The organism is Stenotrophomonas sp. JC08, from assembly GCF_052180205.1.
Lineage (GTDB): Bacteria > Pseudomonadota > Gammaproteobacteria > Xanthomonadales > Xanthomonadaceae > Stenotrophomonas.
Map to the genome: position 1 here is coordinate 2,491,245 of NZ_CP197473.1, position 115,343 is coordinate 2,606,587.

At 63.1% G+C, this 115,343-nt stretch carries 96 protein-coding genes, 1 tRNA gene, 3 pseudogenes and 1 riboswitch (2 of these 101 cut by a window edge); of the genes and pseudogenes, 42 read left to right on the plus strand and 58 right to left on the minus strand.

Annotation, left to right across the window (positions count from 1 at the left end):
* On the plus strand, window positions 1-734 hold the 3' portion of the coding sequence (locus tag ACSBPQ_RS11475) for a GMC family oxidoreductase (protein ID WP_442682270.1). The gene continues 868 nt to the left of window position 1, outside the view; only the last 734 of its 1,602 coding nucleotides appear in the window; the start codon falls outside the window, past its left edge; its stop codon occupies window positions 732-734.
* A gap of 142 nt (window positions 735-876) precedes the next feature.
* On the opposite strand, the gene pilB is transcribed toward ACSBPQ_RS11475, so the two are convergent.
* Both pilB and ACSBPQ_RS11485 read right to left on the minus strand, forming a co-directional pair.
* Window positions 877-2,607 carry a type IV-A pilus assembly ATPase PilB gene (gene pilB / locus ACSBPQ_RS11480; protein WP_442682271.1) on the minus strand — a complete coding sequence of 577 codons (1,731 nt, stop codon included), beginning with the start codon at window positions 2,605-2,607 and terminating at the stop codon, window positions 877-879.
* Window positions 2,608-2,755: 148 nt separating this feature from the next.
* A complete protein-coding gene (locus ACSBPQ_RS11485) occupies window positions 2,756-3,742 on the minus strand; it encodes a diaminopimelate dehydrogenase (protein WP_442682272.1) in 987 nt (328 codons plus the stop codon).
* 373 nt (window positions 3,743-4,115) lie between these two features.
* Here ACSBPQ_RS11485 and ACSBPQ_RS11490 point away from each other — a divergent pair, with 373 nt between their 5' ends.
* On the plus strand, window positions 4,116-4,493 hold the full coding sequence (locus ACSBPQ_RS11490; RefSeq protein WP_442682273.1) for a hypothetical protein: 378 nt from the start codon (window positions 4,116-4,118) through the stop codon (window positions 4,491-4,493).
* Window positions 4,494-5,223: 730 nt separating this feature from the next.
* Here ACSBPQ_RS11490 and ACSBPQ_RS11495 read toward each other — a convergent pair.
* Together ACSBPQ_RS11495 and ACSBPQ_RS11500 are read right to left on the minus strand one after the other, a co-directional pair.
* Window positions 5,224-5,658: a pilin gene (locus ACSBPQ_RS11495; protein WP_442682274.1), complete on the minus strand. Its 435-nt coding sequence runs from the start codon at window positions 5,656-5,658 to the stop codon at window positions 5,224-5,226.
* A gap of 65 nt (window positions 5,659-5,723) precedes the next feature.
* Window positions 5,724-6,137: a pilin gene (locus tag ACSBPQ_RS11500; RefSeq protein WP_442682275.1), complete on the minus strand. Its 414-nt coding sequence runs from the start codon at window positions 6,135-6,137 to the stop codon at window positions 5,724-5,726.
* A gap of 521 nt (window positions 6,138-6,658) precedes the next feature.
* Here ACSBPQ_RS11500 and ACSBPQ_RS11505 point away from each other — a divergent pair.
* The 4 genes from ACSBPQ_RS11505 to ACSBPQ_RS11520 all read left to right on the plus strand — a co-directional run bounded on the left by ACSBPQ_RS11505 (window position 6,659) and on the right by ACSBPQ_RS11520 (window position 10,042).
* Complete coding sequence (locus tag ACSBPQ_RS11505) at window positions 6,659-7,915, plus strand: type II secretion system F family protein (protein WP_442682276.1); 1,257 nt, start codon at window positions 6,659-6,661, stop codon at window positions 7,913-7,915.
* Between the two features lie 3 nt (window positions 7,916-7,918).
* On the plus strand, window positions 7,919-8,782 hold the full coding sequence (locus tag ACSBPQ_RS11510) for a prepilin peptidase (RefSeq protein WP_442682277.1): 864 nt from the start codon (window positions 7,919-7,921) through the stop codon (window positions 8,780-8,782).
* Window positions 8,783-8,888: 106 nt separating this feature from the next.
* Window positions 8,889-9,386, plus strand: coding sequence for a helix-turn-helix domain-containing protein (locus tag ACSBPQ_RS11515; RefSeq protein ID WP_442682278.1), 498 nt, complete (start codon window positions 8,889-8,891; stop codon window positions 9,384-9,386).
* Window positions 9,383-10,042, plus strand: a complete 660-nt coding sequence (locus ACSBPQ_RS11520; protein WP_442682279.1) for a nucleotidyl transferase AbiEii/AbiGii toxin family protein — start codon at window positions 9,383-9,385, stop codon at window positions 10,040-10,042. Before ACSBPQ_RS11515 ends, ACSBPQ_RS11520 begins: the two co-directional genes overlap by 4 nt.
* A gap of 84 nt (window positions 10,043-10,126) precedes the next feature.
* Here ACSBPQ_RS11520 and ACSBPQ_RS11525 read toward each other — a convergent pair whose 3' ends face one another.
* Window positions 10,127-10,525 carry a DUF6165 family protein gene (locus ACSBPQ_RS11525; protein WP_442682280.1) on the minus strand — a complete coding sequence of 133 codons (399 nt, stop codon included), beginning with the start codon at window positions 10,523-10,525 and terminating at the stop codon, window positions 10,127-10,129.
* A 317-nt stretch (window positions 10,526-10,842) separates the two neighbouring features.
* Here ACSBPQ_RS11525 and ACSBPQ_RS11530 point away from each other — a divergent pair, with 317 nt between their 5' ends.
* Both ACSBPQ_RS11530 and ACSBPQ_RS11535 read left to right on the plus strand, forming a co-directional pair.
* Complete coding sequence (locus ACSBPQ_RS11530; RefSeq protein ID WP_442682281.1) at window positions 10,843-12,060, plus strand: tyrosine-type recombinase/integrase; 1,218 nt, start codon at window positions 10,843-10,845, stop codon at window positions 12,058-12,060.
* Between the two features lie 202 nt (window positions 12,061-12,262).
* Entirely contained in the window at window positions 12,263-13,267 is a 1,005-nt protein-coding gene (locus ACSBPQ_RS11535; protein ID WP_442682282.1) for a Fic family protein, read from the plus strand.
* Window positions 13,268-13,787: 520 nt separating this feature from the next.
* On the opposite strand, the gene ACSBPQ_RS11540 is transcribed toward ACSBPQ_RS11535, so the two are convergent.
* On the minus strand, window positions 13,788-14,435 hold the full coding sequence (locus ACSBPQ_RS11540) for a hypothetical protein (protein WP_442682283.1): 648 nt from the start codon (window positions 14,433-14,435) through the stop codon (window positions 13,788-13,790).
* A gap of 227 nt (window positions 14,436-14,662) precedes the next feature.
* Here ACSBPQ_RS11540 and ACSBPQ_RS11545 point away from each other — a divergent pair.
* Window positions 14,663-15,681, plus strand: a pseudogene (locus ACSBPQ_RS11545) (IS30 family transposase).
* 94 nt (window positions 15,682-15,775) lie between these two features.
* On the opposite strand, the pseudogene ACSBPQ_RS11550 reads toward ACSBPQ_RS11545, so the two are convergent.
* The 3 genes and pseudogenes from ACSBPQ_RS11550 to ACSBPQ_RS11560 all read right to left on the minus strand — a co-directional run.
* A pseudogene (locus ACSBPQ_RS11550) lies at window positions 15,776-16,291 on the minus strand (IS5 family transposase); the annotation flags it as partial.
* 18 nt (window positions 16,292-16,309) lie between these two features.
* Window positions 16,310-17,272: an IS1595 family transposase gene (locus ACSBPQ_RS11555; protein WP_442682284.1), complete on the minus strand. Its 963-nt coding sequence runs from the start codon at window positions 17,270-17,272 to the stop codon at window positions 16,310-16,312.
* Between the two features lie 108 nt (window positions 17,273-17,380).
* A pseudogene (locus ACSBPQ_RS11560) lies at window positions 17,381-17,529 on the minus strand (IS5/IS1182 family transposase); the annotation flags it as partial.
* 151 nt (window positions 17,530-17,680) lie between these two features.
* Between ACSBPQ_RS11560 and ACSBPQ_RS11565 the strand changes: the two are divergent.
* Entirely contained in the window at window positions 17,681-18,853 is a 1,173-nt protein-coding gene (locus ACSBPQ_RS11565; RefSeq protein ID WP_442682285.1) for a hypothetical protein, read from the plus strand.
* A gap of 512 nt (window positions 18,854-19,365) precedes the next feature.
* Here ACSBPQ_RS11565 and ACSBPQ_RS11570 read toward each other — a convergent pair.
* Window positions 19,366-19,626, minus strand: a complete 261-nt coding sequence (locus ACSBPQ_RS11570; protein ID WP_442682286.1) for an integrase core domain-containing protein — start codon at window positions 19,624-19,626, stop codon at window positions 19,366-19,368.
* A 153-nt stretch (window positions 19,627-19,779) separates the two neighbouring features.
* On the opposite strand from ACSBPQ_RS11570, the gene ACSBPQ_RS11575 reads away from it, so the two are divergent.
* Window positions 19,780-20,088, plus strand: coding sequence for a hypothetical protein (locus ACSBPQ_RS11575; RefSeq protein ID WP_442682287.1), 309 nt, complete (start codon window positions 19,780-19,782; stop codon window positions 20,086-20,088).
* A 24-nt stretch (window positions 20,089-20,112) separates the two neighbouring features.
* Here the strand turns inward: ACSBPQ_RS11575 and ACSBPQ_RS11580 are convergent, their stop codons facing one another.
* On the minus strand, window positions 20,113-21,348 hold the full coding sequence (locus tag ACSBPQ_RS11580) for an IS256-like element ISEc58 family transposase (RefSeq protein WP_001137513.1): 1,236 nt from the start codon (window positions 21,346-21,348) through the stop codon (window positions 20,113-20,115).
* 84 nt (window positions 21,349-21,432) lie between these two features.
* Between ACSBPQ_RS11580 and ACSBPQ_RS11585 the strand changes: the two genes are divergently transcribed.
* On the plus strand, window positions 21,433-22,569 hold the full coding sequence (locus tag ACSBPQ_RS11585) for a hypothetical protein (protein ID WP_442682288.1): 1,137 nt from the start codon (window positions 21,433-21,435) through the stop codon (window positions 22,567-22,569).
* A 105-nt stretch (window positions 22,570-22,674) separates the two neighbouring features.
* On the plus strand, window positions 22,675-23,535 hold the full coding sequence (locus tag ACSBPQ_RS11590; protein ID WP_442682289.1) for a MobA/MobL family protein: 861 nt from the start codon (window positions 22,675-22,677) through the stop codon (window positions 23,533-23,535).
* A 54-nt stretch (window positions 23,536-23,589) separates the two neighbouring features.
* On the opposite strand, the gene ACSBPQ_RS11595 is transcribed toward ACSBPQ_RS11590, so the two are convergent.
* The 15 genes from ACSBPQ_RS11595 to ACSBPQ_RS11665 all read right to left on the minus strand — a co-directional run bounded on the left by ACSBPQ_RS11595 (window position 23,590) and on the right by ACSBPQ_RS11665 (window position 44,158).
* A complete protein-coding gene (locus ACSBPQ_RS11595; RefSeq protein WP_442682290.1) occupies window positions 23,590-25,044 on the minus strand; it encodes a YfjI family protein in 1,455 nt (484 codons plus the stop codon).
* Entirely contained in the window at window positions 25,041-25,388 is a 348-nt protein-coding gene (locus ACSBPQ_RS11600; protein WP_442682291.1) for a hypothetical protein, read from the minus strand. The genes ACSBPQ_RS11595 and ACSBPQ_RS11600 overlap by 4 nt, the downstream gene beginning before the upstream one ends.
* Window positions 25,388-25,690: a helix-turn-helix transcriptional regulator gene (locus ACSBPQ_RS11605; RefSeq protein ID WP_442682292.1), complete on the minus strand. Its 303-nt coding sequence runs from the start codon at window positions 25,688-25,690 to the stop codon at window positions 25,388-25,390. The genes ACSBPQ_RS11600 and ACSBPQ_RS11605 overlap by 1 nt, the downstream gene beginning before the upstream one ends.
* Before the next feature lie 326 nt (window positions 25,691-26,016).
* Window positions 26,017-26,904 (minus strand): recombination directionality factor, encoded by an 888-nt coding sequence (locus ACSBPQ_RS11610; RefSeq protein WP_442682293.1) that lies wholly within the window; start codon window positions 26,902-26,904, stop codon window positions 26,017-26,019.
* Window positions 26,898-27,887, minus strand: coding sequence for a YqaJ viral recombinase family nuclease (locus ACSBPQ_RS11615; RefSeq protein WP_442682294.1), 990 nt, complete (start codon window positions 27,885-27,887; stop codon window positions 26,898-26,900). Before ACSBPQ_RS11615 ends, ACSBPQ_RS11610 begins: the two co-directional genes overlap by 7 nt.
* Before the next feature lie 122 nt (window positions 27,888-28,009).
* The gene (locus tag ACSBPQ_RS11620; RefSeq protein WP_425519936.1) at window positions 28,010-28,519 is read right to left on the minus strand and encodes a JAB domain-containing protein; all 510 of its coding nucleotides are present in this window, start codon (window positions 28,517-28,519) and stop codon (window positions 28,010-28,012) included.
* Entirely contained in the window at window positions 28,519-29,070 is a 552-nt protein-coding gene (locus ACSBPQ_RS11625; RefSeq protein WP_442682295.1) for a DUF932 domain-containing protein, read from the minus strand. The genes ACSBPQ_RS11620 and ACSBPQ_RS11625 overlap by 1 nt, the downstream gene beginning before the upstream one ends.
* A gap of 51 nt (window positions 29,071-29,121) precedes the next feature.
* The gene (locus ACSBPQ_RS11630; RefSeq protein ID WP_001137513.1) at window positions 29,122-30,357 is read right to left on the minus strand and encodes an IS256-like element ISEc58 family transposase; all 1,236 of its coding nucleotides are present in this window, start codon (window positions 30,355-30,357) and stop codon (window positions 29,122-29,124) included.
* An 18-nt stretch (window positions 30,358-30,375) separates the two neighbouring features.
* Window positions 30,376-30,825 carry a DUF932 domain-containing protein gene (locus tag ACSBPQ_RS11635; protein WP_442682296.1) on the minus strand — a complete coding sequence of 150 codons (450 nt, stop codon included), beginning with the start codon at window positions 30,823-30,825 and terminating at the stop codon, window positions 30,376-30,378.
* A 373-nt stretch (window positions 30,826-31,198) separates the two neighbouring features.
* Entirely contained in the window at window positions 31,199-33,034 is a 1,836-nt protein-coding gene (locus tag ACSBPQ_RS11640; RefSeq protein WP_442682297.1) for a DUF262 domain-containing protein, read from the minus strand.
* A gap of 53 nt (window positions 33,035-33,087) precedes the next feature.
* Window positions 33,088-36,516, minus strand: a complete 3,429-nt coding sequence (locus ACSBPQ_RS11645; RefSeq protein WP_442682298.1) for a DEAD/DEAH box helicase family protein — start codon at window positions 36,514-36,516, stop codon at window positions 33,088-33,090.
* Window positions 36,516-39,668: a site-specific DNA-methyltransferase gene (locus tag ACSBPQ_RS11650; protein ID WP_442682299.1), complete on the minus strand. Its 3,153-nt coding sequence runs from the start codon at window positions 39,666-39,668 to the stop codon at window positions 36,516-36,518. The genes ACSBPQ_RS11645 and ACSBPQ_RS11650 overlap by 1 nt, the downstream gene beginning before the upstream one ends.
* A 35-nt stretch (window positions 39,669-39,703) precedes the next feature.
* Window positions 39,704-42,640: an SNF2-related protein gene (locus ACSBPQ_RS11655; RefSeq protein WP_442682300.1), complete on the minus strand. Its 2,937-nt coding sequence runs from the start codon at window positions 42,638-42,640 to the stop codon at window positions 39,704-39,706.
* Complete coding sequence (locus tag ACSBPQ_RS11660) at window positions 42,628-43,539, minus strand: WYL domain-containing protein (protein ID WP_442682301.1); 912 nt, start codon at window positions 43,537-43,539, stop codon at window positions 42,628-42,630. The genes ACSBPQ_RS11655 and ACSBPQ_RS11660 overlap by 13 nt, the downstream gene beginning before the upstream one ends.
* 528 nt (window positions 43,540-44,067) lie before the next feature.
* Window positions 44,068-44,158: transfer RNA gene (locus tag ACSBPQ_RS11665), tRNA-Ser, on the minus strand.
* 198 nt (window positions 44,159-44,356) lie between these two features.
* On the opposite strand from ACSBPQ_RS11665, the gene ACSBPQ_RS11670 reads away from it, so the two are divergent.
* A complete protein-coding gene (locus ACSBPQ_RS11670; protein ID WP_442682302.1) occupies window positions 44,357-45,061 on the plus strand; it encodes a PP2C family protein-serine/threonine phosphatase in 705 nt (234 codons plus the stop codon).
* A 14-nt stretch (window positions 45,062-45,075) separates the two neighbouring features.
* Here the strand turns inward: ACSBPQ_RS11670 and dnaQ are convergent, their stop codons facing one another.
* Genes dnaQ through ACSBPQ_RS11685 form a run of 3 tightly spaced genes read right to left on the minus strand, consistent with a single transcriptional unit; the run spans window position 45,076 to window position 46,937 of the window.
* Entirely contained in the window at window positions 45,076-45,804 is a 729-nt protein-coding gene (gene dnaQ / locus ACSBPQ_RS11675) for a DNA polymerase III subunit epsilon (RefSeq protein WP_442682303.1), read from the minus strand.
* Between the two features lie 8 nt (window positions 45,805-45,812).
* On the minus strand, window positions 45,813-46,265 hold the full coding sequence (gene rnhA, locus ACSBPQ_RS11680) for a ribonuclease HI (RefSeq protein WP_442682304.1): 453 nt from the start codon (window positions 46,263-46,265) through the stop codon (window positions 45,813-45,815).
* An 18-nt stretch (window positions 46,266-46,283) separates the two neighbouring features.
* On the minus strand, window positions 46,284-46,937 hold the full coding sequence (locus tag ACSBPQ_RS11685) for a hypothetical protein (protein WP_442682305.1): 654 nt from the start codon (window positions 46,935-46,937) through the stop codon (window positions 46,284-46,286).
* Window positions 46,938-46,948: 11 nt separating this feature from the next.
* On the opposite strand from ACSBPQ_RS11685, the gene gloB reads away from it, so the two are divergent.
* Window positions 46,949-47,713 carry a hydroxyacylglutathione hydrolase gene (gene gloB, locus ACSBPQ_RS11690; protein WP_442682306.1) on the plus strand — a complete coding sequence of 255 codons (765 nt, stop codon included), beginning with the start codon at window positions 46,949-46,951 and terminating at the stop codon, window positions 47,711-47,713.
* Window positions 47,710-48,900: a transglycosylase SLT domain-containing protein gene (locus tag ACSBPQ_RS11695; RefSeq protein ID WP_442682307.1), complete on the plus strand. Its 1,191-nt coding sequence runs from the start codon at window positions 47,710-47,712 to the stop codon at window positions 48,898-48,900. The genes gloB and ACSBPQ_RS11695 overlap by 4 nt, the downstream gene beginning before the upstream one ends.
* Window positions 48,901-49,063: 163 nt before the next feature.
* On the opposite strand, the gene ACSBPQ_RS11700 is transcribed toward ACSBPQ_RS11695, so the two are convergent.
* From ACSBPQ_RS11700 to aspS, 18 genes are all read right to left on the minus strand, one after another.
* Window positions 49,064-51,028 (minus strand): peptidyl-prolyl cis-trans isomerase, encoded by a 1,965-nt coding sequence (locus ACSBPQ_RS11700; RefSeq protein WP_442682308.1) that lies wholly within the window; start codon window positions 51,026-51,028, stop codon window positions 49,064-49,066.
* Between the two features lie 117 nt (window positions 51,029-51,145).
* Window positions 51,146-51,811, minus strand: coding sequence for a 7-cyano-7-deazaguanine synthase QueC (gene queC / locus ACSBPQ_RS11705; RefSeq protein WP_442682309.1), 666 nt, complete (start codon window positions 51,809-51,811; stop codon window positions 51,146-51,148).
* A gap of 101 nt (window positions 51,812-51,912) precedes the next feature.
* Window positions 51,913-52,602 (minus strand): 7-carboxy-7-deazaguanine synthase QueE, encoded by a 690-nt coding sequence (gene queE / locus ACSBPQ_RS11710; RefSeq protein ID WP_442682310.1) that lies wholly within the window; start codon window positions 52,600-52,602, stop codon window positions 51,913-51,915.
* Between the two features lie 34 nt (window positions 52,603-52,636).
* Window positions 52,637-53,437 (minus strand): tol-pal system protein YbgF, encoded by an 801-nt coding sequence (gene ybgF / locus ACSBPQ_RS11715; RefSeq protein WP_442682311.1) that lies wholly within the window; start codon window positions 53,435-53,437, stop codon window positions 52,637-52,639.
* Window positions 53,438-53,440: 3 nt separating this feature from the next.
* A complete protein-coding gene (gene pal / locus ACSBPQ_RS11720; protein WP_442682312.1) occupies window positions 53,441-53,956 on the minus strand; it encodes a peptidoglycan-associated lipoprotein Pal in 516 nt (171 codons plus the stop codon).
* A gap of 64 nt (window positions 53,957-54,020) precedes the next feature.
* Entirely contained in the window at window positions 54,021-55,340 is a 1,320-nt protein-coding gene (gene tolB / locus ACSBPQ_RS11725) for a Tol-Pal system beta propeller repeat protein TolB (RefSeq protein WP_442682313.1), read from the minus strand.
* Window positions 55,341-55,509: 169 nt separating this feature from the next.
* Entirely contained in the window at window positions 55,510-56,586 is a 1,077-nt protein-coding gene (gene tolA / locus ACSBPQ_RS11730) for a cell envelope integrity protein TolA (protein ID WP_442682314.1), read from the minus strand.
* Window positions 56,576-57,004 (minus strand): protein TolR, encoded by a 429-nt coding sequence (gene tolR / locus ACSBPQ_RS11735; protein ID WP_442682315.1) that lies wholly within the window; start codon window positions 57,002-57,004, stop codon window positions 56,576-56,578. Before tolR ends, tolA begins: the two co-directional genes overlap by 11 nt.
* 61 nt (window positions 57,005-57,065) lie before the next feature.
* Entirely contained in the window at window positions 57,066-57,842 is a 777-nt protein-coding gene (tolQ, locus tag ACSBPQ_RS11740) for a protein TolQ (protein ID WP_442682316.1), read from the minus strand.
* Window positions 57,843-57,862: 20 nt separating this feature from the next.
* A complete protein-coding gene (gene ybgC, locus ACSBPQ_RS11745; RefSeq protein ID WP_442682317.1) occupies window positions 57,863-58,288 on the minus strand; it encodes a tol-pal system-associated acyl-CoA thioesterase in 426 nt (141 codons plus the stop codon).
* On the minus strand, window positions 58,278-59,324 hold the full coding sequence (gene ruvB, locus ACSBPQ_RS11750) for a Holliday junction branch migration DNA helicase RuvB (RefSeq protein WP_442682318.1): 1,047 nt from the start codon (window positions 59,322-59,324) through the stop codon (window positions 58,278-58,280). The genes ybgC and ruvB overlap by 11 nt, the downstream gene beginning before the upstream one ends.
* A 46-nt stretch (window positions 59,325-59,370) precedes the next feature.
* Complete coding sequence (locus ACSBPQ_RS11755; protein WP_442682319.1) at window positions 59,371-61,287, minus strand: potassium transporter Kup; 1,917 nt, start codon at window positions 61,285-61,287, stop codon at window positions 59,371-59,373.
* Window positions 61,288-61,329: 42 nt separating this feature from the next.
* Complete coding sequence (gene ruvA / locus ACSBPQ_RS11760; RefSeq protein WP_442682320.1) at window positions 61,330-61,917, minus strand: Holliday junction branch migration protein RuvA; 588 nt, start codon at window positions 61,915-61,917, stop codon at window positions 61,330-61,332.
* A 10-nt stretch (window positions 61,918-61,927) separates the two neighbouring features.
* Window positions 61,928-62,449 carry a crossover junction endodeoxyribonuclease RuvC gene (gene ruvC / locus ACSBPQ_RS11765; RefSeq protein ID WP_442682321.1) on the minus strand — a complete coding sequence of 174 codons (522 nt, stop codon included), beginning with the start codon at window positions 62,447-62,449 and terminating at the stop codon, window positions 61,928-61,930.
* 69 nt (window positions 62,450-62,518) lie between these two features.
* Complete coding sequence (locus ACSBPQ_RS11770; RefSeq protein WP_442682322.1) at window positions 62,519-63,250, minus strand: YebC/PmpR family DNA-binding transcriptional regulator; 732 nt, start codon at window positions 63,248-63,250, stop codon at window positions 62,519-62,521.
* Between the two features lie 64 nt (window positions 63,251-63,314).
* Entirely contained in the window at window positions 63,315-63,947 is a 633-nt protein-coding gene (locus ACSBPQ_RS11775) for an esterase/lipase family protein (RefSeq protein WP_442682323.1), read from the minus strand.
* A 97-nt stretch (window positions 63,948-64,044) separates the two neighbouring features.
* A complete protein-coding gene (locus tag ACSBPQ_RS11780; RefSeq protein ID WP_442684575.1) occupies window positions 64,045-64,566 on the minus strand; it encodes a GNAT family N-acetyltransferase in 522 nt (173 codons plus the stop codon).
* 156 nt (window positions 64,567-64,722) lie between these two features.
* Entirely contained in the window at window positions 64,723-66,480 is a 1,758-nt protein-coding gene (gene aspS / locus ACSBPQ_RS11785) for an aspartate--tRNA ligase (protein ID WP_442682324.1), read from the minus strand.
* Window positions 66,481-66,868: 388 nt separating this feature from the next.
* Between aspS and ACSBPQ_RS11790 the strand changes: the two genes are divergently transcribed.
* Window positions 66,869-67,603, plus strand: coding sequence for a DUF3011 domain-containing protein (locus tag ACSBPQ_RS11790; protein ID WP_442684576.1), 735 nt, complete (start codon window positions 66,869-66,871; stop codon window positions 67,601-67,603).
* 81 nt (window positions 67,604-67,684) lie between these two features.
* Here ACSBPQ_RS11790 and ACSBPQ_RS11795 read toward each other — a convergent pair whose 3' ends face one another.
* Both ACSBPQ_RS11795 and ACSBPQ_RS11800 read right to left on the minus strand, forming a co-directional pair.
* Window positions 67,685-68,299 (minus strand): hypothetical protein, encoded by a 615-nt coding sequence (locus ACSBPQ_RS11795; protein WP_442682325.1) that lies wholly within the window; start codon window positions 68,297-68,299, stop codon window positions 67,685-67,687.
* A 141-nt stretch (window positions 68,300-68,440) separates the two neighbouring features.
* Window positions 68,441-70,318, minus strand: coding sequence for an ABC-F family ATP-binding cassette domain-containing protein (locus ACSBPQ_RS11800; protein ID WP_442682326.1), 1,878 nt, complete (start codon window positions 70,316-70,318; stop codon window positions 68,441-68,443).
* Between the two features lie 322 nt (window positions 70,319-70,640).
* On the opposite strand from ACSBPQ_RS11800, the gene ACSBPQ_RS11805 reads away from it, so the two are divergent.
* Window positions 70,641-73,019 (plus strand): TonB-dependent receptor plug domain-containing protein, encoded by a 2,379-nt coding sequence (locus ACSBPQ_RS11805; protein WP_442682327.1) that lies wholly within the window; start codon window positions 70,641-70,643, stop codon window positions 73,017-73,019.
* 282 nt (window positions 73,020-73,301) lie between these two features.
* Here ACSBPQ_RS11805 and ACSBPQ_RS11810 read toward each other — a convergent pair whose 3' ends face one another.
* From ACSBPQ_RS11810 to ggt, 7 genes are all read right to left on the minus strand, one after another.
* Window positions 73,302-76,163 (minus strand): TonB-dependent receptor, encoded by a 2,862-nt coding sequence (locus ACSBPQ_RS11810; protein ID WP_442682328.1) that lies wholly within the window; start codon window positions 76,161-76,163, stop codon window positions 73,302-73,304.
* Window positions 76,164-76,229: 66 nt separating this feature from the next.
* Window positions 76,230-77,111, minus strand: coding sequence for a helix-turn-helix transcriptional regulator (locus ACSBPQ_RS11815; RefSeq protein WP_442682329.1), 882 nt, complete (start codon window positions 77,109-77,111; stop codon window positions 76,230-76,232).
* Between the two features lie 115 nt (window positions 77,112-77,226).
* Window positions 77,227-79,521 carry a winged helix-turn-helix domain-containing protein gene (locus tag ACSBPQ_RS11820; protein WP_442682330.1) on the minus strand — a complete coding sequence of 765 codons (2,295 nt, stop codon included), beginning with the start codon at window positions 79,519-79,521 and terminating at the stop codon, window positions 77,227-77,229.
* A 240-nt stretch (window positions 79,522-79,761) separates the two neighbouring features.
* Entirely contained in the window at window positions 79,762-80,430 is a 669-nt protein-coding gene (locus tag ACSBPQ_RS11825; RefSeq protein WP_442684577.1) for an ion channel, read from the minus strand.
* Between the two features lie 68 nt (window positions 80,431-80,498).
* Window positions 80,499-81,077 (minus strand): DUF4136 domain-containing protein, encoded by a 579-nt coding sequence (locus ACSBPQ_RS11830; RefSeq protein WP_442682331.1) that lies wholly within the window; start codon window positions 81,075-81,077, stop codon window positions 80,499-80,501.
* A 130-nt stretch (window positions 81,078-81,207) separates the two neighbouring features.
* The gene (gene thiC, locus ACSBPQ_RS11835) at window positions 81,208-83,082 is read right to left on the minus strand and encodes a phosphomethylpyrimidine synthase ThiC (protein ID WP_442682332.1); all 1,875 of its coding nucleotides are present in this window, start codon (window positions 83,080-83,082) and stop codon (window positions 81,208-81,210) included.
* Between the two features lie 112 nt (window positions 83,083-83,194).
* A riboswitch (TPP riboswitch) is annotated at window positions 83,195-83,296 on the minus strand.
* Between the two features lie 123 nt (window positions 83,297-83,419).
* Complete coding sequence (gene ggt, locus ACSBPQ_RS11840) at window positions 83,420-85,126, minus strand: gamma-glutamyltransferase (RefSeq protein WP_442682333.1); 1,707 nt, start codon at window positions 85,124-85,126, stop codon at window positions 83,420-83,422.
* 173 nt (window positions 85,127-85,299) lie between these two features.
* Between ggt and ACSBPQ_RS11845 the strand changes: the two genes are divergently transcribed.
* The 15 genes from ACSBPQ_RS11845 to ACSBPQ_RS11915 are packed head-to-tail and all read left to right on the plus strand — an operon-like array spanning window position 85,300 to window position 102,631.
* A complete protein-coding gene (locus tag ACSBPQ_RS11845; protein WP_442682334.1) occupies window positions 85,300-86,088 on the plus strand; it encodes a prepilin-type N-terminal cleavage/methylation domain-containing protein in 789 nt (262 codons plus the stop codon).
* A 5-nt stretch (window positions 86,089-86,093) separates the two neighbouring features.
* Window positions 86,094-86,657, plus strand: a complete 564-nt coding sequence (locus ACSBPQ_RS11850) for a hypothetical protein (RefSeq protein ID WP_442682335.1) — start codon at window positions 86,094-86,096, stop codon at window positions 86,655-86,657.
* The gene (locus ACSBPQ_RS11855) at window positions 86,654-88,045 is read left to right on the plus strand and encodes a hypothetical protein (RefSeq protein ID WP_442682336.1); all 1,392 of its coding nucleotides are present in this window, start codon (window positions 86,654-86,656) and stop codon (window positions 88,043-88,045) included. The genes ACSBPQ_RS11850 and ACSBPQ_RS11855 overlap by 4 nt, the downstream gene beginning before the upstream one ends.
* Entirely contained in the window at window positions 88,042-88,569 is a 528-nt protein-coding gene (locus tag ACSBPQ_RS11860; protein WP_442682337.1) for a hypothetical protein, read from the plus strand. Before ACSBPQ_RS11855 ends, ACSBPQ_RS11860 begins: the two co-directional genes overlap by 4 nt.
* On the plus strand, window positions 88,566-89,156 hold the full coding sequence (locus ACSBPQ_RS11865) for a hypothetical protein (protein ID WP_442682338.1): 591 nt from the start codon (window positions 88,566-88,568) through the stop codon (window positions 89,154-89,156). Before ACSBPQ_RS11860 ends, ACSBPQ_RS11865 begins: the two co-directional genes overlap by 4 nt.
* Window positions 89,153-89,935, plus strand: a complete 783-nt coding sequence (locus ACSBPQ_RS11870) for a type II secretion system protein (RefSeq protein ID WP_442682339.1) — start codon at window positions 89,153-89,155, stop codon at window positions 89,933-89,935. The genes ACSBPQ_RS11865 and ACSBPQ_RS11870 overlap by 4 nt, the downstream gene beginning before the upstream one ends.
* 32 nt (window positions 89,936-89,967) lie before the next feature.
* Window positions 89,968-91,692: a pilus (MSHA type) biogenesis protein MshL gene (gene mshL, locus ACSBPQ_RS11875; RefSeq protein WP_442682340.1), complete on the plus strand. Its 1,725-nt coding sequence runs from the start codon at window positions 89,968-89,970 to the stop codon at window positions 91,690-91,692.
* Between the two features lie 2 nt (window positions 91,693-91,694).
* Window positions 91,695-92,600: a tetratricopeptide repeat protein gene (locus ACSBPQ_RS11880; RefSeq protein WP_442682341.1), complete on the plus strand. Its 906-nt coding sequence runs from the start codon at window positions 91,695-91,697 to the stop codon at window positions 92,598-92,600.
* Window positions 92,597-93,991: an ExeA family protein gene (locus ACSBPQ_RS11885; protein ID WP_442682342.1), complete on the plus strand. Its 1,395-nt coding sequence runs from the start codon at window positions 92,597-92,599 to the stop codon at window positions 93,989-93,991. Before ACSBPQ_RS11880 ends, ACSBPQ_RS11885 begins: the two co-directional genes overlap by 4 nt.
* A complete protein-coding gene (locus ACSBPQ_RS11890) occupies window positions 93,981-95,693 on the plus strand; it encodes a GspE/PulE family protein (RefSeq protein ID WP_442682343.1) in 1,713 nt (570 codons plus the stop codon). The genes ACSBPQ_RS11885 and ACSBPQ_RS11890 overlap by 11 nt, the downstream gene beginning before the upstream one ends.
* Window positions 95,690-96,946: a type II secretion system F family protein gene (locus ACSBPQ_RS11895; RefSeq protein WP_442682344.1), complete on the plus strand. Its 1,257-nt coding sequence runs from the start codon at window positions 95,690-95,692 to the stop codon at window positions 96,944-96,946. The genes ACSBPQ_RS11890 and ACSBPQ_RS11895 overlap by 4 nt, the downstream gene beginning before the upstream one ends.
* A gap of 13 nt (window positions 96,947-96,959) precedes the next feature.
* A complete protein-coding gene (locus ACSBPQ_RS11900) occupies window positions 96,960-97,643 on the plus strand; it encodes a type II secretion system protein (protein ID WP_442682345.1) in 684 nt (227 codons plus the stop codon).
* A gap of 1 nt (window position 97,644) precedes the next feature.
* Window positions 97,645-100,251: a hypothetical protein gene (locus ACSBPQ_RS11905; protein WP_442682346.1), complete on the plus strand. Its 2,607-nt coding sequence runs from the start codon at window positions 97,645-97,647 to the stop codon at window positions 100,249-100,251.
* A gap of 50 nt (window positions 100,252-100,301) precedes the next feature.
* Window positions 100,302-101,333, plus strand: coding sequence for a hypothetical protein (locus ACSBPQ_RS11910; protein ID WP_442682347.1), 1,032 nt, complete (start codon window positions 100,302-100,304; stop codon window positions 101,331-101,333).
* The gene (locus ACSBPQ_RS11915; RefSeq protein ID WP_442682348.1) at window positions 101,330-102,631 is read left to right on the plus strand and encodes a type II secretion system protein; all 1,302 of its coding nucleotides are present in this window, start codon (window positions 101,330-101,332) and stop codon (window positions 102,629-102,631) included. Before ACSBPQ_RS11910 ends, ACSBPQ_RS11915 begins: the two co-directional genes overlap by 4 nt.
* A gap of 410 nt (window positions 102,632-103,041) precedes the next feature.
* Here the strand turns inward: ACSBPQ_RS11915 and ACSBPQ_RS11920 are convergent, their stop codons facing one another.
* Window positions 103,042-103,806 (minus strand): AfsR/SARP family transcriptional regulator, encoded by a 765-nt coding sequence (locus tag ACSBPQ_RS11920; RefSeq protein WP_442682349.1) that lies wholly within the window; start codon window positions 103,804-103,806, stop codon window positions 103,042-103,044.
* A 743-nt stretch (window positions 103,807-104,549) separates the two neighbouring features.
* Here ACSBPQ_RS11920 and ilvC point away from each other — a divergent pair.
* The 9 genes from ilvC to gdhA all read left to right on the plus strand — a co-directional run bounded on the left by ilvC (window position 104,550) and on the right by gdhA (window position 115,071).
* On the plus strand, window positions 104,550-105,524 hold the full coding sequence (gene ilvC, locus ACSBPQ_RS11925; protein WP_442682350.1) for a ketol-acid reductoisomerase: 975 nt from the start codon (window positions 104,550-104,552) through the stop codon (window positions 105,522-105,524).
* A 183-nt stretch (window positions 105,525-105,707) separates the two neighbouring features.
* A complete protein-coding gene (gene ilvG, locus ACSBPQ_RS11930; protein ID WP_442682351.1) occupies window positions 105,708-107,435 on the plus strand; it encodes an acetolactate synthase 2 catalytic subunit in 1,728 nt (575 codons plus the stop codon).
* Complete coding sequence (locus ACSBPQ_RS11935) at window positions 107,419-107,670, plus strand: ACT domain-containing protein (protein WP_442682352.1); 252 nt, start codon at window positions 107,419-107,421, stop codon at window positions 107,668-107,670. Before ilvG ends, ACSBPQ_RS11935 begins: the two co-directional genes overlap by 17 nt.
* 111 nt (window positions 107,671-107,781) lie before the next feature.
* Window positions 107,782-108,882, plus strand: a complete 1,101-nt coding sequence (locus tag ACSBPQ_RS11940; protein WP_442682353.1) for a threonine dehydratase — start codon at window positions 107,782-107,784, stop codon at window positions 108,880-108,882.
* A complete protein-coding gene (locus ACSBPQ_RS11945) occupies window positions 108,879-110,435 on the plus strand; it encodes a 2-isopropylmalate synthase (RefSeq protein WP_442682354.1) in 1,557 nt (518 codons plus the stop codon). The genes ACSBPQ_RS11940 and ACSBPQ_RS11945 overlap by 4 nt, the downstream gene beginning before the upstream one ends.
* A 36-nt stretch (window positions 110,436-110,471) precedes the next feature.
* Complete coding sequence (gene leuC / locus ACSBPQ_RS11950; RefSeq protein ID WP_442682355.1) at window positions 110,472-111,890, plus strand: 3-isopropylmalate dehydratase large subunit; 1,419 nt, start codon at window positions 110,472-110,474, stop codon at window positions 111,888-111,890.
* A complete protein-coding gene (gene leuD / locus ACSBPQ_RS11955; protein WP_442682356.1) occupies window positions 111,890-112,468 on the plus strand; it encodes a 3-isopropylmalate dehydratase small subunit in 579 nt (192 codons plus the stop codon). The genes leuC and leuD overlap by 1 nt, the downstream gene beginning before the upstream one ends.
* Window positions 112,469-112,513: 45 nt before the next feature.
* Window positions 112,514-113,611: a 3-isopropylmalate dehydrogenase gene (gene leuB / locus ACSBPQ_RS11960; RefSeq protein WP_442682357.1), complete on the plus strand. Its 1,098-nt coding sequence runs from the start codon at window positions 112,514-112,516 to the stop codon at window positions 113,609-113,611.
* 110 nt (window positions 113,612-113,721) lie between these two features.
* A complete protein-coding gene (gene gdhA, locus ACSBPQ_RS11965; RefSeq protein ID WP_442682358.1) occupies window positions 113,722-115,071 on the plus strand; it encodes an NADP-specific glutamate dehydrogenase in 1,350 nt (449 codons plus the stop codon).
* Between the two features lie 30 nt (window positions 115,072-115,101).
* On the opposite strand, the gene ACSBPQ_RS11970 is transcribed toward gdhA, so the two are convergent.
* Window positions 115,102-115,343: the 3' portion of a diguanylate cyclase gene (locus ACSBPQ_RS11970; protein ID WP_442682359.1), read on the minus strand. 2,698 nt of this gene lie beyond the right edge of the window; only the last 242 of its 2,940 coding nucleotides appear in the window; its start codon lies off the right edge, out of view — the gene reads right to left on this strand; it ends in the stop codon at window positions 115,102-115,104.

Below are 115,343 nucleotides of genomic sequence, written 5' to 3' on the forward strand. Positions count from 1 at the left end.
TGCAGGACCACCTGGACATCTGCACGCTGTACCGCAGCGTGCCCGGGGTCAGCTACGACCGTGCCAGCGAGCTGAAGATCGGCCTGGACTATTTCCTGCGCGGCCGCCGCGGTGCCGGCACCAGCAACGTGGCCGAGGCCGGCGGCTTCGTGCGCTCACGCTTCGCCGCCGACGAGCGTGCCGACATCCAGTTCCACTTCGTCGCGGCGATGCTCGACAACCACGGCCGCCACCGCCTGCCCGGCGACGGCTACACCCTGCACGCCTGCTACCTGCATCCACGCAGCCGCGGCCGTATCGAACTGGCCAGTGCCGACCCGCTGGCACCGGCGCGCATCCATGCCAACTATCTCAGCGATGCCGAAGGCATCGATATGAAGATGATGGTCGAGGCCGCGCGCCTGAGCCGCCACCTCCTGCAACAGCCGGCCTTCGCGCCATGGCGCAAGGCGCCGCTGTTCCCGGCCGACGATCAGCTGGACGATGCCGGGCTGGAAGCCTTCATCCGTGCCAAGGCCGAAACCATCTACCACCCGGCCGGCACCTGCCGCATGGGCAGCGATGACGCCGCCGTGGTCGATCCGCAGCTGCGCGTGCGCGGCATCGACGGCCTGCGGGTGATCGATGCCTCGGTGATGCCGGCCCTGCCCAGCGGCAACACCAACGCACCGACCATCATGATTGCCGAGCGTGCCGCCAGCCTGATCCTGGGCCACAGCCCACCGTCGCCGTAGAGCGGCGCCACGGACCGCCGGATGCTCCCGGCCCAGATGGGTGCCGCACCGGCACCCGCCCGGACTGCCGGAAATAGCCGGCACCATCGACGCCGGCCGCCCTTCCGGACGACACCGGCGCCGTGGCCGTTGCAGACGGCGCTCAGTCCTTGGTGACGCGGTTGATCTCGGCCAGGCTGGTAACCCCTTGCGCGGCCTTCAGCAGGGCCGACTGGCGCAGGTCGTTGACGCCGACCTTCTGCGCGGCCTCGGCGATATCCAGCGCATTGCCGCCTTCCAGCACGATGGTCGCGATCTCGTCGGTCATCGGCATCACCTGGTAGATACCGGTACGACCCTTGTAGCCCTCGGTGCACTCCTCGCAGCCGACCGGCTCGAACAGATTGATGCCCTTTTCGATCTGCGCGGCGGTATAGCCTTCGGCCAGCAGCGCGTTCTCCGGCAGCTGCACCGGCTTCTTGCAGTTGGAGCACAGCCGGCGCGCCAGGCGCTGGGCGATCACCAGCGTCACCGAGGAGGTGATGTTGTACGGCGCGATGCCCATGTTCATCAGGCGCGCGATGGTCTGCGGGGCGTCGTTGGTATGCAGCGTGGACAGCACCATGTGACCGGTCTGCGCCGCCTTGATGGCGATTTCCGCCGTTTCCAGGTCACGGATTTCGCCGACCATGATCACGTCCGGATCCTGACGCAGGAACGAACGCAGCGCGGCGGCAAACGTCATGCCGCGCTTGTTGTTCTGCTGCACCTGGTTCACACCCGGCAGGCGGATTTCCACCGGGTCTTCGGCGGTTGAGATGTTGCGGGTCTCGTCGTTGAGGATGCCCAGCGCGGTATACAGCGACACCGTCTTGCCCGAACCGGTCGGGCCGGTCACCAGCACCATGCCGTAGGGCTTGTGGATCGCCTCCAGGAACAGCTTCTGCTGGTCCGGCTCGTAACCGAGCTTGTCGATGCCCAGCTTGGCGGCGCTGCCATCGAGGATACGCAGCACGATCTTCTCGCCGAACAGCGTCGGCAAGGTGCTCACGCGGAAGTCGATCTGCTTGCTCTTGGACAGGTTGAGCTTGATGCGGCCGTCCTGCGGCACGCGCTTCTCGGCGATATCCAGCTGCGACATCACCTTCAGGCGCGCGGCAATGCGGTCGCGCAGCTGTACCGGCGCCTTGGCCACCTGCTTGAGCAGGCCGTCGATACGGAAGCGGACCCGGTACTCGTCCTCATACGGCTCGAAGTGGATGTCCGAGGCACCCTTGCGGATCGCATCCACCAGCACCTTGTTGACGAACTTGACCACCGGGGTGTCGTCGCCCTTGGCATCGACGCCGCTGTCGCCACCGGCGCCCATGTCCTCGTCGCCCGGAGCGACTTCCAGGTCACCCATGCCGTCATCGTCGCCGCCCAGCACGTCGCCGATGCTGTCATTGCTGGCCAGCCACAGGTCCAGCGTGCGCTTGATCTGGTCCTCGTCCACGAGGATCGATTCCACCACCAGATTGGTGTGGAACTTGATCTCGTCCAGCGGCTTGGTCGGGTTGGAGGTGCCCACGAACAGCTTGCCGCCGCGCTTGAACAGCGGCAGCACCTGGTGCTTGCGCAGCAGTTCTTCGCTGACCAGCTTCATCGCGTTGTGGCTGGCGTCGAATACCGACACATCCAGCAGCGGCATGCCGAATTCCATCGCGTTGGCCGCTGCCAGGCTGGCCGCATTCACCAGCTTCTTGTCGGCCAGCCACTGCGCCATCGGCACCTTGGCCTCACCGGCCTGGGTCATCGCGGTGCGGGCGGCAGCCTCGTCCAGCGCGCCGTCCTGCACCAACCGCCGGGCAATGCCGGTTATACCCACCAGGTTGGCGGATGCCATCGTGTTCATCGGGATTCCCCCTTCAACCAGACCGGAAAGATACCGCATACCGCCTGCCCGGCGTCATCCGGCATGCATGCACCGCCACTGCGTCGCCCCGCCACCGGGAGCACAACAACTCCCACCCGCAGAGCGCCGCGACAGTGGCCCCTCCTGCTTACAGCAGTTCGCGCCGCAATTCCGCCGCCGAGCGCGGCGACAGCAGGCCCGGTGCCACGTCGAACACCGTCACCGCGCCCACCTGCCCGGCCCGGTTCATGCGGTACACCGCGCGCGCATAGGCCACCAGCACGCTGGCGGTGAACTGCGGGTTGCTGTCCAGCGTCAGCGAATACTCCACCACCTGCGAGACACCCTCGCCGGTGCTGCCGCTGCGGATCACAAAACCGCCGTGCGGCATCGCCGAATGTTCCCGTGCAAGCTCCTCGGCGCTGATGAAGTCCACCTGCGTGTCGTACTGGTCGAAGTAATGCGGCATCGACACGATCGCCTGCCGTACCTGCCCGGCATCGGCACCGTCCTCCAGCACCACATGGCAGTGGCGGGTGTGCTTGTCGCGGGTGGACAGCACCGGCCGTGCACCGCTGCGCACCTGCGCCATCGCCGCTTCCGAAGGCACGGTGTACTGCACCCCGCCGGCCACACCCGGCACCCGGCGGATCGCATCGGAATGGCCCTGGCTCAAGCCCCGGCCCCAGAAGGTATAGGTCTCGCCCTCCGGCAGCAGCGCCTCGCCGAATACGCGGTTGATCGAGAACAGCCCCGGGTCCCAGCCACAGGCCACCAGCGCGGTACGCCCGGCCGCGCGGGCCGGCGCATCCACCGCCTCGAAATACTCCGGGATGCGCGCATGGGTATCGAAGCTGTCCACCGTGTTGAAGCGCGCCGCCAATGCCGGCCCCTGCGCCGGCAGGTCGTCCTTGGAGCCACCGCACAGCACCAGCACGTCGATATCGGCGCGTGGCACGTCCAGCGCCTCGATGCCGTAGACCGGCGTATCCGCCGACACCGTGGCCACCTGCCCGGGCGGGCGACGGGTGAACACCCCCGTCAGCGCCATGTCCGGATTGCGCGCGATGGCCAGCTCCACCCCGCGCCCAAGATTGCCGTAACCCACGATTCCGATGCGGATGGCATCACCCATTGCTGATTCCTGTTCAAAGAGGGGGAGGTGCGTGCCGGCCGGCAGGATCTCCGGCGGCAACGCGGAGCGGCATTATCCCTGCCGCGCAGCCGCCGTACGACGTTCCGCTGCAATCCCGCGCACCTTTCTTACAGCCCCGTCAGACTTGTTCCCCCATACAACGGGCAATTGCCGCTGGGAAAAGCAGCAAAACCCCGATGGCCGGGCGCCTTGCAACTGTCCCCAATAAGCCCTGCCACCACCAAGGTGGTTTTCATGGAAGGAAAGATTGAATGGGACAGAACAAAGCTTCGCTGGTGTTGCCCCCGGACCAGGTGGACCGCATCAATGACCTGCTGCTCCGCCTGAGGACGAACTGGAGCAGCTCATCGCCATGCCGCCACAACAACGCCAGCGCCTGTTGAAGATGCGGCCGGGTTCGGAGGTATTTGCCCGTCGCGCACTGGAAGCACTGGAACAGAATCCGGACATCATTCCGCCCAGCCTTGCCACGCAACTGCCCGCTGCCAAAGCCGACCTGCTGGGGATCGACCAGTTGCGCCCCATCCTGGACCGGCTCAACCGGCTGTGCGGCAGCGCATCGGATACCGAAATGGCCTTGGGCAGTGATGTCATGAACGTGGCGCTGGAGGGCTATAACCAGCTCAAACTGTCCGGGCGCGACAGGGGCCTGGATGCGGTACGCAACGAGCTGGGAGCCCGCTGGAAGAAGGGCCGCCGCCGCAACGACAGCATGCCCGAACCGGCCTAGCCACCCTCCCCCATTCTCCGTCGACATGCGCAGGCCGCCTCCGGGCGGCCTGTTTCATTGGATACAGAAGTCCAAAAAACCCTCTGTGCGCTACCAAGGCGGTGCACGGCCCCTGCCTCCGGACAGACAGGTCAAAACACTCGCCTCATCCAAGTCCGCTGCCACCCGAAACCTGAACGGAACAGCAAAAAGCCTCGACCGACAAGCAAAAAAGCTCATGCGCACAGCAAAAATCCTTGGCCGTTCAGCAGAAAGCCTTGAGGGAACAGCGAAAAGCCTCAACCGACAGGCAAATAGCCTCATCAACGCAGTCCGGAGCTTCAACGGACAAGCCCGCAGCCTGACCGGACAAGCAAATAGCCTCAACGGTACAGCTCGGAGCCTCATGCGCCTCAACTTGGCGGCAGGAGTATGGGTAATGGCAGAGTAGACAGTGTTTCAGAATATCGTGGGCCGACCGGTTGCATCGCGGCCCAACATCTTGACCATGCCCTACGGGGCGTCTTCATCAATGCAATCAAGAAACGCTTCTGGCGCTACTATGAAACAATAGGTTGGTCTGCCCCACTGCGCGAAGCCGAATGATCCCTGGCACGATCAAACTGAGGGAAGTGCTGGGTTAGTAAGGCCAACCCAGCCTACGGGCTGTGCTGAAAAATGTGGGAATACCTCAGACTTCGCCCCCATTTCTCCAGCCTGACAATTTCGAAGGGATTTTCTCAGAGGTTTCTTAGCATCCTAGCGGGCGATACTGCGCTGCAAACACACTTCCATCGCAAGTCCAGACACCATTCGCATCACGGTTAAGACTTAGTTTTTTACCACTTACTGCTGCATTTCCCGCAACTATACATCCGACTTGGGCCACCCCATCAGCAGCCAAAGTTGCATTAACTGCCGTACATCTCACCGATGGCTTAACGCCCACGTAGTCAGCATCGACCAGACTCACATCTCGACTATCTTGCACGACCACTTCAATAGTCGTTTTACCCGGACGAATTTCTGCGAGTGCTGATACTAATTGGCTTTTGGAAACATAGTCCTGATAGGCCGGAATCGCGATCGCTGCCAAGATGGAGACAATCGCCACAACAACCATCAGCTCTATAAGCGTAAATCCTCTATTGACTCGCATCTCCTTCCCCCTTGCGATGCCAAGCACTTAAACCTCTAGAGGCTCCGTAAAAGAAGCCCCGCATAAGCGGGGCTTCTTTAATACGAAGGCGATTAGGCGCCAGTACAACCAGTTGGTGCGAATTTCGCCAAAACCGTGGTAGCACAGGTCCAAGCACCATCAGCAGTAGCCCTGGTGAGCGTGATCGTCTTACCAAGTACCTGCGAGTTACCCGCCAATGTGCAAGCAAGCGAAGATGCGCCAGTAGAGGCCGTCCCCGTAGTTGCAAGAGCAGTGCAACGAGTAGAGGTCTTCAAGCCGATATCGGCGGGGAGTGCAAAATCCTTGCCCTCATTCAAAAGCAACTCAGCGGCAGTCTTGCCGCCGGTAATTTCAGCCAGACCAGCCGCAGTCTGAGACTTCGCGACATAATCCTGATAAGCCGGCAGCGCGATGGCGGCCAGAATGGCAATGATCGCAACGACGATCATCAGTTCAATCAGGGTAAAACCTTGCTGCTTCTTCATGGGTACATCCCCTAGAGGTTTGGATTGGTGATTGGAGCGGATGCCGAGGCGATCCGCCCCATGCGGGGTAGAACAAAGCAGGTTGCGTGCCAAGTTGCTGGAACTCCCCTACTCCCCGCCGACAATGATGGCAGCACCCGCGCAGATTGGAAGCCCCTGATTGATGGAGTGCGATCCAGCCCGCAATGTGACGTTCTGCGTCACATTGTGGCAACGCAATTCAGTGCGACGGCGGGATTGGGCGTCAGGCAGCACCTGTTGATGCTCTACAGCACGCCCCAGGACACGAGCACAGAGGCTTGGCGTTGCGACGGATACCCGGCGGGTGCAAAGCAAGGCTGTAATTTGCCATACCTTGAAGCTTGGTCGCGACTGATGGCCCGAGGCCACCCGGCGTCACTCCTAACCGACAGGCGTGATGGGGTTCGCCTATTTCAACGGATGGGATGCCGGAACCCGGCGATACCGCTACCATGCAACGGTTGCCGGCCCGGGGAGGGCTGGCGGGGGAGCCTAGAGATATGTCCGTTACCCGTAGTGCTATCAAGAACGAGCCGGTCGCCCGCGCCACCAGCCAGATGCAGCCGTTTGTCTGGGAGGGAACAGACAAGCGCGGCGTCAAGATGAAGGGCGAGCAGCCCGCCAAGAACGCCAACCTGTTGCGCGCCGAACTGCGCAGGCAAGGCATCAACCCTACCGTTGTGAAGCCCAAGCCGAAACCACTGTTCGGCGCCACCGGCTCCAAGATCACCGCCAAGGAAATCGCCTTCTTCAGCCGCCAGATGGCGACGATGATGAAATCCGGCGTACCGATTGTGGGCTCGCTGGAGATCATCGGCGACGGCCACAAGAACCCGCGCATGAAGAAGATGGTCGGCCAGATCCGCGCCGACATCGAAGGCGGCTCCTCGCTGTACGAGGCGATCAGCAAGCATCCGGTGCAGTTCGACGAGCTGTACCGCAACTTGGTGAAGGCCGGTGAAGGCGCCGGCGTACTGGAAACGGTGCTGGAGACGATTGCCAACTACAAGGAAAACATTGAAACCCTCAAGGGCAAGATCAAGAAGGCGCTGTTCTATCCGGCCATGGTTATCGTGGTCGCACTACTGGTCAGCTCGATTCTGCTGGTCTGGGTGGTGCCGCAGTTCGAGGAGGTGTTCAAGGGCTTCGGTGCCGATCTTCCGGCCTTCACCCAGTTGATCGTTGGCGCATCGCGCTTCATGGTGTCGTGGTGGTGGGTAATGCTGTTGGCCGCGATTGGCGCCCTTGGCGGATTCATCTTCGCCTACAAGCGCTCGCCATCACTGCAACACACGATGGACAAGTTGATCCTGAAATTCCCGGTGATCGGGCAGATCATGCACAACAGCGCCATCGCCCGTTTTGCCCGCACCACGGCAGTGACCTTCAAAGCCGGCGTGCCGCTGGTGGAAGCGCTGGGCATCGTCGCCGGTGCCACCGGCAATATCGTCTACGAGCAGGCTGTGCTGCGCATGCGTGATGACGTATCGGTCGGTTACCCGGTCAACATGGCGATGAAGCAGGTCAACATCTTCCCGCACATGGTGGTGCAGATGACCGCCATCGGCGAGGAAGCCGGTGCACTGGACGAGATGCTGTTCAAGGTGGCCGAGTACTTCGAGCAGGAAGTGAACAACGCCGTAGACGCACTGAGCAGCCTGATCGAACCATTGATCATGGTGTTCATCGGCACCATCGTCGGCGGCATGGTCATCGGCATGTACCTGCCGATCTTCAAACTGGCATCGGTGGTTTAAGCAATGGCATTTCTCGACCAGAACCCCGGCCTGGGCTACCCCCTCGCCGCCGGGCTGGGGCTGCTGGTCGGCAGCTTCCTCAATGTGGTGATCCTGCGCCTGCCCAAGCGCATGGAGTGGCAGTGGAAGCGCGATGCGCGCGAAATCCTGGAGCAGCCGGACATCTACGAGCCGCCGCCGCCGGGCATCGTGGTGGAGCCTTCGCACTGCCCCAACTGCAAGCACAAGCTGAGCTGGTACGAGAACATCCCGCTGTTCAGCTGGCTGATCCAGCGCGGCAAGTGCCGCCATTGCCAGGCACCGATCTCGATCCAGTACCCGATCGTGGAACTGGTCACCGCGCTGATGGTGGTGGCCAGCGTGTGGCAGTTCGGCTTCGGCTGGCAGGGCTTTGGCGCGATTGTGCTGAGCTGCTTCCTGGTGGCGCTGTCGGGCATCGATCTGCGCACGCAGCTGTTGCCCGACCAGCTGACCCTGCCACTGATGTGGCTGGGACTGATCGGCAGCATGGACAACCTGTATATCCCCGCCAAACCGGCCCTGATCGGCGCGGCGGTGGGCTACCTGTCGCTATGGACGGTGTGGTGGCTGTTCAAGCAGATCACCGGCAAGGAAGGCATGGGCCACGGCGACTTCAAGCTGCTGGCCGCGCTGGGCGCTTGGTGCGGGCTGAAAGGCATCCTGCCGATCATCCTGCTGTCCTCGCTGGTGGGCGCGATCATCGGCTCGATCTGGCTGTACTCACGTGGCCGCGACCGTGCCACGCCGATTCCGTTCGGCCCCTATCTGGCGATTGCCGGCTGGCTGGTGTTCATGTGGGGCGACCAGATGATCGGTAGCTACATGCGCCTGGCCGGGCTGGGCTGATCCTGCCGCTATTGCCCGGCGGAGCCACACTCCGCTGGGAGGCTGCCCGGCACTACAGGAACCTGACTGCTATATTGTCAAAATTATTTGACAAGAGAGATCGGGCATGGGCACTCATCTCAACACGATAGGCGCCGCCATCCGCACGCGCCGCACCATGCTCGGCTTGTCACAGGGCCGGCTGGCGCAGCTCAGTGGACTCTCGCGCCAAACACTCAGCGGTCTGGAAAATGGCACACTGCAAGACCTCGGTGTCAATCGGGTGGCCCAGGTGCTGAATGTGCTGGGCATGGATACCCCCACTCCCACAACACAGGCGCGCGACCGGAAAAGAGGGTTGTGGATGGCCGCCAAGACCGCCAGCGTCAGCTACAGGCAGGAGTTGGCACCTGACTCTCTTGCCCAGGCACTGATCACAGGCACCCCCCCGGCACAGTACATTCCGCACCTGGCGCAATTGCTGGACGAAGCCCCCATCCCCCTGCTGGTAATGGCTGTTGAAGAAGCCGCCCGGGATGGACACGTCAAACCGCAAAAGATCTGGCGCAACGTGGCAGCCATGGCGAAAGAACTGCGGCTGTCACGGCAGGATCTGCTGTCGTGACCGTTTCTCCCTCGTTGCCCACCGGGCCTTGGCAGCCGCTGTTCGCCCGCGCGGTATTGCTGCTGGACGACCTGCGCAACGCAACCGCGATGCCTCATCCGTTCTGGACGCTTGGCGGCGGCACCGTGCTGATGTTCCGTTACGACCACCGTGCCAGCAAAGACATCGACATCTTTGTTCCCGATCCACAGTACCTGGGCTATCTGAGCCCAAGGCTCAGCGACACCGCTGCCGATATGACCAGCGATTATGTGGAAGAGCCAAGCTCCTACGTCAAACTACAATTCGACGAGGGCGAGATTGATTTTGTCGCCTCACCCAACCTGCTCGATGATGCCTGGGAGTGGTGGAGCATCGCCGGGAGGGATGTGCGTGTGGAGCACCCGGCTGAAATCATCGCCAAAAAGATGTATCACCGCGGCCAGCAGGCTACGCCCCGCGATCTGTTCGACCTGTGTCTGGTGATTGAACGCGCCCCCGAGGCCTTGCGCGCAGCCGCTCCCTACCTGCTCCGGCATCGCGATGCATTCCTGGAGCGCATCCACGCCCGTCCCCAGATCCTGGAAGCCGGATTCGATGCGATCGACCGCCGTACCTACACGCCAACCCTCGACCACTGCATCGCAGTGGCCTCGCAATTTCTCAAGTCACTTTAGACCCTGACATCCACACTACCGGGCGCGGCTGCACCCCTTTGCCGGGGCAAACCGCTGCAGGGTATGGCCCTCGCGACCTGCGGCTCAGCCGGCGCGGTAGTCCTGGTAGGACTTTTCTTCGACGTAGCTGGAACCTAGGGCCAGGTTGATGGCCTTCTTGATGCGCGCGCGCTCGTCGTTCTGGAAATACACGCTGCGCGCCAGTTGCACGAAGGCATCGTCAAACGCCTGTGCCTTCTCCTTGAGGCGGATATCGTCCTCGATGTCCCACAGGCGCTCGTTGACCGCTTTCAGCGCCGCACGCAGCGCGGTGATGTCCTGCCCCGCCGCCGGGTGCGCCATCCAGGTGGCATCCAGCGCCGCCAGCTCCTTGCGGACATTGGCCAGCTTGCCCGCATCGCTCATCCGCTCGGACTTGATCTGCAGGATGGAGATTTTGTCGAGCAGTTCGCCAAAGGACACGGGCACAAGAATTTCAGACATGACAGCTACCAGTTGGATCAGGCGCACAGTGTAGCCATCGGCAACCGGTCGCGGAGCGGTCATTGAGCAAGACGTGGCAGGCTCCATTGCTGAAACAGAAAAAACCGCCCGGAGGCGGCTTTTTCATGTATCTGGCGGAGAGGGGGTCTGCCATCGAACTGTTCGTATAAATCCAGAACCATCCAGATTTAAGATATTTTATCATTTTATTTCAACAACTTATAAAAATATCAATCCATGTGCGTCCGAAGCCGCCCATCACTATCCAGGGCGAAATGGCATACTGGATGGCATACCAGATGGCATACCAGACACCCATGGCACTGCTTACCGACATCAAAGCCAGAAGCACCACTCCCGGGAGCACAGCACTGCCACACGGCGGAGTCACCGGCCTAAGCCTGCATCCTTCACGCACACAGAAGGGTCAAGGTAAGTGGGTCCTACGCTACGTGAGTCCTACCACTGGCAAACGCCGCAATGCGGGCCTCGGCAGCTACCCGCATGTGGGCATCGCCCTTGCCGGCAAGCTGGCTCGCGAAATGCGCGAAGAGATTGCACTTGGGCAAGACCCCCTGGCGACCAAGGCGCCCCCAGTTGCTGCCCCCGTGATGCCGACCTTCCAAGAGGCGGCAGAACAGGTACATGCCGAACTCAAGCCAGGCTGGAAGAATGCCAAGCATGCTCAGCAGTGGATCAACACGCTTACCGAATACGTCTTCCCCAAGATCGGCTCATTGCCGATGGATCAACTTCAGCCCCGTCATATGGCAGATGTCTTGCGCCCGATCTGGCTGGAAAAAGCGGAGACAGCTTCCCGAGTAAAGCAACGTTTGCATGCTGTGATGGCCTGGGGCTGGGCACACGGGTTCAACCAAGCCAACCCTGTGGATGTAGTCACCCATCTACTACCGGTACAACCCAGCAAGACGGTCCGACAAGAGCATCAACCTGCCATGCCTTGGACTGACATCCCGGCATTTATTGAAGCCAAACTGGCAGATGCAAACGAGCTGGATGTCACTAAGCGCGCATTGCTATTTTTGATCTTGACCGCAGCGCGCTCTGGCGAGGTAAGAGCCATGACCTGGGATGAGGTCAATCTCCGCAAGAAATTGTGGACTGTTCCCGCCGATCGCATGAAGGCTAGCCAGGTCCATCGCGTACCCCTCTCTGAACAAGCCATCACTTTGCTGCAGGGGCAAGCAGGCCATCACGATCAGCTGGTTTTCCCATCGATCCAGTCCCGAACAGTTCTCTCCGATATGACCCTGACAGCACTACTGCGCCGCCTGAAAGCTCACAGCGACAACGATAAGCGGGTAGCCACCGCACATGGCTTTCGCTCAAGCTTTCGTGACTGGTGCAGCGAGAAGGGGTGTGCGCGCGATCTCGCTGAGCGCGCCCTGGCCCACACTGTCAAAAACAAGGTCGAAGCCGCCTATCACCGCACTGATCTGCTGGAGCAACGACGCCCCATGATGCAGGCATGGGCTGATTTCATCCTGCCAGAGAAGCTGGCGGCAACGAAGTGAACGCGCCCGACCCTGATCGCTCTAGTCCGTCCATACGCCCCCACAAATAGTGATCAAGACATCCACACCTCAGCTCCACTTCTGGGTCTCCTATGACAAGCTCCGCAACGATAAAAGCAGCATTGCGGTATCCGACAAACATGGCATCTGCTAGTAGCCGGATCGGCTCCTTTTCCCTCAAAGAGCTGGAGCGACCGCAGTGATGACCAAGTCTCGTTACCTCCCACCATTCACCCCCACCAGCGCGATCATCGCCCTGGTGGCAGGGATTGCCGAGCAGGTAGGCCGCCTCAGTGCCCAAGTCGACTACGGGATGGATCTGCGCCTGCGCAGGGTCAACCGTATTCGATCGATTACCGGCTCGCTGGCTATCGAAGGCAACTCGCTGAGTGAAGAACAGATCACCGGCATCCTTGAAGGCAAAACGGTTCTGGCCCCACCCCGTGAGCTACAGGAGGCGCACAATGCGCTGGCCGTCTATGAAAGTCTGCCGCGCTGGAAGGCCAGCAACGAGCGCGACCTACTGGCTGCTCACCGGCTGCTGATGCATGGCCTGCTCGAGCATCCAGGCGCCTACCGCAGTAGCGGGATTGGAGTTATGGCCGGTACCCAAGTCGTCCACATGGCGCCGCCGGCCAACCGGGTGCCGGCTCTGATGGGCGATCTGCTGGGCTGGCTGAAAACCACCAGCGAGCACCCGCTGATTGCCAGCTGCGTATTCCACTATGAGTTCGAATTCATCCATCCATTTAGCGATGGCAACGGCCGCATGGGCCGGCTCTGGCAGACGCTGATCCTGAGCCAATGGCAGCCGGCGTTGGCCTGGCTCCCAGTGGAAAGCCTAGTGCACCTCCACCAAGCCGGGTACTACCAGGCCATCAATGACAGCACGGCTGCGAGCGATTGCGCGCCATTTGTCCATTTCATGCTTGAACGGATCCACGAGGCCGTCGTGAAGGCCAGCAATCAAAAGACAGGGAAAACGACAGTGGAAACGACAGGGAAGGTCGCCAAGAAAAAGGCACTCCCGACACCGCAAGCGGTGCTGAAACTGCTGACCAAGCGTCCAACCCTAACCGTGCCTGAGCTGGCAGCTGAATTAGGCAAGGCCGAAATCACCATCCACCGCGCCATTCGTAGCCTAAGAGAGTCAGGACAACTGGAACGAATTGGCCCGGACAAGGGTGGCATGTGGAAAGTTCTGTGAGCGGTAATTGCCGCGGTGTTGGACGCTCATACTAGCGGACCGTGCATTGGCCCATACAGTCAAGAACAAAGTCGAAGCCGCCTATCACCGCACTGATCTGCTGGAGCAGCGACGCCCCATGATGCAAGCATGGGCTGATTTCGCCCTTCCACTGGAAGCATGAGATAGGCAATGGTCTTCACTCTCCACATCGAGGTTGCTCACAAGCTTGTGGGCATGGCCCCCGCTGCGTTCTTCGAGTACGCCACGGGCCTGTACCACATGAACTATCGTCGAGGACGTGGCTACACAACCTTCATGGCCAAGCGCGAGCAAGTCGAAGCACATTCGGACTCGCTACTGCTGCGCATGCTCCAGAAACGCGGCGTCCCAGGCGCCGAATTTCGAGGATTCAAAGAGGAAATCCCCCAGGGGCGCCCGGCTACCAATCCCCGGCTAACTACGAGAAATTCACTACCTGAAATTCCCTATCTCGGTGTCCATCAGAACTTGACCACGACATTAAAGCTCTTTTGCCTAGTTACAGTTCTTGGTCAAAGTCACAGTCAATCTCGCCCGTACCTTCTACGTTCCAACAGTACAACGCTTGAACGCCTGCCCACTGCTCCTGGACGGCGCCTACCAGCTTGCCAGTTTCGTCCAGGCAAACATTAGAGGTGCAGCGCCAGCCCGGGTTGAACGTATCGATGTTCATAACCAGCGGCAGCTCCTTAGCAGTTTCTTCCAAATTAATATCCCGACCACGATCATCCCAACAGTTGATATGCCAGCGGATATTATCGATCAGACTCGACTCGCATTCAAAATCGAAGTAAGCGTAACCGTGGGAACCTTGCCCAACAGTGTGCCACTTCTGGCTATTGGCATAAGCCTGACCGCCAGCCTTGTAACGCTTGGCAGCGATAACATCCTCCGGCAGATCAGACGGTGACCACTTAGACGGTGGAATGAATATATCGCCCTCTACGCCCAGCTCCTCACGAACATGGTCAGCCGGGATACCTTCCACGGAGTTGGCTTTAGAGGAACTGGCTTTACTGGCCGGATCTTCCGCAGCGCCATAGGCTTCACGGAGTTCAGCCATGGTCTTGGGGGAATCGGCATTGGAGCAGGACACGGAGGCCAAGCATATGGAGACAGCAATTGCAATTCTGTGGAAGTTGGTCATCGTCGCTCTTTATGCAGGTTGCAGGCAGGTACCAATGAAAGATAGTACTTTATTGACTTTATTGCACGAACCGATCTTTGGGCACAATACCCCGTCCGGACGGATTTGTCCCATGACAACCGTTTTCGGTCGACCAAACTGGCTGAAACGATTGAGTAGTACTACCCACACCTGCAGCTCCTTAGACTCAACTTCCAAGTGCAACGCCCCCATATCGGGTCGTTGCCATGTCCAGAACCTATCAACACCTGAGCCCTGAAGAACGGGCCGTAATCATGATCGAGCGCCAAAACGGCAGCAGTTTACGAGCGATCGGTCTGCGCCTTGGGCGATCGGCAGCCACTGTTTCGCGGGAGCTGCGGCGCTGCGATCAAGATGCGTACAACGCCAGCCAAGCCGCTCTGAGCTATCGCCGGCGCCGCAGCCGTTGCAGACCAATGAAACGGTTGGTGGCCGGAGGCAGGCTTTATCAATACGTCCACGACCACCTTGTCTACAGGCGCTGGTCACCGCAGCAGATTGCCGCCAAACTCCGCCAGATGCCTGAGTCCATCAGCCCTGGCCTTGTCAGGCACGAAACGATTTACGCGGCCATCTATGCCCAGCCACGCGGTGCACTCAAACAGGCCATGGTGGAAGCGCTCAGGCAAGCCAAGCCGACGCGCGGCCCGAGGCGCAAGCCGGCCGCAGCCAGGACCTTCGTCCCGGAAGAGCTGAGCATCAAGTACCGTCCCGAGGAAATTGAGCAGCGACTGCTGCCAGGCCACTGGGAGGGCGACCTGATCAAGGGCGCCTTCAACCGCTCGGCCGTGGGTGTATTGGTGGAGCGCAAGACACGCTTCGTCATCCTGTGTCGGATGAACGGCTGCACAGCAGCAGATGCACTGGAGGGCTTCAGCCGCCAGATGAAGAAACTGCCAGCCTTCCTACGTGAGAGCCTGACCTATGACCGCGGTAGCGAGTTGGCCTGTTTTGATGCCTTGAGTAAGCGGGTGAGCATGACTATCTGGTTCTGCGACCCGCATGCCCCTTGGCAGCGCGGCAGCAATGAAAACACCAATGGCCTGCTGCGCCAGTTCCTGCCAAAGGGAACGGATCTTTCGATAGCCAGTCAGACCCTGCTCAACGATATTGCACGCCTGCTCAATGGACGGCCACGTAAAACACTGGGCTGGAAAAGCCCGGAAGAAGCGATGGCCGAGGAGCTGGCGAAATTTTATCACTCCGTGTTGCACTTGAATCTTGAGACCGCCCTCCATAACTTGACGTTCAAAGGTGCGGGACATCACCCGTTCGCCCAGTCGTTTTCAAGCTGCAATTGCATCATTGCGAACGGATTATCCAGCCGCCTCGCACTTCCAGGGACGCGCACTGCATCGTGGCGGAATGACGGAAATCGCGCCGCGTTCGGCAATCGCGGTTTGGCACGCTTCGGTGGCGTAAGCGCCATCGGCACTGACGCGAATGATCGGCTCATCCACTGCGATCTGTTGCAGCAGGTACGGCAACATCGGCGCGCCACCTACGCAGTTGTCGTTGACTTCAATAGCACGAATCTCCAGTGTCTGCGCGTCTATTCCCAAGTACACATTGCGCACTGCCGCCGATAGTCAGCGCCGCACTTCTTGCGTTTCCATTCCTCTTCATCCAAGAGTTTGATCCCAGCGCTGTCCACAAGCAGGCGCAGGCCCTTGGGACTTGACCGATAGTTTAGCTGCACATCAAGCATGGCTTGACGTCGGCTCGGCGTGACCAGCCAAGCGCAGAAGGCTTGGCACCACTCCAAATGTCTGCCGCAATGGCTGGCCGAACAGAATCTCGATGCTGAGGCAAAACTGGATCGCCGCATCGGAATACCTGATTAGCCCCGACTCTCAGCCAAGAAAGTTGCTCGCAATCCGCAGACGCGGCTCCGGAGATGGTTTGCACCGCATCATCGCGGTCGCAAGTCGCGACAGCGTCTCGCGCAGACGGAACCGGCGGTTGAAACGGTACGCCGCTTCGGCCAGGTAGCGCCGCGCGTACTTGGCTTGTTTGACGGCATGGTAGGTGCCACTGATCGCCCGCTTGAGGTTGCCCAGCACGACGTTAACCCATCGCGCTCCAGCCACTTCGGTGGCGGCGCGGCCGCCGCCGGTGTCGAGCGTTGTGTGGGCGTGGCCGGCGTCTTCGAGCCGGCGGAAGCAAGCCAAGCCGTCACTGTAGACCTCGCACTCAGGTGCCAGGCGGCGCGTGATCCAGTCGTTGAGCGAGGCGTTGTCGAAGCTGCGGACCGGCTCGATCACTGCGAAGGTCGGGCGGTCGAGGTGTTCGTCCGTCTGCACTGCGATCACGAACGCCTGCTTGTTCTCCGATCCGCGCCCGGGCTTGCCGCCGTTGCGCTCGCCGCCCCAATAGGCGTCGTCAAGCTGCACGAAACCCTGGAGTTTTCTGGAATCCTCCCGCTCGGTCATGGCCTGCATGACCTTGTGCTTCAGGCGCCAGGCGGTCTTGTAGTTCACGCCCAGGTGGCGCATCAGTTCCAGCGCAGCCAAATTGGTCTTGGTCGAGGTAAGCAGGTGCATCGCCAGCATCCAGGTGCGCAGCGGCAGTTTGGTGCCTTCGAACAGGGTGCCCGCCGTCAAGGTCGTCTGATGCCGGCAAGCGCGGCACTGGTAGTAGATCGCATCGCCGCGCCTGAATCGCGAACGCGCGCGTCCGGCACAGGCCGGGCAGCGGTAGCCTTCAGGCCAGCGCCACTTGTACAAGGCCCGGTAACACTTTGCTTCGGTGCCGTAGCGGTGGATGAACTCGCTCATCGAGAGGCCGGGTTGGAACTGCACGCGGTTGATGCCCATGGCGCCACCTCGTTGGCTTCAGGTGGCACCATGCTGTGCCGCAGGCGGCGCAAATCCTGCGACTCGCGGCTGAGGGTCGGGGCTAATCAGGTCGGAATATGTCTAGCAACGTCCACGCTTGCCGGTGGACTTGGCGTACCAGTTCATCCTCTGATCCCCAGGCACACCGACAGCAAACCACGTACCTTCAGCGCTGCGTTGCACTGCGCCCAATTCGTCGTGCGATAGCAGTGCCGCGTTGACTTATGATCCGTCAACGGATCAGCGTATCAGGGCGCTGATGTGCATTTGTGCGACAAAGCCAAGGCGAACTGGCATGGTGCGAACTGTTTTGGCATGATCAGCTTTGGTTTGGCTCTGATAGGGGTAAGCCTTTTTATGTGGAAATTAAATTTTCAAAGGAGTTTTATGAGTATCGTTATTTCAGCGCAAAGGAAAAGCGCCTTTTTCCGTATTCTCGGGAGCGGCCTAGTCATTGCCATAGCTCTCGGGCTGGTGGGTTGCGAGAACGCCGCGATTTCTGCTGTCAAGGAGTCGTATGTTGACAATGGCAAGACGCTGACGGCCGCGCAACTGCTCAATAATAGGCAGGCTTGCGGAAAGGTAACGTGGAGAAAGCTCGAGGATAACAATGGGCGCACCGTGGTGGAGTACAAGTGCACATTTCCTGATTCCGATGACTTTCTCGCCTCTAATCGGGAGAATTATATTGTCGGGCAGAAGGCATACAATACCGAGCGAATTAACAGATATAAGCTTGATATCGCCAAGTATGAAGATGAACTGTCGAATTTAGTGCGAAGGAGTGACGGTGATGAGCTGCGGAATTTCGAGTCCACCACGGCACCTAAGCCTTCTTCTGATCACTATAATCGGCTGATTGCGGTCAGAAAGCAGCTCATTGCGATTAGCAATGAGTACTCAGAAAGCGCCTATGTGAGATTTTTGCTAGGCGATGACTTTAAATGGGCGCTTAATTATTCACGCATGACAGATGAGCATGCGGATATGATTCGATTTTTTAGGGGATTCATCGGGCCGCTTGAACGGCAATTTGAGTATATGGAGAGTCAATCCACCCCAGCTGATCGGGCGAACTACAAAAAAAATAATATAGATAGGTACCTGCAGCGAATGCGTGCTTATATCGACGAGCTGGGTGACTTTTTTGCAGGGCAGATCGCCAGGGAGGAGATGCTTGAGGAAGAAGAGAGACAGCGAGCATACGCGCTTGAAGAGCTGAATAAGGAAGGATCCGCCAGGATACGTCAGGACATGATCGACATTCTCAAGGAGAGGATCGAGGAATCGAATAAATATATTGCTGAGCACGAAGATAAAATCAATGGCTTAAAAGAGCAGAGCGAGATCGATTACCCGAGATATGAGGGCATTGTTGAGACCTTTCAGTGGGTGGTGAATCGTGAAAATAAACCAACACTAATTTCGGGCCAAGTGGTAGCTCTAAGCGGCAACCCTAATGAGAATAAGATCATTAAACACCATCGGGGCGCAGATGCCCTTGAGATCTTGTCACAGAGTGATGCAATTAACTACAGAGAGTACCTTCGGCTTGACTGACCACTCCTCATAACTGCGGCCGCTCTCCAGGTCAACTCATCTATCCGGACTGGGTGGGAAGGAAATTGTCATATCCGCGGAAATGTTTAAGCCCTATGATGGGGCTTCATTTTTTGCGCTAAATGAAATAACTGGTCGGCAAAGTCGCAACCAAAATAAATTAAAAAATACAATTCAGCTGAAGTTAGCGGGCGCTGTCATTGCGCGTGGAAAATCCGTAATAACGCGCTTATCTATGGCATAGATGAATGAAATAAAGATCTAAATGCCTGCATTGTGTTTGGTTGTGGAGGCAGTCCTTAATCGCTTCACGCGATTGCTCGGCGCGCCCTGTCAGCAGACTTTGATGCCACCCAGTCCTTTAATAGATAATTCAAAGACATACGCACAAGGCCCGGCATCGTCCGGGCCTTGTGCGTTTATGTCGTATAAATAGATGAAATACGATACATCTTGTCGAAAAGATGACCTATACGGGTGCGCATGTAATGACCCACCGATTTCTGCTCAGGTCATACGGTTAACGTAGCGGCATAGGCCGCGTCCGGGGTCATCATCTTCAGCGCCTGGTGCGGGCGCTGTTGGTTATAAAAGGCGATCCAGTCACCGATCACCCGCAGGGCATGGGTCTGGCTCTCGAAGCGATGCCGATGCACGCATTGCTCCTTCAGTGTGTCCGGATCACCCGCTCCACCATCCCGTTCTGTTGCGGGCAGTGCGGGGTGATGAACTCCTGCTGCACCCACCGAAATCAATGAAGTGGGACCGCCCAAGCACTACGTGTGCTTTGGTGCGGCACCTTGTGGACAAGGGCTTGAGCGAGCAGCTGGGATTGAATATGGCGTGATTTAAGCTGTAATATTACATTGAGATGTATTTATAACAAAGACGGTGGAGTGATGGCTAAGAGGCTCACGGAGCAGAGCATGTTTGAGGCAGATAAGTCAGCTTTCGATTTCAGGGCAAGTGAGGAAGCGAACACCCTTGGCAGCCTTTTGGCTGAGCTCAATGCCCAGTACTACAAGGAAAGTGGTGAGCCGATAACAGCAAGGGATCTCCGGAGAACGCTAGAGTTCTTGGAGCAATCCATTGGTATCAAGGTAAAGGGTAGTACCCAAAGAATACCTGTCTCGACATTGAAGACCATCAAGTTGTTGTATGTGAAAGGCACGAATAGCGGCAAACATCTGCTTGGTTTACTCGCCCCGCGGGCGTGTCCGATTTTTTGTGTGTGAGGCGGTTTAGTCCGGAAGTCTCTTTCAGCGAGCCAGCGTGAATCGGTCTTCGTAGATTATCGCGAACTGGTTCATCGCCGCTTTCCAGTGCTGAGACGCGCGGCTCCACTCGGCGGTGATGTTCCGCAGCGCCAGCCAGATCAGCTTGGTGGCGGCCTCGTCGCTGGGGAAGTGGCCGCGGGTCTTGATGATCTTGCGCAGGCGCGCATGCACGCTCTCGATTGCGTTGGTCGTGTAGATCACCCGGCGCACGTCCGGCGGGAACGCGAAGAACGGCACCACGCGCGTCCAGGCACGGCGCCAGGCGGCGACCACCGTCGGGAAGCGCTCGCCCCAGTCGCCGGCCTCGAACGCATCCAGCTCGGCCTCTGCGGCCTCGGCGGTCGGGGCCGTGTAGATCGGCTTGATCGCCGCCGCCAGCGCCTTGCGGTCCTTCCAGCCCGCATAGTCCAGGCTGTTGCGGATCAGGTGCACGATGCAGGTCTGCAGCGTGGTCGCCGGGAACACCGCTTCCAGCGCCTCCGGGAAGCCCTTCAGGCCGTCAGCCACGCCGATCAGGATGTCGTTGACGCCGCGCGTCTTGAGGTCGTTGAACACCTTCATCCAGAACTTCGCGCCCTCGGTGTTCTCGATCCACAGCCCGAGGATGTCGCGGGTGCCGTCGGCCAGCACGCCCAGCGCCAGATACACCGCCTTGTTGCGCACCACGCCGTCCTCGCGGATCTTCACCCGCAGCGCGTCGAAGAACACCACCGGATACATCGCTTCCAGCGGCCGCGCCTGCCATGCGGTGACCTCGGCCATCACCTCGTCGGTGACCTTGCTGATGAACTCCGGCGACACCTCGACGCTGTACATCTCGGCCAGGTGCCCCTGGATCTCACGCACCGTCATGCCGCGGGCGTACATCGAGACGATCCGATCGTCGAACCCGGCGAAGCGACGCTCGTGCTTGGGGATCAGCTGCGGCTCGAACGTACCCGTCCGGTCGCGCGGCACGTCGATGCGCAGCGGACCCTCGTCGGTCAGCACCGTCTTGCCGCTGCGGCCGTTGCGGTGGTTGCCGCTCCCGCCCTCGGCGTCGGCCAGGTGCAGGCCGAGCTCCGCGCCCAGCGCCCGCTCGATCACGGCCTTCTTCAGCTGCTGGAACACGGCTTCGACCCCGGCCGCGTCCATCGGACCCGGGATCAGCTTCTCGAGAAATTCCTTCGGCAGATCAATGGCCGGCGTGACCACCGGCGTCTTCTTCTTGCGTGGCATACATGCTCCTTGGCAGCATCATGGTATGCCTCTCACACAAAATTTCTGACACGCTCCGCCCCGCCAAGCGAGGGCGAAGCGACCATGGAGTTCAGCACTGGTACCACTATCCCACGAGACAAAGATGCTGCCGCGCTCATTACGTCACTGACGCAGAGCTTGTCCATCGAAGTTGATCCCGTGAAACTGAAGCTTTTCTACAGGATGCTGGGCAACAAGGATCTGCACACCTCAGCGGAAAAACTTCTGCTCCATTCCGAGCGAACCAACGATGAGGTGAGGCATATCCTGACAAGCGAAATATTCGGTGATGACCACACACTTGCCAGCGCATATTCAAAGCTTTCCAAACGATTGGACTCGATTGGATTCCGGCGAACCGCCGATTCAGACACGCCAGCGAATGAAGCGCTATTCGTGTATCTGGAAACGCTAGCGTTCCAGCACTTTGCCCGCCACTATCCGTCACACCTTAAGGAAACCCGGATCAAGAAAGAAATCGGGCAGATTGAGGAACCGATGGAGAGCTTCTGCCGGCTAGTGAGTGAGGAGACCAATACTCATATCTCCCCATCGACAAGAATGTTCTCTGTCAACAAATTTCACAGTCTAGTCTTTGACTGGCCAAAGGAAATCGCAGAACTAGTGAAAGCTGCCACCGGCTTTGACACTTCATCGCTACTGATGAAGAAAAATACAGTCAGGTCCCGAGCACTTCTGGCTTCATATGCTTACCGTTCGTTTGATAGCTCTGATCACGACGCCAAGATCCTTTCGGTGCATGACATCGTGGCTGCATTGTGCTCGTTCCGGTATCAGCAAGAGGCAGGTGACGACTACAAGCCCTACTGGCATGGACAAGGTGAGCAAGGCAAGGATCCCCAGCGTCTCTTTGACAAAGGGCTTAGGTCAAATGATCCCCACCAGCACCAAGGCGTTATCCAGATCTACCTCAACCGGTTCTATGAGTTTCAAGCATCGTTCAAAGGAACGACACATAGCCATCACGCATGGATGCAGTTTCAGACATCCCGTCTTCAAGCCTACCTTCGTCTAGTTGAGATCAACGACATTGTCAGCCTTGCTAATGGCGTGATAGGGATGAACTTCCTCTGCATAGACATGGCCAAAGACATCATGATCGAGCACATGGATCACAACAAGTATTTTTTTACTACACACCCTCTTATACATATGGAGATGGAACACACAATCCGGTAGCACAGAAAGAACAACGAACTGATGCATCGGATGGAGAGAGGAAGAGCACGCGCACTTACCCTTTCTCCTGAATTATCAAAAGTTAAGCGATAGCCCATCTCCACAGTGGCCGACGAGAGCATTCTCGCCGGCCTTTTTTATTCTTCATGGAGAAAGGGTGATACCGCAATGGCAAGCTTCCACTACAGCATCAAAAGCGGCAAGAAAGGCAGTGCACGCAGGCACGCCAATTACATCGAGCGACAAGGCTCACATAGTGACAAGAAGGACCTTGTCCACACGGGTCACGGGAACATGCCCGAATGGGCGGGCAATGATCCGAAACGGTTCTGGAGCATTGCTGACAAGCATGAGCGTGCCAATGGCGCAGTCTACCGTGAGCATGAAATCGCACTACCGAGTGAGCTCAGCACCCAACAACAGACCGAACTGGCTGACCGAATCGCCAAGAACCTGGCAGGTATCAAACCCTATCAGTACGCAATCCACGCACCTGAAGGGAAACTTGGCGGAGATCCGAACCCACACATCCATCTGATGTGTTCAGACAGGCTGCCTGACGGGATCGAACGAGCACCTGAACAGACCTTCGCTCGCTACAACTCAAAGAATCCTTCCACAGGTGGATGCCGTAAGGACAGTGGGGGCAAAAGCCCGATGGAGTTGAAGCAGCAGGTAACTGCACAGCGAAAGCTGGTAGCTGATATCCAGAATAGATTCCTTGCTGAGAATGGATATTCGACCCGCGTAGATCATCGCAGCTTGCGAGAGCAAGGCATTGCCAGGCCCGCAGAACGCCACCTCGGCCAACGCTTCGTCAAGGAGATGGCAGACGCCGAGAAGTCCCAGTATGCTCAATGCCGCAAAGACGGGAAGGCAGCTTCAGCGCCTAGCAATCTGGCAGAAATCAGTACTCCACCCGGCGATTCTGCGACAAAGTCGCAGAATCAAGATAAATCCAGCTAATCTCAACAGAAAAGCCCCTGCCTATTGCAGGGGCTGCCTTGGTCGTGAGCTAGCTTACAAAGCCCTCCGCTCAAAGTAGTAGTTCATCAACCGCAGATAGGTCCTCTTGTCCCGGTAGCCGGGACCGATCTGAATCGCCCCCTGAATTTTAAGAATCGCGAGGGCTGCGTTCAGTCTTGCTCGGTCACGTACAGGCCCACAACGCAAAACCTGGTTCTTGGGGACGTACGTATCTGAGTTGCGTCCCTGCCACCACCTTGTAAAGAGATAGCTGTCCAATGCTCGAGCATCAACCTGATCCTGAGCCATCACAAAGTCGGGGGAGAACAGATATTTGTACTCCTCGACGTGCCACCGAACGATGTCGAAGGCACGATTGATCGTATCGAGGGTAATGTCACCTCCCTCTCCACTGAAGTACTGCATCGATGCAGCGAGTCGAGCCACGATCTCCATGATCTTTGCCGCAAAGTCATTGATGTCACTCAAGTACTCCCCGTCGCGCAGCATGGACTCAGTCTCTGCTGCCAATGCCACCCAACGCGCCCTGGCATCTAGCGTGAAGGACACGACTTCACGAGCGATTGCCCCCGTGGCAGACAGCTCCTTGTACTTAGACAACAACTCGGCGATCCGCTCATGGAATGCAGGCAAATGCTCCCAAACTGGCTCCACGTCCTCGATTCGCCGGTAACCCATCATGGAGCGAGGCCACGCGACCAGGTAGCGTGCCCAGTGCCCACTACCTTTTGCGACAGAACCTCGCCTATTGAGGAACTGCTTGAGCGGTTCGTACTGGGTCATGATGCTCACCGAAACTCGCGGATTCATCGCAATCAGATGCTCGTTTTCCGCACGATCCAACGGCATCATTCCTGGTGAATCCCAGAGCCGATTGAGCAAGCCCACATTCGCCATTGCCTCGCTCTTGAACAGCATGTGCCCTTCGTCAGTAGTGATCGCGATGGACTCGCCATCACCCTGTAATGCCTCCATGATGGCCTTGGCCGTGATGTCCTGCCTCAGGAAGCAACGCAGGCGAGGCTGCAAAGGCTTCTTTCCGGCATACTCCTTCAGCTGTGCTTCCAGCGCTTCGCTAGACATCCCTGAAGCAACCGCTTTACTGATTGCCCCCTTCAGCCCCTTCACCTTAGCCGTCCACAATCCCAGTTCTACCTCGTAGGACTCAGCCTGCAGCTTGAACGCAGTCATCGCCTTCATATCTGCATCGCGGAAAGGTGCCTGCAGCAGCTCGAACACGGTCGACTTGCGCTCTCCAGACTCAGCCACAAGCATCAAGTTCTGCGTTACCGGCCTAGTTTGGCCTGTCGGCAGCTTGACATCGATCAGTCCCTGGCATGTCATCGAAATGGCATTGATAAGCCCCATGCCGATCATGGCATCGGGTACCTGAACATTGCGTCGGAGCTCAAGACCAGCCTCACGCGCAACGTGATGGAAGGCGTCCAGCGGATAGTAGGGGGCAAAACGAGGCTGATTGGCAGTCATCCCGCATCCTCCTCAGTCGTTACAGCAGCGGTCATTTCTTCGGCCTCGACCAACAGCCGACCGCAGCTCGTACAACGAGCTGCATCACCATCCGCCTGACGACGAGCACGCTCCTCCTTGAGCAGCTTGCGGAACTGAATCAGATTCAGCTCATGCTTGTACGCAGCATTGAACTGATCTACCAAGACCTTCTTTCGCATCTTCCTTGCGATGTGCTGTTCCAGGATCGGATAGGCCTCCCTGAAATCCTGCTCAAGCTTGCTCTTCCCCTTGGACAACTGTTCATCCAAAGCCTGCTTGAGCGCGGCGAGGGGCGAAGTGGGGATTCCGAAATTGGCCGCCATCACTTCGCCTCCTGGCCACGACGGAACTTGGCTGCGCGCCCTTCAGCCCATGCGATGGCCTCATGGGTCCAGTAGAACTTCGGTGACAGTTCGCTGTCATAGAGCGGAATGCCCTTCGGGAAGTCCGGATCGGACTTCATCAGCTCGTACGCCTTGCTCCTGCTGACACGGAGCAGCTTGATCAGCTCTTTCAAGCGCAACGTAGGGCTATTCGGCCAGGCTGCATTGTTGGCAGTGTGTTCCACTTCGGACAAAGTCGGGCTCTTGTCGCCGTGGCGCAGACTGTTCGTCTTGTACTGCATATTGGACTCCTAAACGTTGTGAAAGTACGTGTGTAGGAATCCGGCCGGTTCCTGACTGGAGACGCGCTCCAGTGGAGGAGATTTCAACCGAACAGGTTTCCAAGAGCCATGAAAAAAAAATCAAGATTTGTTCTGGTCGATATCCGCAACAACACGAATGCACTCATTACCAATATAAATCATGCACTTACAAGGCCAGGGAGCTTTCGCTCCCTGGCCTGTCTCGTCCTCTACGTTCGCAAACCGGTCCGTTCCATCAGCTGTCCACTCCGAACCTGCCTGCCTTTGGTCCGTAACTGATACAGGTCAGGACCGGCACTGCTCCCCTACGACGCCAACCGAGACGCCTGTGCTTCCAGTCTGTCCTTGAGACTTACGTTCGCAGGAGTCTGAGCAACCTCGTCGTGTCCTGACGGATAGAACTCCTCGACCACAGCCGGCACATCTTCGTCCAGGTCCTCAAAGGACCCGTTAGCAAAGCCCTGTCTCGCAGCCTCATCCAGTGCAGCTTGGTCAATGCCCGCTGCAGCTCTGGTAGCGTGCTGCTCTACTGCCTCTGCGACAGCCTGTTCGAGTGTCAGCCCAGTTCGAACCACCAGATCAACGTAGTAGATCGCCGACCGGTAACTCATCGTCGTTGACTTGCCTCGCAGCTTCAGTTCCAGCGGCAGGCAGGACAGCCTTCCACCCGACACCGCACTGAGATAGTGAAGCCGAGCTGCCAGTGTGCGGATGGTGTTGTAGGAGGTGGTGCGCAGGACAAAGCTGCCCATCGCATCCCCCTCCCCGTCCCCAATGACCACATTCAAGCGGGCGTAGGCTTTGCAGCCCCCACTGGCAAACTGGCACGCATCTGGACTAGGGCAAGGTAGCGTCTCCATGCCATCTGGCCCTACACGACGGCAGGTGTCTCCATTGCCTACGCACAGCGGTCTTCCGTTCTCGCGATTGAACAGCGAGTAGTCAGCCCGGAGGTTCAGGGTTGGATCGTCGAAGAGCAGGCGCACCGGGATGGATCGCAGCTTGTTACCCTCCGATGCCTTCCGCAGCTCTTCATCCAGCGGGTGCAGCACCCAACCCTCACGGTTCTGTACCTGGCTGGTTAGGGTGAACTGATCGTCCTTCTCAGGTAGTCGCTTGCCATTGCGTTCTACTACCCGGCCAATGGAAATACGCCCAATCACGGGCGGCGTGATAGCCAATCCCTTCAGCATGATGTGACCTCTTTGATCGTGGTGTTGATCCGGAAGCGGCGCGAACCCGGACGTACGACCGTGTAGGCCGCAGCAATCTCCGGGTGCTCGGCTGCGAGCCGCTTGGTGTCCAGTGACGTGCCATCCTTGCTGCGGCGGTAGATCACCTCCCCCAGTGAACCGAACCGGGCAATGGAAGCGTCCCCCATGGCTTGCTGCAGTGTCTGCTTGAGCAGTTCTGCCTGCTGCTCCTGCTCGGCAACTGCCTCAGTGATCGTGACCAGGTTGGTGAAGGTCTCGACCAATTCCGGGTCCTGACTGAAATCGACAACGGTGTCCTTGCCTGGGTACAAGCTCCGCAACGCCCTGGCCGCTGACTCCGAGCCATCGGCTGGAGGCTCGATGTCATTGATGACGTGCTCCCAGAACCGGGCCTCTAATACCACCAAGCGGCTGATGATCTCTTCGTCTCGCTCAATACGGTGGATCCTTAGCGCCTGGCCACACAGCAGCACTGCCACATCTGCCGCCTGCTTCCCCGTCACTGCCAACTGATGCTGTACCTGCAGCTGCACGTACTCGGGAACCCCGTCTTTCCACAGCCGAGAGCCGAACTCCCCTGCTGTCTTGCACTCAAGAATTTGGACCGCCGGGGAACCAATTACCTCTCGATCGAGGTTGGCCAGCATGTGCGGAAAGGTCGGATGCTGCAGAACGGCGTTGACCCGGCGTACCCGGTTCCCCGTGCGCTCCTGGTAGGCCGTGGCCACCATGGGTTCGAGCAGGGTTCCCCAGTAGCGGGGATCCTCTTGTCCAGGGGGGATCTCTTCCATTGGCTTGCGGCCCGTCTTCTCCTGCCACAGCTCCAGCTGGCTCTTGTAGGGGTTCAACCCGACGGCGGTGGCAGCATCCGAACTACCGATGCCGCCATTGCGGACCTCCAGCCACTGCTGGCGATCCAGTGAACGCGTATCAACCAAACGCAACGCGGTGTGCTTGCTCATTGGCAATCTCCGGAATAGAAAAGGCCGCCTTGATGGGCGGCCTTGGTCAGGTCTTTCATTTCAAGCTATCGATGTGGGCAAGTTGGATGGGCGAGGCGAAAGCACTGCTCGCTGCAGGTCTGTCAGACCATGCCTTGAGAGGCCATCGAGACCACCTCTTGGCTGGTGACAACGAAATGGTCCAACAGCCTCACGTCCACGGTGTCCAAGGCAGCCTTCAGCAGCGCCGTGACTGCCCGATCTGACGCAGATGGCTGCAAGCTACCGCTTGGATGGTTGTGAGCCATGAGTACCGCCGATGCATTGTGGGCAAGTGCCCTCTGAACCACGATCCGAGGATGGACCTCGGCTGCGTCAATCGTCCCTGAGAAAAGCCGCTCAACTGCGATGAGCTGGAACTGCGTGTTGAGAAAGGCGACCTCAAAATGCTCGCGGTTTTCGCCTCCCAGACGTAGCCGGAAGAACAATGCACCCTGGGTTACTCCTCCCAGCACCTCCCCTGGCAACGATGCCCGTTTCTGCAGGATCTGCAGCGCCCTCGCAATCGTCCTGTCCTCACGTACCCGGATCCTGCTCTCCTCCTCATTGGATCCGGCCCCTGATGTGGTCATGTGATAGGCCTGCGCTTCCATCAGGCCACCAACTTCATCACTTCATCCCACGCGCGCTGCTTGAGCTGAGCTCCAGCACCGAACCATGCCGCATCACGGCGGTGATCATCGCTACGGGCTCGTCGGTGGTGGTCAACGTACTCCGTGACGCTGTTGAGTACGCCCCAGGCCGTTGCACGGCTGGAAGGCAACAACGCGCCACGACCGCCGCCCTCATACAGAGCACGGACACTGGCCAGCGCCTGCTCGTTGACGACCTCAGCGGTGGTGCCCTGGCCTTGGTAGGTAAGCACCCGTCGCAACAGACCATCGACCGTATCGGGGTCAACTGGACGGTCACAGAGGGCTTTCATGCGAGACACGAAGTTGTCCCAGGTCGAGACGGTGATCCCCAACTGGCGCTTCACAGCAACCGGGTCGAACTGACTACGATGCGGGACCTTGATGGCTCCGCTGTTGTCTCCCAGAGCGATCTGCAGGGTGTTGTTGCACACCACGCGCACCGAGGTGAACTGCGCCGTGGTGGCCAACGTGCCGTCACAGGCAGTAGCAAGCAAAAGATAGCCATCCACCGGGCGTGTCCGATTTTTTGTGTGTGAGGCGGTTTAGTCCGGAAGTCTCTTTCAGCGAGCCAGCGTGAATCGGTCTTCGTAGATTATCGCGAACTGGTTCATCGCCGCTTTCCAGTGCTGAGACGCGCGGCTCCACTCGGCGGTGATGTTCCGCAGCGCCAGCCAGATCAGCTTGGTGGCGGCCTCGTCGCTGGGGAAGTGGCCGCGGGTCTTGATGATCTTGCGCAGGCGCGCATGCACGCTCTCGATTGCGTTGGTCGTGTAGATCACCCGGCGCACGTCCGGCGGGAACGCGAAGAACGGCACCACGCGCGTCCAGGCACGGCGCCAGGCGGCGACCACCGTCGGGAAGCGCTCGCCCCAGTCGCCGGCCTCGAACGCATCCAGCTCGGCCTCTGCGGCCTCGGCGGTCGGGGCCGTGTAGATCGGCTTGATCGCCGCCGCCAGCGCCTTGCGGTCCTTCCAGCCCGCATAGTCCAGGCTGTTGCGGATCAGGTGCACGATGCAGGTCTGCAGCGTGGTCGCCGGGAACACCGCTTCCAGCGCCTCCGGGAAGCCCTTCAGGCCGTCAGCCACGCCGATCAGGATGTCGTTGACGCCGCGCGTCTTGAGGTCGTTGAACACCTTCATCCAGAACTTCGCGCCCTCGGTGTTCTCGATCCACAGCCCGAGGATGTCGCGGGTGCCGTCGGCCAGCACGCCCAGCGCCAGATACACCGCCTTGTTGCGCACCACGCCGTCCTCGCGGATCTTCACCCGCAGCGCGTCGAAGAACACCACCGGATACATCGCTTCCAGCGGCCGCGCCTGCCATGCGGTGACCTCGGCCATCACCTCGTCGGTGACCTTGCTGATGAACTCCGGCGACACCTCGACGCTGTACATCTCGGCCAGGTGCCCCTGGATCTCACGCACCGTCATGCCGCGGGCGTACATCGAGACGATCCGATCGTCGAACCCGGCGAAGCGACGCTCGTGCTTGGGGATCAGCTGCGGCTCGAACGTACCCGTCCGGTCGCGCGGCACGTCGATGCGCAGCGGACCCTCGTCGGTCAGCACCGTCTTGCCGCTGCGGCCGTTGCGGTGGTTGCCGCTCCCGCCCTCGGCGTCGGCCAGGTGCAGGCCGAGCTCCGCGCCCAGCGCCCGCTCGATCACGGCCTTCTTCAGCTGCTGGAACACGGCTTCGACCCCGGCCGCGTCCATCGGACCCGGGATCAGCTTCTCGAGAAATTCCTTCGGCAGATCAATGGCCGGCGTGACCACCGGCGTCTTCTTCTTGCGTGGCATACATGCTCCTTGGCAGCATCATGGTATGCCTCTCACACAAAATTTCTGACACGCTCCATCCACCCGGTCACGCCCCTTGAGCGACGTGCTCTGGCCCGTCCGAGCCATGGCCCAGAACTTCTTGCCACCCTTGAGCACCCCCGCCGTCTCCAGCTCAAAGCCACTGTGCTGCGTCAGGTCACGGTAGAACTCCAGGATCTCTCCCGGCTGGACCACCTTGAACCGCTTGGAGACGACTGCCAGCGGCTCCCTGGTATCGGAGCGATAGAGCACCTTCTGCTCCGGGAAGGAGTGGATGGCACCGATGGCACTGCTCCCCGTAATGAAGCGGACCTCGGAGTCCTCGATCTGCCAATCCATGCCTGCCTGACGCTTCCAGACCTCAATGGGTTGGTGCTGTTCAAGCTTATTGCCCAGACCATGCCACGGCTTAGCACCCGCATAAGCCATCGTTTCAACCAGATGCATCGTATTTTCCTCGCTTCTTACGGCACAAACGCACAAGGCCCGGACGATGCCGGGCCTTGTGCGTATGCCAATGCAGTATCAATTAAAGGGTTCGATGTCTTCACTGCCCGAAGACAGAGCACACCGAGCAACCGCAGCGATGATGGAGGCTGCGACAACCAAAACACAGTACAGACAATCGGATCTTTCTTTCATACAGCCATACCCAAGGAAGATGCTTCATTGCGGAGCATCGACACGCGAAGCCAGCAACCACCGGCATCAACTGGGTAATATGTGTCTGAATTATTCTTGACTAAAGGCTTCTCTAATCGCTGCAACGAGTAGCCATCATCATTCAGCATTTCTATCAAACTTTGATCGCGAACTTCCATCAAACGTCAATTGGCGTCGTCTTCCAAACGTCCTGCGCTAAGACAATGAGCATCGCGTGGCGCTTCTCGATGGACGCTGCATCCCACTCCGGAAACGCTTCCAGCTTGGAGTTGATCCGCGAGATGGACGTGTTTTGCCCAACGTCCGTCAGCGCCACCAGGCTGCGAGTCAGATAGTTGCCGCTCTTGCTGTACTCGACCTGCTTGGCCGTGTAGAAGTCATTGCCTGCGACGATGTTGATGGGTTTCTCAAGCAAGGTCAGATTGCCCAGCCGGTTCTTGAAGTGGTCGTAGGCCATCCCCGGATTCTCCGTTGCCCAGTTGCTGCGCAGATCGTCCTCTGGCTTGTTGGGCAGGATGTGCTCGATTTCCAGATTGGTGAACGGCTCCAGGCTGCCCGGCACCTTCAGCCCGCTGAAGGCCATGTCGACGTGCTGCGTCAGTCGCGCCAGCAGGTAGCGCGTGCGGTACTGCTGCATGGAGTGCAGCGTGAAACGCTTGAGGGCGTCGGTCAGCTCCTGCGATTTGCCCGCCATGTTCTTCTCAAAACGCTCGGCAATGAAAGCGTTGAGCTGCACCTTCTGTTTCACCGGATCGCTGGTCTCGGCAATCACGCGCAGCTCGTCGGCCCACTGTGAGAAGCTGCGTTCCAGATCCTTGGTCGGTGTCTTGGTGAAGATGTAATAGAAAAGGAAGCTCTCCAGCTGCGCAACGAAATGGTCGAAGAGCGGCTTTGGGAAATTCGCCGCTGCCAGCAGCAGGACGAAGTGCAGACTGAACGCGCCGCCTGCCAGGCGCTTGAGGCTGTCCATTGCCAGGCTCGGCTTGCCATCGTTGCCAAGCCCGTTGGCAAAGGCTAGGTAGTGCTCGACGTTACGGATTACTTTGCGCACGAACTCGAAGGGCTTGCCTGCGTAATCGCACAGCGCCGCGTTGTCCTTGGCGATGAACCAGTCATAGATTTCGTCCTCGCGCACCACCGCGTCGCCGCGTTCGTTCTTGATGACGTAGTTGGCCATCAGGAAGTAGCGAAGGAAGCGCAGTGGCTTTTCCTTCTCCTTCTCCAGCGGCTTGGTGATCTTCTTCCACTCGTCCTTGAGCTGGGTGAACTGCGCTTGCTTGACCTGCGTGAACAGCAGGTTCTTGAGCAAGTCCATCGGGTTCAGGCCCACGCCGCGCTCGTTGATGGTCTCGAAAATCTTCAGCGCGCTGCTCACGTCGGTGGAGATCTGGATGAACACCACGTTGTTGGCCAGATAGCCCCAGTACTTCTTGAGCTTGGCCGTGTCGTCGTAGTTGTCCTTCAGGTAGCGATACAGCGTGCTGTAGGCGCTCACCAGATTATCAAGCGAGCCGAAGCTGGCGATGCCTGCCGCCTGGATGCCTGTGCGCACGGTCATAGGTTCGGCGTCCAACTCCACCAGCTTGGCCATCACTTCGCCTGCGCTCTCGTAACGCGGCTCCAGCTTCAGGTTGGTGCGCACATCGCCGTCGCCGTCCACGTAGCTGGTCGAGATCAGCCCGGAGATCATCTGCCGCTGCGGCTCGCCCTGAAATAGATGCTTCAGCGCGCACAGAAGCAGGAAGAACGTGGTCAGACGCTGCTGGCCGTCGATCACCTCGTAATGGTTCTTCTGGTCAGTCGGCGACACCAGCACGGTGCCGATGAAGTATTCCCGCGTCGTGCCCGCATCGATCTGCTCACCGATGTCCTCCAGCAGCTGATGCACCTCCTTGTCCGTCCAGACGTACTCGCGCTGGTAGTCGGGGACGATGTAGAAGCATTCCCTGAAGGCTTCCTCGATGCTGTACTTGTGGTTTTCTATGCGGGCCATGAGTTGATTTCTCTGACTATTTCAATTGGGCAAATCGGTGGATCGATGGCTGGTCACGCCAGCACCGCAAACAGCTTTTTCAGGTAGGCACTGCCGCCGTCCTCCATGAACAGCACATGGCGGCCCTCCAGATCGGCCTTCTTTGTCGGGCCGCCGACGTTGAGCAGGTCGGCGAACTTCGTTGGCGAGAGGACAAAGGCATTCAAGACCAGCGGCGCTTCGCCCGCCTTCGCCTGTCCTGCCAGGGTCGCCTCCAGCGTCTTCACTTCTTTATAGAGGCCCAGCTTGGGGTGCGAGAGATCGAGATTGCGCAGACCTTTGGGATCGACGAAGGTCAGCCACTGCTTGCCACTGGCGTCGTCCACCAACCACAGCAGGAAGTCCGGGTAGAAGTTGCCCGCCAGCGCGAAGCCCAAACCCTTCTCTTCCCGATCTGCATTGCGCAGCAGATAGAGACTGCGCTGGCCGATGGCCTGCTTGCCGTCGGGCGAGTTGTAGAACGCTTCCAAATCGCGAACGAACTCGACTTCGCTCGGCGCATCAAAAGCCAGCGGGCGCAGTTTCAGCGGTACGGCGTCTTTGTCCTCCAACGCCAGCAGCGGGTAGTACAGGTGCCGATCGAAGCTGATGGCCACCATATGTGGCGCGTTCCATTGGCTCGCCTCTCCGATCTTGCCGTCCGCCACCAGTTTCTTCAGCACTTCCAGCTTCTTCTGATACTCCAGGCCGTCGTCCGTGTTCTCGATCTCCAAGTGGTAGCGCTCGAGCATCGATCCGTGCTCTTCGTCCATGTGGACGATGTCGTAGAACTGACCCTCGTAGCCGGTCTTCAGCGCCTTGTAGAAGCGATCGGTGTAGTCGGTCAGCAGCCGGATCAGGATGTCCTCTTGCTTGCGGATGTCGGCGAACGTGGTCACGTTCAGTTCCGCTGCCGGAATGAACAACGTGTACCAGTCCTGCGCGCCCGCGCAGAAGTCGATCAGCTTCTGCCGTTCCAACCGCAGGTTGCTCCAGCTGCGCTGCAACTTGTAATCCTGCAGCGCCAGATAGATGCGATCCCAATTGAAAGCCGGGAACAGCGTCTGATTCAACTTGCCCTTGCTGCGGGCTTCCGTCGTGGGGGTTGTGCCCTTGTCCTTGCTGGACAGCGCTTCGACACGCGGGTACAGGTCGAGTACCACATGGGGCGGCTTGATTTTTCCCTGGAACTGCACGGGTATTTCGTACAGCCACGGAAAGTGCGTGCGCTTGAACCCAAGTTTCTGGTTGTCCTTGTAGCCATCCTTCAGCGCCAAGGTCTTGAGTTTGCCTTTGGGCAGGTTGGCCCGCGTTGGGAAGTCCAGCTCCAGCACTTCGTCACTAGGCGTGATGCCTTCCTCGCGCAGGTAGTCTTTGAACGCGGCCATGTAGCTGGCACGCACACCGAATATGTTCAGCGCCTCCAGCTTGTCCAGATGCACGCCCTTGGGCCGGTCCTGCGGCAAGGTGCGCTTGAGCGAGAAGCCCTTACCCTTGAGGCGCACCCCGCGTCCGAACAACTGGATGATCTGCGAGCCTTCACCTTGGCCCATGTTCAGCAGACCCATCGTGGACACGCGCCAACTGCTCCAGCCTTCCGTGAATTTGCGCGAGCCGATCAGCACGTTGAGGCGGCTGTCCTTGTTGTTCAGCGTGCCGAACAGCGCACCGCCAAAGTCGTCGCGCTCGCTATCGAAAGCCTCCGCGTCCTCCGCCATCCCGAAGAAGCCCGCATCGTCGCCGATGTTGATGAGGCCGAAGGGCTCCGCATCGCCCACGCGCAACGCCAGCTCACCCTTGCTGCTCTTGATGTTGACCAGTTTCAATCGCTGGCGGGCCGAGGCATTGAACACTCGCAGCAGGATGTCGGCGTACAGCTCATCCACGCGACCGCTGAAGCCCATCAGAGGCGTGAAACGCCCGCTGAAAATGTTGTTGCCCTTGGCGTCCAAAATCTGCGCCTTGTCCGCAATCAGGTCGGTCAGCCAGCTCTTGATCTGCGCTTCGCTGTTCAGGAAGTCGGCGAGGAAGTTAACCACTTCCAGAATGTCCGACTCCTCGCCCGACACCGTGTTGCCCACGAACACCCACAGCGGCTTTTCGATATTGAAGTCGGTGAGCTTGTCGCGGTGCGTGTTCCACAGCCAAAGCTGCTGATAGAAGGCCAGCAGGCAGGCGGTGAAATACTTGGCGGCGTTGTCGGCTTGTTCGTAGGCGTCGCCGCTCATGTTGAGGATCAGCGATTCCTTGCCGTAGCCGTCCTCGTAGAAGAACTTGTACGAGTAGTCGAACAGGATGCACTTGGCGTAGATCTCGCGCGTGGCGGTGATGCGCGCGCGGCGCTTGTCCTCGGCAGTAAGCTCATAAACAGACCTGAAATCTTCAATCTGCTGTTTCTCATCTGCACTTAACTCTCGAACTTTTCGACCCGGAAACTCGACTGAACGATAGAAGTCAGCTTTGCTTTTGCGAATTTCTTCTTCCGCGCCTTCAATGGTTTTTCCCTTAGCCACTGCCTGCCCGAAGGTGGCCGAGTACTCGAAGGCGAAGCCGCCTCGCACCAGCGCATCGCGCCGCGCCATCCACGCGCCCGCCGCCGTGCCAGTACCACGGTGGCCTTCGTCCACCAGCACCAGGTTGTTGCCCTCGAAGGCATCCACGGCGACGGTCTTGTCGCCCATCTCATCGCCCAGCTTGTTGATGTCGATGATTTCGATGGTGCCGCGCGCGGGTGACTGAGCCTTGTTGAAGAACTGCGAGAACCCGAAGCCGGACAGGTGCAGCTCCTCCAGATGCTGACGGCTCAACCCTTCGTTGGGCGTGAGCAGGATGATCTTGCTCGGGTAGTGATCGCTGCGCCCCGCCTGGAAGTAGTGCAGGTACTGGCGGATGTTGACGTGCAGCAGCAGTGTCTTGCCGCTGCCGGTGGCATTCCAGAAGGCGATCTTGTTCAGGTCGTCCGCTTCGAAATCGCGGAACGGTTCCGCGCCAGTCTCGGCACGGTAGCGCGTCATTTCGTCGTTCAGGCCATCTAGCAGCTCCTGGTGATGGTTGAAGTACCAGTCCAGATACAGCTCAGTGAATAACAGCGAGAGGTACTGGAAGTACTTCATCTGCAACTCATGGCCCTCCAGCTTGTTGCGCTGGGCGGTGATGGCCTGCCAGTGGGCGACGACGTTCAAGTCGTAGCGCCGCAGGTCGGCCTCGGGCACCTTGTTGGGATCGAACAAGCCTCGGATCAGTTCGTGAAAGAACTTGGTCTGGCCGTCCTCGTCGATGCCCTCGAAGCGGTCGTCGCCCAAGCGCATCTTGAGTGCGGCCAGCGTGCCGCCCTGAAAGAAGCCCAGCACCCAGCGGTTGAGCACCAATTCCTGATGGAAGCTGCGCTTCCTGACGCCGCGACTGGAACCGGCTGCGCCGCTTGCGCCAGAACCGGCGACAGGGGTCTTGCGTGGCCGTGCCATCAGATGTCCTCCACGGAGAACATGCGCTCCAGAAACTCCGGCTCGATCTGGCGCAGCTTGAGCACGCGGGTGGCACCGCCTTCCTCGGCCGTCTGCGTCAGCACGGTGGGAATGTTGTGGTCGCCGTTGATGTAGACCACGTCAAACTCGTTGTCCGCCGGGTTGATGGCCAGCTTGTCGCAGAGCTTGCTGATGCCTTCGTAGTCCAGCACATCGCAATCGCGCCACAGCACGAGGCAGCTTTCACCGCTGGGTAGCGTGCCAGTGACGGTGACAAAGCCGCGCTGCGGCTGGGCGTCGATGTGCTTGACGCGAAGGCCGATCAGGAAATTGAAGGTCTCGACCAGATCGATCTTGCGCGGCTCGAACGCGCCCGCCGAATCCACGGCCACGTTGAGGGTGTAGTCGAAGGGCTTCTTGAAGTCTTCCACCGATAGCAACGAGCCACGACTCTCCACGTCCAGCAGGTAGTTGAGCAGGTAGTCGTCCTTGGCTTGCTGCGGCAAAGTGTTCAGCAGATCACCCTGCGCGGACGTACGGCGCAGTTGCAGGTTGTTCAGGGTGTCTTCGTAGCTTTCGAGCTTGATGACTTTAAAGCATTGGGAGATGCCCGTTTCGGGTGCGGTCGGCTTTCCTTCTTTCCAGTCGGCGGAATACACAACCTTCTGAATTCGCGGCTTGACGACCGTATCGAAATAGGCTCCTTGCTCAACAAGAATATAGCGATGAGCAGCCTTTGTTTCTCGCCCAATCCGAAATACAGCTTCCCCTGTGGTGCCAGAACCAGCGAAGAAATCCAACGTAATGCTTTCAGGTTCTGCCGCCCCACATGAACGAATTGCATCCTCGACAAGCTTCTTAGCTTTCGGAAAATCAAACGTCTTTTCTCCAAAGAAGTCCTTCAACTCCGATGCGCCATAATTTGCAGAGGCGTACTCGCCCTTATCCCACCAAGTAACTGGTGGTGCTTCATCATCCATGCGCGTCTTGAAGTCAATGGTTATATCGCCATCATTAGCGCGACGAACTCGGTATTCCTCATACTCAGTCGCCACTCGCTTATAGCCGCGCTGCCACCGCTTCTCGATGCGTTGCCCGTTCTCAAACTTGACGGGATAGACAAGAGTTTCATCCGCCGCTGGTCGCTCCAGGAGCTTGTAGTCCTGCGTTTCCTCGTCCCACTCCATTCTCAAGATGCGAATCTTGTTCTGTGAATTCACTGCAATCGGGTACCATGACTTTGGACGATCCTCGCGACGATCGCCATTACCTGCGCGGATGAAATTCATCCATGAATATCTGCCTTGCTCATCCTCTAATGGATATCGAGCAGCTTTGCTTGCGCTGTACCCAATGGTGTACGGCAACGATTTTTCACTTTTCCCGTAAAAAAGGGCGTACTCATGAACCGGGGAAAATTTACCCTTCGTTTTTCGGCTTTGAGGGTTCGATTTAACGACAGCGACACCAACTTGCTTCTCAAATGTTGAGTCAAGAACTTGAACCAGCGGGGATGCCTCCTGATCGTCAATGGCGACGCTAATCAGGGCATCTTCTTGCATGAGACGCTTTGCTAGATCGAGCCTAGTCTGAAGTAAAGATAACCAAGAAGAGTCCTTGTATCCGTTCTTGTAAATAATCGCGGAGGCATCCGTGTTATAGGGCGGGTCAATGTAAATACAATTCACACGCTCGCGGTATTTCTCCTGCAATAACGAAAGTCCCTGAAAATTGTCTCCGTTGATAAGCAGGCCGTTCACGCTTGCATCAATGTCCTCGATGTGTGCCACCAGCTTGTGCACGATCTCAACATCAAACAGACTGGTATCTACCATCCGATACGGTGCAGCCTTCAAGTCGTCCACAGTCCCTGGCGCATCGCCATCCCACACGCCCAGCTGCTTCCAGCGAGCCCACTGCTGCTCGTTCGCTACCACTTCCGGCCACAGCGCTTCCGGCACCCGATCCAGCGTGATGCAGTAGTGGCTGGAGACAACAAATTTCTTTTTCAGCCACAGCTTCTTCTGGAAGTCTTCCAACTGAGCCAAGAAAGTGATCAGCTCCAGCGCGATGCTGCGCAGGCACTGGATCATGCGCAGGTTCTTTTCGATGTCGGCGAACGCGCCCGCGTTCTGCACGTCATCCAGATGCATGACTTCGTTCTTGATGTAGAAGTCCAGCTCGCGCCGCAGGAAACCACCCAGATCCTTGTGGATGAAGTAGTCCGCCGTGTTCTTGGTGGTGTAGTCGCTCAGGTGCTTTTCAAGCAGGGTGCGCTGCGGGCTCTTCTCGGTGGGCGCGCGGCTGCCCAGGACCTGCCAGCGGGCCTTGACGGCTGCGTCATTCAGCACGGTTTCCACTGCTTTGGTAACCAGCGCCTCCTGCTTGGTGCCTTTGGGCTGGGTGGCATATTCAAAGCGAATGATCAGCTCCTTGCTGCCATCGGCGGTTTGTACTTCCTCAACGGGTAGCAGCTCTTCTTCGTACTCGTCGCCGTTGTCATCCACGCGGGTAACAGTTTTGGCCGCTACCAGGGCAAAGCGCCGTTCCTTGTCGTTGTCCTTGCGGTTGTCTTTGGCGGTGTCGGCGGCGGCCAGGCGCAAATGCACCGTGCGACCGTCTTCGAGCTTGAAGCTGTAATTGCTGAAGTTCTCGCCGCTCTTGGTGTAGTACTGATCCTTGTTGGCCCAGTGCAGCATCACCTCTTCGCCCGCGTAGGGGATGGCGTAGGTGTCGCCCTTGTAACGGCGCTGGCTGATGAAGTCGCCTTGCTCGTAGTAGCGGGAGAAAAAGGCCAGCAGGTGCGAGAACACTGCGTTCTCGTGTTCGCTGCTGCCTGCTGCTGTCTCTTTCAGCTTGGCGCGTAGTTCCTGTACCTTGGGTACGGCATCGGGGCTGACACCCAAGGCTTGGGCGTTCTTCTCTGCCTCTTGCAACTCAGCTTGCAATTGCACGGCGCTGGCGGTGCTCCCTGCGGAGAGGGCTGCCTGAACCTTCTCAGCCAGCCGGTTTTTCAGGTAGTCGTTGATCTCGCCCGCGCGGGCGTTGAGGATGCGGTAGATACCGAAGTCCAGTTCCGGGCGGTCGATCTGGAAGATCTCGCGCAGCTTGGCGACGAGCTCCTGGAATTTGGGATTCTGTTTGGTGGTCATAGGTTGCCCTGATCTCGGGATATCTGATTCTTCGGTTACGTGACCTGCCAGCGGATGCTGAACAGGGTCTCGTTGCTTGTTTTTTCTTGCAGGCGCTGCTGGAGCGAGGCAATTAGCTCATCGCGCTTGGCGATGATCTCGTCCTCGACGGCAAAAATTTCCTGCCGCAGACGGCGTTGCTTGCGTTCCAGCTCAGACAGTTCGCGTTGGATGCCGTCTTGCTCTTGCAAGGTGACAGCCTTACGGGCGTCACGCTTCAACTGTGCGATGCGCGCCTTGGTGTTCTTCAGGGCCTCTTCAGCGGCCAGCAACTTGTCGTCGGCCCAGCGTTCCAGTTTGTCGCGCTCTTCATTGAAGAGGCGCTGGTTGGCTTCCAGGACCTGGGCAATAGTTGCGGCAACCGCACGCTGGCTGTTAGCGAGCAATCCCTCGGGCACGGTGGAGCTCAAAGGGGTGGGTTTGCCCGCTGCAGGAATGGCCATCAGCTTTTCGCAGGCTTCCTGATCCAGTACCTGACCATCGTCAGTGAGGCCTGAGAACAGCAGCGCCTCTGTGGTCTCGAAGGCAGTGACTTCCAGTCGAGCCAGCGTCAGCCAGCCGGACTTGCCGCGCAGTCTCTCAATGACGGAGACACGCGCACCGTGTTTGTCGTAGTCGAGTTTCAATGTGGCGACGGGCGTGGCCGCGTTCAGGCTGGCCTCAATACTCCATTCCCCCAGCGGGTGGCTGAGGCGATAGGCATGTGCCAGCATATCCGGCTGTGCCGCCCCGCGAATGAGCTGATAGCGGCCTGTGGCGATTCCAGTTGGCGGCGTGCTCAGAGAAAACGCGTAGGACTGCTCGTCGAAGCGCGCGCGGCCGTCCAATGCAAAGCAGGTGACACCCCAGAACCAGCGCCCCAGCTTGTCGAGCCGCGCTTCGGCGTCCTGAAGGCGCAGCTTGAGGCGGTCGTGAACGTCCTCATCGAAGTTCTCCAGCAATTGGGACTGGGTGTCTTTGATGCGGTCGGCGATAACTTCTTCCAGCTCGGTTTGCAGGGCGTTGAAGGCGGCTTCGATCTGCTCGGGCTGGCGACAGGTGTCGTAGATCTGGAGGATGCGTTTCTCGAAGTCGAGGCCACCTTCAATGCGGCCCAGCACTTCATCGCTTGCGCCAAACACACCAGAGAACAGATTGAATTTCTCAGTAAGTAGCTCCAGCACGCGCTGGTCGGCCTGGTTTCGGGTGTTAAGAAAATTGATAACCACGACATCGAAACGCTGACCGTAGCGGTGGCAACGGCCAATGCGCTGCTCGACGCGCTGCGGGTTCCAGGGCAGGTCATAGTTAATGATCAGCGCGCAAAACTGCAGGTTGACGCCTTCGGCAGCCGCTTCAGTGGCGATCATGATTTCCGCGCCGGTGCCGTCGTCCTTGCGGAAGTGGTCGATCAGCGCGGTGCGGCGATCTACCTGCGGCGAGCCGGTGACGCGATCTGTGCCTCTATATTCTTCCAGCCAGCGCTGGTAGATGGCGGTGGATTCCTCGTGGGTGTTGGTGCCACTAAACAGCACCAACTTTCCCGCGTGCCCGTTGGCTGAGAGGAAGCGGTGCAGGTACTCCTGAGTGCGCTTGGATTCCGTGAAGATGATGGCCTTGCGTGGCGCGCGCAGCTCGGTCATCTTGCTGAAGCCCAAGCCGAGCGCCTTCAGTAGCGCCTGTGCCTTGGTGTCGGTTTTCAGGGCTTGGGCGGCATCGACGAATGCAGTCAGCTCCGCGATCTCGGTGGTGATGGCGGTGCGGACGGCATGGGCATCTTTTGCTGCGCCCGGCTTACCTTCTTCGACTGGCGCAGGCGTCGGGGCTTCGACGTTTTCTTCTGCCTCGCTGGCTTCCTCTTCCAGGTAGTCCTGCTCCAGGTCGTCCTCGGCAATGAGCTGTTCGACCAGTTGGCTGCCGTCGTCTTCCGTTTTGCCCGCTGCGAGCAGGCCTTGCAGGCGCTCGCGGATGGTGACCAAGGTGGCGGCAACGGCGTGCGAACTGGAGGCCAGCAGCTTGCGCAGGATCAGTGCCGTGAGGTGGCGCTGCTGCTTGGGCAGGGCGTAGGAGTCTTCCTTTTGCAGAAAGGCCGAGATGCGCTCGTACAGCGCATGCTCGTCGTCAGTGGGGTTGAACGGCTGGGTGAGGGCCTTGCGCTCGGTGTACTTGATGTACTCCAGCACATCGCGACGAAGCGTGCGTTTGGCAAAGCTGGCAAGACGCTCACGCAGTTCCTCCAAGCCTGTTTCGCTGTTCATGAACTGCTTGCGGAAGGCAGTTTCGTCGCCAAACATGTGCTCGTCGATAAGCGTCGACAGGCCGTACAACTCCATCAGCGAGTTCTGCAACGGCGTGGCGGTGAGCAGCAGCTTCTTGCGGCCTTGCAGCGCACGCTTGAGCGCCTGTCCTGTGCGGTTGCTGGCACGGTGCGCATTGCGCAGCTTGTGCGCTTCGTCGATGACCACCACATCCCAAGGCACGGCCCGCAGCTCGGCCTCCAGCTTGGCGGCAAACTGGTAGGACATGATGACGACTGCCTTGCCAACCTGCCGTTGCAGGGTGGCGAGCATGTCGCCAGCGGACTGCTTACGCAGATAAACGGCATCGACCACGGTGGTGGGCACGGCGAACTTGTCGTGCAGCTCCTGCGCCCATTGCTTGCGCAGGCTCGCCGGGCAGATGACCAAGAGCCGACGGCGGCGCTCAGCCCAGTATTGGCAAACCACCAGCGCGGCTTCGATGGTTTTACCCAAGCCCACCTCGTCAGCCAGCAGCACGCCTTCCTGCAGCGGGTTCCGAAGTGCGAACAGCGCCGCCTCGATCTGATGTGGGTTCAGATCAACACTGGCGTCGAACAACGATCGCGACAAACGATCTACGCCATCAGCGCCATGCCGGCGGGTAATTTCATGGGCGTAGTACTTCGCGTGATATGAGGAAATCAATCCTGACATCGATCCAACTCCTGACCAAGCACTACGTAACCTGGCGCCAAAACAGCGTTCTTGACGCCGTAAAGCACCATGCAATCCTTCAGCCATAAGCGATACTCATGCCCGCGCAAGCTGTGGTCGGGCGTGCAGTCCACACTCCATTGGCGAAGGATGTAACCGGCGGTGGCTGCCCGCAGCTTCATCCGCAGCACGCCACCCTGCATGCTGTAGTCCATCTCGGTGATCTCCGGCCGGGGCTGGCTTGGGTGTGGCACCAGCTCCAGTTCGACGATTCGGGTCCACTGAATGTCCTGATCGCTCATCTCGTGGGGCGCCACTGGCTGACCCTTGAGCACCACCGGAAACTTGATCCGGGTGATGACGAAATCCCGGAACTCTTGGGACTTCCGGTCGAAGGCGCGGACGTGCCAGCGGATGCCGTTGTCGATCAGCGCGAACGGGACGATCTCCCGCTCAGTGCGGCCACTGGTGATGGAGTGGTACTCGATGCCGAGCGGACACTTCTGGTGAATCGCACGGGTCACGCTCGCCAGCACATCCAGATCCGGATACGTGAGCCGTGACGGGCTCTCGCTGGCCACCCACGCCTTGAGCCGCATCGGCTCACCGTCACCAAAGCCCTGGGTCAGCCACGACAGCACCCGCTCCGGGGGGAAGTCGAATACGGGCCGGAAATCCGGCCCCAGGATGTAGGACTTGCCCTTGGAGTCGTAATCGATGTTGCCCGGGGCCAACTCCTTGTACAGCGCCAGATCCCTGGATGCGGCGGCGGACTGGATGCCAAACCGCGTGACCAAGTCCTGGCGTCGTATCTCCCCGATGAAGCGCACCCGCAACTCCACGAACGCGAGTCGGTCACGCTGTGGCTGGGTTAGATCTGCAAGCTGCTCGTTCGTCATCCGTGCGTTACCGGGGAAGATCACTCATCCGGGTCAGTAATTCCTTGTACGAGTTCTAGGGGAAAGCCTGCGGCCTACCGGCAACCACCCAAACATTACCATCATGATCACACAAGGGCTGCATTTTGATAACCATCCTCGTTCGAGGCAGCCCATCCACCTGCAGAGCACTGCAGAACGGCCATCAGGACGCTACGGCACCAAGATCACCACCATAACCAGCTGCTGCCGATGGCCCTCATCGCAACAGGGAGTCTTGAGCTTGTAGAAAAGTTGAAGCGATCGTACAGCACGCTTTGCAGCACAGATCCAACGCATCTGTGTGCCATATCGATATAAGTGCCTCGAGGGACCGCGCCCTGCCCGCTTGGCTCCTATGGCATCCAAACGCTCTGACCAGCAAGGCAGACGCGCCCCCCGTCCAGATGGATCCAGCAGCAGCCAGCCCCCAATGGCATACCAGATGGCATACCAGCCAAGCCACAAATGAAAAAAGCCCTTGAAATTCAAGGGCTTAGTTCAAGTATCTGGCGGAGAGGGGGGGATTCGAACCCCCGAGGCGCTATAAACGCCTGCCTGATTTCGAGTCAGGTACATTCAACCGCTCTGCCACCTCTCCAGATGGTCCCGGCGAACCGGGCCGCAAATGATAAGGGGCAATGGCCGTGCGGACAAGCGGTTTTTCCGGTTCCCGGCCACAAGCCTGCTTTCCCGCTGCTTAGCACGGCCGGAAAAAACGGGCACGGGCGCTTGCCGTGCACCTCCATGAACGCGATGATGCGTTGCCCCTCCAATGGAACGGCCTGCCCGGGCACCCATGATCGAATTCGGACATCTCAGCCATGTCGGCCTGCGCCGCCAGCTCAACGAGGACACCTATTACGGTGACAGTGAGCTGGGGCTGTGGCTGGTGGCCGATGGCATGGGCGGGCACGCCTGTGGCGAGGTGGCCAGTGCGCTGGCACGGGAAACCATCGTGCGCGAAGTGCGCAGCGGTACGCCGCTGATACAGGCCATCCGTATCGCCGACGAGGAGATCATCCGCACCTCGCAGCGGCGCAACGACAGCCTGCCGATGGGCACCACCGTGGTGGCCGCGCGGGTGCAGGACAACCAGTTCGAAGTGGCCTGGGTCGGCGACAGCCGCGCCTACATGTGGCGCGACGGCAAGCTGGCCCAGCTCAGCCAGGATCACAGCTACGTGCAGGAGCTGATCGCGCAGGGAACGCTCACCGCCGAACAGGCGCGTGCCCATCCGCATCGCAATGTGGTCACCCAGGCACTGGGCGTGACCGATCCGGCGCACCTCAATGTGTCCTCGATGACCGGTGAGCTGCGACCCGGGATGCAGCTGCTGCTGTGCAGTGACGGCTTGACCGAAGAGATCGATGACGCCGCCATCGCCGGCACGCTGGCGCATGCCGACTGCAGTGCGCAGGAGTGCGTGGATACGCTGGTCGGTGCGGCGCTGGACGGTGGCGGTTCGGACAACATCAGCGTCGTGCTGATCCGCTGCCACTGAGCGGCGCGCCGCGGTCAGCTGTTTTCCTGCGGCTCCGGCGCGCGTTCGCCATCCCACCAGGCATGGCCGGCCTTCTTGCGCAGGCGCTCCAGACGTGACACATGCGCCTCCTGCTCGGAGGTGGTGACCAGCACCCGCGGGCGCGGCAGCAGGACCGAGGCGTCAAACGCCTGCACCGCCACATCGGCACCACGACGCTCGGCTTCCGGCTGGCCGAAGCCGATCTCTTCCTGCCCCGAGGTCAGCGCGATGAACACATCGGCGAGGATCTGCGCATCGAGCAGGGCGCCGTGCAGCTGGCGGTGCGAGTTGTCCACGCCCAGCCGCCGGCACAGCGCATCCAGCGAGTTGCGCTGGCCCGGATAGCGCTCGCGCGCCATGGCCAGCGTATCGGTCACCGTCACCCGTCCGGCCAGCCGCCCCTTGCCGGCCAGTGACAGCTCGTTTTCAAGGAAGCCCATGTCGAACGAGGCGTTGTGGATGATCAGCTCGGCGCCATCCACGTAGGCCAGGAACTCGTCGACGACTTCCTCGAAACGCGGCTTGTCGGCAAGGAACTCCAGGGTCAGGCCGGTGACCTCCTGCGCGCCCTGCTCGAACTCGCAATCGGGCTTGAGGTAACGGTGGAAGTTGTTGCCGCTGGGACGCCGCTCAAGCAGTTCCACGCAACCGATTTCGACCACGCGGTTGCCCTTCTTCCATTCCAGGCCGGTGGTTTCGGTATCAAGGACGATCTGGCGCATGGCCTACCTCAGTTGCTGCCGGCGCTTGCGCGCACGCGGATGGCTTCATCGCGGGCCAGCTGGTCCACGCGCTCGTTGTCCGGATCGCCGGAATGGCCTTTCACCCAGCGCCAGTCGATGCGATGCCGCTGCGTGGCCGCATGCAGCCTCTCCCACAGGTCACGGTTCTTGACCGCATCTCCACCGGCGGTCTTCCAGTTGCGCCGCACCCAGCCGGGCATCCACTCGGTGATGCCCTGGCGTACGTATTGCGAATCGGTATGCAGGGTGATTTCGCAAGGCTCGATCAACGCTTCCAGCCCCGAGATCGCCGCCATCAGCTCCATGCGGTTGTTGGTGGTGTGGGCTTCGCCGCCGGTCACCTCGCGTTCGTGGCCCTTGTAACGCAGCAGCGCGGCCCATCCGCCGGGCCCGGGATTGCCGAGGCAGGCGCCGTCGGTGTGTATTTCAATGGATTTCATGTAATTCCGTCAGGGGGATCAGGTCGCCAGCGGCCTGCGCCAATCGGCCGACCGCAATTGGCCGACACCGGTAAGGGGAACCGCCCGCTTCTCCGCGACCAGCAGGCAGACAGCGCGCAGGGCCGGCAATGAGCGTCCGTTGCCAGCACCCGGGCGTCCCAGCAGCGGGCCCAGGTGATGCACGGCGGTGCATTGCAGCCCTTCGCCGCGCAGCTGCATACGGCAGCGGCCGGCGGATGGCGGTCGCGCATCATGCCATTGCCAGTGGGCGCGGTAGGGACTGCAGCGGTTGAGCAGCGTCATCCACAGGCGTCCACCCGGCATCAGCACCCGCGCGCATTCAGCCACAAGCGCCTGCATCTGCTCGGCGGCGACATGCTGCAGCACAATGGTCTTGAGCGCTTCGCCCGGCAGCGGCAACGGCAGGCTGCAACGCAGGTCGCCGTCATAACCGCGGCCGCCCGCGCAGGGATGCAGCCGCAGGCCCCGTCCTTGCGGCAACTCGCCGGGCAGCCAGTCCGGATTCGGTGCCAGCCACAGCCACGGCTGCACCGGCACTTCGTTCAGGCGTTCAAACAGGCTGCGGTGCTCCAGCTCACGCATTGCCAGGGCGCTTTCCATCGCGAACCAGGCCGGGACTGCAGCTTGACGGGGGAACGGGGCGGCAGGCATGGTCCAATTCTATGCGACTCACAGCCCTGCCTGCATTCCAGGACAACTACATCTGGGCGCTGCAAACCACGGATGGACGTGCGGTTTTCGTCGATCCGGGCCAATCGGCACCGGTGTTCGACGCCGTCGCCCAAGGCATGCAGCCCGCTGCCCTGCTGCTCACCCACCACCACAACGACCACATCGGCGGCGTCGCCGAGCTGCGCCAGCGCTGGCCGCAGCTGCCGGTTTTCGCGCCCGTGGATGAACGCATCACCGTGGAATGTGAACGGGTGGGCGACAACCAGCGGGTACAATTGCCCGGTTTTGATTTCAGCGTGATGGAAGTTCCCGGCCACACGCGGAGCCATCTCGCCTATTTCGGCCACGGGCACCTGTTCTGTGGCGACATGCTGTTCAGCCTCGGCTGTGGACGCATGTTCGAAGGTACGCCGGCCCAGATGCTGGCCTCGCTCACGCGTATGGCCGCCCTGCCCCCGCAGACCCGGGTCTGTTGCGGGCACGAGTACACGCTGGCCAATGCCGTGTTCGCGCGGCATGTCGACCCCAACAACGCGGCATTGCAACGCCGCCAGAAGGAAGCCCAGGACATGCGCAGCCACTGCCTTCCCACTGTTCCGGCCGTACTGGCCGATGAACTGCAATGCAATCCGTTCCTGCGGACCGGCGATGCCGCCGTCGTCGCCGCAGTCGCCACCCGGCTCGGCCGGACACCGGCGGATGCGGTGGAAACCTTCGCCGAGCTGCGCCGCTGGAAAGACGGGTTCAGCGCATGAAGCGGCCGATATTGCCGCTGGCACTGGCACTGGCCCTCGGGATCGGCACCAGCAACGCGCAATCGCTGCCCGCCAGCGCCGGGGTCAGCCAGAACCTTGCGGCACTGGGCGCTTTTCCGCTCGATCCGGCCACGTTGCCGGCCCCCAGCGTCCGCAACGGCCACGATATCTTCACCGCTTTCCGCGAAGGGCTGGCCGACCCGCAATGCGACGCCGACGCCACCAATCCGCGCTGGCGCAAGCATTTCGCCCATGCCCCGGCACGGCTGGGCAATATCGAGGATGACGCGCTGCCGCTGTTCGGCTACGTCGTGGATCAGTTGCGCGCCGCGCACCTGCCCACCGAGTTCGCGCTGATTCCCTTCGTCGAAAGCGGCTACCGGCCGGGTGCCCGCAATCCCAGTGGACCGACCGGGCTGTGGCAGTTCATCGGCTCCACCGCGCGCAACCATCGCATCCCGATGGAAAACGGCTATGACGGCCGTCTTTCTGCGGTGGATTCGACCCAGGCGGCGGTGCGCTACCTGAAGAGCCTGCACGGCATGTTCGGCGGCGACTGGCGGCTGGCGGTCATGGGCTACAACGCCGGTGAATACCGCATCCTGCAGTCGCTGCGACGCGCCGGCATGAACGCCCAGAACGCACGCCCGGCGGAACTGCCCGGCCTGTCGCCGATCACCTACGCCTATGTGGAAAAACTGCACGCGCTGGCCTGCGTGCTGGAGCAGGCCGAGCAGAATCCTGACCGGATGGCCACGCTGGATCGTCCGGTGCCGATCCTCAAAAGCCACACGCTGCCGGCCAATACCTCGCTGGGCAGTTGGGCCACGCGCAATGCGCTGGATCCGGCCCATATCGCCCGCCTCAACCCTGCCGTGTCCGGCACGCGTGCAGGCGTGCGCGTACTGGCGCCGGTACATGCCGGAAGCGGGCAGCAGGAAAGCAGCACCGCGATCTACGCCACTGCCACTACCACCGCCGCAGCCGCTCCCACCCGCGTCACGGCCAGCACCAGCAGCAGCGCCCGCAGCGCCCGTCGCCATACCGTCCGCAGCGGCGAATCGGCCTGGTCCATCGCCCGGCGTTACGGCATTCCGCTCAAGGCCCTGCTGAGCCGCAACAACCTCGATGCAAAGGCAGCACTCAAGCCGGGCATGGTGCTCAGCTTCGAGGAATCAGGCTCCTGAGCACAGCCCGGCAGCGGCAAAGCCCCGGCGCTGCTGAAGCAGATCCGCCCACCGCCTGAACCGGTCTGTCATAGGCAATGAAAACGGCGCTTTCCCTCATCGGGAAGCGCCGTTTTGTTGAGCGGTTGTCCGGCACCGGTTCAAGCGGTGCCGGTGTGCAGGCTCAGAGCTGGTCTTCCTGCACCTGCACCTTGAAGCGCTTGCGCATGCCGTCGACATAGGCCTTGGCGGCAGCGGCGCCATCGATCTGGCTGAGCTGCTGCTTGAGCATCGCCTGCTGCTGCGCGTCCACCTGGCTGATATCGCCCGGCGTCACCTTGGTGACCGCAAACACCGCATAGCGGCCTTCCATCGCCACCTTGCCATGGCTCGGTTTGTCGCCGGCCGGCGGTGCGACCGCGAACACGGCCTGGTTGGCCTCGACCGACGGCATCGGCGCGGTACGCGGCAGGCCCGGCATCGGCAGCAGCTGCAGCTTTTCCGGCTCCGCCAGCGCCTGCAGGGTCTGACCCGCCTCGAGCTTGGCCAGCAACGCATCGGCCGCCTTGGCAGACTGCTCGGCGGTGCGGTGTACGTGGATCGCCGCGATCACCTGGTCACGCACCTGCGCCAACGGCATTGCCTGTTCCGGAGTGTGGGCGGTCACGCGCAGCATCACGCTGTGGTTGGGCGTGATCTCGATCGGATCGCTGACCGTGCCATCCTCGATCAGCGCATCGGCGAAGGCGGCGCGCAGCACCGCCGGATTGGCGGCAATGCCAGCGGCCGTGGTCCGGCTGAACGGACCGAGCTGCTGCACCTGCAGGCCCACTTCCTTGGCAGCCGGCTCCAGCGCAGTCGGATTCTTGTAGACCAGGTCGACCAGGCGACCACTGAGTTCGTTGAAGGCCTTCTCGCTGTCGGCCTGCAGCTGCTCGGCTGCCAGCTGTTCACGCACGTCCTCGAACGAGCGGCCTTCCCCGCCCTTGATCTCGCGCAGCTTCAGCACGTGATAGCCGAAATCGGTCTTGACCGGCCCACGGATCTCGCCCGGCTGCATCGCGTACAGCGCATCCTCGAACGGCTTGACCATCACATCGCGCTCGACCCAGCCCAGGTCACCGCCCTCGTCCTTGGAGCCGGGATCATCCGAATTGGCCTTGGCCAGCGCGGCAAAATCGGCGCCCTGCCTCGCTTCTTCGGCCAGCTTGGCGGCCTTGCCCTCGGCGGCCTTCTGCGCAGCCGCATCCGTGCCCGCAGTGATCAGGATATGCGACGCAAGCCGCTGCTCCGGCGCAACGAAACGCGCCTTTTCTTCTTCATAGCGCTGGCGCAGGGTCGCCTCGTCGGCAGCCGCCACCGCCGGCATCTTGGCCGCATCCAGTTCGACGTACTCGATGGAGACGGTTTCCGGCTGCAGGAAATCCTTCGGGTGGCCTTCGTACCACTGCTTGATCTCGTCATCGCTGACCGCGGCGGTATCGGCCGGCACTTCCGGCAACAGCGCGAATTCGACATCACGCGTCTCGCCCAGCAGCTTCAGCAGACGCTCGCTCTCGCCCTTGGTGGCAAAGCCGGACTGCGCCAGCGCGCTGGGGATGATCGACTGCTGCAGGCTGGTGCGCACGACCTCCTCGAACATCGCCGGCGTACGCGGCGGCATGCTCTGCGCCAGCACCAGACGGTACTGGTCGGCATCGAACTTGCCGTCACGCTGGAACGCCGGAATGCTGGCGATGTAATCACGGACGGCCGCATCACCGATGACGATGCGTGCATCCTCGGCGGCCAGGCGGACCACCTGCTCGTCGATCAGCTGGTCCAACACCACCCGCTTGTTCTCCACGGATTCGAACTCGCGCGGATCGAAGTTGTCGCCGTCCTGCTCGCGGGCCTGCATGCGCGCCTGCTCGAAACGCGTGCGGAACTCCTCGTTGCTGATCTCGTGATGGTTCCAGAACAGCGACAGCGGCCACCACGACGGTGCCGACTTCCACCATCCCGGGGGGGCGGACACCTTGGCCACGTTCTGCGCGCCGACGCCGCCAAGGTAGCTGCTGTCGATCACAAACAGGAACGGAATCATCAACAGGCCCAGGATCACAGTAACGATCCAGCCCGAGGTCTTGTCGCGGAGTTTCTGCAGCATGGGAAAAATCACGGCCTATTGGCGAGCCCGGCAGTGTAACCCGCTTCCCGCCGGACTCCCAGCACAGGGCCCCCGGCCGTGACGCCGGGACCGCAAGTGGCCGCTGACGCGGTGCGCTCAGGCGTAATGGGTGGGATCGGCCAGTCCGGCCGCGGCAAAGCCGTCCGCCCGCAGCCGGCAGGCATCGCAGTGGCCGCACGCCTTCCCCTGGGCATCGGCCTGGTAACAGGACACGGTAAGGCCGAAGTCCACGCCCAGGCGCAGGCCCTCGCTGGCGATCTGCGCCTTGCTCAGGTACTGCAGCGGTGCATGCACGCGGATGCCGGCACCCTCGACCCCGGCCTTGGTGGCGAGGTTGGCCAATGCCTGGAAGGCGGCGACGAACTCGGGCCGGCAATCCGGGTAACCGGAGTAGTCCACCGCGTTCACGCCGCAGAAGATGTCGTTGGCCCCCAGCACCTCGGCCCAACCCAGTGCAAGCGACAACATGATGGTGTTGCGGGCCGGCACATACGTCACCGGGATACCGGCCTCCCCGGCCTCGGGGACGTCGATGTCATCGGTAAGCGCCGAGCCGCCGATGCTGCGCAGGTCGACATCGACCACTTTGTGCCCGGCCACGCCCAGCGCGGCGGCAACCCGCACCGCAGCATCCAGCTCGGAGGTATGCCGCTGACCATAGCGCACGCTCAGCGCATGCACCTCGAAGCCCTGTTCCTGGGCGATGGCGACGACGGCGGCCGAGTCCATGCCGCCGGAAAGAAGCACAACTGCTTTCTTCATCGAATTTCATCCGGTTGGGAGTCAAAGCCAGCACGCTGTCCCGCGCCGGAGTTCTGCAAAACCACCCTGCGAGAGGGGGCACATGGGAATGCTGCCCGGGATCAGTGTCCGGGCGCGTCATCCCAGAGAAGTTTGTGCAATTGCATCTGGAAGCGCACCGGCAGGCGATCGGCAATGATCCAGTCCGCCAGCTCGCGCGCGCTCACCTGCGACTTGCTCGGCGAGAACAACACCATGCAGCGCTGCGGCAAGCCGTGCTCACGCAGCATCGCCCTGGCCCACTCGTAGTCGGCGCGACTGCAGATCACGAACTTGAGCTGGTCGCGTGTGGTCAGCAGCGGAATGTTCTCCAGCCGGTTGCGTGCCATTTCACCCGAATCCGGCGTCTTCAGGTCGACCACCCGCGATACGCGCGGATCAACCGCGGCGATATCCAGTGCACCGGAGGTCTCCAGCGAGACATCCAGACCGGCATCGCACAGCTTCTGCAACAGCACCAGGCAACGCTTCTGCGCCAACGGCTCACCGCCGGTGACGCAGACATGGCGCACGCCGGCCTTCAGCACCTCGGCGACGATGTCGTCGATATCCCACCAGTCGCCGCCGTGGAAGGCGTACTCGGTATCGCAGTACAGGCAGCGCAACGGGCAACCCGTCAGCCGCACGAACACCGTCGGCCAGCCGACGCTGTCGGCTTCGCCCTGCAGGGACAGGAAAATCTCGGTGATCTTCAGCCGCGGCAACGGCGACTGCACGATCTCGCTGGGAACAGCGGCGGAAGGGGTATTCATCATCACATCGACCGCGCCGGGCGCGGCATCAACCTCAACGCAACTGCTGGCCGAGCCGGATCGACTGCAGCCGGTCCTGTGCGGTACGGGCCGCATCACTGCCGGGGAAGCGCGACACAACCTGCTCCAGCGTCTGTTCGGCCAGGGTGCCATCCCCTTCACCGAGCTGCGACAGACCCAGCTTCAGCAGGCCACCGGCGGCCTTGTCATGGGTCGGATAGCGGGCGACGAGGTCACGGAACTGCACCTCGGCCATCTTGAAATTGCGGGTCGCGTAATAGCTTTCCCCCAGCCAGTACAGCGCATTGGGCGTGTATACGGCATTGGGGTAGATTTCCAGGAATCCCTGGAACAGCTGTGCGGAATCGGCATAGTCGCCGGCTTTCAGGGCATCGAAAGCGGCGTTGTAGGCGGCACGTTCATTGCCGGCCGATGCCAGGCTGCCGGCATCGCCACGCACGGTTGGCGGGCGCTCGGCGGTCGTTGCTGCCGGCTGCTTGGCGGCTGCAGCCGGCGTTTCCGTGTTGGTGGACGACTCGGGCACACCACCTTCAAGGCGGTTGAGGCGGCCATCAAGATCCAGATACTGGTCGCGGCCACGCTGCTTCAGCTGCTCGTTCTCATGCTGGAGCTGCTCGATCGTGCCCTGCAGGGCACGCATCTCGTCGCGCAACTGCTGCAGCTGCTGCAGCATGTCGGCATTGACCTGACTGTTGTTGACCTGCTGCTCCAGCGCGCCGACACGATCGGCCAGACTCTGCCGCTGTGCCTGCACGGGTGCGGCAGCCACGAGGGCTGCCGCGACCACGAGCATCAATTTGATGCCAGTACGCATCGATTACTGCGCGGTGTAGACGATTTCGACGCGACGGTTCTGCGACCAGCAGGACTCGTTCGTCTCGGTGCACACCGGACGCTCTTCACCGTAGGACACCACGGTCAGCTGCGAAGCCGAGCCGCCGTTGGCCTGCAGTGCCGAGTTCACGCCATTGCCACGACGCTCGCCCAGTGCCTGGTTGTAGGCACGCGAACCACGCTCGTCGGTGTGGCCCTGCAGGGTGATGCGCGAGGACGGACGGTCACGCAGGTACTTGGCGTGGCACGCCATGATGGCCTGGAACTCCGGCTTGACCGAATCCTGGTCGAAGTCGAAGTACACCACGCGCTGGCGCAGGCAGGCGTCGGTATCCAGATCGCCCGGGCCGTACAGGCCGGAAGAGGCCGGCGGCGGAACCGGGGTGGCCGGGGTGGTGTCAACCGGAGCGGCAGGCTGTTCCTTGACCTTCTTGGAGCAACCGGCCAGTGCGGCCACGGACAGCAGCGAAACGAGCAAAACGCGAGTGGACTTGTTCATGGCGTTACCTAAAGGCTCCTAAGCAGGATGAATGGGTGAATAGAGCATCGATATTAACATTTTATCAACGTACAACGCGGTAGGGACCCCATGCGGGTTCCCGCACATCCCCATCCGCCAGAACCAGCCGCTGGCGCACGCGGGCGTCAGCGGATACCGCATACAAAACCCCACGGCCACCTTCGCGGGCGGCGTACAGCACCATGCTTGCGTTGGGAGCGAAACTGGGGGATTCGTCCAGCGAACCGGTCGACAGCGTGCTCCAGCGCGGCGCCCCCAGACTGCTGTCCATCATCGCAATCTTATACGTATTGCCACTGCCCTGTGCCACGGCCATTTTCTTGCCGTCGAAGGACACGCTGGCGGTGGCGTTGTAGTTGCCCTGGAAGGTCACCCGGTTGGCGCTGCCGCCGCTGGAGGACACCTGGTAGATCTGCGGGCGACCACCACGGTCGGAGGTGAAATAGATCGAACTGCCATCGGCCGCCCAGGTCGGCTCGGTATCGATGGCGAAATGGTTGGTCAGCTGGGTCAGCTGTTTGCTGCCCAGATCCATCACATAGATTTCCGGATTGCCACTGCGCGACAGCGACAGGGCCAGCCTGCGCCCGTCCGGAGAGAACGACGGTGCACTGTTGATGCCGCGGAAGCTGGTCAACAGCTCGCGCGCGCCGGTGGAGATGTCCTGCACATAGATCGAGGAGTTGCCGCGTTCGAAACTCACGTAGGCCAGCTTGCTGCCGTCCGGGCTCCAGTTGGGCGACAGCAGCGGCTCGGCCGAGCGCACGATGGTCTGCGGATTGAAGCCATCCGAATCGGCCACCATCAGCGCGTAGCGCATGTTGGCTCCCTTGCCGCTGGCCGTGATGTAGGCGATGCGGGTCCAGAACGCGCCGCGCACGCCGGTGATCTTCTCGTAGATGGCATCGGCCATCTGATGGGCGACATCACGCATCGCGTTGGCACGGGCGGTCATCGCCAGGCCGAGCATGCGTTCGCCCTTGGCCACGTCGAACAGCTCATACTCCACGCGGTAGGCGCCGGCACCGGCATCGAGCACGCGACCGACCACCAGGTAATCCTGCTTGAGTGCCCGCCAGGTCGGGTACTGTACCTCGCTGCCGCGCGTGGGTCGCTCCACGATCTGCGCTTCAGGCAGGGTGCGGAACTGCCCGGAGCGGTCCAGATCGGCGCGCACCACCGCCGCCACGTCGGTCTGCGGCGCAGCGGCCGATCCCTGGTACGGCATCGGGACGACGGCGATCGGCTGCGCCGAGGCGTTGCCGCCGATGATGTCGATTTCCAGACCCTTCTGTTGTGCCATCGCCGCCAATGGCAGCAACAGGACAACGAGGGCGACCAGCCAACGGGACAGTTTCTTCATGGGACGCTCAACGTTACGGGGTGAGGACTGGAAAGGGATACCAGCAGGCGGATGAATATTTTCGCAATCGTGAACGGACTGCCGTGTGAAACCCATCCCCTGGATGAACACGGGACGTTACGGAAATCGGGCCGACAAGACAAAGCATCCAGCAACCGCGATCAGGCGATCAGCGATCCTGCGCCTCGAAATTGAAATTGAGATTGCGCTGGAACACCGACTCGAACCCCCGGTAGGGCAGCGGTTGGGCGCGCAGCACCGCCGCTTCGACCGAACGCCGGCCCGCCTCGTCGTAGGGACAGCTGGGGGCGAACTCGACACTGCTCACCTCGCCACCGGGCAGCTGGCGGATGGTCAGGCGGCAACGTTGCCCGCGCGGAATCGTGTCCGGCCGGATCCACTGGTTGAGCACGGCCTGCTGGATCGCCGCCGCATACTTGGCCGTCAGGTCCGTGCTGGTGCCGCCCTGCCCCGGACTCGGTGCACTTGATCCGCTGCTGGCAGCGCTGTTGGTCGATGCCGCCTGCGCCCGCGCCTGGGCATCGGCGACCTGGCGTTGACGCTGCTCGGCCAGCTTGACCTCGCGCTCGGCCTGCTCACGCTTGCGCCGCAGTTCGGCGATCCGGTTCTGGCGGTCCTGCTCGGCCTTGGTCTCATTGGCCACGCGCTGCTCTTCGGCCAGCTTCTTCTGCCGGTCGGCCTCTTCCTGCTGCTTGGCCAGCCGCGTCTTCTGCTCGGCCTCTTCCACGCGCTTGCGCTCGGTCAGGTCGATCTGCTCCTGGCGGCGCTTGGCTTCCTGCTCCTGCCGGGCCTTCTCCTGGGAGATCGCCAGCGCACTGACGCGCTCCTGGTCGACCGTATCCGGCTGGGCGATGCGCTCCTGCGCGTTGTGCTGCTGCGGTGTCATCGCATCCTGCGGACGCGGCTCGGGAAGCGGCTGTGGCGGGGTGACGGTATCTTCCGGCACCGGCTCGGGCGGTACCTCTTCCACCGGCTCGGGCAGGTCCGGCAGTTTCTCCGAGGCCTGCAGCGCCCGCCGTGCGGCGGCTGCCTCGGCCGAGGACACCTGCAGGCTCGCTTCCACCACCGGATCGCCTGCGGCGGCCTCGGTGCTGCGGGTCGGCGACCACAGCCACGCGATGATGAACACCGCCGCCACCAGCAGGTGCACCAGCAGTGCGAGGACGACCGGCAGGCCCCATTCGTTGCGGGGGTCGTGCGACGGTGGCAGTGCGTCAGCGTGCATCGGTCGCCAGACCCACCTTTTCGATCTTCGCCGCCTTGATCACATCCATCGCGGCCACAACCTTTTCGTAGGCCACGGCCTTGTCTGCGGCCACGATCACGCGCAGCTCGCGGTCCTGCGATGCCAGCGCGCCCAGCTGCGCCTGCAGCGTGCCCGCATCCATCGCCTGCGGCTCCTTGGCTTCGGGCAGTTTCAGGCTCAGTTGGCCGTCATTGCGCACGGACACGATCACCGGATCCTGCTTGCTTTCCAGCGCCTTGGCGGTGGAGCTGGGCAGGTCGACTTCAAAGCTCAAGGTCAACAGCGGCGCGGTCACCATGAAGATGATCAACAGCACCAGCATCACGTCGATGTACGGCACGACGTTGATCTCGGACTTGAGCTTGCGGCGCTTGCGCCGGGAGATGCCGGAAATCATGGAAAGCGGTTCCTATTGGATCCCCGCACGGAAACCGGCGGGCACTGGCGAGGGGTTGGCATCACTCGTCGGCGCCGGGCTGGCGCTGCAGGATCGAGCTGAACTCTTCGGCGAAGGTTTCGTAGCGCACCGCCAGCCGCTCCACGCGCGTGGTGTAGCGGTTGTAGGCCCAGGTGGCCGGGATGGCCACGAACAGACCGATGGCGGTGGCGAACAGCGCCTCGGAAATACCCGGCGCAACCGACGCGATACCGGCCTGTTCACCGCTGCTGATCATGTCGTGCATGGTCACCATGATGCCGAACACAGTGCCGACCAGGCCCACATACGGGGCGTTGGAGCCGATGTTGGCCAGCAGCTCCAGGTTGCGCTCCAGCCCGTCGACTTCGCGTGCGAAGGTGGTGCGCATGGCGCGCTGTGCACCTTCCAGCTGGCTGCGGCTGTCCTGGCCACGGCGGCCGTTGAGACGGCTGAACTCGCGGAAGCCGGATTCGAAGATCGCCTCCAGCCCATCCACCGAGCGGTTGCGATCGGCCGCCGCAGCGTACAGCTTGCCCAGATCGGCACCGGACCAGAAGCGGTTTTCGAACTCGTCGGCGGCACGGTCGGCAGCCTTGAACACGCGCGACTTGCGGAAAATGATCACCCAGCTGATGAACGAACCGGCCAGCAGCAGCAGCACGATCAGCTTGACCGGGATGCTCGCCTTGAGCATCAGCTCCAGATAGTTGATGCCGCCATGACTGGCCTGCGCAACAGTCTGCGCGGCCGCGGCGCTGACATCCGCCGGCAGGGCCTCGGTCACGGTGGCCTGCAGGGCCAGAAGCAAAGCGATCATCCGATCTTCCTCAGTGTTGCCTAAGCGGTTTTTGTTTGAAGGGGTTGAAGTGTTGCGTACAGCGTTTCATCGATGGGTTGCGGGCGGAAGTCCGCAGCACCGACAGCGGCAAGCCGGACCTGCGCACTGACCAGCACCTGGTCCCCGCGCATCACCGCCTGCGCCATCAGCAGGCTGGCCCGCCGGCATTGCACCAGTTCCACCGTGGTGGTCAGCACATCGTCCAGCTTGGCCGGCTTGAGGAAATCCAGATTCATGGCACGGACCACGAACACCTGTTCGCCACCGCTGCGCATGGCTTCCTGTCCATATCCCAGCGCGCGCATCCACTCGGTGCGCGCCCGTTCCATGAAGGCCACGTAGCGTGCGTGGTAGACCACTCCACCGGCGTCGGTATCTTCCCAGTAAATGCGTGTCGGCCAACTGAACCGCGCCTCAACCGTCATCGCGCTGCTCCACGAACAGGTCGGCTGCGACCGGTGCCGCTTTGGGCGTCAGCCCCATGTGCCGGTATGCTTTGTGGGTGGCCATGCGACCGCGTGCGGTGCGCACCAGAAACCCCTGCTGGATCAGGTAGGGCTCGACCACGTCCTCCAGCGTGCCGCGCTCTTCCGACAGCGCCGCCGCCAGCGACTCGATACCGACCGGGCCGCCATCGAAGTAGTCGACCATGGTGCGCAGCAGGCGCCGGTCCAATTCGTCGAACCCTTCCGGATCGACTTTGAGCATCTGCATCGCCGCCTGCGCGACAGCCTGGTCGATGTGGCCGGCGGCCCTGACCTGCGCATAGTCGCGCACACGCCGCAGCAGACGGTTGGCGATACGCGGGGTGCCGCGCGAACGCCGGGCGATCTCACCGGCGCCCTCGGCGCTGCAGTCGATACCCAGAATCTGCGCCGAGCGCCGCACGATGCGGGTCAGTTCTTCGGCCGAGTAGAACTCCAGCCGCTGCACGATGCCGAAGCGGTCACGCAGCGGCGCGGTCAGCAGCCCGGCGCGGGTGGTGGCACCGATCAGCGTGAACGGCGGCAGGTCGAGCTTGATCGAACGTGCGGCCGGACCCTCGCCGATCATGATGTCGATCTGGAAATCCTCCATCGCCGGATACAGCACCTCCTCCACCACCGGTGAAAGACGATGGATCTCGTCGATGAACAGCACGTCATGCGGCTGCAGGTTGGTCAGCAGCGCGGCCAGATCGCCCGCCTTCTCGATCACCGGCCCGGAAGTCACCCGCAGCGCCACGCCCAGCTCGTTGGCGATGACGTGGCTGAGCGTGGTCTTGCCCAGCCCCGGCGGCCCGAAGATCAGCACATGGTCCAGCGCCTCGCGGCGGGCCTTGGCGGCCTGGATGTAGATATCCATCTGCTCGCGCACCGGCGCCTGGCCCAGATAATCGGCCAGGCTGCGCGGGCGGATGCTGGCGTCGGCGACCTCGTCTTCCCGGGTGGCGCCAGCGCCGATGATGCGGTCGTCAGTCATCGCGTAATTATGCGGCAAGCACGCGGCAAGTCACGACCATCGCGGTTCAGATCTCCACCTGCGCGCCCAGCTCCACCAGCCGGTTGCCCGGAATGCGGAAGAAACCGGTAGCCGGGGCCGCATTGCGGTGCATGAAGGCGAACAGCTTGTCGCGCCAGATCGGCATGCCACGGTTCGCGCCGGAGACGATGGTTTCGCGGCTGGCGAAGAAGGTGGTGTCCATCGGATCGAAATAGATGCCGCCATGATCGCAGGAACGCATCAGCGCCAGCGGTACATCCGGGGTTTCCATGAAGCCGAAGCGCAGGATGATGCGGTGGAAATCGTCACCGATGGATTCAATCTTCAGGCGCTGCGCCTCCGGCGCATAGGGCACCGGCCAGGTCTCCACATGCAGGAACACGTTGCGCTCATGCAGCACCTTGTTGTGCTTGAGGTTGTGCATCAGCGCGTGCGGTACCACGCCGGGATCGGCGGTGAGGAATACCGCCGTGCCGGGCACGCGCACCGGCGGCGCCAGCATCAGCCCGGGCAGGAAGGTGTCGATGCGGATGCCGTCCTTGCGGATCTCGTCACGCAACAGTTCGCGACCACGGCGCCAGGTCCGCATCATCGTGAACAGCGCCAGCCCCAGCACCACCGGGAACCAGGCGCCCTGCAACAGCTTGGCGCCGTTGGCGATCACAAAGCCCACATCGATGAAGAGGAACACCACGCACAAGGCGAGGATGCCACGCCACGCACGCGGCCACAGCGCGCGTGCCACCAGCGCCAGCAACAGGGTGTCGATCAGCATCGTCGCCGACACCGAGATGCCGTAGGCCACGGCGAGATTGCTGGAGCTGCGGAACGCCAGCACCAGTCCGAACACCATCACCGCCAGCCCCCAGTTGATGCCGGGGATGTAGATCTGGCCGATGGTGTCGTGCGAGGTATGCAGGATGCGCATGCGCGGGATGTAACCCAGCTGCATGGCCTGGCGCGACACCGAGAACGCGCCGGTGATCACCGACTGGCTGGCGATCACCGCCGCCATCGTCGCCAGGATGATCATCGGGTACAGCGCCCAGCCCGGCACCGCCTCGAAGAACGGGTTGGACACCGCTTCGGGCCGCTGCAGCACCAGCGCGCCCTGGCCGAGGTAGTTCAGCACCAGACACGGCAGCACGAAGAAATACCAGGCATGGCGGATCGGCGGCGCACCGAAGTGGCCCATGTCCGCATACAGCGCCTCGCCACCGGTCACCGCCAGCACCACCGCACCGAGGATGAAGATGCCCTGCCAGCCGTGGTCCAGGAAGAAGCGCGCACCCCACAGCGGATTGAAGGCCTTGAGCACTTCCGGCGCGTTGATCACGTTCCAGATGCCGATCGCCGCCAGCGACAGGAACCACAGCGTCGTCACCGGGCCGAACACCTTGCCGACCTTCGCGGTGCCGAAGCGCTGCGCGGCGAACACCGCCGCCAGCACCACCAGCGTGACCGGCACCACGAAGGGCTTGAGCCCCGGCGCGGCGACCTCCAGCCCTTCGACCGCGCCCAGCACGGAAATGGCCGGTGTGATCACGCCATCGCCGAAGAACAGCGAGGCGCCGAAGATGCCGAGGATGCCGACCACATAGGCCGAGCGCGAGCCGTTGCGCAAGGTGCGCTGGGCCAGCGCCATCAGCGCCATGATGCCGCCCTCGCCGTTGTTGTCGGCGCGCATGATGATGGTCACGTACTTGAGCGTGACCACCATGTTCAGCGCCCAGAACGCCAGCGACAGCACGCCCAGCACGGTGTCGTGATCGCTGTTGAGGCCGTAGTGGGGCGAGAACGCCTCCTTCAGCGTGTACAGCGGGCTGGTGCCGATGTCGCCAAACACCACGCCGATGGCGCCGATGACCAGCGCCAGCCCCCCGGCGGTACCGTGACCATTGGACTGCCCGGAAGACTCAGACTGCGGCGACGCGTGGGACATGGATGCCTCGATTGGCGACGTACCGGCGGAAAAAGAGTGGACTCAGCGCAACGCCGATTGCAACGCCTTGCGGATGACGGTGGCGACATCGTCACCCTCGGCGACCGCATCGCGCGCCATCTTCGCCGCTTCGGTGGGTTTGTAACCGAGCTGCTGCAGCGCCACCGTCGCCTCCGACACCGGGTCGTTGCCCAGCTGTCCGGCAATCGGCGCACCGCCACCGCTGAAATTGGCCGTGCGGTCGCGCAGCTCCACGATCATGCGCTCGGCGGTCTTCTTGCCGATCCCCGGAATACGGGTCAGCGCAGTGATGTCACCGGTCTGGATCAGCCGTGCGAACTCCTCGACACTGGCACCCGACAGCACCGCCAGCGCGATCTTGGCGCCGATCCCGCTGACCTTCTGCACATCGCGGAACAGCCGGCGCTCGCCCTCGCGCAGGAAGCCGTACAGCGAGACGCTGTCCTCTTTCTGCGCGTAATGGGTGAACAGGATGACCTCGCGACCGACATCGGGCAGGTCATAGAAAGTGCTCATCGGCGCTTCCAGCTCGTAGCCGACGCCGTTGACGTCGATCACCAGCCACGGCGGCGCCTTGTAGGCGAGGATGCCACGCAGGCGTCCGATCATTTCCAGCTCCTCATTTGCGACTCCACGCCTGACGCACATCCACGCCCAGCCGGTTGGCGGTGGCGCGCACATGCGCGTGGGTGATGGCCACGGCCAGCGCATCGGCGGCATCGGCCTGCAGCTTGCCCTTCAGATTCAACATCAGGCCCACCATATGCTGGACCTGCTCCTTCTGCGCGCTGCCACGCCCGACCACCGCCAGCTTGATTTCGGTGGCCGCATATTCGCTGACCGGCAGATCGCGCATCACCACCGCGCAGATCGCCGCGCCGCGCGCCTGCCCCAGCTTCAGCGCCGAATCGGCGTTCTTGGCCATGAACACCTTCTCGATGGCCACTTCCTGCGGACGGTATTCCTCGATCAGCGCATGCAGGCCATCGGCCAGCCGTTTCAGCCGCTGGGCGAAGCCGTCCGCCCCCAGCAGCACCAGCGGCCCGTGATAGACCGGGCTGGCCCGCCCGCTGGCGTCGATGTCGATGATGCCGACACCGGTGCGCTGCGAGCCGGGGTCAATGCCGAGGATGCGTGTCATGGATACCTTGCCGGATCGGGAACAGCGGCCATGGTCCCGCACCGCCGTCTCAACCCATGGGACAGCGGCTCAGAGGCCTTCGATGCTGGCCTGGTCGACATTGGAATACACCCCCTGCACGTCATCGAGGTCTTCCAGCATGTCCAGCAGCTTCTTGACCTGCAGCGCGACATCGCCTTCCACGACGATGTCGTTGTCGGCACGGAACGTGATTTCGGCATGGTCCGGGGCCAGCGCCGCCGCCTCCATCGCCTCCTTCACCGCCAGGAACGACTCGGGCGTGGTGATCACGTCGATCGCGCCATCTTCCGGATAGACCGCGATGTCGTCGGCACCGGCATCGATCGCCGCTTCGGTGATCGCCTCCTCGCTCGCACCCGGCGCATAGGCCAGCACGCCCAGCCGCTTGAACATGAAAGCCACCGAGCCTTCGGTGCCCATGTTGCCGCCATTGCGCGAAAAGGCATGGCGCACGTCGGCCACGGTACGCACGCGGTTGTCGGTCAGGCAGTCGACGATCACCGCCACGCCGCCCGGCGCATAACCCTCGTAGCGCACTTCTTCGTATTCGACGCCTTCCAGCTCACCGGTGGCCTTCTTGATCGCACGCTCGATCACGTCCTTGGACATGTTCGCCGCCATGCCCTTGTCCATCGCCGTGCGCAGCCGCGGGTTGTTGTTGGGGTCCCCTCCACCGCCGCGTGCCGCCACGCTGATCTCACGGATGATCTTGGTGAAAATCTTGCCGCGCTTCGCGTCAGACGCGTTCTTGCGGCCTTCGATGGAAGGACCTCTACCCATGGCGATACCGTACATCTGTCAGGAACAGGGCGTGGATTCTAACCGATCGCCCGGCTCCGGCCGCTCAGGCGACCTGTCGCACCGGGCGTTGCAGGAAGCGGCCCTCACGCAGGAACGCCGCGGTCTGCAGCGCCCCCTCCGGCGACAGCACCAGCCCGCTGTGGCTGGCGGCCACCACGCAATGATCGGCCAGGCCCGGCAAACGGGTCTCGGCCAGCGCCACGGTGCCGTCGGAGTCGGCATGCACCGCGCCCAGCAGCGCGCCCAGTCCGTGCGGCACCGAACCGGCCACCAGCCCGACCTCGGCCCGCCCCTTCCACTCCGGCAAACCATGCCTCAGCAGGCCACCACTACGCCCGAGCGCCGCCGACCAGCCATGGCTGGCCAGCGCGCGCGCCGTTTCACTGCCACACAGCGGCGAGCCCAGGCACACCACCCGCGGCACCTCTAGCTCCGGTGCCACTCGCAGCGCTTCCAGCGCCACCAGCCCGCCCAGGCTGTGACCGACCAGCGCGACCGGGCCGGCAGCATGCAAGCGTTCCACCAGCTGCGGCACCGCCACTTCCGGGCCGCCGAACACACTGGGATAGCCGAAGGTGTCGACCGTGAATCCCTGCGCACGCAGCCGCCACGCCAGCGGCCCCACCCAGGCGCGGGCGTTCCAGATGCCGTGCAGCAACACTATCCGCGATGTCATCCATACCCCCCGCGCCACACCCGGCGCCCGTCACCGACAGGCAAGTGATAACCGCCACACCGCCAATCGCAGGTGAAGCCGGCAACCGGCAATGGTTTCAAGGGGTGCGGCGCAGGATGAATTCCCGGTCGCGGACGCGCCCGACCGGGAATTCGTACTCACCGGCCTTCTCGAACCCATGCCGGCCGTAGAAGCGCTGTGCGCCGAAGTTTTCCGACCATACCCCGATCCACAAGGTACGCGGGCCGTCCCGCTCCAGCCAGGCCAGCGTGGCCTCGAACAGGCGACCACCCCAGCCGTTGCCCTGATGTTCCTTGAGCAGATACAGGCGCTTGAGTTCGCCATCGCCGGGGCGCACCTGCGGATGCGGCAGGCCACACGGCCCGGCCGCGGCATGACCCACGGCTACGCCGTCACATTCGAGCAGCCACACCGCGTAATCGGGATGCGCCAGGATCACCCGCTGGCGTTCGGCCGGATAGGCCTCGTCCAGGAACGCCTGCAGATCCTCCGGCGGGTACAGATGCCCGAAGGTTTCGACAAACGTGCGCGTGGCCAGCGCCGACAACGTGTCGGCATCGTCGGTAGTGGCGCGGCGGAGCGTGTAGCGATCGTCGATCACGTGGACTTCCGATGATGCGGAAACGGCGTCCAATCTATTCGAAGAAGCCGCCTTCAAACAAAACCGCCAACGCATCCCTCCGGAGGCATTGACGGCCGCTGTCGCCCGGCGCTCATCGACGCGACCGGGCAATCCTTGAGATGCAGCCGCAGCTTATTCCTTGGCGGTCTTTTCCCGTACCTGCACGTGCACCTCGGCCAGCTGCGCATCGGCGATCGGCGACGGCGCGTCGGTCATCAGGCACTGCGCGCCAGTGGTCTTCGGGAACGGGATCACGTCACGGATCGACTCGGTACCGGCCATCAGCGCGGCGATACGGTCGATACCGAAGGCGATGCCACCGTGCGGCGGCGCGCCGTAGTTCAACGCATCCAGCAGGAAGCCGAACTTGGCGCGCGCCTCTTCGGCACCGATGCCGAGCAGCTCGAACACCGCGCTCTGCATTTCCGGACGGTGGATACGGATCGAACCACCGCCGATCTCGTTGCCGTTGAGCACCATGTCGTAGCCGCGCGAGACGGCGGTCTTGGCATTGGCGCGCAGCTCGGCGACATCGTCCACCGCCGGTGCGGTGAAGGGGTGATGCAGGGCCACGTAGCGCTGCTCTTCCTCGTCCCACTCGAACATCGGGAAGTCGGTGACCCACAGCGGTGCCCAGCCGTCGGCGACCAGGTTGAAATCCTTGCCGGCCTTCAGGCGCAGCGCGCCCATGAAGTCGGAGACCTTGTTGTAGCCACCGGCACCGAAGAACACGATGTCGCCATTGCCCGCACCCACGTGCTTGAGCAGCGCGGCGAAGGCGTCATCGGCAAAGAACTTCTGGATCGGCGAGCTGATCTCGCCGTTGTCGGCGATCTTGATGTAGGCCAGCCCCTTGGCGCCGTACTTGGCGGCGTGGGCGGCGTATTCGTCGATCTGCTTGCGGGACAGCGACGCGCCACCGGGGATGCGCAGCGCGGCCACGCGGCCGTCGGCGTCATTGGCCGGGCCGGTGAACACCGCGAACTCGCTGTCCTTGACCAGTTCGGCCACGTCGACCAGCTCCAGCGCGATGCGCAGGTCCGGCTTGTCCGAGCCGTAGCGACGCATCGCCTCGGCCCAGGTCATGCGCGGGAACTCGGCCGCCAGCTCGACGTCCACCACTTCCTTGAAAGTGGCGCGGATCATGTTCTCGACGAAATCCTGGATGTCGCGCTCGCGGACGAAGGCGAACTCCATGTCCAGCTGGGTGAATTCGAGCTGGCGGTCGGCGCGCAGCGCTTCATCGCGGAAGCAGCGGGCAATCTGGTAGTAGCGGTCAAAGCCGGCCACCATCAGGATCTGCTTGAACAGCTGCGGGCTCTGCGGCAGGGCGTAGAACTCGCCCGGGTGCATGCGTGCCGGCACCAGAAAGTCGCGCGCGCCTTCCGGGGTGGCCTTGGTCAGGATCGGGGTTTCGATGTCCTGGAAGCCACGGCCATCCAGATGGCGGCGCAGCGCCTGCACCAGCTTGATGCGGGTGCGCTGCATGCGCTGCATTTCCGGGCGGCGCAGGTCCAGGTAACGGTACTTCAGGCGGGTGTCCTCGCCCGGGTTCTCATGCGCGTGGAACGGCAGCGGCGCGGCCTTGTTCAGCACAGTGATGGCGGTGGCGATCACCTCGACCTTGCCGGTCTTCATCTTGTCGTTGACCGCATGGCGCGCGCGCACCACGCCTTCCACCTGCAGCACGTCCTCGTAGCCCAGGCTGGCGGCGACGGCGAACACTTCCGCGTTGTCGATCTCCACCGTCACCTGCACGATGCCTTCGTGGTCGCGAAGATCGATGAAGCAGACACCGCCCTGATTACGGGCGACGTCGGTCCAGCCGGCGAGAGTGACGGTTTGGCCGATCAGGGTCTCATCGACCAGGCCGCAGAAATGGGTACGCATGGAAAACTCCGCAGGGGGCTGCCGGTGCGCGACGGCACCGGAAAGATTTTACCGGCCACGGCCGGTCAAGCCGGTTATTTTGCGGCCCGGACGGTGCAGGAGCAAATCCCGCAGCCAGTCACGCCCGCTTAAGCAGGGTGGGGCCTATAGTCAGCCACCTCCGGAACTGAATGGGGACGTCACGATGAAACGCCATCTCCTGCTCGCCCTTCTGGCCACCGCGCTTCCTGCTGCCGTGCTGGCCTCCCTGCCGTTGCCAGCGCACGCGCAGGCGACCCGCGCCTACGCCCCGGAGGACCTGCGCCAGCTCAATCGCGCCGACCGCGCGCGGGTGATCGAGCGTGAATATGCCGACCAGTCGCGGGGGCGCCGCATCCCCGACGACCAGATGGAGTTCTATCTGGACCAGATCAACTCCGGCTGGGGCTTCTCCCGCATCAAGCAGGACATCGCCACCTCGCTGCGTGGCAATGGCGGCGGCGACTGGAACGGGAACGGCAACGCAGGCACGATCCGCTGCGAGAGCAACGACAACCGCCAACGCGTCTGCAACACCGGCTGGCGGCGCGCCACGCTGGTGCGGCAGCTGTCCAGGACCCAGTGCATCGAGGGCCGCAACTGGGGCAGCGGCAATGGTTCGGTGTGGGTCAACAGCGGCTGTCGCGCCGAGTTCGCCGAAGGTCGTGGCAATTCGAACGGCAACTGGAACGGCAATGCCGGCACGATCCGCTGCGAAAGCAATGACCGGCGCCACCGTGTCTGCAACACCGGCTGGCGTCGCGCCACACTGGTGCGGCAGCTGTCCAAGGCCCAGTGCATCGAAGGCCGCAACTGGGGCAGCAGCAATGGCTCGGTGTGGGTCAACAGTGGCTGTCGCGCCGAGTTCACCGAGGCCCGCGGCCATGGCTGGGGCAACAACCAGGGCCAGATCAACAACTACACCGTCACCTGCAGCAGCGAAGACAACCGCATGCGCTCCTGTGCCTGGGACCGTCGTGCAGGCCGCCCGGTGCTGATCCAGCAGCTGTCCAAGGCCCAGTGCGTCGAAGGCCGCAATTGGGGCTACAGCGGCAACAGCCTGTGGGTCAACAACGGCTGCCGCGCCCGCTTCGGCAGCCGCTGAACGTAAGCGCCAGTCAGCAGGTCGAGAAATAAGGAAGGGCGCCCATCGGCGCCCTTCTTCACTCATGGCTAAAGACGTGGTTCAGGGCTCGCTACCCCAGGGTGCGGGCGGCAACGCGACCGGCGTGGTGAGATCGAACTCCACCTGGAACAGGCGCCCGCCCGGCCGCGAAAGCTCATAGACGAAGCGCTTGCCCGCCTCCAGCTCCATCGCCCAGGTGTTGTCCAGCGAAGCGGACAGGCCCTCGCGCTGGAACAGCGCCACCGACTCGGCATCCACCGGGAAGCTCTGCCGCTGCACGCTGCCGGCATCGCGGGTGTCGCCACCGTACATCGTGGTGGCATCCGGCGTTCCATCCTCATGGCGATGGTCATGCTTGAGCCGCAATCCGGTGGCAATACGGGTCAGCACCCAGGTGCGCGAATGGTCATCGCCAACGTGAAACGGAACGCGCAGCTCCTGCGTGGGCGCGTCACAGCCGCGCACGTGCATTATCAGCGCCTTGCCCTCGAAGGCGTCCGGCGTGGCGGAGGCCGGCTGGTTGGCCACCACGCGGCCGGCAAAGGCCTGCCCGCAATGCGAGGCCAGCGCCGCCATGAACCCGTCGGCCGGCGTCTGTGCCTGCGCGGTGGTGGAAACACAGGCGACTGCGGTCAGCAGCGCCCACGGAAGAACCTTGAGTGATTTGATCTGCATCAGCCGACCCTAGCCGCTGGCTTCGAGCAGGACAAGCCGTACGCGCGCATCACCACTGCCGGTGACTGGGCCTTGCACCGCCAGCAACCGCCACCCCGGGCACGCCGCAACAACGGAAGAAAGCCTCTCCGCTGCCCGGACTCAATCGTCCAGCAACTCCATCCACGCCACCTCGGCCTGTTCCAGCTGCTGCGCCAGCACATCACGCTCGCCACCAAGCCGGGTCATCTTTGCCGCGTCGGCGTAGTTGGCCGGATCGGCCAGTTGCCCATCGATGTCAGCCAGCGCCGCGCCCAGCTGCTCCACCTTCTTCTCGGCCGCTTCCAGCTTGTGCGGATTGACCGGCTTCTTCGCTGTTGCCGGCTTGGTGGGGGCCGCCGGAGCCGCCGGCACGGGGGCTTCGATTTTCTCGACGCGGTCGGCCTTGCTGCGCGCGCCCTGCGCGCTGGCACGGGTACGCAGCCACTGCGCGTATTCGTCCAGATCACCATCGAACGGCTCGACCACGCCATCGGCCACACGCCAGAAGGTGTCACAGACCAGACCGATCAGGTGGCGATCATGGCTGACCATCACGATGGCGCCTTCGAACAGCGCCAAGGCCTCGGCCAGCGCCTCGCGCATTTCCAGATCCAGGTGGTTGGTCGGTTCGTCCAGCAGCAGAACGTTGGGCTGCTGCCAGGCGATCAGCGACAGCGCCAGGCGCGCGCGCTCGCCGCCGGAGAAGCCGTCCACCGGTTCGAACGCGCGATCGCCCGGGAAATTCCACTTGCCCAGGAAGTCGCGGAAGCTCTGGTTGACGCCATTGGGATCGAGGTCACGGAAGTGGTCCATCGGCGTGGCGCCTTCGCGCAGCGACTCCACCGTGTGCTGGGCGAAGTAGCCGATCTGCAGGTCCGGGTGCGCCATGCGCTCGCCGGCCAGCAACGGCAGCTCGCCGACAAGCGATTTGACCAGCGTGGTCTTGCCGGCGCCGTTGGGGCCGAGCAGACCCACACGCTGGCCCGCTTCCAGACCGAAACCGACGTTGTCCAGGATCACCGCATCGGCACCGTAACCGGCGGTCGCATCGTTGAGCCGGATCAGCGAGAACGGCAGCTTGGCCGGTGGCGAAAATTCGATACGGAATTCGCGCTCGGCACGCACCGCCTCGGTGCCGCTCATCTTGGCCAGTCGCTTGATCCGGCTCTGCGCCTGGGTGGCCTTGGAGGCCTGCGCCTTGAAGCGGTCGATGAAGCTCTGCAGATGGGCACGCTCGGCCTGTTCCTTGTCGTGCGCGATCTGCTGCTGGCGCAGGTGCTCGGCACGCTGGCGCTCGAAATCGGTGTAGCCGCCCGGATACAGCTTGGCGGTGCCTCCATGCAGATGCAGGGTGTGGGTGGCGACGTTGTCGAGGAACTCACGGTCATGGCTGATCAGCAGCAGCGTGCCCGGATACTTGAGCAGCCACTGCTCCAGCCAGTACACCGCGTCCAGATCCAGGTGGTTGGTCGGCTCGTCCAGCAGCAGCAGGTCGCTGGGCATCATCAGCGCGCGGGCCAGGTTCAGGCGCGCGCGCCAGCCACCGGAGAACGCGGCCACCGGCCGGCTGTGGGTATCGGCCGGGAAACCCAGGCCGTGCAGCAGCTTGCCGGCGCGCGCCTCGGCGTCATAGGCGCCCAATTCGGCCATCTTCTGGTGGGCGTCGGCCACCGCTTCCCAGTCCTCGCGCGCGGTCGCAGCGGCTTCTTCGGCCAGCACTGCGGCCACCACGTCGTCCCCGCCCAGCACGTAGTCGATGGCGCGGTCCGGCAATGCCGGGGTTTCCTGGGCCACGTCGGCGATGCGGATCTTGCCCGGCAGCGACACGTCTCCCTTGTCCGCCTCCAGCTCGCCGCGCACGGCGGCAAACAGGCTGGACTTGCCCGCGCCATTGCGGCCCACCACGCCAACGCGGTAGCCGGCATGCAGGGTGAGGTCGACATTGGACAGCAGCAGGCGTTCGCCCCGGCGCAGGGCGAAATTACGAAGGGAAATCATGAATAGGTCCGTTATAACGAAACGGAATGTGCATGTGAGCAGCATTCCTGCGACGCGATTCTAACGGCAACCAATACTGGACTCACCTTCTGCCGCTGCACAAAACGTCAAACCGTTCCGTCCAGCAACGCAGATAGCCACGTGCCACCGGCCACCGGCCACCGGTTGAATTGAAAAATGCTTTCAAAAGCAACGATTTAACGGGTCACCCTGATTTGACACGAGGTAAAAATTCCATTAATCCGTAATGGCGCACCGCATCAATTCCGACCGGCACCGACCTGTCACCGGTGTGCCATTTCATTACCGGAGCTGCAATCTGATGAACCGCACGTCCAGTACCCTTGCCCTCGCCATCGCCGCCGCCTTGGCCGCCCCGGCCGGGTCCGCCCTTGCCCAGTCCAGCGCCACCACCCTGGATACCGTGATCGTCACCGGCACCCGCGTGGCCGATCGCACCGTGGCCGAGTCGCAGTCGCCGATCGACATCATCACCCCGGAAGCACTGACCGCGACCGGCACCACCGAGCTGGCCACCGCGCTGGCGCGCGCCCTGCCCTCGCTGAACTTCCCGCGCCCGGCGCTGGTGGACGGTACCAGCGCGATCCGGCCGGCGCAGCTGCGCGGCCTGTCGCCGGACCAGGTACTGGTGCTGGTCAACGGCAAGCGCCGCCATGCCTCCTCGCTGCTCAACCTCAATGGCTCCATCGGCCGCGGCTCGGCCCCGGTGGACCTGAACACCATCCCGGTGGCGGCCATCGCCCGCGTGGAAGTGCTGCGTGACGGTGCCTCGGCCCAGTACGGTTCCGATGCCATCGCCGGCGTGGTCAACGTGGTGCTCAAGGGTGCCGAGCACGGGGGCAGCCTGGCCGCCAACGTCGGCCAGTATTCGGCCGGTGACGGCAAGCAGTACCAGCTGTCCGGCGATACCGGTGTTGCCCTGGGCGAGCGCGGCTTCCTGCACGTGGCCGGGCAACTCAGCCAGCAGGACCTGACCAACCGCGCGCGCCCGTTCGCCGGCACCCCGGGCCCGACCCAGCCGGCGCTGGGCCAGAAGGCCTTCGTGATCGGCGAGCCGGACACCGATTTCTCGGCCATTTCGCTCAACAGCGAGGTGACGCTGAGCGACAGCATCACCGCCTATGCGTTCAGCGCACTGAGCAACCGCGACATCACCTCGTTCGCGTTCTTCCGCGCACCGGGCAATCCCACCCAGAACATTCCGTCGATCTATCCGGACGGCTTCCTGCCGCAGATCAACAACGTCTCCAAGGACCGCTCGCTGGTGGCCGGCCTGCGCGGTGAAGCCGGCAACGGCTGGCGCTGGGATGCCAGCTACAACTACGGCTACAACCACCTCGAGTTCTATACCCGCAACACCCTCAATGCCAGCATCGGCGCCAGCTCGCCGACCTCGTTCTACGACGGCGCACTGGAAACCACGCAGAACATCGTCAACCTCGATGCCAGCAAGTCGCTGGACTGGGGCCTGGCCTACCCGGTGACGCTGTCGGTGGGCGTGGAAGCGCGCAACGAGAAGTGGAACCAGTCGCCCGGCGTGGAAGGCTCCTACAGCCAGCCCGACCTCGGCAAGCCCGGCGGCGCGCAGGGCTTCGGCGGTTTCGCTCCCAGTGTCTCGGGCCACTACTCGCGTGACAGCTATGCCGCCCACCTCGGCCTGGAAGCCGACCTGACCGAGCGCCTGTCCGCCGGTGCGGCTGCACGTTACGAGGATTACGACGACTTCGGCAGCCAGCTGTCGGGCAAGCTGTCCGGCCGCTTCGCCTTCACCGACGCGGTGGCACTGCGTGGCACGGTGTCCAGTGGTTTCCGCGCGCCGTCGCTGGCCCAGCAGAATTTCCAGACCATCAGCACCACCTACCTGGCCGGCATTTCCACGCCGTTCGAGATCCGCACCTTCCCGGCCTCCAGCGCGGTGGCCAAGGCCTTCGGTGCCGAAGACCTGAAGCCGGAAGAGTCGCTGTCCTACAGCCTGGGCCTGGTGCTGCAGCCGGTGGACGCGCTGTACGTCACCGTCGATGCCTACCAGATCGACGTGGACGACCGCATCGTGCTGTCCTCCAATCTCACCGGCAACGGCGTGCGCGCCCTGCTGGAAGCCCAGGGCATCTACGGCGTCAACGGCGGCCGCTATTTCACCAACGCCATCGACACCCGTACCCGCGGCGTGGACGTGGTCGGCAGCTACCGCTTCGATCTGGACAGCGGCAGCTTCAACCTGACCACCGGCTACAACTACTCCAAGACCGAGGTGCAGCGCATCGCCCCCAACCCGGCCGCGCTGCAGAGCAACGGCCTGAACCTGGAGCGTATCGACCGCACCGAACGCGGCCGCATCGAGGAAGGCTTCCCGCGCAGCAAGTTCCTCGCCTCCGGCACCTGGAACTTCGAGCACTGGGACTTCTCGCTCGGCGCCACCCGCTATGGCAGCGTCACCACCCGCACCAGCTCGCCGGTCAACGACCAGACCTACGGTGCCAAGTGGGTGGTGGATGCCTCGGCCAGCTACAAGCCCTCGCAGAACTGGACCCTCACCGTGGGCGCGGACAACCTGCTCAACGAGTACCCGGACGAGAACAGCTTCGCCAACTCGACCAACGGCCAGTTCCCGTACAGCAACCTGTCGCCGTTCGGCTTCAACGGTGCCTACGCCTACGGCCGCATCAGCTACAAGTGGTAAGCCGGTACTGGAGCCGCTGAAGAAAACCGCCCCGGGAAACCGGGGCGGTTTTTTGTTCTCCCGGCAACCGCGTGGAAACCTTCCTGCCACGGCGCATTGCCTGCGTGCGGATGAGGCAACACCGCACCGCACCGCCCGCCCGCACGCACGGCGGCTCTGGAAGGCACAGATGAAGGGCTCCGCCGCCCGGATTACGCGCCTACAGCAGACACACCTCGGCGCATGAAAAAAGGGTGGGCCTTGCGGCCCACCCTTCGTCTTGCATCACAGCAGTTCGATGGATCAGAACTTCTGGGTGTACTTCATGTAGATGAAGCGGCCGATATCGAAACCGCCGTAGTAGGCGAAATCGCTGTTCGGTGCGGAGTACTGCAGTGAACCGCGGTGGTTGAACACGTTGTTCGCACCGATGGCAACGGTGGCATTCCACGGTGCCTTGTAGCTGACCTGCAGGTCGTGGAAGGTGTTGGAACCGGTGCTGCGCAGCGGCTCCCACTCACCGTTGGCATAACGGTCGGCCAGATCACACCAGCCATCAGCCAGGCTGATGCAGCCTTCCTTCATGCCCGAGTAGTAGCGCGCGGTGTAGTTCACACCGAAGTCGCCGTACTCCCAGTTCACGCCGAGGTTCGAACGTACGCGGAAGATGCCCGGTGCACCGACGTTGCCGATGATGATTTTTTCGCCATCATCGTTCTGACCGACTTCGTCGTACTTGGCGGTATAGGTGGTCTGCCAATCGATGCTGAACTGACCGATGGCCAGTTCCGGCAGGCGGTACTTCACGCCCAGGTCGTAGCCTTCGGTCTCCATCTGGCCCAGATTGGCCAGACCATAGAACATCTCGGTGATGTGACCATCGGCCGCACGCACGATGCCGGCGCAGCGGCTGCTGTCGCCCAGCACATAGCAGTCACGCAGGATGCGGTCGACGCTGTCGGAGATGATCATGTCCTTGATCTGGTAGTTGTACCAGTCAAGCGAGATGTCCAGCCCCTGCACCCAGCGCGGGCTCCACACCAGACCAACAGTCTTGCTCTTGGAGGTTTCCGGCTTCAGGTTCGGGTTGGAGCCGGAGATGAACTGGTCCGGGGTCTGGCACGGCCAGGTACCGCACGGAACCAGGCCCTGGCCCAGCTGCACGTAATCCGGGGCCACCCCGGCGGCGGTGCAGGCGTCATTGCCGGCAACGCTGCCTGCCACGCCGACCGAACACGGATCGGTGTACTTCTCGAAGCTGCCACCGATGCCGCCGTACATGTTGTCAACCGACGGAGCACGGAAGCCTTCAGCGTAGGTGCCGCGGACCAGCAGCTCATCCAGCGGACGCCAGGTGATGCCGAACTTGCCGTTCACGGTGTCGCCGAAGTTGCTGTAGTCCGAGTAACGGCCGGCAACGTTGACGGTCAGTTCCTTGGCGAAGGCCATGTCGGCCAGCACCGGGATGTTCAGCTCGAGGTAGACCTCGTCCAGTTCGTACTTGCCGTTGGTGGTGCTCTGCGGCAGGCCGGTGTACTCGCCCGACTGCATGAACGCGTCCGGTACGTAACGCGCCTCTTCTTCACGGTGCTCGACACCGACCGCAAAGCCCAGCTCACCCGCCGGCAGGGTCATGATCGAACCAGCCAGATCAGCGGTGAACGCGGTGGTCTTGGAGACACCGGTGGTGGTGAAGGTCGGGAACAGGAAGTTCTGCAGATCCTTGTTGTCCAGCGAACCCGGGCCTGCGACGCCAGCCGGCAGCAGCGGGTTCCATGCATAGCAGCCCGCAATCGGCTTGTCGACAGTGCCGCAACGGGCAATGCCATCGGCGTCAATGAACGACTGGCCCAGCGCCTGGCGCGCAGCGATCAGGCTCATGTCGCCGTGGTTGCTCTTGACCGATTCGTTGCGGTTGAACAGCGCGCCGACGTTCCAGTCGAACGATTTGCCGGCGAAGTCGAAGAAGCCGCTGAGCGACGGTGCGAAACGCAGGGTCTTCAGCTGGCTCTGGGTGGTACGCGGCACTTCCCACAGACGGCGACGGAACTCGATGTCCTGGCCCGGCAGCGGGTTGAACACGCTGTCACCGGACAGCGGGGTGCCAAACGACTGCGACTGGAACGGATAGCCGGCGATCTGCTGGTCCGTGTTGCGCTCGTTGTACAGGATGTCCGAGTTGAACGAGATATTGTCGGAGAAGTCGTAGGTGCCGTTGATGTACACCGACTTGCGCTCGATGCCCGTCTGCAGCGACATCTGCTCGTTGGCGTTGGCATACTCAGCCGGGGTGAGCGCGTGGTAATCGTTCGGATTGGTCGGATCACCACCCGGGTTCAGCGTCATCCAGATCGGAGTCGGCTTGCCCTTGGCCGGCTTGCAGTCGCCGAATACGCGCGGATCACACCACACGCTGTTCGGGCCGACCGGGCTCAGATCGCCCGGCTGGGTGTTCGGGCCCTTGCCACCGTCGCGCGAGAACCAGCGGTCCTTCGCCATCACCGGGTCCTGCTTGGAGTACTCGGCCGACAGGGTCAGGCTGCCACGCTCACCGGCGGCGCCCATGGTGAAGGAGTACTGCTCCAGGTCGCCATCGCCTTCGCCGTACTGGCCGATGTAGACGTTGGCTTCGGCGCCGTCGAAGTTCTTGCGGGTGATCACGTTGACCACGCCGGCAATGGCGTCGGAACCGTAGATGGCCGAGGCGCCGTCCTTCAGGACTTCAATGCGCTCGATGGCCGACATCGGGATCTGGCTCAGATCCTGGTAGCCGCCCGAGGTGGCGCCCAGGCGCTTGCCGTTCATCAGCACCAGGGTGCGGTTGGCGCCCAGGTTGCGGATGTCGATGTAGTAACCACCCACGTTCTCGCCCGAAGCCAGCGATTCCGAACGCGAGATGGCCGGCGAACCGGCCGAGGTCATGTTCTGCAGCACGTCGGCAACCGAAGTGAAGCCCTGCTTTTCCAGGTTCTCACGGCTCAGCGTCAGGATCGGCTGCTGGGTCTCCATGTTGGCGCCGCGGATGCGCGAGCCGGTGACTTCCAGACGGTCCAGGGTGGTGGCGCCGGCGGTGGTGTCCTGCGCCGAGGCAAATGCCGGGGTCAGCGCAATGGCGATGCCGGCCGGGAGCAAGCCCAACCGCACAGCGGGAGTACGAAATTTCATCAATCTCTCCGATTACGTTAGTGGTGCGTTAAACACCCCTGAACGTTACGTTTGCGCCGCATCGATTCATTTGCGCGAAGCCACCGGAAACTTTGCCGACTGTGGCGGGAGTGTTTCAGCGGCCTCGCGGTAGCGGCTGGCCGAGGTGCCATAGCGGGAACGGAAAGCCCGGGCGAAGCTGCAGCAGTTGTCAAAACCGCTGGCCGAGGCGACCTCGCCGATCATCATGTCGGTATCGCGCAGCAGCATCGCCGCACGCTCCAGCCGCAGGCGTGCAGCCAATGCCTGCGGACTCTCCTCGTACAGGCTCTGGAAGGTCTTGGACAGGTACCAGCTGGAGAAATTGGTCAGCTCGGCCAGTTCGCTGATACGCACCACCCGGTGGCTGTTGCCTTCCAGGTACATGCGCGCCCGTTGCATGCGTCCGAATACCTGGCGCTTGCGCAGGCGCGACCGTCCGGGACAACGCTGCACGCCGCCGGACAGCTCGCGCTGCAACGAGGCGATGTGCAGCAACAGCGGCCGCAGGTGATGGATGCTGGTGCCCGGCCCCTGCGCCTCACGCCACAGGCGCAGCGCCAGCCGTGCCTCGGCATGGCTCATGCGGCCGCGACCGGTATAGACACTGCAGTCGGCCAGCGTGCCCAGCAGCCGCAGCGCATCGTTGTCCAGCGCCACACCGATGCAGACGCCATCGCGGCCCGCCTGGATCAGCGGCCGTGATTCTTTCTCGAACGCGATCCACTCGCGCTGGTGCAACCGGAACTTGCCTTCCTTGGATTCCACCCAGGCACTGCCGCGCAGCTGTATCCATGCCGTGAACACCGCGCCGGAGGTCTGCAGGCTGCCCAGCCGCGCCACCCCCACGCAGTAGGGACGCCCGTCTTCTTCAAACTGCTTGTCGAACGTAACCGACTGGCCGCGATCGACCCAGGTCATCTGCCGCATGTGACACACCATCTTTTGCCATCAATGGCCGATGGTTTTGCCAACTCTGGCGCGAAGCGTCAGGACGGTGCGGCGATATTGCTCCGAAATATTGCCGAACCCGCTTCCGAAAGAATCACGAAGGCGGTTTCCTCAACCACGGCAACCACTTGGCCGCGCCCATCGGTGTCCATGCATGCCGTTGCGGGGCGGGCATCAGGCCGATATCCGAGCTGTCGGTGACTGCCAGAGCGACAAAAGCCGCCTGCCCATCCGGTGCCAGGCTCAAGCCGTTGCCCGAACTGAAACGCCCGGCATCAAGGCACCGGCTGCGCTCCGGGCTCCCCAGGACGGTGAGCTGGCTGAGGCAGTCGCGGCGCATGTGCAGGTAGGCCACGTGGCCATCGCCCGACACCGCCCAGGTACGGTAACGCCAGCGGCTTGGCGCCCGCCCGCTCAATTCGCGCACGCTGCCCGGTGTCAGCATCGCGTCCACCTGCCACAGGCCGGCATCGGCCAGCCGTGTGTAGAGAACACGCTGGCCGGCACGGTCAAGCCGGGCCTGCGAAACACCCTCCAGCGACGCCCGCCGGCGCCACTGTGCCGGGGAGCGCTCGAACAGGCTCAGCTGCATCCGCTCGTCCTCGCCACGCTCCACCACCAGCACGGTGCCGGCCTGCGAACCGTAGATCGCCTGCAACGGTTCGCGCACCGGTACCGGCAGGCGTTTCCAGTAGCCCTGCTCGGGCACCACCTCATAGATGCCGGGCTCGCCGTCGTCATCGCGACCGGTGACCAGCAGGCTGCGGCCATCGGCCGACCAGTCCATCGGCTGCCGCGCTTCCGGCCGGAATCCTTCGATCACCCGTAGCGAGTCGGGGTCCTCCAGTCGCCCCCACCACAATGCGAATACGCCCGAGCGGTCGGAGGTGAATGCCAGATGCGCGCCATCGGGCGACACCATCGGCTGTCCGTCGCGTCCGGATGAGGCGAACAGCCGCTGCGGCTTTTCACCGGAATCGCCCAGCGGATACCTGACCAGGGCGAACCGCGGCTGGTTGCGCTTGAACGCCAGCTGCGCGCCGTTGCCGGAAACCGTCGGACTTTCCGCATCACCCAGGCCAAGATCGCGCAACACGCCCGTGTCCACCTCCAGCCGATAGAGCCGCGACTCGCTGTCGACCCTGCGGCCGAACACCATCGCATCGGCGCCCAGCCAGCTCCAGCCACGCATTTCCGCCGCTTCCTCGGTCAAGCGCGTGGCATTGCCGCCATCCGCATCCATCACCCACAGGTCACCCACCTGCGGATTGCGTATGAAGCCGATCCGCTTGCCGTCGGCCGAATAGCGTGGCGCATAGTCGAAGTCATCGGGCCCCACCGCATAGGACAGCTCCGACCAGCGGCCGGAGGCCAGATCCAACATGCGGATGCCACGACTGGCGTAACGGCCGGTCATCGAGCCGAAGATCAGGCGACGCCCGTCCGGCGACCAGTCGAAGCTGAGCATCTCGGTGCCGTCACAGCCGGCCACCCGACGCGCACCGCCACCGGTGGCGGCCACCAGCAGAACGTCGCACCGCCCTTCCGGCAGGAAACGGGCGAAGGCGATTTCGCGCCCATCCGGCGACCAGGCCGGGAAGCGGTCGGACGCGTCGGCGGGAGGTTCAAGCAGCTGTGCCGCTGTGGTGGCGCCGGTGCTTTGCACCCACAGGCTCGACAGCCCCGCCTTCTCACGCGCAAAGACCACCAGCGATGCATCTGGCGACAACGCGGGAGAGGTCTCGAAGTCGGCGCTGGAGGTGATCAGCCGATACGGGCGCTCGGGACTGCCCACCACCCGGGTGCCACTGCTGCTCAGTACGTTCGTGTCAGCGGCTTCCTGGCGCATCCACAGCAGCCAGAACATGATCAGGGAACTGGCCAGCAGCACCACTCCCGCGGCGATCAGCAGGTAGCGCCGCACGCGGCGGCGTGCCGTACGCAGCGGCTTGTCCCTATCCGCAAGCGGTGCGCTGTCCGGCGCAGAGGAACCTGCTGCTACCGCACCAGCACTTTCATCAACCGCCACGTCCTGCCACGACACCGGCACCAGCAGGCGATAGCCGGTCCGGGCGATGGTCTCGATGTAGGCCGCGCCATCACTGCCGCTCTCGCTGGAGGTGAAGGCCTTGCGCAGTTGCGTGACCGCCTGGGTGAGCACGTCGTTGGTCGGCATGGTGTCCGGCCAGACTTCGGCAAACAGCTCGTCGCGGGTGACAACCTGCCCGGCGTTGCGCGCCAGCACCAGCAACACCGCCACACTCTTGGGTGTCAGCCGCCGCAAACGGCGTACGCCCGGCAGATGCACCTCACGCGAGGACACCACTACAAGACAGTCGCCGATCAGCAGCCGGTCGGCTGCCTGTTTTTCAATGTTGGAAGTTTCCATGCCACTCAGGGAAAAAATCGCTGGTGGGCACACTCCCGTGCCCGCCCCCTGGAAGCGACGCAACCAGTGAACCGCCAAATTCCGCAAACGGCGTCAACGTGAAAAGCAAAAGTATCTGACCGGGCGGATATTAGCCTATGGGCGGTTCCCTGCGTATGCGCGCGGGACGACATCAGGCTCTCTCTCGCCGATGAATTCACATAATCCGTTTCAATATTCGCGCCTCCGGGCGCGATATTTTTATCTGGCGTTCATTCTTCCGGCTTTGTGAATCGCCAGTCCCACCAGTCTGGAAACCACCAGTGCCACATACATGACGCCGGCAAACTGCTCCAGCATGACCAGCGCACGCGCCTGTGGATGTACCGGCACCACGTCACTCAGCCCCACCCCTGAGAGAAGACTGAAGCTCAGATAAAGCAGTTCGGTCCAACTACGCAATTCGCCCACGCTGGTGGCCGTGAAACTGCCCGGCAACCAGTACTGGCAGACCGAATACGCGAATGCGAATGCCCACGCCAGCAAGGTGAAGGTGGCGCCGGCGGCGAACAGCTCGTCACGGGTGACCTTGTGATCCTGCAGCATGTAGGCGATCAGGCTGCAGGTCGTATAGAAATAGAGCAGGCATTCGAACACCTGCGCCACCATCATCAGGTTGTGCCGCTCCAGCAATACGCCGGTGACCGAGAAGACCACCGCCGGCAGCGCCAGCAGCAAGGCCATCCAGATCGCCAGCGGACTGCGCCGCACCACCCACACCGCCAGCCCCAGCACCGCCATGCCGAACACGCCGAATACGACGCGGCCAGCCGGCATGTTTTCCATCGACGGGTACAGCAGCACGACCAGCAACTGCACCGCCAGCAGCCATGCCGACGGGTGCCGGCGTGCCAGCACGATCCATTTCAGCCGGGCACGCTCCGGTGCTTCCGGCGCTCCGGAGTCCGAACTTGGCGCCTGCTTCACGCGCTTGCGCCTCAGTGGGTGGCCGCCACCCGGTGGGGATAGGCGGCGAATATCGCCGCAACCGCGGTATCGATCTGCTCACCACGCCGCTGCGCGTCGGCACGGCCGACGGTGCCGACCGCGATACCTTCCCAGACCAGCTGCTTCCGCCGCGCATCCACCAGGTCCACATTGAGCGTGCCTTCGGTGTACTGGCGCACGTCGGTGCGGTCACGCCAGTACGGCACCGCAAAGTAACCGCGGGCGCGGTAGCTGTAGTAATAGTCGTAGTCCACTTCCGGCATCGTGGTGACGCGGGTCTTGTCCTGCAGGTAGGCATTGAGATTCACCCACAGGTCCGGATCAGTCTCGTCGAACACGTAACCGCGGGCTTCCATCTGCGCGCGGACCGCGGCACGGATGCGGTTGCTGGTGATGGTGGTGTAACCGTTCTGCTCCAGTGCCAGCGGCGTATAGAACGCGAAGCTGCGATAGCGCGAGAAGTCGGCGCCCGGATCGCTCTGGCTGGCAATCCTCGGCCCGCTGGCGCAAGCCGCCAACGCCAGCAGGGAGGACAGTGCGACCAGGCGGAGTACGGATCGGAATTGCATGGCGGTTCTCCCATCGAGGACGGATCAAACGCTAACACGCGCCGGCGTTGCCATGGGTCATGACACCGCCGGCGCGCCCATCCATGGATCGGCGGCCGGGGGCAGCACGCGGCATGCCCCCGGCCGGCTGTTACCCGGCGCTGTAGACCTCGGCTCCCTGCGCACGGAACTCCTTCGATTTTTCAGCCATGCCCGCTTCCACTGCGGCAGCAGCGTCCACGCCCTGCGCGGCGGCATGGTCGCGCACGTCCTGGGTGATTTTCATCGAGCAGAAATGCGGGCCGCACATCGAGCAGAAGTGGGCCAGCTTGTGCGCGTCCTTCGGCAGCGTCTCGTCATGGAACTCCCGGGCCTTCTCCGGGTCCAGACCGAGGTTGAACTGGTCCTCCCAGCGGAACTCGAAACGCGCCTTGCTCAGCGCGTTGTCGCGCACCTGGGCACCGGGATGGCCCTTGGCCAGGTCGGCCGCATGTGCGGCGATCTTGTAGGCCATGATGCCGTCGCGCACGTCCTGCCGGTTGGGCAGGCCCAGATGCTCCTTCGGCGTGACGTAGCAGAGCATCGCCGTGCCGTACCAGCCGATCATCGCCGCGCCGATGGCACTGGTGATGTGGTCATAGCCGGGTGCGATATCGGTGGTCAGCGGCCCCAGCGTGTAGAACGGCGCTTCGCCGCATTCGGCCAGCTGCTTGTCCATGTTCTGCTTGATCAGCTGCATCGGCACATGGCCGGGACCCTCGATGATGGTCTGCACATCGTGCTTCCATGCGACTTTGGTCAACTCGCCCAGCGCTTCCAGCTCACCGAACTGGGCCGCGTCGTTGGCATCGGCGATGCAGCCCGGGCGCAGGCCGTCCCCGAGGCTGAAGGACACGTCATAGGCCTTCATGATGTCGCAGATGTCTTCGAAGTGCGTGTAGAGGAAGTTCTCCCTGTGATGCGCCAGGCACCACTTGGCCATGATCGAGCCGCCACGCGAGACGATGCCGGTGACGCGTTTTGCCGTCAGCGGCACATGCCGCAGCAGCACGCCGGCGTGGATGGTGAAGTAGTCCACACCCTGCTCGGCCTGTTCGATCAGGGTGTCGCGGAAGATCTCCCAGGTCAGCTCCTCGGCGCGTCCATCCACCTTCTCCAGCGCCTGGTAGATCGGCACGGTGCCGATCGGTACCGGCGAATTGCGCACGATCCATTCGCGGGTTTCATGGATGTGCTTGCCGGTGGACAGGTCCATCACCGTGTCCGCGCCCCAGCGGATCGCCCACACCAGCTTCTCCACTTCCTCGGCGATGCCCGAGGACACCGCGCTGTTGCCGATGTTGGCGTTGATCTTGGTCAGGAAGTTGCGGCCGATGATCATCGGCTCGCTTTCCGGATGGTTGATGTTGTTCGGCAGTACCGCACGGCCGCGGGCGATTTCATCGCGCACGAATTCCGGGGTGATGATGTTCTGGATGCTGGCGCCGAAACTCTGTCCCGGGTGCTGCGCCAGCAGGCCGGCGTCACGCACCGCCTCCAGCCGCTGGTTTTCGCGGATGGCGACGAACTCCATCTCCGGAGTGATGATGCCGCGCCGCGCATAATGCATCTGCGTGACATTGGCGCCCCCATGCGCGCGACGCGGCAGCACGCGATTGGGGAATCGCACCGCATCAAGCTTTGCATCGCTTTCGCGCTCACGCCCGAACTGCGAACTCAGGCCCGGCAGCGTTCCGGTGTCGCCACGCTCGGCGATCCAGGCGGCGCGCAGCGGTGCCAGACCGGCGGCCAGATCGATGCGCGCCTGCGGATCTGTGTAGGGGCCGGAGGTGTCGTACACGGTGACCGGCGGATTCTCCTCGCCACCGAACAAGGTGGGCGTGCGCGTCTGCACGATCTCGCGCATCGGCACCTGCAGGTCGGCACGCGAGCCGGGCACGAAGATCTTGCGCGAGCCGGGAATCGGCTGGGTCACGGATCCGGAGAGTTGCTGGGCCTGCTGCTGCAGGCTGGGCTGGGCGTTCATCGGCATTCGTCCTGGTCAATCCGCACCGGGGTGCGAGGCCATGCGAGGGATTCGCATGGTGGAACGAAGCGAAGGCGCACGCCGCCCGGCATGGCCCATTACGGCACCTGCACTGGCGGCACACGAAGCTTCCCTACGCCGGTATCAGCCGGATCAGGTTCGAAGGGACTGTCTCAACCGCGGCCCGCTGGCCTTGGTACCCCCGCTTCGGCCGGGATTAGAGCACAAAGCCATCGCACGCTGCATCGCGTGCATCATCACGATGGGCCGGGGTCCGGCAACGCAAGCGGCATTCCCGGACGCGACAGAAGACGGCATGCGGCGCATGCCGCCCCGCTCAGTAGCCGGCCGCCTGGCCATCCTTGCGGCTTTCCGAGGCGCCGTAGTACACGCCGCTTTCCGCGTCACGCATGATCGCCTGGTAGCCGCCGTACGGGCCGTCGGCGAACACCACGCGGTGGCCCTTGCGCATCAGCGCGCGGATGGTTTCGTAGGGGAAGCCGGTTTCCAGATTGACCTCGCCACCATCGCGCATCGCCACGCCCTGCCCGGTGGGCTCGGTCGAGCCTTCGTGCTGGATGCGCGGCGCGTCACCGGCTTCCTGCAGGTTCCTGCCGAAATCGACCAGGTTCATCACGATCTGCGCATGGCCCTGCGGCTGCATCGCCCCGCCCATCACGCCGAAGCTCGCGAACGGCTTGCCATCCTTGGTGATGAAGGCCGGGATGATGGTCTGGAACGGCCGCTTGCCCGGCGCGTAGCCGTTCGGGTGATCCTTCTGCAGCACGAACATCTCGCCGCGGTCCTGCAGGATGAAGCCCAGCCCCGGTGGCGCCATGCCGCTGCCCATGCCGCGGTAGTTGGACTGGATCAGCGACACCATCATGCCGTCGGCATCGGCCACGGTCATGTAGATGGTATCGCCCTCCTCCAGTTGTTTCGGCGTGCCCGGCTGCACTTCCTTCAAGGTCTTGTCCATCGAGATCAGCGCGCGCCGCTGCGCCGCGTAGTCCTTGGACACCAGCCGCTGCACCGGTGCCGGTGAGAACGCCGGATCGGCATAGAAGCGGGCGCGGTCGGCGAAGGCCAGCTTCTTGGCCTCGACGAACAGATGCACATGCTCGGCCGAACCGAACGGGATCTTCGAAAAGTCGTAGCCTTCCAGGATGTTGAGGATCTGCAACGCGGCGATGCCCTGGCTGTTGGGCGGCAGCTCCCACACATCAAAGCCGCGGTAGTTGCTGCTGACCGGCTCGACCCACTCGCCCTGATGGCTGGCCATGTCCTCGTAGCTGAGGAAACCGTCGTTGGCCTTGAAAAAATCGCCGATGGTGCGGGCGATCTCGCCCTTGTAGAACGCATCACGGCCGCCGTCGGCAATCTTCTGCAGGGTGTCGGCCAGATTCGGATTGCGCCACATCTCGCCCTTGCGTGGGGCACGCCCCTCGATGGTGAACTGCTCGGTGAAGCCGGGATACTGCGACAACTTCGGCACCGAGCGGTCCCAGTAGTAGGCGATCACCTCGGCCACCGGGTGGCCGTCGCGTGCATAGCCGATGGCCGGGGCCAGATTGTCGGCCATCGGTTTGCGGCCGAAGCGCTGGTGCAGTGCGAACCAGCCATCCACCGCACCGGGTACCGATACCGGCAGCGGTCCGGTGGCCGGGATCTCCTTCAGTCCGCGGCGCTGGAACTCGGCCAGCGTCAGCGAGCGCGGCGAGCGCCCGGAGCCGTTGTAGCCGTACAGCTTCTGCGTCTTCGGATCCCAGACGATAGCAAACAGGTCGCCGCCGATACCGTTGCCGGTCGGCTCCATCAGCCCGAGGGCGGCGTTGGCGGCAATGGCCGCGTCCACCGCCGAACCGCCGGACTTCATCACCTCCAGCGCGATCTGCGTGGCCAACGGCTGCGAGGTGGCGGCCATCGCATGTGGCGCGATCACCTCCGAGCGCGTGGCAAAGCCCGGGCCGGTGATGCGGTCGGCGGCCAGTGCCGGGAAGGTGGCAAGGCCGCAAAGGCAGAACAGCGACAACAGACGTGACATGGCGCACCCCATGGAAAAGACCGGCATCACGATAGCCCGATTCGGCGCTCCTGCGCCGCGTCTTACGCCGCTCTTACGTCACCGGCCTATCTAGTTGGCGCGAACACACGGCCGGTCGCCTTCCTCGTCGGATCGAACCGCCATCTCGCTTCAACCACAAGGGGCTTTTTGCAATGAAATTACGATCCAAGCGCCAGCAAGGCGGTTTCACCCTCGTCGAAATGGCCGTCGTACTGGTCATCATCGGCGTCATCATCGGCGCGGTCATGATCGGCCGTGATGTGCAGCGCAACGCCGAATACACCCGCATCAAGCAGAAGTTCGTCGACCAGTGGGTGGTGAGCTACAACAGCTACCACCAGCGTTTCGGTGCACCGGTCGGCGACAACCAGGCCGCACCGCGCCTGATGGTCGGCGGCCGCGACTACGACATCGACATGACCGCCAATACCGCCAGCAAGGGCGCGGTCTGCAACGTGGCGGCTCCCCGCAACACCACCCCGGCGGTGACGCTGGTGCCGACCGATGGCGCCAAGCTGCGCGACTTCATGCGCGGCGCCGGCATCAGCCTGGCACCGGGTCGTGGTGAGGGTTTTGAAGACCGCTTCGCCTACCTGGACACCAACGGCAACCCGCAGGAAATCCAGATCTGTTTCCAGTGGAACCCGCCGGGCACCGGCTCGGGCTCGGGCAACGTCATGGTCATTTCCGGCCTGACCCCGGACCTGGCGCGCTCGCTGGACCAGATGATCGACGGCAAGCCCGATCCGCAGGGTGGCGCGTTCCGCCAGGCCGGCATCACCGCACGTGCGGCCTCGGACAACGCCGACACGATCAGCGTGGAATGGGCCGGCAACAACACCGACCAGAGCACCGGCTCGACCACGTCCACCGCACAGGGTGGTGGTGACGACACGATCCAGGTGATGACGATGGTCGCCCACTACAAGATGAACCAGTAACCACTATGGCCACCGCCTCTCCGTTGAGCCGGCTGCGCCGGTCACGCCGTCTATCACTGCTGCTGTTCGCGGGCTCGCTCATCGCCCTCGTCATCGCCGCGACGTGGTTCATCGCCGCACGCACGGACCTTGCCAGGTCCTACGACCAGCTCAGCAGCCGCAATCAGCTGCTTGCCCAGGCGCTGATGGCCCAACAGGAGGCGCAACTGAAAGTGGAAAACGCGCGTTCCGCGCAACAGGTCATGGACCGCCTGTCCGCCCTCGGGCTGCAACCCGAGGGCTGGGGCGAACGCATGATCAACCTGCGCTCCACCCAGCTGTCACGTGACGAATCCGCCGCCCTGCTGGCCGGCATCGCCGCCGGGCCGGACCGCCTGTTCGGTGCTGAAGCCTTCGAGCTGTCGGTCACCAACCCTGCCGAGGGCCTGTTCCACCTGCCCGTACTCGTGGATGAACGGATACCGGCCCCTCTGCAGGTGACCTTGCGCGGCAGCCTGCTGTTCCGCACCGGTCCGGCCGACGACAACGGCATCGCCAGCACCAGCACCACGGGAGCCAGCCAGCCATGAGCATGCAGAGCATCATCCAACTGGCCGGACGCTGGATCGTCTTCGACAACGACACGGTCACCCTCTCCACGACACGTCCACGCGTGGAACAGCCGGCATGGCTGTTCTGCGAGTTCGAGGGCGGTGTCAGCAGCGTGGTTTCGCTGGAAGGCAGCCCCGCGCACGCGGTGGCGCTGATCGAAAAACGGCTGCGCGCCGACGGCATGATCGATGGCGACGGCAAGATCCTCATCCACAAGAGCCGGACCATGGGTGCCGGCTACCAGAGCCTGTTCACCGCCGTACCGCTGGATGTCTGGCAACAGACCTTCGCCTGGGCCGAGGCGCAGCCCGACCACTGCCTGCTGGTGCCGATCACCTCGCTGATGTGGAACGCGATCAAGTCCGGCGAGGGCCTGATTGTCCAGAATGGACGGCAGTTCTCGGTGCTGGCGCTGCGCAAGCACGACATCATCCACCGCTCGTCGATGGCGTACAGCGAAGACGCCACGGACCTGGCCATGACCGTTGGCGCCCTCGCCGGCCAGGTAGCCGACGACCTGGCACGCAACAACGAGGATGGCAGCGAGACCATGGTGTTCCAGTGGTGCCCGCTGCTGATGCCACAGCCACTGCCGGGCGAATCCACGAGCAGCGAGACGCTGGCCGAGATATTTTCAGCCAACACCGGCTGCCAGGTACGTCAGGTACCGACCCGCACCTACAGGGACAACGACGGCGGCACCTGGCTGTCGGCCATCGACTGGGTGCGTTCCCGGAGCTCCACCCGCATCGCCGTCAATCCGTTGCCGAGCCGTGCCGCCCATCTTGCCGAATGGGCGTTGCCGCTGGCCTCCTGCGCCTCGCTGGTGTTTGCCATCGCACTGGGCGCACTGGGTGCGCGCTGGGCGCTGGCCGCAGGTGAAGCCGACGACCGTGCCGCGCTGATCAACCAGCAGATCGTCCAACTCGAACAGCAGACCCAGGCATTGGCTGGCGATATGCGCCTGCCGCAGGGTTTCGATGCGGCACTGGGGTTCATCGAGAAAGCCAAGGGCCTGTCCACCGGCATGGACCCGGTATCCGGGCTGCAGCTGATCCAGGAAGCCGCACAGGATGAGGTGCGGATCCTGCGGCTGCGTGTGGAACAGCCGGCCGATGCGGCCGGCCAGGCTGCAACCAATCCACCCGCCGACAGCCGCACCCTGCGTGTGGACGGCATGGTCGATATCGATCGCGGCACCCCCGGCATGCAGGTGGCGCACTTCGTCGAACGCCTGCGCCGGCAGGGATTCAACCCGGTGCCGCTGGACCCGCAATCGGGGGGCGGCACGCGCACCAGCAATGGCGGCATTTTCTCCTACCTGTTGAGCAGAACCCCTTCATCCGCCGTGGAGCCGACCCCGTGAAGAAGAAATACATCGCGATGGTCGCCCTCGCCGGCTGGATCGGCGTCACGGCCTGGCTGGCCTCGATGGTCATCGTCAAACCCGCCGTGCTGTTCCTCGGCAACAACCTCGACGAAAGCGCCGAGGCCGCCCAGCTGCGGGCCGCGGTACAGCGCAACAAGGCCGTGCTTGAGGTCGCGGGCAAACTGCGCGCCCCGGCGCCGGCAACAACCGGTGCCGACCTGATCGCCCTTCCCCGCCAGACGCCAAGCTCACCGGTGTTGGAAGGCGGGATGGACACGCTTGGGAACAGCGATAGCGAGCCTGCCAGCCCCACACGCCTGTCACTGATCATCCGCGCCCGGGGCGTGACCAGCGCGATTGTCGACGGCAACCGCGTCCAGGTCGGCAGCCGGCTGCCCAGCGGCGGCCGGGTGGCCGCCATCGGCGACACATGGCTGCGCCTGCGCCACGTGGACGGTTCGCTACAGACATTGAAGCTGCCCGGTATTGCCGGCGGTGCGTCGGCAGGAGCCCGGCAGTGACACGCACGTACAAAGTCCTCATCGGACTGGCGCTGGCCGCTGTGCTGCTGGCCGGTGGACTGACACTGCTGAAAAAATCACCCGGGAAAAGCACTGCATCTGCAGCGCCGGCAGTTGTGCAGGCACCGGCCGGCGCACAGCCGCCGGAATCCGTGCGCAGCGACATGGCAGGTGAGCCGGCACCGTGGGAAACGGCACAGGACGATGCGACCTCCACATCGGCACGCACGTCGACATCCCTCCCGCCTGCCAGTCTGCCGAAGGCGCATGCCGCGCTTTCCATCGCCCAGATGGACCAGCAGATCGCAATGCAGGAAGCGCAAGCCACCGCCATCCTGCAGCAGCTGGATCTGGCGGAGGCGCAGGGGACCTTGCCACCGGACCTGAATCCGGAGGCGGTACGTACCAACCTAAAGGTCGCGCTCAAGGCACAGAAGCTGGGACGTGAGCTGATCGCCTTGACCCAGCAACCCGGCACACCGGAGCGCCAGCGGCGCATCGCCCAGATCACGGCCGAGATGACCGCCCTGCAGCACGAGTTGCGCAAGGACGTGATGGTTGCCGCGGGTGCAGGTGCGAAACGATGACGTGCCGGCGGCTGCAGGGGGGATTCAATCTGGTCGAACTGTCGGTGGTGCTGGTCATCCTGGCGCTGCTCAGCGGCGCCGGCAGCCGCACCTACGAGCTGGTTTCGCAGGCGCGTGCGCAGACGGCCAACAGTTCCCGGTTGATCGAGGCCAACCAGGCGATCCGCAGCTATGTCGCGCGGCACAAGCGGCTGCCCTGCCCGGACAGCCGCAGCAACGCGCAGATCGCTGCCGGTACGCCGCTGCCGGCTGCCTGTCCGGTCGCCTTGACCAGAGGCTGGTTCCCCTACCACGCCGTGGGCATGGAAATGCCGCGCGAAGGCATGCGCTTGTTCTATGGAGTGCAGCGCACCACCGCCGCCGACCTTGTCCAGCCGAAGGAAATCGTTTCCGGAGAGTTCGCCAGCCTGGACGGTGCCAGCGCGCTGATCGAGTCGCTGAAACTGCTCGCCAAGGCGTCGCCCAGCACCGCACTTCCCTATTACAAGCATCCGGCACCGCGAGCACCGGACAGCTCCGCGACCGCGGTCATCGATTGCGGGACGGCGGGGGAAACCATCAACCCGGCCTACGTGATCATCGCCCCGGCAAAGGACCTGGACCGCATCGGCACGATCCATCCGGAGTTTGACGATGAGAACAGCCGCTTCGTCTCCCAGCAAGGCAGCACGTTGTGCTTCGCCCACCCCAATCGCCCCTCCAGCTTCCGCTATGACGACCTCGTCGTTGTGGAAAGCCCCATCGCGCTGCTCGGCTGGCTGACCCGCCTCGAGCGTTGAACTTCTATCAACCGTTTTCCGGGAACACGATCATGACCAGCCATCTCCGCACCGCCCGTCGTTCACAGCAGCACCGCCCCCTGCCCCGCCTGCTGGCCGGCGCCATCGGCACGCTGCTGCTGGCCGGCTGCGTCAATATGCCGCCGCGCAGCATCCAGGATCTGCCGGAAGTCGAGCACAAGGCGCTCGAACGCACCGGTGATGCGATCCGCGACGAGTCGGCAAAGCTGTTCGGCGCGCAGGACCGTCGCCAGCAGGCACTGGAGCAACACGCCCCCACCACCACGGCCACCACACCGCTGGCCCCGGCCTACGACCCGCTGGAACACAGCGTGGTCAGCATCAGCATGTATGACGCCGATGTCGGCCAGCTGCTGTGGGCGCTGGCCGGCGAATTGAAGATGAACCTGATCGTCGATCCGCGCGTGCTGGAGCAGAAGCAGCGTTCGAACCTGCACCTGTCCAACGTCTCCGCGCGCGAGGTGTTCAACCACGTTCTCGATGCGTTCGACCTGCACGGGGAAACGCGCAATGGAACCTTGGTGGTCAACCAGACCCATGAGCGCATCTTCAACGTCGACATGCTCAACTCGGTCACCTCGCTGGATCTTTCCGCCGGCGGTGACGTGTTCGGCGCGGGAATGTCCGGCGAAGGCGGCGGGCAGTCGTTGCGCGGCACCCTGACGATGAACGGCAGCATGGGCAAGGAGAACGATCCCTACAAGCAGCTGGCTTCGGCACTGGACATCATCCTGGATGCGGAAAAGGCCAAGCAGGCCTCGGCACCGGTCACCGATCCCAACCAGCCCCGGCCGGCAGCGGCCGCCAGCTACAACCTGGATCCGGGTGTCGGCACCCTGTTCGTACGGGCACGGCCCTCGCAGATGCGCGCGGTCGAGGAGCTGATCGAGCACAACAAGAAGAAGCTGCGCCGCCAGGTGCTGGTCGAGGCACAGATCCTGGATGTGTCATTGAACGATGACAGCAATTTCGGTGTGGACTGGAACCTGTTGCGTGACCGCGTAGCCGGCATCTATGGCGACACCGTCGCCACCATCCTGCCGCAAGCCGACAGTACGCTGGCCTACGACGGCCTGACCCGCCTGAACGCACAGGCGCGCACGATCATGTTCCCCAACCAGGCCCTGGGCAGCAGCCTGGGCCGCTCGATGGGGCTGAGCTATGCCAGCGACACGTTCTCCGCCGCGGTGAACGTGCTGCGCGGCTTCGGCAACGTCAAGGTGCTGTCCAACCCGAGCGTGCGCGTACGCAACGGCAGTCCGGCCTACCTGAGCGTCGGTACCAGCATCCGTTACGTCACCAAGTCCACCACCAACTTCTCCAATGCCGGGGGTGGTGGCGCCTTCAACCAGTCATCGGACATCCAGACCGACTCGCTGTTCTCGGGTGTGGTGATCGGCGTGGCGCCGATGATCCACGACAACGGCAACGTCGAGCTTCTGGTCCATCCGATGCAGACCGAGGTCGATACCAGCAGCCTGCAACTGCGCGAGTTCCCCAATGGCAACGCGGTGACCCTGCCGCAAGTCAACGTCAAGGGCATCACCACCACGCTCAATATGCGCGATGGCGACACCGTGATGCTGGGTGGCCTGATCGACCAGAACTCCGGCCTGAATGACAAGGGCATTCCCGGCCTGTCCGATGTGCCGGTATTCGGCCGGATGTTCGGCTCACGTGCCAAGCGCCACACCACCCGCGAGCTGGTGTTGGTGCTGAGGGTCAAAGTGCTGTGAGCATGATCTACGACGCCCTCAGGCACGCGCAGGCCGACTCGACGCCCGCGTCGAACGTCGCTGGCCCGGTCGCGGCCGTCGGCGTTGTCCGGCGGTCGCGCACGCGCTCAGCCTGGATCGTTTCCGGTCTGGGGGGCGCGGCCTTCGCGGGCATCGTGGTGCTTGCACTGGCCCAGCTCAACGACACGCCCGCAACGATGGCGGAGACGCAAGCGGACGCAGTCGACGTTGTGCCAGCGCCAGCAACGGCTGCCGACAACGCGGTGGTGGCAAGCACTGCCATTGTTCCGGTGGATGCGGCGACAGACCACACCGCACCGCCCCTGCCCGCGCCACTGCCGGCGTTTGCAACAGTCCCGGCCAGCCCTGTCACGCCGTTGTCGTCCCCCGATCCCATGACGGCCATCACCCGGGCAACAGTATCGGCAACCACCCCATCCACCCCGGCTGCACCAGTCGCAGGTGAGGAGCTGACCGATATACAAAGCGCGCATCTGCAGATCAACGTGACCCGTGCCGCGGCGACCTCTCCCACCCCTCTCCATGACGTGGGCGAGCAGCTGGCAGCACTGGACAGCGCGCTGGCCGACAATGATGTCGAGGCCATCCCGCAACTGCTGGCCACGCTGGGCCGGCAGCTGCCCGGCAACAGCCTGACCCTGCTGCGTGCCCGCGCATGGGCCGCGCATTCGCAAGGCGACGGCGATACCGCTGAAACGCACTACCGCACGATCCTGCGACGCGTTCCCAACGATGAACAGGCCGGGGTCAACCTGGCGTTGCTGGAAGCGGCGCGCGGTGACAGCGATGCCGCGCAGGCGCGACTGCGCCGCCTGGCATCACACAACGGCAATTCGCCGTTGATCGCGCGCGCCATGGACCAGCTCTCCGGAGCCGGCCGCCCATGAACACGGAAATGACCGCCCATCTGCAGCGGCTGGGTCTGTCCCGCTCGCCTTTCCCGCCCACGCCCGACAGCACCGGCTATTTTTCCTCGCCGCAGCTGGAGCGCGACCAGGTCGAGATCGGCCACCGTCTGCGCACCCGCGCCGGAATCGTGTTGTTGACCGGCGAAATAGGTACCGGCAAGACCACCTTCCTGCGCCGCCTCATCAAGGATCTCGAGCATGACGGAACCACCGTCTCGCTGGTGTTCAACACATTCCTGCAGGGGCCGGACCTGCTGGCCGCGGTGCTGCGCGACTTCGGCCTCGCCCCCAGTGGCACCCCGGCCGAAGACATCCAGAGCCTGAACCGGTTCCTGGTACAGCGCTGGCAGCAGCAAGTCACTTGCGTGCTGATCATCGACGATGCGCAGAACCTGGATATCGCCTCGCTGGAGCTGTTGCGGCTGCTCACCTGTCTGGAGTCCGAGCAGGAGAAGCTGCTGCAGATCGTCCTTGCCGGGCAGCCGGAACTGCTGACCCTGCTGGCCCGTCCCGAGATCCGCCAGCTGACCAGCCGCATCACCACCCATGTACAGCTGCAAGGTCTGGATGCCGCCGCCATCGGCCAGTACGTCCGCTTCCGCCTGTCAGCGGCCGGTGCCGGCGACGACATCGTGATCGACGACGATGCCGCGCGCGCGCTGCATGCCTACAGCACCGGCAACCAGCGCCGCATCCACCTGATCATGGACCGCTGCCTGTATGGCCTGTACGGCCAGCAGACGCCACGACGCATCGGCACAGCGCTGGTACACACCGCCGCGGCCGAATCCGGGGTCAGATCGCCTGCGCCGCGGCGACTGCCACCGCGCATGGCCATCGCCGCCTCGCTCGGACTGGCCGTGGCCAGCGGCCTGACCTGGGCGGTGATCAGCGCGCTTCCCGACAGTCACGCCTCGCGCCCGGCAACACCCGCACAGGTGTTACCTGCGACCTCCGGCACGAGCTTGCCCGCGCGGGATCCGGCCTGCGACGGCAACCGCGCGGCTGACACGGTCACCTACGCGATCCCGGCCACCACCGCACAGCCCCCCAGCATTCCGCAGAGCTGCATCCGCCGCGACGGTGATTACTGGCAGGTGAGCTGGCAGCCGGTCGCCGGGCGCGCCTCCACCGCCGACGCCCCGGTTCTGGCCCTGCAGCAGGCGTTGCAGAAAGTCGGCCAGTACGACGGCCGGCCCGATGGCGTACTCGGCCCGCTGACCCGACGCGCCATCGCCCGTTTGCAACATGCCCACGGGCTGCCTGTCACCGCACAGGTCGATGCCCTTACCGAGCATCTGATCAGCACCCTGCCTCCTTTCACCACCGCCTCCACGAACACCACGGATGTCCACTCCCATGACCGCTGACACACGCATTCCCTCGGCGACCGCAAACAACACGCAAGGGCTGGTGAGCCTGGAGCAGGCCAAGCTGGGCGTGCTGCTCAACGAACAGGGGTTGCTGGACCCGATCCAGCTGCATTACGCGCGGCAGAAGAACCTGGTCGAACAGACCAGCTTCGGTCGTCTGCTGATCCGCCACGGTCTTGCCAACGAATCGGACATCGTCCGCACCCACGCCGAAATGCAGGGCATTGACTTCGCGCCGGTGGAGACGCTGCCGATCCCCGATCCACGCATCCTGGCGATGTTCAACCGCGAGCTGTGCCAGATGCGGCAGTTCCTGCCGCTGCGCCGCAACGAGGACATGCTGGAAGTGCTGCTCGGCGATGCCGACCAGGCCGCGGTGGCGCAGCTGGTCCTGCAGCGCTCCGGGCTGCGCTGCCACTTCATCCAGGGCGAGTACGGCAAGGTCGCGCGGCTGATCCGCCAGACCTACTACTTCGCGCAGAACCCGATCGAAACGCTGCTGGAAAAGGAAATCCGCCGCCTGGCGGTCGACAACGACCACGCCTACAGCCCGGAGAAGCTGCTCGACTATCTGCTCCACCTTGCCGTGCGCGAGCGCACCACCGATATCCATATCGCCCCGTCCGAGCACAGCCTGCACGTGCTGTTCCGCGTCGACGGCGTGTTGCGGCCGATGTGGGCCATGCCCAATTCGCTGGCCCGCCTGCTGGGCTACATCAAGCTCTCCGCGGAGATGGATATCTCCGAGCAGCGCCGCCCGCAGGACGGCAGCTTCCGCGCCACGGTGCTTGATTCACCGCTCACGGTGCGTGTTTCCACCCTGATCACCGATTCCGGTGAGCGTATGGTGATGCGCCTGCTGCCCGAGCAGAGCGACCTGGCCGGGCTGGAGGAAATGGGCTTCTTTCCGGAAGATGTCAGCCTGCTGGAACGCCTGTTCGCCAAACCCGCCGGGCTGATCCTGATCACCGGCCCCACCGGCTCGGGCAAGAGCTCCTCGCTGCATGCCGCGCTGCGCATGCAGTCCCTGATCGAACGCAACGTGCTCACGGTCGAAGACCCGATCGAATACCGCGTGCCCGGCGCCGGGCAGACCGAAGTCAACCGCCGTGCCGGCTACGAGTTCGGCTCGGCCCTGCGCCACTTCCTGCGCCATGACCCGGACGTCATCCTGCTGGGCGAAATGCGCGATGCCGAAACCGCCCAGGCGGCGGTCGAGGCCGCTGCCACCGGTCACCTGGTGCTGTCCACCCTGCACGTCACCACGGTATTCGGCGTGGTGCCGCGCCTGCGTCCGCTGGGTCTGGAAGCCCAGGTGATCGCCGACAACCTGCTGGCAGTGGTCAACCAGCGACTGGTCCGCCAGGTCTGTCCGTTCTGCGCCACGGAATCGGCCTTCACCGAATCCGAATGCCAATGGCTGGATGTGCCCCTGGGAACCAGCGGCCGCCGCGGCACCGGTTGTGATCGCTGTCGTGGCAGCGGCTACTACGGCCGTCTTCCGGTCTACGACATCATGATCGTCGACGAGCAACTGGCCAACGGCATCGCCGATGACATCAACCGCGAAGGCCTGCGCAACCTGGCCATGTCGGCCGGCTTCCGCAGCATTGAAAGTATCGCCCGCCGTCGCATCCTCTCCGGCCAGACCACCACCGAGGAGATCCTCCGCGTGGTCGGCATCGGGCCCACGCCATGAACGTCTATTACTACAAGCTGCTGCTGTCCAACGGCCGGGTGAAAAGCGGCATCACCCAGCTGGCGGTCGAGCATGACGCTTCGGCCCGGATATGGCTGGAAAAAAACTTCGATGCGGTGGTGATCACCCTTACCCGGTTCCCCGGCTGGCTGGCGGAGACGCAGCGGTCGCTGTCGCACCTGGTGAAGCCGACCATCAAGCCGATCGAGCTGTCCGGCATGCTGCAGGACCTGGCGGTAATGACCAGCAGCGGCATTCCGGTGATGGAGGCATTGCGCGCGGTGGCCAATGAGGTCGGCCAGGGCCGCACTTCCAATGCGGCCAAGCTGGCACGGCGCATGCTGGAAGAGCTGGATGCCGGCGCATCGCTGAGCGAGGCGTTCGCCCGCTATCCGGACGCGTTCCCGGAGACCGTGCGCAACCTGATCATGATCGGCGACGAAACCGGCTCCATGGACCTGATGCTCAAGGAGGCCGCCGAGCATATCGAGCGTATTTCACGGATGACCGCCGATACCAAGCAGGCGTTGATCTATCCGGTGTTCGTGTTCTCGGCGATCATCGCCGCCGGCGGCTTCTGGATCTACTACGTCGTCCCCAATCTGGCCGATCTCTTCAAACAGATGAATGCCCAGTTGCCGCCGCTCACGGTGGCGGTGATGGCCGGCTCGGAATGGTTGATCTCGAATTTCGGCTACATCTTCATCGGCCTGGTCGCACTGGTCTTCACGCTCTGGGTGGCCTGGCGCTACAGCCGGAAGTTCCGTCGCGCCATCCACTACACCCTGCACAAGTTGCCGATCGCCAAGACGATCATGTTCTCTTCGGGACTGGCGTTCTTCACCGAATACATGTCGCTGCTGATCCGTGCCGGCGTGGACATGGTGTCCAGCCTGCAGGTGATGGAACGGGCGATGCGCGACGAGTATTACCGCGACCGCATCATCGCCATCCGCCAGGTGCTTGAACGCGGCGACCGGGTGTCCTCGGCGATGCGCCAGGTCGGCGGCTTCCCCTCGATGATGGTGCGGATGATCAGCGTCGGCGAAGACACCGGCACCCTGGACAGCCAGTTCTCACGGCTGTCCGAGGAATACAGCCTGCGCCTGCAGCGGCTGATCACCAACCTCTCGGAAATCATCAAGCCCGTCGTCGTGCTGTTTGGCGGCGGGATGTTCATTTTCCTGATTGTTGCCCTGCTTCTGCCGGTCTATGACCTGGTGCAGAAGGCGATCAGCTCACCCGCACTTTAAGGAACCCTCTGTCATGTCCCATGTACGCCGCCAGCGCGGCTTCACCCTGATGGAAATGTCCGTGGTGCTGGTGATCATCGCCGTCATTCTCGGCGCGGTTACCGTCGGCCGCGACGTCTACCGCAGTGCGGTGGCCGAGCGCATCAACAGCGACTTCATCCAGGGCTGGTTGCTCGCCTATGACCGTTATCTCGCACAAAGCGGCACCGTACCCAATGATCCGACCTACAGCGGCCTGATCGGCGGCTCCACGGGCGCGACTCCCCTGTGCGGCGATGAGCTGCTCAACCAGATGCTGGCCCGCGGCGTCGCACTTCCCGCAGGGGCGTTCGAGGGCAGACAGGACACCTATGCCTACCAGGACCGCAACGGCCTGACACAACGGCTTCAAGTCTGTTTGATGGCTGTCAAGGACTGGGCCGAACCGGTCAGCACCACCTCGTATATCCCGCGCAGCCGCAATGTGATGCGGATAAGCAACCTGACCCCGGAGCTGGCCAACCAGCTGGACCAGCGCATCGATGGTGGCGTGGATGCACGCTTTGGCCGCGTGCGCGAGGCCACCCGCCACAACACCACGTCGGTTTCACTCACGGCCGATGCTGGCAAGTGGAGCAGGAACGAACACCCTGAAAACGCGTCCCACCCCGAAGCACGGGTGGAGACCGTTACCGCTTACATCAAACTGGGCCAGTGAAATGAAACTTCGCCCCGCCAGCAAGCGCTGCCACCGGCCAGGAAGGCACCCGATCACCCTGCCGCGACAACGCGGTTTCGGCCTCATGCAGGCCATGCTGCTGACCCTGCTCGTCGGCGGCACGGTGGCGGCAACGACACTGGTCATCCACAGCAAGAAGCCCGTCCGCCAGGCGCTCACCCAGCAAGAGCAGCTGCACTGGGCCGACGAGGCCCTCGCCGCCTACGCCGCCGCGCACGCGCGCCTGCCTTGCCCTGCATCACGCTGGGACGAGGATCCCGCCTCCGTGATCGAGGACTGCACCGGCGGCGCGACCGGCGCCACCCGCAGCGTCGGCTACCTGCCGTTGGCGCTGTTGCCGGGCGCCCGCGAGATGGATCTTGGCCAAGGCCCCATCCGCTATTCGGTAGCCACCGGCACCACGACCCATGGAACAACGGCACGGCCGCTGTCCCTGCTCGAAGACCTGTATCTGCCGCGCGACCCGCTGGGTGAGCCGGTCGAAGGCTATGTCGATGCGGATGATGAAAGCACGCAGATCCGCAACGGTCTGGACTTCTGCGCCTCGCTGCATGCCAATACCCATCCGCTGGCATCGCTTTCCAGCCACCGCAGCAAAACCCGGACCGGCGTCGGCTTCAACTATGCCTACGGTCTGGTCGCTGCCGGCCCCACCGTAGGTAACGGCGACAGGTTTGATACCGGGCTCGCGACCGAGCTGCTGTCAGCGGATCATTCCGCCTTGGACTACGACGACAGGACGCTCGTCCGTTCATTCGACTCGCTGGCGCAGGCGGCCGGATGCCGCCAGTACGCAGGCCCGACCCCGGACGTGGAGCCGGCCAGCGTGTCGCTGCTGGCCATGGACATGCTCGCCGCGTCGGTGGCCAACCACGTGACCGTGGCCGACTTCCAGGAAAACAATGCCGGTAACGGCGAAGCGCAGGTCAACGATGCCGCCTTTGCCCAGTCTGTTGCCATTGCCGGCCTCGCCCTCAACGCCGGCGGACTGGCCGACATCATCATCAGCACCACCTGGAACAGCATCGACGCGGTGCGATCGGTGATCACATGCATCGCCTCACTGGGTATCACATGCTTTGAAGTTCCCTTCAAAGCCGCCGGTGTGGTCGGCAGCGTCCTTGCCGTCAGCAGCAGCATTGTCGCCCTGGCGCTGAATTCCGCCTCGATGATTCCGGTCTCGATGGCGCTTGATGCAAACGTCAAAGCACGTGACCGCGCCGAGCAATCGGCCAAGCCGCCGGTCAAGTCGATCGAGGATGCCCTGGAGACCATCCGTGCGACCCTCTATGGCTCCAACCAGACGTATTGCAAAACCCGCTACGACGCGGCAACCAACGCCCCAATCATCAAGTACGAGGACGGCAAGCAGGTCGTGAACGAAAAGGGCGGTATTGTCTACGAGTGTGACGATGTCACCGAGTTCGTTCCGGGGATGGACAAGGACGTCGAGTCGGCCAGGGAGCAGGAAGACAAACTTGTCGCAGCCTCCAATCTTTATCAGGTCAATAAACTGGACTGGTTCAACGACTCCCGGATCCTCTACCGCGTGGATCAGGATCGTTCCCACTCGCGCTATTTCGACAGGGTCTGCCGCAATACCGGAAGTGGCAACCTGATAGCGGGTTGCTCCCGCTCCCCAGGCGAGAACGAAACCGGTGGCTATGCCTGGGTCAACGTCTTCAAGAGCGATCTGGCCAGGACTCATGCGATTGCCAGGCGCAACTTGGCCGAGGGCTGGGCGCGGGCATTCCTCGACGTGGAGGATGCCGAAAACGACGTCGACCAGAAGCAGAAGGACCTGGACGGGTGGAAAGACCTGGTCAAACTGGCCGAGGGCGATGCCGCCGCCACCTGCCGTAAGGCCAACTCCAACGATCCTGCCGGGCAGCAGATCTGTCGCAACTCGCTGGCCCAGGTGCAGTACATGCAAACCTGCACCTACCGCGACAAGGACAACAATCTGTATTCGGAACTGTCACCTCCCGGGGGGGGCGGCCCCAACATGGATGCGCAGTGCACACCGGTCAAGGAAATGGTGCTCGTTGAGGCGAAAGCAGTGCTTCGCACCACCAAAGACAATTTGGGCAACGCGCAGCGCGCCTATGAAAACCAGGTTTCGCCTTACCTCACCTATCCAGCCGGATGGACCAGCAGCATGGTGAAGGCCGACGCGAGCGTGCCCAGCTTTGAATGGGTGGCTGACGGCCAGCCACACTATTTCCAGGTCGGCACGCAGGGCAGCAATGGCTACCACCTGGCGCAGGATGTGGGTAAGGAAGGCGGGAAGCCCTGCGGCAAATTCATCAATGGCAGCTTCCAGGTTGCCAGCCAGTGTTCACGATATCCCTACAGCCGCGCCTATCTCGACTGGATCCGTGCGGATGAGGCCGCTGACAAGGCGAAAGCCAGCCGCATTGAACTCGAGGCGCAGTTCGAGAAGCTGAAAAAGGAATATGAGCAATTGCAGGCGGCTGCAGCGCCCGGCGGGGCCGCCGAGGAAATGCTTGCCGTGGGTGCCGACGCCATCTTGCGGAAGGCCGACAGCCGTGGCGCGGTCGGACCTGGCAACAAGGACAGGCAATGAAGCGCGCGTACGGTTCCAGACAACAGGGTTTCAGCCTCGTCGAGCTGGCCGTGGTGGTGGTCATCGTGGCCCTGATCTCGGTTGCCGCCATTTCACTGGTACCCCTTGGCGGCCAGGCGCTGAAACAGGAACACGCCGCCACTACGATGGAACGGGCCAACCAGGCCCTGCTGGGCTACCTGCAGGCGAATCTGGCATTGCCCTATGCCGATGCTGATGGCGATGGCAAGTCCGACCCGGGTGAAACGGCGGGCTGGCTGCCGATCAAGCAGCTGGGCCTGGAGGACCCTTTGCGGATTGCCTACCACGCACACCCGTCGTTGCTTGCCGCGCCCGGTGACGAGTTTTCGCCCTACCTCGGTGAAGCCACAACACCCGGTGCTCCCTCGATCAATGGCCTTGACCTCTGCCGCCACCTGTTCAACACCTCCCGGCTGGCAACACCGGTTGCTGCACTGGGCATGCCTTCAGCCTATGTCATCGCCCAACCGGTGGCCGGCAATGGCCTGGGCATCGGCACACTGGCAACCGCCCAGCCCCTGCCGGGAACGGCGGACCCCAACTTCAGCACTTCCTATGCGGCCGGTATCGGCGAGTTGGCCGCGCAGCTGAACTGCAGTGATCGCCTCGGCCGGGCACAAGGCGCCGCCCAGTCCGCCTATGCGGCCATCACGGTGGCGGATCTGGCGGAGTTCAATTCCGCCTTCCGCAGTTTCGATGTCCGCACTTCCGAGGCCATGCTGACCGCCGCGGAGACCGGTCTTGCCGCCGCGGGAACATCACTGGCGTTTGCCATCTTCGACGAGAGCATTGCTGTCTTCCTCACCTTCGCCGGCTGGCCTCCCAGCCCGCTCGGCGCCGTAGTGGGTGTTGGCGAACACGCAGTGGCGGCGGCTTCAATCATCTATGCCATTCGGCAGATCAAGCTCTCCGAGGATGACGTCGCTGGCGCAGCGGAAGCGCTGGCCGATGCCGAGGCCGCGCGCGATCGCGCCAAACAGCAACATCAGACAGCCATTGCGGTACGTGATCAGGCGATCGCCGAGGCGCGCCGGCTGGACGCACTGGGGATTTCCAGATGAAAAGACAGAGTAGGGAAAACCCTCGCCACCAGCGTGGCCTGACGCTGATCGAGCTGACGCTGACCATCGTGGTCCTGGGCATCATCGGCGTGCTTGTCGCACGCTGGATAATGACCAGCAACGAGCAACGGCGCGACAGCCAGCAGAGGAGCCTGCTGCAACGTACCGATGATGCGCTGACCTCCTATATCTCCGTGCACCACCACCTGCCTTGTCCGGCGCTGGACGCCGAAGGTGTCGGCGACTGTTCGCTCAGCGACGGCAATTTCCCCTATCGTGACGTAGGCCTGCCCGACAGGAGGGCCTCGGCAATCCGCTACGCGGTCTATCGCAACGCCGATGCGACCTCTTCCGATGTGGATATGCCCAGCATCAACCTTGATCTTGCCGACAAGCTTGATCGGGCACCGCGCCTGGAGATGATGGGCAGCGGCATCATTGCCATGGTCAAGCGCCCGGACACCTGTTTTGAGCACCCGGAAATGTGTGAGCGTGCACCGGACCTGGGGATCAACGGTCTTGATTTCTGCTACGCGCTCCGTTCTGCGATGAACATGGCACCCTCCAGCCAGCACCTGCACGTCGAACATAGAGCCACTACCGGTGCCCGCATCGCCAACGTCGCCTATGCCCTGAGTGCCGGCAATCCGGATTCAAAGACCGTGGCCCTGAAATTTCCCTCTCCACGTGCCGGCAACAGCGCGGAGATCCTGGAAACGACACGCGCTGTCGGTTTCGAGCAGCTCTGGTCGCGCCTGCGCTGTGCGGAGGCCTCCGCCTCCGCGCTCCACGCCCATGCCAACGCAGCTGCCGCAGCGGACATCAATGTGCCCGCCATGAACGACTACGCCGAGCAGCTGTCGATCATGGTCGAGTTGGCCGAAGCCGGCGACCTGAGCGCCGACGCCGACATGACCCTTGCAGTTGCACAGATATTCAGCGCCACCTCCGGCCTCTACGACACCGCCTCGGAAGCGGCAAATACGATGGGCGGGTTTTCCTGGCGCATCGCCATCGCCGGTGCCGGCCTGGGCAGCGCACTGGGAGCAACGGTCGCCGCTGCCACGATGAAGGGCCTGTCTGTGACCAACGTCAACAAGGCGAAGAGCGCGGAAAAAGCATTCTCCAAGGGAGAAGCGGGTACCGACGGACTCCCGTACCCGCTGAAATCCAAAGCGGTGGAACTGGTACAAAGCAGCGCGGTCTCGTCGATCAAGGCCAACATGCTAGGCCTGGCACCCGGCGCTCAGGAGCGCAAAGAGGTGGATGCGTTCGGCAGGAAACCGGCCAGCCCCTGAGCCTTGAGTCGTCTTGAACGCGTCCTTACTGCTGCGTACGGCCCGATCCCCGGGCCGGCCGGCCAGGCGGGTGGCGACCCCTCCGGCTCGTCCGTCCCGGCCATCAACCGGAAAGCAGAACCGGTCATGCAATGGATTCATGAGCGGGGCATAGAAGTTCAATGCAGCCAGCCGGCAACCGCGCAACCGGCCCGGCCCGCTGTGTTAGGTCTGGCTGTAACCCGGCCGGCGTCATTTGATCGGCCTTCGGTCAAGCCCGAGGGGGGCCTCCAGACAATTAGCTTTTGAAGGCACCGGATCTGTTCATGGCACAACACACGGAATGCTGGGAGCAGGATCCGGAGGTACCCATCGCGCGTGCTCTTCTCCTGCCACGCCGATGCTCACCCGGCCCAGCGTTGTACCGCGCTTCAGAGAAGCGCTTCCTCCAGCCCCGTCTTCCTCAACGTGACTGATGGAATCCAGCTCGCCAGGCTGCTCGAGACGGGAGAAGCGTCAAGCCTGCAGATCCTTTCCAGCAGTTGCCGGGTTTCAGCCGCCGGCTCCACTCCCAGCTCGGCGTGCAGTGTTTTTTCGATGCGCCGGTATGCCGCAACTGCCGCACCCCGCCTGCCACTGCCGGCGTGGATCAACATCATCCGCCTCGCATTGGCTTCGTTCCAGGGATCGTGCTGGCCCAGTGAATGCGCGATTTTCGCCGCCCGCTCCCACTGCCGGCTTGCCAGCAGTTCATCACAGCACTTCTCGGCGGCAGCGACCAGCCGCTCGCCCAGTTCCTGCCGGATGATTTCCAGCCAGCTACGGAAGCCGATTCCGGCGATGTCCTCCAGACCTTCCATGAAAACCCGCTGCTCGGTCAGCAGGTGCAGCGATCGGCACGGTGCCACCTGCAGCAGGTCGATATCAAACAACGGCTGCTCGCCACGGATCAGGCCCACGGCGGTACGCTCGATGCGCAGGACTTCCTCCCCCAGCACCGGCTTGCAGAACCGGTTGAGGTTGCTCAGCACCTGGCGCAGGTTGGTCAGCGCACTGGTTTCATCCAGGCTGGGCCAGAACAGCTCGGCCAATGACGCCCGCGAATGCATGCGGTTGGATTCCACCGCCAGATATCCCAGCAGCGCCCAGCCCTTGCGATAGATGATCGGCGCCGGCAAACCCTCCCCGGAGCCCATCAACCGCACCAGGCACGGCGGCTCCGCCCCGGTTTCCGCGTCCCTGCCCTGGGCGCGTGATCCGCGTGTCTTGACGTGCTGAAAATGTACTTCCATGGAATCCCCCGATTCGCGCCGGAATTCGGCCTCTACCTGTTAAACCGGCAAAAGCGGAAGAATCCGATCATCGTCTTCACATATTGCTGATGGCAGCCACCGCCTGGCCCGTATTTCGCGCAACGGGGCGGCCCCCGCCGGAGGAGCGCAGCCTGTTTCAACAGAAACCAAGCTTCTGTGGCGGGGCTTGCCGGCGTTTCACCGGGAAATCGCACTTGCAGGTGTTGACAGGCCCGCCGCCCGGGTGGTTATCTCGACCCCATGCTGCAACGCCACACCACCGCCCGACACCTGCACGCCAACCCGGCCAGCGCCGTGGCGTCGCTCCTTGTGCTCGTACTTATTACCGGACCAACAAGTGCGGGGCGAGCTGGCGCGTAGAAGAAAAATTGCCAGATTTCGACTAAAGACCCCGCGCCGCCCCCGGTGCGGGGTTTTTCGTTTCCCGCTTCTATTTCATCTGAAACCATGTCCACCACCGCAGACAGCCTGAAATTCCACCGCATCGGCGACGCCCCACGCACCGCCGGCACGTCCGCATCGTCTGCCGCCCCGCCCGCCTCCGTCATCAGCTCCCGCTGACACGCAGACCACCTGTCCGTCCCCTTTCCCCACCTCTACTCTTCACCGCAAGGAATCCAAGCACCATGAGCTCCAACGAACTGCCCCAGATCAAAATCGCCATCGTCGGTTACGGCAGCCAGGGCCGTGCCCATGCCATGAATCTGCGTGAATCCGGCTTCGATGTCGTGGTCGGTCTGCGCGCCGGCGGCCCCACCGAAGTCAAGGCCCAGGCCGACGGCTTCACCGTCAAGACCCCGGCCGAAGCGGTCAAGGATGCCGACCTGGTCGCCGTGCTGACCCCGGACATGGTGCAGAAGAAGCTCTACAACGAGGTGCTGGCACCGAACATGAAACAGGGTGCCTGCCTGCTGTTCGCGCACGGCCTGAACGTGCACTTCGGCATGATCGAACCGCGCGAGGACCTGGACGTGGTGCTGGTCGCGCCGAAGGGCCCCGGTGCGCTGGTGCGCCGTGAATATGAAATCGGCCGCGGCGTGCCGTGCATCTACGCGGTCTATCAGGACAAGAGCGGCAAGGCCGAACAGTTCGCGCTGGCCTATGCCGCCGGCCTGGGCGGTGCCCGCGCCAACATAATCAAGACCACCTTCAAGGAAGAGACCGAGACCGACCTGTTCGGCGAGCAGGCCGTGCTGTGCGGTGGTGCCTCGTCGCTGGTGCAGGCCGGCTTCGAGACGCTGGTGGAAGCCGGCTACCAGCCGGAAATCGCTTATTACGAAGTGCTGCACGAACTGAAGCTGATCGTCGACCTGTTCTACGAAGGCGGCATCACCCGCATGCTGGAGTTCATCTCCGAGACCGCCCAGTACGGCGATTTCGTCAGCGGCCCGCGGGTGATCGACGCCTCGGTCAAGGCGCGCATGAAGGACGTGCTGACCGACATCCAGAACGGCACCTTCACCAAGAACTGGGAAGCCGAGTACGAAGCCGGGCTGCCGAACTACAAGAAGTTCCAGCAGGCCGACAAGGACCACCCGATCGAGAAGGTCGGCAGGGAGCTGCGTGCCAAGATGGTCTGGCTGCAGGCACAGAGCGCGTAAGAACGTGTTTGCGAACCGCCAGGAGCAAAATCCCGTGACCCGCGATGCAGCACCGCAAGCGCAGCGTGGTTACCGCTACGCCGCCATTGCGGGCACCGCACGCGCGGCACGGGACGAGCACTACAGCGTCGCAAACAGGTTCTATCCCGCGGTCCCCCACCCGCACAACGCAAAGGTCGCTGCATGAACACTCCCACCTCCGGTGCGCCCCGAAACGGCGCACGCTGGCTGACGCAGGCCCTGGAAGCCGAAGGCGTGCAAACGCTGTTCGGCTACCCGGGCGGCACCATCATGCCGTTCTATGACGCATTGGTGGATTCCAGCCTCAAGCACATCCTGGTTCGCCACGAACAGGGCGCGGCGCTGGCCGCCAACGGCTACGCCCGCGCCAGCGGCAAGGTCGGCGTCTGCGTGGCCACCTCCGGCCCCGGTGCGTCCAACCTGGTCACCGGTATCGCCGATGCGATGCTCGACTCGGTACCGATGGTGTGCCTGACCGGCCAGGTCGGTACCCCGCTGCTGGGGACCGATGCGTTCCAGGAACTGGATGTGTTCGGCATGACCATGCCGATCGTCAAGCACAGCTGGCTGGTGCGCAGTGTCGACGAGTTGCCGGAAGTGGTGGCCGAGGCTTTCCGCGTCGCCCGTGAAGGGCGGCCCGGACCGGTGCTGATCGACCTGCCCAAGGACGTGCAGCTGGCCGACGCCTCGCACTTGCCGGAGCATGTGCCGGCAATCGTGGAACCGGTACCGGCACCGGCCGAAGAGCGGCTGGCCGCAGCCGTCGAACTGATCGCCGCGGCCGAGAAGCCGGTGATCTACGGCGGCGGCGGCATCGGCCTGGCCGATGCGGTCGACACCTTCCGCGAGTTCGTCGAGGCCTCCGGCATCCCCACCGTGCTGACCCTGCGCGGTCTGGGCGCGCTGCCGGCCAACCATCCGCAGTATCTGGGCATGCTGGGCATGCACGGCACCCGTGCCGCCAACATGGCGGTACAGGAAGCAGACCTGCTGATCGTGGTCGGCGCCCGCTTCGACGACCGCGCCACCGGCAAGCTGGCCGAGTTCGCGCCGTTCGCCCGCGTCATCCATCTGGATGCCGACGCCTATGAGATCGCCAAGCTGCGCAGCGCCGATGTCGCCATTCCCGGCAACGTCAGGACCGGTCTGCAGGCGCTGGCCCGCATCCGCGGCAACTGCAACAGCTGGCGCGCCCGCTGCGCCGCCAACCGCGAGAAGTTCGGCGCCCGTTACGACGCACCCGGCCAGGACATCTACGCCCCGGCACTGCTCAAGCGCCTGAGCGAAGTGGCTCCGCCGGATACCGTCATCGCCTGCGACGTCGGCCAGCACCAGATGTGGGTGGCACAGCACTGCCGCTTCAACCATCCACGCAACCACCTGACCTCCGGCGCGCTGGGCACGATGGGCTTCGGCCTGCCGGCGGCGATGGGCGCGCAGTTCGCCTGCCCGGACCGCACCGTGGTGCTGGTCTCCGGCGATGGCAGTTTCATGATGAACGTGCAGGAGCTGGTCACCATCGCCCGCTGCCGCCTGCCGGTGAAGATCGTGCTGCTGGACAACAGCTCGCTGGGCATGGTCCGCCAGTGGCAGGAACTGTTCTTCGCCGAGCGCTACAGCGAGATCGACCTGTCCGACAACCCCGACTTCACCGCGCTGGCGCAGGTGTTCGGCATTCCCGCCACCCGCATCACCCAGCGTGCCGAAGTGGAGGATGCGCTGGCCGCGCTGCTGGACACCCCCGGACCGGCGCTGCTGCACGTGGCCATCGACGCCCGCGCCAACGTGTGGCCGCTGGTGCCGCCCAACAACGCCAACAGCACCATGCTCGACAGCAACCCCGCCCACGCCAAGGCAACGCAGGAGAGTTCCAATGCAATACCGGCTTGACCTGGTGCTGAAGCCCGCCGAGGGCGCGCTGGTGCGCGTGATCGGCATGGTCGAACGCCGTGGCTTTTCACCCAGCAACATCGCCGGCAACCGCAACGCCGACGATGACGGCCGCTGGCACGTGCAGATGCAGATCCAGGGCACGCGCCCGCCGGAGACCCTGTGCCATCAGCTGCGCAAGGTCTACGAGTGCGAATCGGTACAGGTCGTGCCGGTCGCAGGTGCCAGCGCATGAACAGCGATGTAAGTGGCGTACCGGCAGTACGCCGCCGCAAGCAACGGAGGCGTCTTCTTCAACGCCAATATCCGGCAGGAAATCCGCTTGCATCCGGTGACGGCCACGTACATGCCTGATCGTGGCCGCCCCGACGCCGTTGCAACACCTGCTGACGCGTTGAACGTCAGCGTCGCCGACGTATTGGCCGCCCAGGCCCGCCTGCGTCGTTTCCTGCCGCCCACCCCGCTGCATTACGCCGAACGCTTCGGCACCTGGCTGAAGCTGGAGAACCTGCAGCGCACCGGCTCGTACAAGGTGCGTGGTGCGCTCAACGCGATGCTGGCGGCACTGGAGCGTGGCGACGAGCGCCCGGTGATCTGCGCCTCGGCCGGCAACCACGCCCAAGGCGTGGCCTGGGCCTCGCACCGGCTGGGCGTGCAGGCCATCACCGTGATGCCGCACGGCGCACCGGCCACCAAGATCGCCGGCGTGCAGCACTGGGGCGCCACCGTGCGCCAGCACGGCAACAGCTACGACGAGGCCTACGCCTTCGCCCGCGAGCTGGCCGGACAGAACGGCTACCGTTTCCTGTCCGCCTTCGATGATCCGGACGTGATCGCCGGCCAGGGCACGCTGGGCATCGAGCTGGCGCCGCACGCGCCGGACGTGGTGATCGTGCCGATCGGCGGCGGCGGCCTGGCGTCGGGCGTTGCCCTGGCACTGAAATCGCAGGGTGTACGCATCATCGGCGCGCAGGTCGAAGGCGTGGATTCGATGGCGCGGGCGATCCGCGGTGATATACGCGAGATCGATCCGGTGCCGACCCTGGCCGATGGCGTCAAGGTCAAGATTCCCGGCTTCATCACCCGCCGGTTGTGCGCCAGCCTGCTCGATGATGTGGTCATCGTGCGCGAGGCCGAGCTGCGTGAAACGCTGGTGCGACTGGCGCTGGAAGAACACCTGATCGCCGAGGGCGCCGGCGCGCTGGCGCTGGCTGCCGGCCGCCGCGTTGCCGGCAAGCGCAAATGCGCGGTGGTGTCCGGCGGCAACATCGATGCCACCGTACTGTCCACGCTGCTGTCGGAAGTACGTCCCCGGCCGCCACGCAAACCCCGGCAGCGCAATGCCGAACGACTTAGAAGCCGCGCCGTCCCGACGGCACAACGCACCAGCAAAGCCGAACTTTCCCAAATTCCCGTTACCGCCGCTGTCGAGGAGACCCTCTGGTGAATACTCCAACCATCAATACCCCGCGAATTACCATCTTCGACACCACCCTGCGTGACGGCGAGCAATCCCCCGGCTGCAGCATGACCGCACCGCAGAAGCTGGTGATGGCACGCGCCCTGGCCGAACTGGGCGTGGATGTGATCGAAACCGGCTTCCCGGCCAGCTCCCAGTCCGACCGCGAGGCGATGGCGCTGATCGGCCGCGAGGTGCGCGAGCCGGTGCTGGCGGTGCTGTCGCGCTGCCTGCCCGGTGACATCGAAACTTCGGTGAAGGCGCTGGAAGCGGCCGCGCGCCCGCGCCTGCACGTGTTCCTGTCCACCAGCCCGCTGCACCGCGAGCACAAGCTGCGCATGAACAAGGAGCAGGTGCTGGAATCGGTGCACAAGCACGTCACCATGGCGCGTGGCTATCTGGATGACATCGAGTTCTCCGCCGAAGACGCCACCCGCACCGAGCTGGATTTCCTGACCGAAGTCACGCAGGTCGCCATCGCCGCCGGTGCCACCACCATCAACCTGCCCGACACCGTCGGCTTCACCACGCCCGATGAGATCCGCGCGATGTTCCAGCACGTGATCGCCAACGCCGCCGGTGCCGACAAGGTGGTGTTCAGCACCCATTGCCACAACGACCTGGGTCTGGCCGTGGCCAACTCGCTGGCCGCCATCGAAGGTGGCGCGCGCCAGGTGGAAGGCTCGATCAACGGCATCGGCGAGCGCGCCGGCAACTGCGCGCTGGAAGAGCTGGCGATGGTGCTGAAGGTGCGCAACGCGTTCTACAACAACTTCGACACCGGCTTTGACACCCGCCGCATCGTGCCGACCTCGCAGCTGCTGTCGCGGCTGGTCGGCATGCCAGTCCAGCGCAACAAGGCCATCGTCGGCGCCAACGCGTTCGCGCACGAGTCGGGCATCCACCAGCACGGCATGCTGCGCAACCGCAACACCTACGAGATCATGCGTCCGGAAGACGTGGGCTGGGAGTCCTCGCAGATGGTGCTGGGCCGCCACAGTGGCCGCGCCGCGGTCGAGGCACGCCTGCGCGCACTGGGCTACTGGCTGGAAGAGGAAGAACTGAAGCTGGTGTTCGACCAGTTCAAGGCGCTGTGCGAGCAGCAGCGCGTGGTCACCGACGCCGACCTGCAGACGCTGATGCAGGGCACCTCCAGCAGCGACGGCTACCGCCTGGCGTCGATGACCATCAGCGACGTAGGCAGCCGCGCCAACGCGCTGGTCGAGCTGTCCGATCCGGAAGGCAACCGCGTGGCCGAGACCGCACAGGGCGACGGCCCGGTCGACGCGCTGTTCGCCGCGCTGTCTGCGGCCACCGGCATCCAGCTGACCCTGGACAGCTACCATGTGCACAGCGTCGGCATCGGTACCGATGCGCGCGGTGAAGCCAACCTGAGCGTGCGCCATGAAGGCGAGATCCTGGAGGGTACCGGCACCAGTCGCGACATCATCGAAGCCAGCGCACTGGCCTGGCTGGATGTCACCAACCGCCTGCTGCGCCAGCGCGAAGGCGTCAAGAACCAGGAGGCCGTCAGCGCCTGAGCGCGACGGCCCCATCGGCAACGGAATCCGCAAGCAATGAGCTCCGCACCCAGAACCCTGTATGACAAGCTGTGGGACGCGCACGTCGTTGTCCCCGAAAGCGACAGTGCGCCGGCCGTGCTGTATATCGACCTGCACCTGATCCACGAAGTGACCTCGCCGCAGGCCTTCACCGAGCTGCGCACGCGTGGCCTGAAGCCGCGCCGCCCGGACCGCACCAAGGCGACGATGGACCACTCCACCCCGACCCTGCCGGCCGATGCGGACGGCAAGCTGCCGTATGCCAGCAAGGCTTCGGAAGCGCAGGTGGAGATGCTGGCGCGCAACTGCGCCGAGTACGGCATCGAACTGTTCGACATGGCATCCAGCAGCCGCGGCATCGTCCATGTCATCGCGCCCGAACAGGGCTTCACCCAGCCGGGCATGACCATCGTCTGCGGCGACAGCCACACCTCCACCCACGGCGCGTTCGGCGCGCTGGCCTTCGGCATCGGCACCAGCGAAGTCGGCCACGTGCTGGCCACGCAGTGCCTGCTGCAGCGCAAGGCCAGGACCATGGCGATCACCGTCGACGGTGAACTGGCGCCGGGCGTCGGCGCCAAGGACGTGGTGCTGCACATCATCGGCGTGATCGGCGTCAACGGCGGCACCGGCCACGTGCTGGAATTCCGTGGCTCGGCGATCCGCGCGATGGACATGGAACAGCGCATGACCCTGTGCAACATGTCCATCGAAGCCGGCGCCCGCGCCGGCATGGTGGCACCGGACCAGGTCACCTTCGACTGGGTCGCCAGGACCCCGCGCGGCCCGAAGGGCGCCGAGTTCGACGCCGCGGTGGCGTACTGGAAGACCTTGAACACGGACGACGGCGCACGCTTCGATGTCGAAGTGCAGATCGATGCCGCCGACATCCGCCCGACCCTGACCTGGGGCACGCATCCGGGCACCGCGATCGCGGTGGATGCCCCGATCCCGGCCGCCAGCGATGCCGCTGCGCAGAAGGGCCTGGACTACATGCAGCTGGAAGCCGGCCACGCGCTGGCCGGCACACCGGTTGACGTGGTGTTCGTCGGCTCCTGCACCAACGGTCGCCTGAGCGACATGCGCGACGTGGCGCAGGTGCTGCGCGGCCGCCGCGTCGCCGACGGCGTGCGCATGCTGGTGGTGCCGGGCTCGGAGATCGTCAAGCGCGATGCCGAAGCCGAAGGCATCCACGAGGTCGTGCGCGCCGCCGGTGCCGAATGGCGCGAGCCGGGCTGCTCGATGTGCATCGCCATGAATGGCGATCTGGTCGCCCCGGGGCAACTGGCGGTGAGCACCAGCAACCGCAATTTCGAAGGCCGCCAGGGCCCGGGCTCGCGCACCCTGCTGGCCTCGCCGCTGAGCGCGGCTTGGGCCGCAGTAAACGGCAAGGTCGCCGATCCGCGTGAACTGTTCGCCAAGGAGGTGGCCTGATGGCCGGTTTCCGTAGCCTGACCTCGGCCAGCGTGGTGCTGCGCCAGACCAATATCGACACCGACCAGATCATCCCGGCGCGGTTTCTTTCCACCACCGAACGTGCCGGCCTGGGCAAGAACGCGTTCAACGACTGGCGCTGGCAGGCCGATGGTTCGCCGAACCCGGACTTCGCCTTCAACCAGCCGCAGAACGCAGGCCGCTCGATCCTGCTGGCGGGCCGCAACTTCGGCTGCGGCTCCTCGCGCGAACATGCGCCGTGGGCGCTGACCGACCTGGGCCTGCGCGCGATCGTCAGCAGCGAGATCGCCGACATCTTCCGTGGCAACGCGCTGAAGAACGGGCTGCTGCCGATCGTGCTGGATGAAGCCGACGTACAGGCGCTGATGCAGGACCCGGATGAGGAGCTGACCATCGATGTGGCCGCGCGCGAGTTGCGCACCGCGTCGGGCACGGTGTATTCCTTCCCGCTGGACGGTTTCTCGCAGACCTGCCTGCTGGAAGGCGTGGACCAGCTGGGCTGGCTGCTGGGCCGCACCGACGCCATCACCGGATACGAACGCCAGCGCAACTGCTGATCCACTCCGCTCCCGCGGAAACCAAGAAGACACGGAAACACCTGCATGCAAGCCAACATCGTCGTACTGCCGGGTGACGGCATCGGCCCTGAAATCACCGCCACCGCCGTCGAGGTGCTCAAGGCCGTGGCCACGCGTTTCGGCCACAGCTTCCATTTCAGCGAACACGACATCGGCGGCATCGCCATCGACAAGCACGGCGAGCCGCTGCCGGCGGCCACGCTGGAGGCCTGCAGCAAGGCCGACGCGGTATTGCTGGGCGCGGTCGGCGGCCCGAAGTGGTCCGACCCCAACGCCAAGGTGCGCCCGGAACAGGGCCTGCTGGCGATCCGCAAGGCGCTGGGGCTGTTCGCCAACCTGCGCCCGGTACGCACCCACGAGGCGGCGCTGCATGCTTCGCCGATCAAGGCCGAGCTGCTCAAGGACGTGGACTTCGTGGTGGTGCGCGAGCTGACCGGTGGCATCTACTTCGGCGACAAGACCCGTGACGCCGACAGCGCCAGCGACCTGTGCCGCTACACCGTGGTGGAGATCGAGCGCGTGCTGCGCAGCGCCTTCCGCCTGGCCCGGCAGCGCCGCGGCAAGCTGACCTCGGTGGACAAGGCCAACGTGCTGGAAACCTCGCGGCTGTGGCGCGACACCGCCGCGCGTATCGGCCGCGAGGAATTCCCGGATGTGCAGTTGGAACACCAGCTGGTCGACTCGATGGCCATGCACCTGCTCGCCAAGCCACGTGCCTACGACGTGATCGTCACCGAGAACATGTTCGGCGACATCCTCACCGACGAGGCCTCGATGCTGGCCGGTTCGCTCGGCCTGCTGCCGTCGGCCTCGCTGGGCGAGGAAGGCAAGGTCGGCCCTGATGGATCGGCAGCGCCGATCCGTCGAATCGGCGTGTACGAGCCGATCCACGGCTCGGCACCGGACATCGCCGGCAAGGGCATCGCCAACCCCTACGCCACCATCCTCAGCGCGGCGATGCTGCTGCGCCACTCGCTGGGACTGGAGGCCGAGGCCGCTGCCGTCGAACAGGCGGTGGCGGCAGCGCTGGATGGCGGCCACTTCACCGCCGACCTGGCCGCGCAGGGGCAGGCGCTCTCCACCCGACAGGCGGCGCAAGCGGTGCTTGCACAACTGGATTGATGTACCCGACGCGGCCCTTGGCCGCGTCTTTGTTTGCGGGCCGTTCCCGCTGTGGATACCACGTACCTCCCCCATTGGACCTGTTCTTTCAGGCCCGCATCCCGAAAGGAATGACCTTGAACTACCGCACTCCAGACGACTTCCTGGCCTACGTGGCCCGACGCGACCCGACCCAGTCCGAGTTCCTGCAAGCCGTGAAGGAGGTGACCCACAGCCTGTGGCCCTTCCTGCAACAGAACCCGAAATACCTGCTGCACGGTCTGCTGGAACGGCTGGTCGAGCCCGAGCGCGTGATCCAGTTCCGCGTCACCTGGGCCGATGATGCCGGCCGTACCCACGTCAACCGCGCCTGGCGCGTGCAGCACAGCTCGGCGATCGGCCCGTTCAAGGGCGGCATGCGCTTCCATCCCTCGGTGAACCTGTCGATTCTGAAGTTCCTCGCCTTCGAGCAGACCTTCAAGAACGCCCTGACCACGCTGCCGATGGGCGGCGGCAAGGGCGGCTCGGACTTCGACCCGAAAGGCAAGAGCGACGGCGAGGTGATGCGCTTCTGCCAGGCGCTGATGCTGGAGCTGTACCGCCATCTGGGGCCGAACACCGACGTGCCGGCTGGCGACATCGGCGTGGGTGCGCGTGAGGTCGGCTTCATGGCCGGCATGATGAAAAAGCTCAGCAACGACGCGGCCTGCGTGTTCACCGGCAAGGGGCTGGCCTATGGCGGCAGCCTGATGCGTCCGGAGGCGACCGGCTACGGCACCGTCTATTTCGTCGAGCAGATGCTGCACCACGCCCGCCGCCAGACGCATGGTGCCCGGGTGCTGATTTCCGGCTCCGGCAACGTCGCCCAGTTCGCCGCGCTCAAGGCCGCCGACCTCGGCGGCAAGGTGCTGACCTTCTCCGACTCCGGCGGCACCCTGTACGCACGCGACGGTTTCGACGAGCAGGCGTTGCAGGAAGTCATCGTGTTGAAGAACGAGCGCCGTGGCCGCCTCGCCGAGCTGGCCGACGACCGGCGCTTTGAATTCCTCGCCGACCGCCGGCCCTGGCATATCCCCGCCGACATCGCCCTGCCCTGCGCCACCCAGAACGAACTGGACGAAACCGACGCGCGCACCCTGGTCCACAACGGCATCGTGTGCGTGGCCGAGGGCGCGAACATGCCGTCCACGCTGGAAGCGGTGGATGTGTTCCTGCAGGCCGGCACCCTGTACGCACCCGGCAAGGCCAGCAATGCCGGCGGCGTGGCCACCTCGGGTCTGGAGATGTCGCAGAACTCGCTGCGTCTGTCCTGGCGCCATGCCGATGTCGACGAACGCCTGCACGTGATCATGAAGGAGATCCACGCCAACTGCGTGCAGCACGGCGTGCGCGCCGACGGCAGCGTCAACTATGTCGATGGCGCCAACATCGCCGGCTTCGTCAAGGTGGCCGACGCGATGCTGGCCCAGGGCCTGTACTGAGCCGGGTTTGCCGCGCCCTGTCCTACCGGTTCAGGACAGGACGCGGTTGCGGCCTTCGTGCTTGGCACGGTACAGCTGGCGATCGGCCGCCACCAGCAGCGCCTGCACCGCCTCCTGCCCCGGCTTGCGCTCCGCCGCACCGATGCTGACGGTGACCGTGGTGCCGGCAGTGACGTCCTGCAGTCGCAGCCGCTCCACCCGCGCACGCAGTGACTGCAGCAGGGGCATGGCCTCGGCCAGCCCCATGCCGTGCAGCACGATCAGGAATTCCT

Bases quoted from the DNA above. Each gene is read 5' to 3' on its own strand.
- ACSBPQ_RS11770 (WP_442682322.1), bottom strand. From the start codon at position 63,250: ATGGGTAGAGGTCCTTCCATCGAAGGCCGCAAGAACGCGTCTGACGCG.
- ACSBPQ_RS11695 (WP_442682307.1), top strand. From the start codon at position 47,710: ATGAAGCGGCCGATATTGCCGCTGGCACTGGCACTGGCCCTCGGGATC.
- ACSBPQ_RS11645 (WP_442682298.1), bottom strand. From the start codon at position 36,516: ATGGCACGGCCACGCAAGACCCCTGTCGCCGGTTCTGGCGCAAGCGGC.
- ACSBPQ_RS11600 (WP_442682291.1), bottom strand. From the start codon at position 25,388: ATGGCGGCCAATTTCGGAATCCCCACTTCGCCCCTCGCCGCGCTCAAG.
- ruvB (WP_442682318.1), bottom strand. From the start codon at position 59,324: ATGACTGACGACCGCATCATCGGCGCTGGCGCCACCCGGGAAGACGAG.
- tolB (WP_442682313.1), bottom strand. From the start codon at position 55,340: ATGAAGAAACTGTCCCGTTGGCTGGTCGCCCTCGTTGTCCTGTTGCTG.
- pal (WP_442682312.1), bottom strand. From the start codon at position 53,956: ATGAACAAGTCCACTCGCGTTTTGCTCGTTTCGCTGCTGTCCGTGGCC.
- ACSBPQ_RS11525 (WP_442682280.1), bottom strand. From the start codon at position 10,525: ATGTCTGAAATTCTTGTGCCCGTGTCCTTTGGCGAACTGCTCGACAAA.
- queC (WP_442682309.1), bottom strand. From the start codon at position 51,811: ATGAAGAAAGCAGTTGTGCTTCTTTCCGGCGGCATGGACTCGGCCGCC.
- ACSBPQ_RS11810 (WP_442682328.1), bottom strand. From the start codon at position 76,163: ATGAAATTTCGTACTCCCGCTGTGCGGTTGGGCTTGCTCCCGGCCGGC.
- ACSBPQ_RS11795 (WP_442682325.1), bottom strand. From the start codon at position 68,299: ATGCAGATCAAATCACTCAAGGTTCTTCCGTGGGCGCTGCTGACCGCA.
- ACSBPQ_RS11900 (WP_442682345.1), top strand. From the start codon at position 96,960: ATGTCCCATGTACGCCGCCAGCGCGGCTTCACCCTGATGGAAATGTCC.
- thiC (WP_442682332.1), bottom strand. From the start codon at position 83,082: ATGAACGCCCAGCCCAGCCTGCAGCAGCAGGCCCAGCAACTCTCCGGA.
- ACSBPQ_RS11880 (WP_442682341.1), top strand. From the start codon at position 91,695: ATGATCTACGACGCCCTCAGGCACGCGCAGGCCGACTCGACGCCCGCG.
- ACSBPQ_RS11490 (WP_442682273.1), top strand. From the start codon at position 4,116: ATGCCGCCACAACAACGCCAGCGCCTGTTGAAGATGCGGCCGGGTTCG.
- ACSBPQ_RS11630 (WP_001137513.1), bottom strand. From the start codon at position 30,357: ATGCCACGCAAGAAGAAGACGCCGGTGGTCACGCCGGCCATTGATCTG.
- ACSBPQ_RS11610 (WP_442682293.1), bottom strand. From the start codon at position 26,904: ATGCTGAAGGGATTGGCTATCACGCCGCCCGTGATTGGGCGTATTTCC.
- leuD (WP_442682356.1), top strand. From the start codon at position 111,890: ATGGCCGGTTTCCGTAGCCTGACCTCGGCCAGCGTGGTGCTGCGCCAG.
- ACSBPQ_RS11755 (WP_442682319.1), bottom strand. From the start codon at position 61,287: ATGTCCCACGCGTCGCCGCAGTCTGAGTCTTCCGGGCAGTCCAATGGT.
- dnaQ (WP_442682303.1), bottom strand. From the start codon at position 45,804: ATGCGCCAGATCGTCCTTGATACCGAAACCACCGGCCTGGAATGGAAG.
- ggt (WP_442682333.1), bottom strand. From the start codon at position 85,126: ATGTCACGTCTGTTGTCGCTGTTCTGCCTTTGCGGCCTTGCCACCTTC.
- ACSBPQ_RS11820 (WP_442682330.1), bottom strand. From the start codon at position 79,521: ATGGAAACTTCCAACATTGAAAAACAGGCAGCCGACCGGCTGCTGATC.
- tolQ (WP_442682316.1), bottom strand. From the start codon at position 57,842: ATGATCGCTTTGCTTCTGGCCCTGCAGGCCACCGTGACCGAGGCCCTG.
- ACSBPQ_RS11500 (WP_442682275.1), bottom strand. From the start codon at position 6,137: ATGAAGAAGCAGCAAGGTTTTACCCTGATTGAACTGATGATCGTCGTT.
- ACSBPQ_RS11655 (WP_442682300.1), bottom strand. From the start codon at position 42,640: ATGTCAGGATTGATTTCCTCATATCACGCGAAGTACTACGCCCATGAA.
- ACSBPQ_RS11485 (WP_442682272.1), bottom strand. From the start codon at position 3,742: ATGGGTGATGCCATCCGCATCGGAATCGTGGGTTACGGCAATCTTGGG.
- ACSBPQ_RS11775 (WP_442682323.1), bottom strand. From the start codon at position 63,947: ATGACATCGCGGATAGTGTTGCTGCACGGCATCTGGAACGCCCGCGCC.
- ybgC (WP_442682317.1), bottom strand. From the start codon at position 58,288: ATGACGGTTGAGGCGCGGTTCAGTTGGCCGACACGCATTTACTGGGAA.
- ACSBPQ_RS11845 (WP_442682334.1), top strand. From the start codon at position 85,300: ATGAAATTACGATCCAAGCGCCAGCAAGGCGGTTTCACCCTCGTCGAA.
- ruvC (WP_442682321.1), bottom strand. From the start codon at position 62,449: ATGACACGCATCCTCGGCATTGACCCCGGCTCGCAGCGCACCGGTGTC.
- ybgF (WP_442682311.1), bottom strand. From the start codon at position 53,437: ATGCGTACTGGCATCAAATTGATGCTCGTGGTCGCGGCAGCCCTCGTG.
- ACSBPQ_RS11855 (WP_442682336.1), top strand. From the start codon at position 86,654: ATGAGCATGCAGAGCATCATCCAACTGGCCGGACGCTGGATCGTCTTC.
- gdhA (WP_442682358.1), top strand. From the start codon at position 113,722: ATGACCTTGAACTACCGCACTCCAGACGACTTCCTGGCCTACGTGGCC.
- ACSBPQ_RS11815 (WP_442682329.1), bottom strand. From the start codon at position 77,111: ATGCGGCAGATGACCTGGGTCGATCGCGGCCAGTCGGTTACGTTCGAC.
- ACSBPQ_RS11905 (WP_442682346.1), top strand. From the start codon at position 97,645: ATGAAACTTCGCCCCGCCAGCAAGCGCTGCCACCGGCCAGGAAGGCAC.
- ACSBPQ_RS11615 (WP_442682294.1), bottom strand. From the start codon at position 27,887: ATGAGCAAGCACACCGCGTTGCGTTTGGTTGATACGCGTTCACTGGAT.
- ACSBPQ_RS11540 (WP_442682283.1), bottom strand. From the start codon at position 14,435: ATGACCAACTTCCACAGAATTGCAATTGCTGTCTCCATATGCTTGGCC.
- ACSBPQ_RS11915 (WP_442682348.1), top strand. From the start codon at position 101,330: ATGAAAAGACAGAGTAGGGAAAACCCTCGCCACCAGCGTGGCCTGACG.
- ACSBPQ_RS11605 (WP_442682292.1), bottom strand. From the start codon at position 25,690: ATGCAGTACAAGACGAACAGTCTGCGCCACGGCGACAAGAGCCCGACT.
- ruvA (WP_442682320.1), bottom strand. From the start codon at position 61,917: ATGATCGGACGCCTGCGTGGCATCCTCGCCTACAAGGCGCCGCCGTGG.
- ACSBPQ_RS11635 (WP_442682296.1), bottom strand. From the start codon at position 30,825: ATGCATCTGGTTGAAACGATGGCTTATGCGGGTGCTAAGCCGTGGCAT.
- ilvG (WP_442682351.1), top strand. From the start codon at position 105,708: ATGAACACTCCCACCTCCGGTGCGCCCCGAAACGGCGCACGCTGGCTG.
- ACSBPQ_RS11670 (WP_442682302.1), top strand. From the start codon at position 44,357: ATGATCGAATTCGGACATCTCAGCCATGTCGGCCTGCGCCGCCAGCTC.
- ACSBPQ_RS11935 (WP_442682352.1), top strand. From the start codon at position 107,419: ATGCAATACCGGCTTGACCTGGTGCTGAAGCCCGCCGAGGGCGCGCTG.
- leuB (WP_442682357.1), top strand. From the start codon at position 112,514: ATGCAAGCCAACATCGTCGTACTGCCGGGTGACGGCATCGGCCCTGAA.
- ACSBPQ_RS11870 (WP_442682339.1), top strand. From the start codon at position 89,153: ATGACGTGCCGGCGGCTGCAGGGGGGATTCAATCTGGTCGAACTGTCG.
- tolA (WP_442682314.1), bottom strand. From the start codon at position 56,586: ATGCACGCTGACGCACTGCCACCGTCGCACGACCCCCGCAACGAATGG.
- ACSBPQ_RS11700 (WP_442682308.1), bottom strand. From the start codon at position 51,028: ATGCTGCAGAAACTCCGCGACAAGACCTCGGGCTGGATCGTTACTGTG.
- queE (WP_442682310.1), bottom strand. From the start codon at position 52,602: ATGAATACCCCTTCCGCCGCTGTTCCCAGCGAGATCGTGCAGTCGCCG.
- ACSBPQ_RS11895 (WP_442682344.1), top strand. From the start codon at position 95,690: ATGAACGTCTATTACTACAAGCTGCTGCTGTCCAACGGCCGGGTGAAA.
- ACSBPQ_RS11940 (WP_442682353.1), top strand. From the start codon at position 107,782: ATGCCTGATCGTGGCCGCCCCGACGCCGTTGCAACACCTGCTGACGCG.
- ACSBPQ_RS11890 (WP_442682343.1), top strand. From the start codon at position 93,981: ATGACCGCTGACACACGCATTCCCTCGGCGACCGCAAACAACACGCAA.
- gloB (WP_442682306.1), top strand. From the start codon at position 46,949: ATGCGACTCACAGCCCTGCCTGCATTCCAGGACAACTACATCTGGGCG.
- ACSBPQ_RS11505 (WP_442682276.1), top strand. From the start codon at position 6,659: ATGTCCGTTACCCGTAGTGCTATCAAGAACGAGCCGGTCGCCCGCGCC.
- mshL (WP_442682340.1), top strand. From the start codon at position 89,968: ATGACCAGCCATCTCCGCACCGCCCGTCGTTCACAGCAGCACCGCCCC.
- pilB (WP_442682271.1), bottom strand. From the start codon at position 2,607: ATGAACACGATGGCATCCGCCAACCTGGTGGGTATAACCGGCATTGCC.
- ACSBPQ_RS11620 (WP_425519936.1), bottom strand. From the start codon at position 28,519: ATGGAAGCGCAGGCCTATCACATGACCACATCAGGGGCCGGATCCAAT.
- ACSBPQ_RS11585 (WP_442682288.1), top strand. From the start codon at position 21,433: ATGGAGTTCAGCACTGGTACCACTATCCCACGAGACAAAGATGCTGCC.
- ilvC (WP_442682350.1), top strand. From the start codon at position 104,550: ATGAGCTCCAACGAACTGCCCCAGATCAAAATCGCCATCGTCGGTTAC.
- ACSBPQ_RS11555 (WP_442682284.1), bottom strand. From the start codon at position 17,272: ATGGGCATCAACCGCGTGCAGTTCCAACCCGGCCTCTCGATGAGCGAG.
- ACSBPQ_RS11565 (WP_442682285.1), top strand. From the start codon at position 17,681: ATGAGTATCGTTATTTCAGCGCAAAGGAAAAGCGCCTTTTTCCGTATT.
- ACSBPQ_RS11850 (WP_442682335.1), top strand. From the start codon at position 86,094: ATGGCCACCGCCTCTCCGTTGAGCCGGCTGCGCCGGTCACGCCGTCTA.
- ACSBPQ_RS11640 (WP_442682297.1), bottom strand. From the start codon at position 33,034: ATGGCCCGCATAGAAAACCACAAGTACAGCATCGAGGAAGCCTTCAGG.
- ACSBPQ_RS11515 (WP_442682278.1), top strand. From the start codon at position 8,889: ATGGGCACTCATCTCAACACGATAGGCGCCGCCATCCGCACGCGCCGC.
- ACSBPQ_RS11535 (WP_442682282.1), top strand. From the start codon at position 12,263: ATGACCAAGTCTCGTTACCTCCCACCATTCACCCCCACCAGCGCGATC.
- ACSBPQ_RS11575 (WP_442682287.1), top strand. From the start codon at position 19,780: ATGTTTGAGGCAGATAAGTCAGCTTTCGATTTCAGGGCAAGTGAGGAA.
- tolR (WP_442682315.1), bottom strand. From the start codon at position 57,004: ATGATTTCCGGCATCTCCCGGCGCAAGCGCCGCAAGCTCAAGTCCGAG.
- ACSBPQ_RS11830 (WP_442682331.1), bottom strand. From the start codon at position 81,077: ATGCAATTCCGATCCGTACTCCGCCTGGTCGCACTGTCCTCCCTGCTG.
- ACSBPQ_RS11790 (WP_442684576.1), top strand. From the start codon at position 66,869: ATGGAGTTCTATCTGGACCAGATCAACTCCGGCTGGGGCTTCTCCCGC.
- aspS (WP_442682324.1), bottom strand. From the start codon at position 66,480: ATGCGTACCCATTTCTGCGGCCTGGTCGATGAGACCCTGATCGGCCAA.
- ACSBPQ_RS11595 (WP_442682290.1), bottom strand. From the start codon at position 25,044: ATGACTGCCAATCAGCCTCGTTTTGCCCCCTACTATCCGCTGGACGCC.
- ACSBPQ_RS11580 (WP_001137513.1), bottom strand. From the start codon at position 21,348: ATGCCACGCAAGAAGAAGACGCCGGTGGTCACGCCGGCCATTGATCTG.
- ACSBPQ_RS11920 (WP_442682349.1), bottom strand. From the start codon at position 103,806: ATGGGCTCCGGGGAGGGTTTGCCGGCGCCGATCATCTATCGCAAGGGC.
- ACSBPQ_RS11805 (WP_442682327.1), top strand. From the start codon at position 70,641: ATGAACCGCACGTCCAGTACCCTTGCCCTCGCCATCGCCGCCGCCTTG.
- rnhA (WP_442682304.1), bottom strand. From the start codon at position 46,265: ATGAAATCCATTGAAATACACACCGACGGCGCCTGCCTCGGCAATCCC.
- ACSBPQ_RS11510 (WP_442682277.1), top strand. From the start codon at position 7,919: ATGGCATTTCTCGACCAGAACCCCGGCCTGGGCTACCCCCTCGCCGCC.
- ACSBPQ_RS11685 (WP_442682305.1), bottom strand. From the start codon at position 46,937: ATGCCTGCCGCCCCGTTCCCCCGTCAAGCTGCAGTCCCGGCCTGGTTC.
- ACSBPQ_RS11530 (WP_442682281.1), top strand. From the start codon at position 10,843: ATGGCACTGCTTACCGACATCAAAGCCAGAAGCACCACTCCCGGGAGC.
- ACSBPQ_RS11885 (WP_442682342.1), top strand. From the start codon at position 92,597: ATGAACACGGAAATGACCGCCCATCTGCAGCGGCTGGGTCTGTCCCGC.
- ACSBPQ_RS11660 (WP_442682301.1), bottom strand. From the start codon at position 43,539: ATGACGAACGAGCAGCTTGCAGATCTAACCCAGCCACAGCGTGACCGA.
- leuC (WP_442682355.1), top strand. From the start codon at position 110,472: ATGAGCTCCGCACCCAGAACCCTGTATGACAAGCTGTGGGACGCGCAC.
- ACSBPQ_RS11650 (WP_442682299.1), bottom strand. From the start codon at position 39,668: ATGACCACCAAACAGAATCCCAAATTCCAGGAGCTCGTCGCCAAGCTG.
- ACSBPQ_RS11800 (WP_442682326.1), bottom strand. From the start codon at position 70,318: ATGATTTCCCTTCGTAATTTCGCCCTGCGCCGGGGCGAACGCCTGCTG.